The sequence below is a fragment of the Selenomonas sp. oral taxon 136 genome (genome assembly GCF_001554015.1).
GTDB lineage: Bacteria > Bacillota > Negativicutes > Selenomonadales > Selenomonadaceae > Centipeda > Centipeda felix.
Genome location: NZ_CP014239.1, coordinates 2,271,710 through 2,387,052 on the forward strand (window position 1 = coordinate 2,271,710; position 115,343 = coordinate 2,387,052).

Here is a 115,343-nt window from a genome sequence, read left to right on the forward strand (position 1 = left end):
CGAAGCGTGCGCTTGAGATTGCAGCGGCAGGAGGGCACAATGTCCTCATGGTTGGCGTGCCCGGTTCGGGCAAGACAATGCTGGCACGTCGGATGCCTTCGATCCTGCCGGAGCTGACGAAGGAAGAAGCCATCGAGATCACGAAGATTTACAGTATCGCGGGGCTGCTCGGCAAGGATACAGGGCTTGTGACGACGCGCCCCTTCCGCAGTCCACATCACACATCCTCGACGGTGGCGATGATCGGCGGCGGGAGCATCCCGCGTCCGGGTGAGGTGACGCTTGCCCATCACGGCGTGCTCTTTCTCGACGAGCTGCCGGAGTTCAGCAAGAAGACTCTTGAGGTGCTGCGTGAGCCGATCGAGGATCGCCAGATTACGGTGTCGCGTGCGAACGCGACGCTGACCTTTCCCTCTAGTATCATTTTGGTAGCGGCAATGAATCCATGCCCCTGCGGATTTTTTGGCGACAAAGATCATACCTGTGAATGTTCTGCGGGGGAGATCAAACGTTACACACGCAAGCTGTCGGGACCGTTATTAGACCGTATTGATCTTCATATTCGTGTATCGCGTGTGGATTATGCGGATTTGCATGCGACGCAGCGGGCCGAGCCATCGGCAGCGATACGTGCCCGCGTAGTGCAGGCACGTACGATCGAGCGGGAACGCCTAGGGCGTCACGGGCTCTTTTGTAATGCACAGATGAATCACAGCATGATCAAGAAGTACTGTACGATGGAGAAGGATGCAGAGTATCTGCTGGAAGCAGCATTTCACCGCATTCAGCTGTCGGCACGTTCGCATGACCGTATTATTAAGGCGGCAAGGACGATTGCCGATCTTGATGGAAAACCGATCATCGGAGCGTCTCATATTGCTGAGGCGATACAGCTGCGCAGTGATGTCGGACTGAACATCGAGTGACTTTTTAAATATGAGAAGATAATAGGAGTTTGCGTCCATGAAGTATGTAAAGATGGAAATATTTATTCCGCGAACACATCTTGCTGCACTCCAAAAGGCACTGCAGGTGGTGGATGCCGGGCATGTCGGGAACTATGACTCCTGCCTTGCCTATAGTCCTGTGATGGGGACTTGGCGAACTCTTGCAGGAGCAGATCCTTATGAGGGAGAAGTGGGCGAGATTACCGAGGCGGAGGAACTAAAGATCGAGGTACGCGTTGAAGAACGGCGAATTGATGAGACGATGCGTGCGATTCGAAAGATCCATCCATATGAGACGCCGGTTGTCTTTGTTTTGCCACTGCTTGACGGCACGGCATTTGACGAATAATATGGATACAACTTCTTTGCGGACTGTGTTATAATGAGTCCAATATGTGCCTTTTATTGGCACTGCAGAATGGGGAGGGCATTGTTTGGCTGAAAAGATTCGATCAGAGCTCCTCTCTTTTCTTGTACCCGATGCCGCTCCGCTGCGGGTTCTTGTCGTTGAGAGTCTGGAATATCTGCCGCAGCTGCAGCAAATGTTTCCTAAGGCAGAACTTTATGCAGTAGGTGCTGAATGCGACGCGCTGGACATTCCCACTGGCATTCATTGGCAGAAACTGGATTACATCACGACACCCCTGCCGTATGAGAAGAATTATTTCGACTATATTCTTTCCGATTTGACATTGGAAAATGCAGACAATCCGCAGGATATTGCTGCAGGATTTTCGATGTTTTTGAAAGATACGGGTGCCTTCCTAACGAGTTTCCGTAATATACGCCATTGGTCTGTCCTGCAAGATCTTATGGATGGGCACTATTATTCTATTGTTTCGCGTCTTTATGCACGTAAAGAATTTGAGAAGCTGCTATACGCCTCCTTTTATAAGAGCGTGCGTGTCCGAGCACAGCAAAGGAAAGCACCGCCAGGAATCATCGATCGGCTTGTGGCAGCGGGGTTCGATAATCACGGCGATGATCTGGAGGCAGAGTTCTATCTTGTTCGTGCAGATCGGTCAATGCCGGAACTTTCTCTGATCAAATTAATGTATACATCTGGACAACGTAAGAGCATTGTACGATTGCTTCATCGCATCGAGTATGACGTTATACGTGTGGAGTCAGTTCATCAGCTTTGGATGCTGATCGGACAGCTGGACATTTTTCCTGCCTATCTCGCTGCGCTGATTCGTGAAACAGTGGTGCACACGGAGACGTTCTATCGAGCACTCTGTTCCTATTCACATGAGCACTTGGCGTATATTCATGAGGTTCTTGAGGAGAGTGCCGCAGAGAGCGTTGACCCTGTTCGGCAGGAGTTGTATCTGAGTTTGCAGAGAGAATGCATAAATGACGAAAAAGCAGTCGACAGCGTTCGTGGATGAGAATAAGGTTGCCTTTATCACTTGCGTAAATGATGAAGATATGTACCGTGAGTGTCTTCTCTATCTCAAGACACTCTCTGTTCCCGCAGGGATAACTGTCGAGTATATCCCCGTGCGCGGTGCGCAATCCATGTGCGCAGGGTACAACGATGGGGCGCGTGCAACCGATGCGCGCTATATGGTGTATCTACATCAGGATGTCCTTGTGGTCAATAAGAATGTGATTGCCGACCTGCTCTCTATTTTTCGTGATGAGACCATCGGACTGGTCGGTGTAATCGGATGCCGAAGCCTGCCGCAGTCAGGTGTTTGGTGGGACGGACTTCGCACCTATGGGCGTGTTCTTCATCACTGTGAAACAGAGAGCGTCATTGACTCACGTTGTATGGAGCCCGATGGGCCATACATTGACGTTGAGGCGGCAGACGGACTCTTTATGGCGATACAGTATGGCATTCGTTGGCGGGAGGATCTCTTCACGGGCTGGCATTTCTATGATACATCGATGTGTATGGAGATGCGGCGTCACGAGTTCAGATGTGTTGTCCCAAATCAGGAGGAAGATTTTTGGTGCATTCACTGTCCGCAGGAAAAGCCGCTTGCACCAGAGTATAAGCACGATCAGAAAATCTTTTTACAGGAGTACGGGAAAGAACTGCAGCCAGAGATCTGAGTCAAAGGGGAAAGGGGGATGAAGATGCAGGAACAGGTGCCACTGGAGGAACATGCTGCCGAGGAGAAGCTGAACTGGCTGCGCCTTGCAACAAAATTTTCCTCCGATGGAGATCTAAAGGGGATGCGTGCATGCGCGCAGGAGGTCGAGCGTCTGAAAGCCGGCGATGTCGATGCTGCCGCTGTAAATGCTGAGGTGGCACTCTACAGCGGCCGTACAGACGAGGCAGAGACACTTGCTGATCAGGTTCTTCGTGTTCAGCCGCGTCATCCTCGTGCCCGTATGGTGAAAGCAGGGCTTGCCGCACTCGATTTTCGCCTAGATGATGAGATTGCTCTTTTGGCAGATCTTATTGAAGAATTGTCCTATAAGGAGAAACTGCTTGGTGCAGAGGATCTATCCTACACGATCTACCATCAGATCCTAAGACGTGCCCGCGGCTGGCTTGCCGATGCCCTCTATCTCGTCGGCGAAGCAAAAGGAGCGGCGCATGAATTACTCATGTCGAGCCGTCTTGCTGATGATGATTCCGTTGCAGCGGAGCTTTACAGCAAGTATCTCTTCATGCGAAACTATCGTCAACTCGGAGCGCAAGAGGGGCGACAGAAGGCAGAGCACTACGAAGAGTTGCTCCATGTGACACCATATACACATGCACATATTGCGCGCTCATCTCAGCGAAAGCTGCGCATCGGCTATATATCTCCAGACTTTCGGGAGCATGCTGTTTCCTATTTTATCCCGCCATTGCTCCGTCATTTTGACGGCGAACATTTCATGGTATTCTGCTATGCGCTCGGCAGGAGTGATGCAGTGACCGAGCGATTCCGCACGCGTCGTGTGACGTGGCGCGACTTGCGCGGGCGCCCGCCACGGACAGCAGCACGGCTCATTGCAGAGGATAAAATTGATATTCTGGTCGATCTGTCGGGACACTCACAGGACAATGCACTTCCGATTATGGCGTACCGTCCGGCACCGGTTCAGGTGTCTGGAATCGGTTACACCAATACGACAGGGCTTCATACGGTAGACTATTTTCTCTCCGACGAGGTATGCATTCCAAAGGGAGATACGCTTGCAGAGAAGGGCTTTACAGAGAAGATTCTCCGCCTGCCGCATTCCCATCTCTGCTATATGCCGGATGTAATTCGTGCGATGCCTGAGGCGGAATATGAGGCTCCGGTACAAAAAAATGGATATGTTACATTTGGCAGTTTTAATAATTTTGCCAAAGTGACGGATGAGATGCTGCTCTTATGGCGCGGCATCTTGGAGACCGTCAATAATTCACGGCTCATCATCAAGGGGAAGATTGCGAGCATTGATGCGGGGCTCCAGTTTGCAAAAAAACGACTTGCTTTGCTAAACTTCGATCTTGACCGGATCGAGTTTCGCCCGTTCAGTCCCGATTATTTGGAGCAGTACCGCGATATCGATATCGCACTGGACACAGCCCCCTATAATGGTGGCTTGACGACGTGTGAGGCGCTTTATATGGGCGTCCCTGTGATTTCCATGCGTGGACGTACGCATGGTGCCCGCTTTGGTGCGTCCATTCTGACCAATGCGGGCGTACGTGAGTTGATTGCAGAGAACGACATCAACTATGTTCGTCGTGCCGTTCAGCTCGCAGAGTCACCTAAGCTGATCGCGGGCTACCATGCAGGGCTGCGTGCGAATATGAAGCAAGCTCCACTCATGAATGCGCAGGAATATATGCATGGGTTGGAAACGGCCTATCGAGAGATATGGGATACATTCCTGCATGCCCGTATCCGTAATGGCGGTGAACAGACCTAAGGAGGGAGAGACATCAATGGCCTTTGCGCATCTGCACGTACATACAGAGTATAGTCTGCTGGATGGTGCGAGCCGCATCAAAGATCTTGTGCGACGAACCAAAGAGCTCGGCATGGATGCAGTCGCCATGACCGATCACGGTGTTATGTACGGTGCAGTCGCTTTCTATAAAGAGGCAAAGGCTCAGGGGATTCATCCGATCATTGGATGTGAGGTCTATCTCGCTCCACGTCAGCGGCAGGAACGTGCAGAGGTGAATGGGACACGATATTATCATTTGATTCTGCTTGCCGAAAATGAGTGTGGTTACCGTAATCTGGTTCAGCTAATATCCCTCGCCAACATCGAGGGATATTATTATAAGCCCCGTATTGACAAGGAGCTGCTCCATCGCTTTCATGACGGGCTGATCGCCCTGTCCGCCTGTGTGGCAGGCGAGATACCACAGGCCATCCTGCGTGGAGATATGGAACTTGCTGATCAGCTTGTACGCGAGTATCGGGATATCTTTGGCAAGGATAATTTTTTCTTGGAGGTTCAAAATCATGGCCTCCCGGAAGAAATGACCGTCAATCGTGCACTCCGGGATCTTGCAAAAAAATATGATATCGGGCTAACTGCAACCAATGATGTGCACTATGTCCATGCAGAAGACAGTGAATTTCATGATATTCTTCTTTGCGTGCAGACGGGGCGCACACTCAACGATCCCGATCGAATGCGTTTTTCGGGTCCTGACTATTATCTGAAATCCGAGGAAGAGATGTCCGATCTCTTCACCGACTATCCAGGTGCGATAGAGAATACGGCAAAAATCGCAGCGCGCTGTCAGGTGGACTTTACCTTCGGGGAACTGCAGCTGCCGTTCTATCCGCTCCCCGATGGATATACAACAGATGATGCCTATCTCCGTGCACTTTGCCTAGAGCGTCTGCCTGCACGGTATCCTACGGCGAGGGACGAGGTGCATCAACGTCTGGACTACGAACTCGGTGTCATTCATAAGATGGGATACGCCAGTTACTTTCTCATTGTGTGGGACTTCATCAACTATGCGCGCGGGCATGGCGTCGCGGTCGGGCCGGGACGTGGCTCTGCGGCAGGAAGTATCGTTGCCTACTTACTTGGCATTACAAATATTGATCCCTTACAGTATGCACTTCTTTTTGAGCGGTTTCTCAACCCAGAACGCGTGTCGATGCCAGATATTGATATCGACTTCGACGATATCAATCGTGGTCGCGTTATTTCGTATGTCAAAGAACGCTATGGAGAGGATCATGTCGCTCAAATTGCTACCTTTGGAACAATGGGAGCAAAAGGTGCAATTCGCGATGTTGCTCGTGTGCTGGAGATGCCGTTTGGCGAAGTGTCAACCATTACTAAACTCGTCCCCGCCGAGCTGAATATCACGCTAGACCGCGCGCTTGAGGAGTCTGCCGACTTTCGCAAGCGGTATGAGGAGGATGAAGAGGCGCATCGCGTCATTGATCTCGCACGTAAGATCGAGGGGTTGCCGCGCAACACCTCGATTCACGCTGCCGGCGTTGTGATTGCAAAGTCGCCGTTGACGAGTCAAGTGCCCGTGTGGGTCTCTGACGGTACGCTGGTCACAGAATATGACAAGGATGACGTGGAGGCACTAGGCCTTCTCAAAATGGATTTTCTGGGACTGCGCACACTCACCATCATCGACGATGCCGTGAAGAATATACGACAGTCGCACGGTATTGAGCTGGATGTGGACAAGATCCCTCTCGTTGATGAGAAGACATCACAAATGCTATGCGCTGGAGATACAGGTGCTGTCTTTCAGATGGAATCGACAGGCATGACAAATCTCGTCAAGGATCTTCAGCCCAAAGGGTTTGTCGACCTCATTCCGACGGTTGCCCTCTATCGTCCAGGGCCTCTGGGGAGTGGTATGGTGACCGATTTTATCGATGGCCTGCATGGAAAAAAAGAGGTCGTTTATCTGCATCCGCTTCTCGAGCCGATTCTCAAGGAGACATTTGGCGTTGTCCTCTACCAGGAGCAAGTCATGCAGATCGTCCAGGTTCTGGCGGGCTTTACCCTTGGACAGGCGGATCTCCTACGACGTGCCATGGGGAAAAAGAAACATGAGCTTTTGATGGCGCAGAAGGAGATTTTCCTCCAGGGATGCGAAAAAAATGGAATAGAAACGGCACTCGCCAATCATATCTTCGATCTCCTGACACATTTTGCTGATTATGGATTTAACAAATCCCACAGTGCCGCGTATGGTCTCTTGGCATGGCAGACGGCGTATCTCAAGGCACACTATCCTGTGGAGTTCATGGCAGGGGTATTAACGAGCATCATGGATAAAACGGATAAAATTCCCGTCTATATTCAGCTATGCCATCAGATGAACATCAAAATTCTGCCGCCGGACATCAATGCAAGCACAGCGGGATTCAGTATTGAAAGCGGTGCCATACGATTCGGACTCGCGGCAGTGCGCAACGTTGGAGAGACAGCGATCGAAAGCATGGAACAGGTACGCTCAGCAAATGGGAATTTTCGTTCGTTGATAGATTTTTGTGCACGCGTTGATGTACGCATTTTGAATAAGCGTGCGATAGAGAGCCTGATTAAATGCGGTGCCTTTGACAGCCTTGGCGCTGAACGAAATCAATTGCTCTCTTCTCTGGACTCTGCGATGCAGGATGCTGCGCGAACCCAGCGGGATCGTATCAGCGGACAGATGGGGCTATTTGGGCAGGATACGATGGAGTCCATTCATCAAGTTCAGAATGCTGTAGAAGTTCCTCCAAGTACGCCGCGCGAACGTCTGATGTGGGAGAAAGAGGCTACGGGATTTTACATCACTGGACATCCGCTCGATGACTACCGTGATACCCTTTCCTGTCTCCTTCCAATTTCAAATATTTTAACGGGACTGCGTAAAGATCGTCAACTTGTTCGTATCGGAGGCATATTGACCAATACGAAACGCTACACGACAAAAAAGGGCGATACAATGCTTTTTGCTGAGATAGAGGATTATAGCGGACACATCGAGCTCACAATATTTCCGCGCGTGTTCTACGCTCACGTGTCCGATCTTGAACCAGATTGTGTGCTTGTGGTGCAGGGGCATGTCGACATGTCGGGAGAAGAACCGAAAGTGCTGGCGGATGAGATCTGGCCGATGCACGAATACAGCACATCGTTCTATCTTGTTCCGCCGCCCGATGCGGACCGGCATGTCCTATGGACGAGGATGAAAGAATTGTTTACGAAGTATGCAGGCACGCATCCCGTCTATGTAAAGAGTGATGGAAGCTGGCGTCAGCTGGCGTCCTCGTATTGGATCGACGGGTCGCATGAAATCCGTGAGGAACTCATTACATTGATGGGGGCACAGGCCGTGAGAGTGCGGTAGAGACAGTATGGAAGAACGATTGCAAAAAATTCTCAGCCATGCCGGGATAGCTTCCCGACGGGCGGCAGAGGCGTTGATACGAGACGGCCGCGTTACGGTGGATGGTGTGCCCGTCACGATGCTTGGCAGCAAGTACGATCCATCGCTCCATAAAATCGCCGTCGATGGTACACCTGTTCAGGGGAGTGAGGAGAAGCTGTATATTCTTCTCCATAAACCACGAGGCTGTCTCTCGACGGCGCACGATGATCGGGGACGCAGAACAGTACTGGATCTCCTGCCGCATTTTTCTGTACGTCTCTATCCTGTCGGGCGACTCGATGCGGATACCGAGGGACTTCTGATTATTACAAACGATGGTGCTATGACACAGGGGCTCCTTCATCCGCGCTTTGAGATCGACAAGGTATACCATGCAGAGGTAACAGGAACCGTCACTGAGGACAAGCTCTCAAAGCTTCGACAGGGAATTCTTCTGGATGATGGGAAAACAGCTCCCGCGCAGCTGAGCATTATGCACCGGGAGGGAGGACGCACGCTCGTCGAGACGATTATTCATGAGGGACGGAACCGACAGGTGCGGCGTATGTTTGCCGCCGTCGGCTGCCGTGTGCAAAGACTCCGCCGCGTCCGCTTTGCTATGTTGACGCTGGATGGGCTGCCCTGCGGAGCATTTCGTCATCTGACTTTGGATGAGATACATGAACTGCAAAAAATAGCGGGAGGGATACATAGTGAGGAAGGTTCTCGTCATAGGCGCAGGACCAGCGGGGATGATGGCGGCGGCAGCGGCAGCGGAACACGGCGGGAACGTAACGCTGCTCGAAAAGATGCCGCGCGTCGGCCGCAAGATGATGATCACGGGAAAAGGCCGCTGCAACGTGACAAGCGCAGATGATGTCCCGGAGATTATCAAAAATGTGGTAGGGAATGGACGATTCCTCAACAGCTGCCTTCGTGCTTTTGATAATGCCGATGTTATCAACTTCTTTGATAAACTGGGGGTGCCGCTCAAAACAGAACGCGGCAATCGCGTTTTCCCACAGAGTGATCACGCCGTCGATGTCGTCGATGCGATGCTGCATCATCTGCGTGACTGCGGTGCAGAGGTTTGTACAAATACAGCAGTGCGCAAACTCATCCTTGAAGATGGTTCTGTGCACGGCGTCTATCTCCTGGACGGCTCATGTCTTGCGGCAGACGCCGTGATTCTTGCCACGGGTGGTGCATCCTATCCTGCGACGGGATCCACAGGAGATGGTTATGCGCTCGCACGTGCAGCAGGCCACACGGTTACACCAATCTTTCCCGCACTTGTCCCGCTTGTAACACGGGAGGCGTGGGTGAAGGATGTGCAGGGCCTATCCCTGCGCAATGTGTGTGCGTCACTCTGCCATAACGGCAAAAAGGAGCAGCATTTCTTTGGCGAAATGCTTTTCACTCATTTTGGTGTTACGGGACCGATTATCCTCCAGCTGAGCCGCCGTGCGTCTGAACTGCTTGCAGAGGGCGTACAGGAACTGCCGCTTCATCTGAACCTGAAACCTGCGCTGACTCATGAGAAATTACGTGACCGACTGGATCGGGATTTTGCAAAATATGAACAGAAGCACCTTCACAATGGGATGATGGATCTCCTGCCAAAGCGTCTGATTGACATTGTACTGAGCGCAGCGCAGCTTTCTCCCGACAGCATCGCTGGCCATATATCTTCGAAGCAGCGTGAATGTCTCGTTCGTACACTGCAGGCACTTCCGCTGACCGTCGTGGGGACGCGTCCTCTTTCCGAGGCGATCGTGACCGCAGGGGGCGTTGCAACACGTGAGATCGACCCGCGCACCATGGCATCAAAGCTGGTGCATGGACTTTACTTTGCCGGAGAATTGGTTGATGTGGATGCGTATACGGGTGGATATAATCTTCAGGCAGCATTTTCGATGGGACATGCTGCTGGAACTCACAGCGTATTGATGGAAGGTGGTTAAATAATGGCTGATATTAAGACAATCACTGCTCCAACACACGGATGGCAGGGAACAATTGATATTCCAGGAGATAAGTCGATCTCGCATCGCAGCGTGATATTTGCGGGACTTGGGAATACGCCGGTGCACATCAAAAATTTTCTCCATGCGGCAGATTGTCTCTCAACCGTCGGCGTGATGCGGGCACTCGGCGTCAATGTTGAGTTTCTGAACGAAAAGGAACTCATTGTTACGGGCAGGGGCCTGTATGGCCTCTCTGAGCCATTGACCGTGCTCGATGCTGGCAACTCGGGGACGACGCTGCGCCTGATGATGGGCCTCCTTTCCCCGCAGCCCTTTCTTTCGGTGTTCAGCGGCGATGCTTCGTTGACTCGCCGCCCGATGGGACGCGTACGCCGTCCGCTCTCAACGATGGGCGCACGAATTTATGGACGGAACGAGAACAATAACCTCCCGCTTACCATTGTTCCGGCAGAGAAGAAGATGCACGGCATCCACTATGACAGCCCTGTTGCGAGTGCACAGGTAAAGTCCGCCATTCTGCTTGCGGGACTTTATGCGGATGCACCGACCACTGTCACGGAGCCGTACATCTCACGCGACCATACCGAGCAGATGCTCACGGGGTTCGGTGTCCATCTTGAGCGCAGTGGAACGAGCGTTACCGTCTTTCCCGTGGAGGAGGACAGCTTCCATGCGCCGAGCGAGATCACGGTGCCAGGGGACATCAGTTCGGCGGCGTACTTCCTTGTCGCTGGGACGATCATTGCAGGCAGTCGTCTGCGCCTGAATAACGTCGGAATCAACCCCACACGTACGGGGATACTGGATGTGCTGAGAGATATGGGGGCGCATATCTCCGTGCACAATGAGCGTGAGAGCGGCGGAGAACGCGTTGCTGATCTCCTTGTTGAGGCAGCGCCACTGCACGGCGTTTCTTTTGGCGCAGAGATTATGCCGCGGCTGATCGATGAGATTCCTGTACTCGCCGTCGCTGCACTATTTGCCGAGGGCGATACAATCATTACAGGAGCGGGTGAACTCCGCGTCAAGGAGACCGACCGCCTCCATGCCATCGCGACGGAGCTGCAGAAGTTATCTCCCGGCAGCGTCGAGGAGCGCGAGGACGGCCTCGTGATTCACGGAAAATCCGAGATACGACGGGCGCAGGTCAAGAGCTATGACGATCATCGCATGGTGATGTCGCTCGCTGTGCTTGGTGCAGCAGGGGAGGGAGTTCTCATTGAGAATCCCGAAAGCGTGAATATTTCCTATCCGACATTTTTTTCCGAGATCGAGCGGCTGTGAATGAGGAGGATTTCGTATGAAGCGTGTCGTAGCAATTGATGGACCGGCAGGCGCCGGAAAAAGTACCATTGCCAAAATTGTGGCAGAAAAGCTTGGCTATACCTACATTGATACGGGCGCGATGTATCGCGGTGTGGCATGGAAAACGCTGCAGCAGTCGAAGGAAGCGTCTGATGCGGACATCCTGCAGGCTGTCCATGACATTGATGTACGGCTCGCCTGCACAGAGGGCGGGACACGCGTCACCGTTGATGGGACGGATGTGACGCATGAGATCCGCACACCCGAAGTCACGCATATCGTCTCGCGTGTCGCTGCCCTCGGTCCGGTACGGGAAAAAATGGTCGAGCTCCAGCGTGCGATGGCAGCAGATGGTGCCGTCGTGATGGATGGGCGTGATATTGGGACGAACGTGCTCCCCCATGCTGATGTGAAGGTATTTCTCACGGCATCTGTGGAGGAGCGGGCACGCCGCCGTTATGATGAGATGAAGGAAAAGGGCTATGCAGTGGATTTTGACGAGCTGAAACAGGAGATCGCCGCACGTGACAAGCAGGACAGTGAGCGTGCCATCTCGCCGCTGCGTCAAGCAGATGATGCCGTTTTGCTTGACTCGACCACACTCTCCATCGACGAAGTTGCCACACGGATTATGGAACTCGCAGAATAGGCAGGCACATATATGTTTTATGGATTTTTGCAGCATCTCTTTCGGCTGATTTTCTATGTTGTCTTTCGCACGCGTGTCTATGGCCGCGAGAATATCCCAGCAGAGGGAGCCGTGATTCTTGCCGCCAACCATGCAAGTAATATCGACCCACCGCTGATGGCAAGTCTCATCGATCGTCCCGTCAGCTACATGGCAAAGATCGAACTCTTTGAGAATCCCATCTTCGGTGCGGCGATTCGCCGCTGTCATGCCTTTCCCGTGAAACGTGGCGCATCTGACCGCGGCGCGATCAAGGCGGCAGTTAATGTCCTAAAGGAAGGACGCATTCTTGGACTCTTCCCCGAGGGGACACGCAGCAAAACTGGAGAACTCCAAAAGGCAGAAGCAGGCGTCGCGTTCATCGCCGCCATGACTGGGGCTCCGATCGTGCCCGTTGCCATCCTCAATTCTCATCGTATTTTTTCCAATGGCGGACTGATTCCACAGCTACGGATCATGTACGGCGCACCGATCATGTTTTACGGCGACCGCAAGAGCAAGGAGGATCTGGAGGCCTTCTCCGAGGAGATCATGGCACATATTGAACGGATGAAGGATGAACTCGTAAAAAAGTGAGGCGATCTCATGGAGCTATTCGATGTCTTACCGGAGCGCTTCTTCGGGCTTCTCGCGGGGAAATGTCGCCGTATCTATGCGGAAGCTGGACTTTGTCTCTATGAACAGTACCGCCTTGCCCAGTTTGGTATCGAGCAGGAGATTCTACGGGACAAGTTTCAGGAACTCATCGAGAGCTGGGCAGAGGCGGGCGTAGCCTATGAGGACGATGTTTTTTCGGAAAAGGACAATGCCATAGAGGAGTCGCGTGCCAAAGCTAACCACATGATTCGCCGTATGAAGGAATTCGGTTGGCTGGATTACGAACAGCGCGAAAACTTCAAAATCTTTATTTTGCTCCCACACTACAGCAGTCGTTTGTGGGGGCTTTTTGCGAATCTGTGCGAAGGACGAGCCGTTGAATACCAACGCTTTGCCTTCACGACATATCAGGTGCTTTCAGGTGATGGAGCAAAGGTACAGCCAAGCATGGCAGTACTCGAAGCGGAGCGCTTGGCAGAGGAGTTTGTTGAAGAGTTGCGCATTCTGCTGAACAACATTAAAAGCAAAATGGAGCAGGTATCTTCCCAAACGAGTCTACAGGATGTACTCTCTCATCATTTTGTCGAATATCGGGCGGATATTGTCGATCGAAGTTATCACCGCCTTAAGACCTCGGATCACGTTTCCCGCTACCGTATCCGTATCCTGCATGAGGTGCAGGACATACGGCAGAATACGGAGCGTTTTCGCTCGCTTTGCGATGATGCTGTGCGACGTCTGCTTGCCGACTCGATGGATGCGGCAGAATATCGTATGAAAGCCTCACTTCAGGCAATCGAGGAAATCTATCGAGGACTTGATGATATGTTCGCGCAGATCGACCGACGACACAATCAGTATGTTCGTGCATCCTATGAACGTGCACTCTATTTGCAGCAGGAGGGAAGCGCTCGCACAGAGAGTATGATCGCGGGGATTCTCATGGCAGTCGCTGAGGCACGCGATCAGAGATGGGATATTGATGAGCTTCCATGTATTTTTCGTCTGCAAACAACGAATATGCTTCTTCCGTCATCACGTTACGTGCCGCGCAAAAAACGCGTCCTGCGCCCAAATACGGACACACCCGTACGCAGTGTCTATGAAACACTGCGTGAGCGGGTACGCCGCGAAAGTGCAGAGCGTGTCGCACGCAGTATATCACGGCAGAAAATTGAAACGTGGATTTTGAATGTTCTTGGGCAACGGAGTTCCATGGAGATTGGCGAATTGCTCGCGTTGCTGAGGGAAACTGAATCTCCGGATCTCCTCCAACTGCTCTACGTTTATCTCTATGGATATGATGATTGGGCAAAGTACCGGCTAGGCAAAAATAAGGAGATCGAGGAGCAAGATACGGTACGATACAGCAATCGCACCGTCAGGCGCAAGGGGAAAATAAAATGAGACTTGAGCTGCTGAACGAGGAAGAACGTACTCGTATTCGGAGTGTCATACAGGCATTGTTGTCGTGCAATTTTTTGACACGCGAACACGATACTGCACTTTATATTGCAGCACGTCGCTATCGGGAAGAGATTGCGGAGTACTTTCAGGTCATCGGCTGGGAGTTTCGTGTAGACGAACGTTATGAGATCGTATGGCTGCTCTCCACGGGCATGGCGCACAGACGGGCTCTGACCATGGAGGAAAGTATATGGCTGCTTGTACTGCGACTCATCTACGAGGAAAAGCGGACGAGTCTAAACCTGAGCGCGTTTCCAATGACGACGCTCGCAGAGATCCGCGCCAAGTATTTGGCACTTCATCTGCCCGATCTCAAGAAAACGGCGATACAGCGCCTGACCCAGCTCACGAAGCAATATCGTCTCGCGGATGTGTTGGATCGGGATCTCTCCGAAGAGTCACGTATTCGCCTTTTCCATACACTCGCCCTTGCCGTAGACGGGGAAGAGCTTTCAGACCTATATAACAGACTTTACATCTATCGACAGAGGAAGGAGGAGGACAATGAAGACGCTGCGGAAAATGAAGGTGATTAACTGGCATTATTTTGATGAGGAAGAGATCGCCTTCGGCGCGGCAACAATGCTGTCAGGACACAGCGGTGCAGGTAAGTCCACATTGCTGGATGCGCTGCAGTATCTCTTTATCGGAAGTCAGACACAGACGCGCTTCAACGCTGCAGTGACGCAGGAGGCACGGAGGACTCTGCTGCACTACCTGCGAGGCAAAATTAAGGCAGAGGGCGTACAGTATCTGCGTGCGGACGAATTCACCTCCTATATTGCACTTGAGTTTTATGATGACGTCAAGAAAAACTCCTTCATTGTCGGATATGTGGTCGATGTCTTTCATGATGACAGGATGCAGGAGGAATTCTTTCTCATCGATCAGCATACGCTCTCGGATCTTGACTTTCGCAATACGGACGGCACACTCTATACGCAGGAGACATTTCATCGCAGGTATGCGCACGGCAACAGTGTGTTTGAGACGGGAAAGAAACAATGGCAAAAACGATTGATGAACCGGCTGGGGCAGCTGTCCTCGCGTTTTTTGCCGGCGTTCTCTCGTGCGATTGCCTTCCGCCCCATCGACCATGTGCGCGATTTTATCTATGAATATGTCCTTCTTCCCCGCGATTTGAAGCTAGATGTTCTGCGCGAGGTGTTCTATTCCTATCAGAAATTCGAGCGTGATCTGCAGGATCTGCGTGCTCGAAAGCATGAACTGGAGATGCTGAAAGATCACTACGATACCTACTGTAAATTGCGGGATACGGTGTATGAGCAGGAATTCGTATTACTGTCTTTTCGGCATAAGAACGCCGAGGAGAAACTGGATGTGGGACGCCAGCAGAGACAGACCTGTCGTGATCGATTGGACGATTTACAGACGAAACTGCATGCACAGGAACGCCTCTCAAAACGCAGAAACCAGGAACAGCAGGAGGCGTATGCTGCCTGGCAGGGAAATGACGAAAAGCGCAGACGGGATGAGCTGCTGGAGACACAAAAGGAACGGGTGGAAAAATACCGTTCGCTCACAGACGCACGACAGCTCATGCGTAAGAAACTCATGTGTGAGTTCGAGGAAGTATCCGCACTCGGCGCATATCCCGCAGGAGAGTTTTTTCGTCTGCCAGAGGGAATGCCACAGGCGTTGGAGGAACTCGCGCGGACTCTCAAGTATGCGGCAGAAGATACCATCCAGACAACACAAATCGAACAGATCCAGGAGCAGCTGAAGGCGGGCGGCGAAATACTTGCTGCTGTCAGCGATCTATGGCAGCGCGGCAATCTTCTCTTGGAGCAGGCACAGAGTGCAGCTGTCCAGCGGCGGGAGGAACTGTGCTCGGAGATTGAAGGTCTGAAACGGAGGCAACGCAGATATCGTCCGGAGATGATGCGTCTTAAGGCTTTGCTTGAAGAGCGACTTGCGGGTCGCTCTAAGGTCTATGTGCTCTGTGAGGAGATTGAGATTTTGGACGAAGAATGGCGTGATACGTTGGAGGGGTATCTGAATACCCGGAGATTTGACCTCCTTGTGGAACGAGAATTTTTTCGCGAAGCACTGCACATCTATGAAACAGAAAAAAGAGAACGCAACATAGAGGGCGTCGGTCTTGTGAATACGGAGGCGGAAAAAAAGTATCTCGGCCAACAGGAAAACAAATCCCTCGCCGCACTCCTGCTGACACAGAACCCCCTCGCACAGGCGTGTATCGACCACCTGCTCGGAAACGTGATGCAGGCGGACAATGAGCAGGATATGCTCAGGTATAGAAGCGCGGCGACAAAAAGCTGTATGTCCTACAAGGGCTTGGTTGCGCGTCAGATACCACGACGGTTCTACGAGATTCCATACATCGGTGCAGGTGCTATAGACCGCCAGCTTGAAATTCGTGAGCGAGAACTTGCGGAAGTAAGGCAGCGCCTAGTCGTACTTGCTGAAGGGGCAGGCCACATGAAGCAGATCTCCTCTGTTCTTCATGAACCGCTGCATCGATACGCAAACGCTGCGAAGAGCATGAACGTTCTTGCCGAACTTGACGCCTGCAAAGCAGACCTTGAGCGCATTTCTGGAGAATTGAATGCGATGGATCTCAGTGAGGCAGTGCGCCTGAAATCCGTCTATGAGGAATCCAAACGACGCGCCGAAGAGGCAGCGCATGATTGCGCAGAGACGATGCGGACACAGGCACACGCTGAATCCGAGCTAGATCAAGTAGAACGGTCTATACCAAACCTAGAGCGTACGGCAGCTGCTGCGGCAGAGGCCGTCGAATCATGGCGGGAGACTTATCCTGAGCTCTGTACTGGCGCAGAAGCGCGCCTTGCCTCGCTCATGCAGGAAACACGTGGAGGACGGAGCATGGAGGAACGTCTGCAGAGCTATGAGATAAGTCGACGGGGGAATGAGACCCGGCGTGACAACATGTGGCAAAAACTTCTTGTTGCGCGAGAGCATTATGGGCTCGCGCACGGAGATACAGGACATGTCTATGATCCGGATCACAGTTATTATACAGAGATCCTTGAGCGACTGTCTGGGACGGATATACCTTCCTTTGAGGAGAAGGCACGTGAGGCTCTTGCTCAGTCGGAGATGGAGTTTAAGGCTCATTTCATCTTCAGTATGCGTGAGGCGATCGAAAGCGCACGTTATGAATTTCGTGAGCTGAACTATGCCTTGAATCAGTTTCAGTTCCACAAGGATAAATACAGTTTTCTTGTTACGCCAAGTGCGAAGTACAAGCCGTTCTATGATGCAGTGATGATGGCGGATTGGGAAACGGCGGGCGGGCTCTTTGCCGATGCAGACACAGCGGCAAACGAACAGGCAATGGAGCTGTTTGACAAGTTAGTCAAAGGAACACCTGAGGAGCAGGAAGAGTTTTCAGATTATCGGCGGTATCTGGACTATGACATCCGTATCACAGATACGGTGGGTCAGAATTATCTTTACTCTAGAGTCCTCCGGCAAACGTCGGGCGGAGAGACGCAGACTCCTTTTTACATTGCAATTCTCGCCGCTTTTCAACAGATTTACAATGATAAAACAATACGTCTGACTGTCTTTGATGAAGCATTCAACAAAATGGATGAAGAGCGCATTAAATCATGCATTGAACTGATAAAACGGATGAAAATGCAGCTGATTGTTGCTGTTCCCGATGAGAAGTTGGCAGCAATCGCCCCGCTGATGGATCAGTCAATTATTGTCACCAATGTGGGGAATCATTGCTTTACTGACGAATTAGGGGATGTAACAACGTGGGAGAAAGGACTGAATCATGGAGCTGATGCCTCTGCAGATGCACTATGAGGATATTATTCTAACAACTTTATTGGAAAAGTACGAAAATAGTAAAGCAGCAGTTGGGGAACGGGGGCGTCGTCCACAGTTTCGTATTCTGAAATCAGCCCTTTCCGCTGACTATACCGATGAAATGGATGTTGATAAGCGGGAAGCGATACATGCGGCAGCGTGTGAACTTGAGCGTCAAAAACTGATTGCCATCATCTGGGAACGCCATGGGGCAGGACGGATAGAGCGCATCCTTCTTTTTTCTACAAATGTTTCTACTCTGTATCAACGGATGGGGAAACTCATGCCTTTGATCCGCGTGAAAGAGTATCAGACACAGCTTTCATTACTTGCCAGTGAACGTACACCGTGGGTGAAGAATTTTTATGCCGCGATGATGGAATCACTTGTAGATAACGTGATTCCCGCGATCTTACCAAAAGAACAGGTTCTTTACGCGAATTTGATACGAGCTATCCTTGCTCTTCCAGGCGAAGGCGAAAGTGCCATCCCCAAACGTGTGTTTAGCCAGCGTATTTTTCGCAACAGCAAGTATTTTGAACAAAACATAGAGCTGCCGCTGCTCCGTCTCTTACGTCGATTTGCCGATGAGCCATGTGAGTCGGATGCAGAGTATTTGGATGCAGCGGGGATTGCCGTGACACAAGGAAAGGCGTGGATCGCAGGAAATCTAACTTTTCTGCTTGGTGATCGACGATATTTCCTCGCAGATTTTCCGGGTGGATTGATGCTTACCTATGATACAATCACTGCCATGAAAATAGATGTGCTTCCCCCTGAAATTCTGACCATTGAGAATCTGACAAATGCAGAAACTCTGACACGAACGGTAGATACCAATCACCTCCTCATCTATACGGCAGGATTCCCAAACCGTACGGTACAAGCTCTTCTTTTGAAAATTGCCTCCCTCCATCGGACGTTCCATATACGCCACTGGGGAGACATCGATTACGGAGGTATCCGTATCTTTGAATTCCTGCGAGGACGGTACTTTCCGACACTCAGCCAATATCGCATGGACGTAGATACATTTCGTGCATATTTACCATTTGCGCAGAGCCTCACCCCTGCGCAGAAAAAACGTCTTTCGGGGTTGCTCAAGCAGGAAGAGTTTTCAATGTGGCATAGCCTCATTCGCGTGATGCTGGACGAAGGGAAATGGGTTGAACAGGAAGTCATGTTATGGCAGGATTCGTCTGGGATGGATTCTCTGAACGAAGAGTAATGTTCTGTGAAGGATTCCGTCAAGATCGGAAAAAATCATCAAGAGATATCACAGGACTTTATCGGTGCTTCATTAACTCAGTCCATAGAAATTATGCAGAAAATTTACAGACAGAAAGAATATGATGTGTTCACTGGAGGGGATATCGTTTGCAGGTAGCTGTGTTAGCGAGTGGAAGCAAGGGAAATTCCGTCTATATAGAGCTGGACGGGGTGCGTCTTCTGATCGATGCCGGCATCAGTGCGGCACGGATCACGAAAGCACTCAGAGCCAATGAAATCGATCCGCAAACCATTGACGCCATACTCCTTACCCATGAGCATATCGACCATGTGCGAGGTCTGAAGACTCTGTCGAAGCAATACCACCTGCCGATCCTTGCGACACGGGGGACTCTTGCCGGAATTGACGGAGGAGCCGCGTTTGCGGAGGATATGCATTGTATCTCTGGGGATTTTTGCGTCGGTGATGTCACCATACATCCATTTCCTATTTCCCATGACGCGGCAGATCCATGTGGATTCCGCGTAGAAGGCTCACATTGCTGTACACTTGCCACCGATCTTGGCGTTGTGACAGATACGGTGCAAGAGGCGATGGAGGGGGCTGATGTGCTCGTCTTTGAGGCCAACCACGATGCGGATTTGCTCCGTAAAGGAAAATACCCTTGGTCGCTCAAACGGCGAATTCTCTCCAACCGTGGACATCTTGCCAATGCCGAAGCGGGATGGGCGCTGACGCGCATGAAGAAGATACCGCACAAAGTCTTTTTGGCGCATCTTTCAGAGGAAAACAATGGCCCCGATCTTGCTTTCAATACAATCAAAGATATTCTCGCAACGCGTGGTATGACAATGGAGGTCGAATCCTGTCTTCCCGAGGGCGGAGCAGAAGTCAAACTGTAAAGAGGAGATGTTATGATGAATTTACGTTTCAAACTACATCGGCGCAAGGGCGTTGTTTTAACTGCCGCCGCAGTGTTGGCATCCCTTGCAATCTTGGGTGGTTGTTCCATGGGGACGGCTGCCGACACCCGAACGACAGGAACAAAACCTGCACAGACTGTGGATGTTTCCAATATTTCTGATGCGCGTAATACACCCGTAGTGCGTGCGGCAAAAGCTGTAGGTCCTGCCGTCGTTGGAATTACGAACAAGGCTGTGGCACGCGACTGGTTCAATAATCCGGTTCAGACAGAGGGCGTCGGCTCCGGTGTTATTTTCCGCAGCGACGGCTATATCGTCACGAACAATCACGTAATCAGTGGAGCGAAGGAAATCATCGTTTCTCTCGCAGATGGACGATCACTGAAGGGAAAATTGATCGGTCAGGATGAGTTTACTGACCTTGCTGTGGTGAAGGTGGATGAGGACAATCTTCCGACAGCCGTATTCGGCGATTCGGACGGCGTGGTTGTCGGAGAGCCTGCTATTGCGATTGGCAATCCCATGGGGCTTGAGTTTCAGGGCAGCGTTACGGCAGGTGTGATCAGTGCCTTGAATCGTACCCTTGACATCAGTGATAAACGCGTCAAGCTCTTTCAGACGGATGCGGCAATCAGTCCGGGCAACTCCGGCGGTGCACTGGTCAATGCCGATGGAGAGGTCATCGGAATCAACAGTGCGAAGGTCGCAGCGAGCGGCGTAGAGGGAATGGGCTTTTCCATTCCGATCAATACCGTACAGACAATCGTAAATGAGTTGATCGAGAAGGGGTATGTGGCACGCCCCTATCTCGGTGTATCCGTCTTCGATCCAGACACGGCAGCTCGATACGGCTACCAGTTGAACATCGATAAGGGCGTCTATATCTTCCGTCTGACACTCGACGGTCCCTGCGGTAAAGCAGGCTTCCAACGCGGAGACATCATCCTTGAGATTAACGGAGAGGAAGTCAACAGCGTTGCTGACCTGCGGAATAAAATTGCCTCCTATAAGGTCGGTGACAAGGTGACGGTAACCTATGAACGGAATGGTACAAAGAACAAGGCAGAGGTTGTTCTGGAAGAGATGCCGCAGGAGGATCGTTGAAAATTACGATTGTCTGTGCGGGGAAGCTAAAGGAGAAATATTTACGCGACGGTATTGCCGAGTATGAAAAACGTCTCCGCCCTTATGCCGATTTGCGTATGATCGAGATCATCGAAGAACGCATGAAGGATCGACCTTCTCCCGCGGAAAAGGATGAAGTTCTTCGCCGCGAGGGCGAACGGCTGTCTTCGCAAATCCCACAGGGGGCTTACCTGATCGTTTTGGATGTGGGCGGCGAGGAGATGTCTTCCGAGAAATTTTCCACACGGATTGATCGTCTGATGCTCATGGGAGAGAGCCATATTGCATTCCTGATCGGTGGCCCCTTCGGACTGTCTGATGAATTGCGCCAACGTGCAGATCTGCGACTGTCCTTCTCACAATTTACCCTGCCGCATCAACTGATACGGCTGTTCTTAATGGAACAGATCTATCGCTCGTTCAAGATCAGCCGTCATGAACCATATCATCTATAACTTGAGAAGAGTGTTCCTTTCTCCTCATTCGAACGGGAGTAGGGGAACACTCTTTGTATTTGTAAATGCATATTGTATTCATGCCCACAACCGCTATACAAAACTTCATCCTCTATGCTATACTCATTTTCGTTCACTGGATAATCTCCAGGAAGGATAAGAGGGAGGAATTATTATGTCGAATATGAAACAGTACGTGGATGATATTTTGGATCTGGTATCGAAGCGCGATCCAGATCAAAGCCATTTTAAAAACACCGTCAGTGAGGTGCTGACCTCGGTTGTCCCTCTCTTGGAAAAGCATCCTGAGTATAAGGAGCACAAAATTCTGGAGTGCATGATCGAGCCGGATCGCATCATCTCCTTCCGAGTCCCTTGGGTAGACGATAAGGGGGTGATTCAGGTCAACCGCGGCTTCCGTGTCCAGATGTCCAGCACCTTGGGACCCTACAAGGGAGGTCTCCGCTTCCATCCAAGTGTTACGCTTGATATCCTGAAATTCCTTGCATTCGAGCAGGTCTTCAAAAATGCTCTGACCGGCCTTCCCATCGGCGGCGGCAAAGGGGGGTCAGATTTTGACCCGCACGGTCGCTCAGATAACGAAGTGATGAAGTTCTGCCAGAGCTTCATGACGGAGCTCTATCGTCATATCGGCCCGAACGTGGATGTGCCGGCAGGAGATATTGGCGTCGGCGGGCGTGAGATCGGTTATCTCTTTGGACAGTACAAGCGCATTCGTGACTCCTACGATGCGGGGGTTCTGACAGGCAAACGTACGGACTACTGGGGAAGTCTTGCGCGTACTGAAGCGACGGGCTATGGTCTTCTCTACTTCGTGCAGGATATGCTTGCGGCAAAGGGAATCGACCTCGCGAACAAAACAATCGTTGTCTCCGGTGCTGGGAATGTCGCTACTTATGCCATTGAGAAAGCGCAGGAATTTGGTGCGAAGGTTGTGACATGCTCTGATTCGAACGGCTATATCTATGATCCGGACGGCATTGACCTTGCCGCACTCAAGGAGATCAAGGAAGTGCGTCGTGCAAGGATCAAGGAATATGCAGAAACGCACCCGAATGCAGAGTACCACGAAGGATGCAGCGGCGTCTGGTCGGTGAGGTGCGATATTGCACTTCCATGCGCGACACAGAGTGAAATCAATCTGGATTCTGCCAAGCTGCTGGTCGCCAATGGAGTGCAAGCAGTCGGCGAAGGTGCAAATATGCCGTCCACGCTCGATGCCATTGCTTATTTCCAGAGCAACAAGGTACTCTTTGCCCCGGCAAAAGCGGCCAATGCAGGTGGTGTGGCCGTATCCGCCCTTGAGATGTCGCAGAACTCTGAGCGTCGCCAGTGGACTTTTGAGAAGGTGGATAAACGCCTTCGCAAGATCATGAGCCATATCTATCGTGATGCGAAGAAAAATGCAGAGCTTTATGCTGCCCCCGACGATCTCGTTGCGGGCGCAAATATCACTGCATTCTCCAAGGTGGCAGACGTCATGCTTGCACATGGTTTGGTCTAAAAGAAATCGTTTGAACGAGGGCTGCTTCGGCAGCCTTTTTTCTATGCATATCGTTCATAAGCCTGACAAGTGAGCTATCATGGGCGAGATTTTAGTGGTACCACGCAGGCGTATGCGTATATGGTATGCTTCTGCTGGATGAATTTTATGATGGCGTGAAAAGAAATTCTTGCTGAAATATATGTTATAATGGCAGCAGAGAAGTCGAGGTGGATGTATGGAGAAATACGACGAGATCGTCTTGGCGTGGAAGAATCAAAAGCTCAGGAGTGCTGCCGAACTCGAGGCTGCACTCAATGGGTACGTGATTCAGTTCGCCTATCATTCCGGGAAGATCGAGAACCCGCAGATCACCTATAACGACACGCAGGAGATTTTCGATCATGACGGCGTGACGAACTATACAGGGGATGTACGCACCATCTTTGAATAGAGCTTGTCAAAACATGGGATCATCCACGATTTTTGCGTCACGCCCATGATGCGGCCGTTCGTTGAGGAAAGGAAAGTCCATGCGCAACGAGAATGCAGCGGATATTTACGCACAAGAGCAGATGCCGCAGGAAATTCGGGAGAAAATCACTGCCCTTGAATCCGTGGGACAGGCTGCGCTGATCCCCAAGGTGCAGCAGGAGCTGCAAGGCAGTATCGAATGTGCCTTTGATACGGGAAAGATCTCAGCCGGAACATGCGCATATCTTAAAGCACATTATCTCCACAAGGATTTTCTTCCCGCGCAGCTCACGCAGCGACAGATCATCCTCTTTCATGGCTCTCGTGATGCCGTCGGTTGGCCAAGCCTGTCGAAGTGCCGTGAGGCAAACGATTTCGGCAAGTGCTTTTACTGTACAGAGGATATGGAACTTGCGAAAGAGTGGTCTTGCCAGCGTGGGGAGAGCGGTGTCGTCTCAGGCTACACATTAAAAATAGATGGGCTGCACATTGTCAACTTAAATTCAGAGCAGTACCATACGCTTAACTGGATTGGGACACTATTGCAGCACCGCCAGCCGAACAACCTGGACGATGACAGTGACGATGCGCGGGAGTATCTCATCCAAAACTTTGCGGTAGACCTGTCACGGGCTGATGTTGTGGTTGGGTATCGTGCGGACGATTCATACTTTCAGTATGCAACGGATTTTTTGCAGAACCGTATCAGTCTGGACAAACTCAGTGAAGCAATGCATCTCGGTAAACTGGGGGAGCAGGTTGCGATAAAATCGGAGCGGGCATTTGAGCGGCTTACATTCAAACGTGCCTACCGGACAGCGCAGAAATACATCCGTTTATATATGGAGCGTGATGTACGTGCGCGTGACGACTACCGACGTTCTCTCAGGGGACAGATCCGCGTTCCCAACAAGCTGACCATCGAGCGTATCATTCAGGAGGGCATCAGGAATGACGACGAGATCCTACTCAGACCTCTATATCACGGATGCACAGGTGAATCTTGGCAACATGTTTGACTACGCCGTCAACACCTGCCATATCCCCATCGGGAAGGCGGCAGAGTACTTCGTGGACTCCGGTGTGGCCGATCAATTTGGCAAAGGGAACCCCCGCTATGTTGCCGGCCGCACCGGCTGCGAACTGCTCTGGGACTGCCTGTGGGAGTTGGACATAGAAAAACCTCCCTATCCGGCGGCTCTCTATGCGGAGAAAACACCCGCATATTGGGCAGGATGGGCACTTGCCTATTATCAGTGGCTGCGCTGCATCCCCTTTGAGACAATCCTCGCTGCCGTCCCGATGGAGCGGATTGAGCGCAGCTACTATCCGCTTCATGAAGCCGACATCCGTAAATTAGTCGAGATCATGGACGAATTGATGTGCGAAAAGGGTGCGCATCCGCAAACAAAGAACCATACGCATACACCACAAGCAGCGTACACACGCTGACCGCAGTATAGATACATAAAAAGAACTTGTCATGACGGCAAGTTCTTTTTATGTGTGCAAAAGAGCGAATTTTTTTCCCTTTCCTGTCGTTTATACTAAAAAGAACAGACGAGGAAGGAGAATGCTATGCACTATATCAGATTATTTGTCCTTTGTGCGCTCTCATTGAGCGTCCTCCTGCCGGGCAGGGGAGAAGCCGCCGATCTCTACAGCGTCATCTATACCGATGCCAGCTTCTATAACGGAGACATGGCGCAGTGCGACTGGATCACGAATGCCATCTTGTACGCTTCGGCCAGCTATAACGTCGATCCACTCCTCATCACGGCCGTTATGGAGACGGAATCCCACTTCTACATGGGCGCGGGCAGCCCCGCCGGTGCGATTGGACTCATGCAGCTCATGCCCGCTACGGCAGCCGGCATTGGTGTGAACCCCTACGATCCGCTCGGCAACATCCTCGGCGGAACGATCTACCTGCGCACACAGCTCGACAACTTCGGCGGGCTCGGCGAATACGGCGTAAGTACGGCTGTCGCCGCCTACAACGCCGGCAGTGCTGCCGTCTACCAGTACGGTGGAGTGCCGCCGTACCGGGAGACGATTGACTATGTGGCCAAAGTACATCGTGCCTACATGAACCTCTATCAGATGTATCAATACGGGTGAGGGAGGGAGCTATGAATCTAATCCAAACCGCAGGTATTTCCCTGCTTGTCCTCATCATCGGCGGCTGGATCTACACGCGCTGCCACGGCGATGGCGTGCGGACACTCACAAAACTGCTGCTTCTCGTCAATGCACTGCTTCTATTCGTCACGCTCAACCTCTATTATGCAGCAAAAAACGAAATTGCCGTCAAGGAAGTGATCGAAAAGTACAGTGTCGCGTCCACCGTCGACCTCCTCTCGCTGATGCACGAGCCGGGGCACAGCGTTGAGATGCAGGAGAATCGTCTTCTGATTGACAAGGGAAGTGACCATGAGCGCATTTTCATCCTGATGCGTGAGTCGTTTTTTCACATCATTGACCAGGGAAAAATGATGCAGATGACAAAAGAACTGCCAAATTAACTTCAAAATGAAAAAAGATAGGATTTTTCGGGAAAAATTTCGGTTACCATAGATTATGGAGGAGAATTGTCAAAAAAGGAGTGTTTACCATGACCATCAGAAAAACAGCTGTTGCCGTCGGTGTCGCATTCGGCATCTCTGCCTCGCTGCTCGCCATGATCCCGGCAGGGCATCACAGCGAGGCGGCGATTGCAGTCATCGACCAAAAGAACATCGAGGAAGCGATCAAAACGGCGATCCAGACGGCAAAGATCCTCTCGACCGAGGAGAAGGAGCTGGCACTCATGATCCTAAACTCGAAGAAGATCGGCAGTGCAGAGATCGAAAAGTATGCGCAGATGCAGGGCGCACAGCAGAAACAGATCTTTGACGAGAAGATGGGGCAGGAGGGCGTACTCGGCAAGATATGGGGGGACAAAAAGGGCGGAACGAATCCGAATCCTCTCGATACCGTCTGGCGTGAGCGTCTCGGCGATCTGCAGTCCATCCTCAACGGCAACACGACCGTCGCCACAGGCATCCTGAACGAACGCCGCCGGGAGGAGACACTCGCGGCCACCTTCAAGGATGCAGCACAGTCCGCCCAGAACACGCAGCAGGCAAACCTCGAGATCGCAAAGTCCACACAGGAAGCTCTGAATGCGTCGAATCAGGCGGAGGGAACCATGCAGGTCATGCAGTCGGGCAACGCCATCAACGCCAACAGCGTGCTGGCACTGCTCCAGATGACGAAGATGTACAGCAACGCCGTTGCCGCTGAGGCATCGCACTACCAGGCAGAGAACCTGCGCCGCGCGACCATTGAGTCGAATGAGCAACAGGCGGCACAGCGCAACATCGCCGCAGGTAAGGCGGCTCTTGCCAGCATCAAGGCACAGCAATGAATGGAGTGGTAGATATGCACCGATGCACTGAGACACTGCGGCACATCCTGCCGCTTTGCATATTTGTCCTCGTCGTTGTTCTCGTCCTGGCGGACGGCACAACAGCATCCGCCGCAGCGAGCTTTAGCTCGGACATTGGACTAAAGGGCGGCGACAATGCCTTTCAGAACAACCTCACTACCATGGCGAATGGCATGTTTACCGTCGCGCGAATCATATCGACCATTATGATCGCACTCGCGGGCATCATGATTGCCTTCAACGTCGAGACGGCCAACAAGACCACATGGAACATCATCCTCGGTATCGGGCTTGCGCTCAACTTCGGCACGGTGCTCATGAGTGCGTTCGGCGGGAGCTTCGGCGGTGCAGATCAGGCACCGTTCGAGTACCGGATGCACGTCACTGCGGACGAGGACAGCAAATGGTATGACTTCCTCCAGCCATTTACACGCACCTATATCGACTATACGAAGTCCGGCGCAGTCAGCATCATGCCTGTCGCTGCGAAACTCCTCATCGTCTTGACGGCAATCTCCGCCTCCGTGAAGATCTCCCTCGATCTCATCAGCGGCGATAAGATGAAGTTTCTCGTCCAGATACTCCTCGAGACAGGTCTCTATCTCTTCCTCATCCTGAACTGGTACGGCCACGGGATTGACATTATGGGCAGCCTGTGCAGTGGCTTTCAGGCGATCGGGTATCACGCGGGTGGCTACAGTGAGGGGATGGGCTCCGGCTCACTCATTGCAAATGCAGTCACGATGTTCACAATGGGGTACGGTGCAGCACAGGAGGCCTTCTCGATCTGGTCACCGATCTCCGGGCTGTTTACCATCCTCTGCCTTGTCATTATGTTCATCCTGCTCGTTCTGGCAGGGATTGAGATGCTCATGGCAAAGATTGAGTTCTTCACCATGGCGATGATCACCATCCCCCTGATTCCGTTCGCTGCGCTTCCGCAGACGAAGTTCCTCTTTGAACGGGCTCTGGGTGCCATGTTCAACCTGGCGATCAAGGTCGCTGTCATCTCCTTCCTCACGGCAATGAGCAGCAGGATCCTCACGGATTACTGTGATGAATTTGCAAAGATCGCACAGGATCCCTCTAAGGGCGGTATCATCGGCAATATGCCCGTCCTCATCCAGGCCGTTGTCGTGAGTCTCCTGCTGTATCTCCTCATCAAGAAGATCCCCGACTTGGTGCAGGGACTTCTCAGCGGCTCTCCCTCTCTCAACGGTGCGAGCATGACACAGACCGCGAAGAATGTGACCTCCGCCGGTGTCGCCACAGCTGCAGCGGTTGCCTCTGGTGGAACAAGTGTTGCGGCCAACATGGCAAAAGCCGGTGTAAGAGGATATACGAGAGGTATGGGAAGTGGTGACCTGACAGGTATTGCTGTCGGTGGACTCAGTGCTGTCGGCAAGGGTGCATCGATGATGATGCGTGCTGCAGGGAGAGGCATGTCCGATGCGGTTGGAAATAGTTCAGTGGCTGCAGCTATTAAGGCCGGTAGGGATGGGGCACAAAAATATTTTGGGGATCCAGGTGGAGGATCACCCTCTCCAGGAAAGGGTATGCGAGGCCCGCGTATGATCATGCGTAATCGATCTACGGCCAAAAAAAGCACACCGAAAAATTCCCATAATTCGGGCAAGCCCCATAAATAAAAAAGGCTTCTCAATCTTTTCGTTTTGGATTGAGAAGCTTTTTTTAACGCGTCAAGGAAGATTTTTTTGCGATGTCTGCAATGAGCTTACTCTGTTCGTTATACTCTCTCTTGAGCTCTTCGTACCGTTCTTTCAGCTCTTCATATCGTCCCTCTAATTCGTGATACTTCGCGACGTCTTCTTGCTCCAGGTAGATTGTACCGATCATTCCCGTAATTTTTGGTGCGTATTGTCTCAGAACGCGGTCCAGATTCGATGTTGCAAAAAAATCTATTAAGTTTTTGTGGTTAACCGCTCCATAATCTCCATTGATGATGAAATCCCGGAGCTCTTCTTCCCACTTCTGCTGCTGTTTCTCTTCTTCCATTGCATCGAGGATTCTCCCGCGTTCGTCATAATCCTCTTTGAATTTCTTAAGGCCGGAAAAAAATCCCATTGAAATCACTCTCCTTATCGTACTGATGTATCCTTTGGTGACTCATAGAGCGGCGCGTATGAAGACAGAATGTGCTCGATCAGGCGGTTGAGACTCATCCCCGTTGCGATCGCATGGATCGCAAGCCGGCGGTGTAGTGCCGGGGCAATGCGGACATTGAAGCTGCCCTTGTACGGAATCTCCGGCGCAACGTTTTCCCGTGCGCAGCGGTCAAGATACGTATCAATCTCCGCTCGAAACAGCCTGACCAGTTCGTCCGCGCGTTCTGCGCGGTACGTGATCTTCTCCTGGATCCCGAGCACGCGCCCATAGAGGAATCCCTCATGCTCGTCGATCTCCACCGAGCCAACATACTCTCTATGCCGTAATATATTCTTCATCGTCCACCTCCCTCCTTCTTCCATTATACCGCACCTTGCACAAAACGACAACTGTATATAGTCGCTTATATCGTTAAAGTGTAAAAAAGATAGGAAAATTTCACAGATGTTCTGGGGTACTATGAATATATATCTGTATGAGAGGATTCCGCACATGAAATCGAGATACATTTTGCTGCTGCTTGTCCTTTTCCTATTGGCATCATCCACATCTGTGAGTGCGGCCGCGCTCTTGATGATGGATGCACCGCTGCACGGCCACGAGATCCAGGTGACCAGTCCGTTCAGCTCGGGGCGTACGCATCCCATCACGGGGGTGGTGCGCCGACATAACGGCATCGATATCGGCGGCGAGGCACATGAGCCTGTCTATGCTGTTGCGGATGGAATAGTTACCTATGCGGATTATGAGTACTCATTTGATGGTCTTGTAGTTATTGAGCATACTTCACCCGATGGCAGCAGGTTTGAGACTGTGTATGGTGACCTCGACCCGAACGATGGGTATCTACCGGCTGCTGCCATCATGGGGAGCATTGACAGGCATGTGCAGCGTGGACAGTTGATCGGGTATCTGGGTCCATCAGGAAAGACCAGAGTATCAACGGGGCCGCATCTGCATTTTGAGGTACGGATCAATGACTCGCCGATCAGTCCGGCGCTCTATCATCCGTATGCGCCGTGGCTTCCGGACAATGCGACAGATGACGGCCTTGCAGCGAGCCGTCAGGGAAAGCGCATGGTCTGGGATGCGGCATTTGCCTTTATGGAGCCCGTCAAGAAAGCGATAGATACCATTGCCCTCGCATGCACCAAGGCAGTGGATCTCCTCAAGGACATCATAAAGTACGTGATCGGCATCCTCATGACGATTGATCTCGCGCTCACCTACATCCTGATGAGTGTCGATCGAGAGAAAGGACAGGAGCCGAGCTTCAGCATCTTTAAGTTGCTGGCACTCAAGATGCTGCTCTATCTTCTGCTCTTTTACACCATCACCTACTGGGGCGCGTTCCTCATCAACGGATCACGCGACCTCTTCCTCAGCCTGGGCGCAGCCACGGGCGGTGTAGATCTCACTCAGGCAAAAGCGATGCTCGTCGATCCGACAGCACTCGTGACCAAGGGAGCACAGATCATCGAGCCGATTTTTACCGTTCTCAACGAAACGGATGCGAGCGGCTTTGACTGGCTCAACAAAATCGTCACGGGACTGTTCGGGAGCATCTTCCTCCTCATCATCTTTGGCTCGTTCCTGCTCTTTGCCTTTGAGATCATCCTGGCGTACCTCGAGTTTTACTTTGTCGCCGTGTTCAGTCTGGCGAACTTTATGTTTGCGGGACACAAGTGGTCACGCCGGTATGCAGAGAACGGCATGAACGGCATCTTCAGTGCCTCGATCAAACTGTTTTTCTTCTGCTTCTTTGCCCTGATGCTGCAGTCCGTCATGTCGAACATGGTGGTGGATGATCTCATCCATGTGCAGACCGTCCCCGTGGAAGAGGCAATGAAGAGCAGCAACGGGAACTTCGGCGGGCGCGAGGGCATCGATGAGGTACTCGAGGCAATCCGCCGTGTCGAGACCGGCGGACAGGAGCATCCCTTCCAGACCCCATCACAGGATGGATGGGGCTACGGTGCGTATCAGATCAGCTACGAGTACTGGAACGTCTGGTGCGAACGAGCGGGATTCGAGCCGCCGCCGATGCCATGGGCAGATGACTCGGAGGCCTGGAGCGATCCAGGGTATCAGTCGAGACCCTACAGCGGCGCATGGGAAGATCAATTCCCACCGGCAACGACGCCGTGGCCGGAGAACGTGCAGACCGCCGTGGCGCGTCATCACCTTCTGGAGCTCTATGATGCAAACGGCAGCTGGGAAAAAGCGGCAGGGGCATGGAACGGCGACCGCAGCGGCGGATATTGGCGCAAGGTCGTGACGGCATCAAACTCCATCCAAAAGACCAAGCACGTCCTTCAGGTCGCTATTTTGCTGAAACTCGCCCTGGTCTGCTTCCTGTTTGTCATGATGGGGGACAAGCTCTCCCAGCTGGTCATCAAGCAGTTTGGCATAGGCAACGGGTTCAAGTTCCTGCCCGGCACATAATAGAGAGGAGATCGGATATGAAACGATGGAAACGGTCAAAGAAAGTGACCGCAGCACTCTGCGCATGCTTTATGGGGGCTGCCGGCATCGGCTATGCGTGGTCAATTCCTGGCGTAACAGAGCCCTATGATCCGCCGAACTATTACAGCCCCACAAGCATCTCCTGGGCGGACAGTGCACCCTCCCCATTTGCCCTGAAAGACCTCGCCGCGAACGGAGGCAATGTCTATGACTACACGCGGCATATCAAGAGCATCCTCTATGGGACGAAGTTCGTTTCCTGGCTCGAAAAACTGACGGCCAAACTCGGCATCGAGGAGGAAAACGCCAGAAAGCTCCCGGAGGAGAGCAGAGAACAGGGGATGAAGGACATCAAGATCCTTTATCACTCCATGGCAGAAAATCGCACGAACATTGACCTCCATCCGGAAGCCTTTGAGCGGGACTATGACGATGGTGTTGCGGGCAAGGCGATCGACTACCGCAAGACGAGCAAATTCATGTCGGACAGCTACACAGCGGCAACGCAGAACACCATCAATCGCTACCAGGACATGGATCAGATCATGACGGCACTCCAAACGGCGCTGCAAAACTCGAATCAGGCGGTTGGAGAGACACAGGCACGTCAGGCAGGAGCGCAGATCGAGGCGGTCAAGCAGATGGCCATCATGCAGCTCTCGAATGCCATGGGGGATCAGATCCAGATCCGCAACGTTCGCCAGATGCAGGATACGGCAGATAAACAGCGGCAGGAAGAGCAGCAGATGAACGGCTCCTATCACTTCTTTAATTCCGGTGATCCCGGAGATCGGGTCATGCTCGAATCCTACGAGGCGGATACCGGGCGAAAATTCTATCAGTCACAGCCAATGCCTGATTTTTGATGCAGAGGAGGTGCGTGTGATTCGCACGTCGTTTCCTATCTGGACAGTATCGTCCATCGACTTGCCCAGGAAGCCCACCTTCTTCCACCGGAGGCGAGCGTCACGGAAGAAATGAAGATGCTGCAGCATCAGAGCAAAGGAGGAGCAACATGCAAAGTGAATGGTTTGTATCAAGCAATCCGATTCCGATTGACCAAGGGAAAAGAATCATAATGTATCAGGCGCAGCGCAGGAAGGACACGTCCGCTGTCGATTACAGCGGCAACCGTGATGGTGCAGGAGGTTTTTACGAGGACAAAGACAAGGCGCAGGAAATCGTCGACAAGCTGAATGCGGCGGAGAAGGAACGCGGGGAGGCACTGACGGCACAGGAAGCACGGGCAATCGCCGACAAGCTGCACGCGGAGGAACATCATAAGAAAGCGCAGGAGGAGGCAAAACTAATGGCAGAGCAGCAGGAAAAGCAGCCGGAGAAGGAAACCCAGGCAAAAAACTCGCAGGAAAAGAAGACGACAAAAGAGCTGGTCAGCGAGGCAAGCAAAGCCTTTAGTGACCGTATGCAGGAGGCCCATGCCAGCGGGAATGCCGTCTGGCAGAAACCGTACGAAGAGCGGCAAAATATCCATGCGCCTGTCCTGATTTATCAGGGCAGGGATGGAGAACATAAGTCGTTCTATCCGCCTGTTGCGAATATGCTGCCCGCCGTTCAGCATCAGCTGGATATAGGCAGTCAGGATAATCGCTGGATTCCCGCAAAGGAGGCGGGAGCGAACCCCGACATCACCATCCGTAAGGATGCGAAGGCCGTTACCTTTGTGCTCTTTACCAAAGACAAGCAGCCGTATACGAAGAAATTCTTCAATATAGCCGACGTGTCAGGGAAAGGTGTTCCTGCGCTCACGCCGACACCGGAACTGCGGCGGGATGCCTATCTGCACGATATGATCGACTATCTTGCACGGCGCACCGAGCGCGGCACGTTCAAGGGGGACAACTACTTCCTGATGGTCATGGACGCGAAGGAAGCGGCCAACAAGAGCTATCAGGCGAAAAAGGAAGTCTACGACTTCCAGAACCTCGACTACGGTACCTACATGAAGGCACGCCTTGAAGCCAATCGACGGCTGGACGCGATCCTGGGCGCGGATGTCCAGGAAGTCGTTCCCGCGAAGGACTACGAAAAGACCTTCATCCAGCTGCTGGCAAAGGAGATTCGCGAGCCGTCCAAAGAGACGAACTATGTCATTCGTGCGGCACGTAAGGCGCTGAATGAGCTGAAATGGAAGCAGAGCCACGTAAAAGCGGCGATGAAGGCTCTTGTTCCACAGGCGGCGTTCGATTCGCTGGCACGCAGCGGGAAGATGCCGTCGCAGACACTCTTTATCATCGCAGTCAAGGGTGTGGAGCAGAACAAGGCGCAGGAGGCCGCCCGCTGAAGGAGGTGAACACAATGACGGATGAAGAAATCTATGAAATGTACTGCGGAGATGTTGACGACATGCCCGCAGACGATGCGCTGATGGAAGACTGAGCGCAGCTGCAGCAAGTGAATCATGAACGAAAGTCGGATGTTTTGCATCCGGCTTTTGTGTTTCTCATCAAGTTCTAACAGGAAAGTAAAAAAGATAGGAATTTTTTCCATTTCCTGTCACATATACTAAATATGAAATGGATGTGAAAGATTTACGTGAACATCCGCATGTATTTATGCGGTACATGGTATAGAAATCATATCTGTTTCTGAATGAATGGTAAGAGTATAGGAACGACGAGGAGGAACGGTCATGCAGTTTTTGGTGGCAAATGACAATGGAAACGCCGAACAGGATCTGGTGATTAACGGCCAGCGGATCAGTGCACCGAATGTTTTTGCGCGTGTCGGAAAACTGGTGAATTTGGACGAACTGAACCCGGAGTATGTGCTGAAGCACATCCACGACAATCTCATTGTCTCCGTGGAGGGAGCGATCTACTACGTCGGCGCGTATGCACTCTCGAGCGGGCAGCGGTGCCGATCGATCACCGTCGGCGTAGATAATGACAAGGTGTCCAGCGATATTGTCTATGTGAATACGCTCGCGCATATTGCAGGAGAGGCAGTCGCTGCGTGCTATCGGGAGAGCGGAGCTGTTCCTGATACGGGAGATGCGATCAAGGTGCATGTGGATATGGCGACAGCGATTCCCGTGTCCTACTACACGAAGGCAAAGGCGGCCGCATTCGCCGAGAAGTTCATGCACAAGCAGCATAAAGTTACCGTGTATGTCGGGGCAAAGGAGTATGTCGTCTTTATTCAGTTTGATTTTGTCAAGGCGATCCCCGAGGGCGTCACGGCAGCACACGCCTTTATGCACCGACCGACACTGATTCATCAGCCTGAGAACCTTTCCGCCGGAACGTTCAAGACGCTGCGTGTCCTTCATATCGCCATCGGTGAGGGCACGACGGAGTTTCCCATCACGACGGGAATCTCCTTTAAGCCCGACTTTATCATGGGGACGTATAACGGCAACGGCCACGCGATTGAGCGGGTGCTGGATCCGTTTAAGAAGGACTTCGGATTGCAGAGTGTGACCCGGCAGGATTTCTCCCGCTATCTGCGTGATGCTGCACACAAGTATCATGATGCGGCTATGTCCTATTTCATGCCGGCACTCGAAGATGAGGCGGAGGAAATCCTGACGATGGCCGAGCAGGTCATTTCAAGAGCCAACAACGAAGTGGATGTTGTTGCTGTCTATGGAGGCGGCTCTATCCTGATGCGTGAGGCACTGGAAAAGCGGCTTATGGCGTTCTGCACGCGGGCGAAGATTGAGCTTGCCTACATCGACGATCCAAGCGATGCCGTGTTCCTCGAGGCAGAGGGGCTGAACGCATTTATCAACAGCCCGCTCTTTCAGCTGCTGGGCGATAAGGCGCGTAGTGGAGAGAAAGGATAACGGAAATGGCAGAGAAGAATGTGATTACAAAGTCTGTCTGCTTCCCACGGACAGCGGAATTTGAGGAGTTTGTCGCAAAGCAGAAGAATTTCAGTCGGACAATGTGCATCCTGGTTCAGCAGTCCATCTTTCAGCACGGCGGTAAGATCGTTGATGTGCTGGAGGAGTATGAAAGCGTGAGCAGGGACATCGTGTTCCGCCGTCAGATCAGCGAGCTCTCAAAAACAATGGAGGAGAACGAAAGGGGAGTGTTCCTCGTCGCTGAAAATCCGACGATTTCTGCCGAGGAGGAGCCCCGGAGGGAAGAACCAACGGCATCACAGGGAGATGACAGCATCCCCGAGGGTTACCAGTAAGAGGTTGTTGTCGCGGCATCCGCTCTGCGGTATAATTGAGGTAGGAGGCGAGGCGCATGGAGCAGTACAAATATAATCCGAGTGACTACGTTGATTATCTCTGCGAGAGCATGACGAATTTTTACGCGGCACTTCCGGAACAAAACGCGCTGCGTTTATCCTGCATCTGGGAGCGGATTTTTTTCGACACGAAACAGGCAATGAAGGAGCGCTTTATATCTCCTGATGAACGTGATGCTATCCTTGATTATTTTGGGGCGTTGATACCGGAGGATGAAGCTTTATCATGAGGTGCAATCAGGCTTATGGATCCTATGGGAGGCGATAATGATGGAGTACAAATATAATCCGGAAGACTATGAAGAGGTGCTTTGTGAATATATGACGGCATTCTACCGGGCGTATGAGGAGAAGAACCGTGCTTTCATGATTTCTGAAATGAGCCATCTTTTTTCCGAGACGAAATATGCTATGAAGGAAGGAGATATTACATCTGCTGACCGTGAGGAAATGTTGATGTATTTTGGAGGGCTGATAGATGATTGACATTACAAATGCAACATGGCGCAGCAATCGCTTTGGCGGTTCAGAGCGAAAACGCACATTGATCTATGACGGGAGCACCTACATGGTGAAATTTCCTGATCCCGTTCGTTCGACAAAGAAAACATCACTTAGCTACATTAACAACCAGTTTTCCGAACACATCGGATGCAGCATCTTTCGCCATCTCGGTATCCCGGCACAGGAGACATTCCTCGCAACGTGCATAGACCCTATGAATAAGATGGAAAAGATTGTTGTTGCCTGTAAGCTCTTTTGTCAAAACGGCGAAGGGAATTTGGTTGAATTCAGCAAGTTCCTTCTCAACGACACAGACAGTACCTCCCGCAGGACAACAACTGTTGAAGATGTGATGGATGTTCTCGATCATTCACCGCTGCGCCTGGATCGAGAAAAGATCAAAGCCTACTTCTGGGATATGTTCGTTGTAGATGCGTTCATTGGCAACGGAGATCGTCATCTGGATAACTGGGGACTCATTGAGATGACAGATGGGACATTATCCCCTGCACCGATTTACGATTGTGGGTCATCCCTTTCGCCATTGAAGTCGGATGAAAAAAAACGAGAGCTGCTGGCAGATGGGAACGAGTTTAAGCAGGAAGAGTACAATCTGAACTCGGTTTATCGAATGAATAACAAGCGTGTTCTTTACCACGAAATCTTCAAGAACCCGCCGGAAGACCTGCATCGTGCGATCCAGCGCATCGTGCCGAGAATCAAGACGGCATCTGCACAGATTGACCGGCTGATTGACAGCACGGAAGGACTATCGGACATCTCCAAAGAGTATATGAAGAAGTCCCTGCTGCTCAGAAGGGAGCTGATCCTCCTTCCGGCTCTTAAAAAATGCAACAAGAGAGACGAGTCGCGGGGCTTTGCCCGGTAATATGGGGATGCAGCTGCGCACAGAAATGTGTGCAGCTTTTTCAAAAGGTATACTTTTTAGGAGAGTGGCAGCCAGCATGAAAAAGTGTCTCAAAAAATCATGTATATCATTTTGAAACATCTCAAAAGTAACATAGAGGTTTTGAAACAGATTGATCGAATGATGAAGGAAAGGAGGGCAGGATGAACATAGGATACATTCGTGTCTCCGACAAAAGTCAGAATCCTGATCGGCAGATTGAAAAAATGAAAGCGATCGGCATCGAGGAGCGATTTATCTTTGTGGATCGACAGAGTGGGAAAGACTTTTCACGGCCGGCCTACCAATCCATGAAGCGGGTTCTCCGCGCAGGGGATCTGCTCTACCTGGATGCGCTTGATCGCTTGGGGCGCGATTACGACGGAATCATCGATGAGTGGAAAGATATGACACGAAACATCGGTGCCGATATTGTCGTGCTGGAGCAGGAATCACTGTTTGACAGCCGCAAGTTTCGAGAGATGGGGGAACTAGGAAAACTGATGGAAGACCAGTTTCTCAGTCTGCTCAGTTACGTTGCTGCGCAGGAGCGTAAAAAAATACGCACGTGGCAGCGGGAAGGGATCGACCTTGCACGGCGGAAAGGCGTGCGTTTTGGCCGGCCACGGGTCGAAACGACAAAGGATTTCAGAGAGACCATAGAACGATGGAAGAACGGGGAAGTGACGGCAAGGGAAGCGATGGGCATTTGCCGTATGAGCCCGTCGACCTTCTATCGCCGCGTAGAAGAATGGAAGGAAGAGTTACGATGAAGCGATTGTCGCTGCTGCTCCTCTGTATGCTGGCCTATATGCCGGCGGCGTTTGCCTCGACATGGCAGGAGGACGTGGAGGCCGTTACAAGCCATCCAGAGAAAGTCTATGAAGTGTATTGTGGAATGCCTTATGAAGACTTTGAACAGACATGGGAGAATGTACCGAACTGGAGCTGTAAGGATAAAAAGCCGCGTCGGCAGATATTTGAGAAGATCATGGAAGGAACGCCGCCGCTGCGGGAGACGTTCACCGTGCTCGGTGACCGTACGAGCGTCATACACATGGATGTTTCCTTCTTGACTGATGACAAGAAGCTGATGGACTGGATCTTTAACTATACGCGAAATCGGTTGGCCATCAAATTTGACAATCCGGGAGAAGTTGAAGGTTGCCAGGTCATCGACATGAATTATCCGACCTTTATCACATGGCCGGGACATCCTGTAATGCTGACACGCGGTTCCGTTGAGCGGGGCGAAAAGACGTACCGGGTTACGATTATGCTTTAGCACACATAACAATGATAATAGGGACTGCACCAACTAGGCGCAGTCCCTATTATCATCCCAGACCTCTCACGTTTTCCTGTATTCGCTGCGGCGATGCCCATTTATCGCCTGTCCATTCCAGCGTTTGTGGTCTCTTGTTGATAAACGGTGTGAGAAAAGCAGTCAGCCTTTTATACATGGTAATGAAGTCGGGCTTATTTTCGACATTCAACAATTTCTCGTAGGCATGCTTCAAATCATCGCGTCGGTGGCAAAACTCGTCGAATGTACCGGGCGCATGACCATCCGTATAGACCATGCGGTATACATCCATCAGAGCGATTTCTTTACAATGTGAGAGGATGTAGACATCCACCAGATCCTTTGCTCGGCGGAATACTTTCGGGCTGGAAATAGCACGGATCTTATCAGACAGCATTTTAGTCAGCGTTGCTCCGCGAATATCGACCGGCTGTCCTTGATACATAATTTGATAGTCTTGGTAAAAAGGATGCACCCGATGTCCAAAATCTACTTTGAACATGCGATCCTGATTCGCATCCAGAATGCGAAACCCAGCCGATTTTCCTTCTGCTGGGTTGCGGAAGATTTCCACAGACAAGTCTGGATTTACATTTTTGACGGCGTTCTCCAATATGTTGTGCATGATCTCAATATCGGTGTCTTCGCCGTACCAGTCACCATCAATATCGTGTGTGATACGGTGTACATTTACTGGTGAAGAGTCTTGAAGAGCTACGTTTAGGTTCATCGCTCCTTTGAAGATGATGGGCGCATTGGCACGCATGAGTTCAGCCATAACATCCGTCATAAGCCGTTCATTTTCATTCATCGCTTATTCCTCATCGTAATACTCCATAGCCCATGCCTTGTACTTATCGAATCGAGGGAGCAGTTCCTTTTCAATATGCAGTGAATCGAAGGATTCTCCATTGGAAAAGTACACGTCGGCCAGGCTCTCTTGTATCACTTGGTTGTCGCCATCAGCACGTAAAAGATCATTGATGGTTTGATTCACAGTTGTGCATAGAAGGCCATTGCGCCGCTCATAGTCTACCGTATCGAAGGATGGGATTATATGCTCCCGCGTTCCCTTCAAGTTCAATGGCGATAGTACGTAGATGTCGGCCGCCTCATGAAAACTGCTTCCGTTGGATAGACCTAAGTAGTCCGCAGCGGTGTCGTATGCCAAGATGCAGGGAGCATCCTTCAGCAGATCGCGCAGATAGTCATTATATGTGTATATTGCCATTGTCCTCATCCCTCCTTCTATGTCTTAGTCATATCTTATCGAAAAATGATGCTTGCTGTCAACGAATGAGCATCTATAGATCACGATACATCCGCTTATTTGCCTCTTTCTCTTTCGCTGCATCAGACATGAGTGTCCATGTTTTGAGTGCGGAATTATCGTCCCGCATGGTGGCGACAAGGCTCGCATAATGTTCGTTCCCGGAGACAGCCTCGGCGATAATACCAGGCCTGTCTTTTACTTTTTCCGGCGCAGCGACCTTGTAGCGTCTCATGTCGTTCCGATCTGTTTTTACCGCTTTGGCGAGCGCATCCATTTGTACTTTGGCACGGTTCATTCTTTCCGCTGCACGATCCAGCCGTGCTTTTAGTGCATCGTATCGTTTCTGATACGGCGCATTTTTCCGTATGATGCCGATGGCGATTTCTTTGATTTTTTCCTTTCCCTGTGGGGCGTCAATCTGTGCGGGCAGACGTTTTTGCCATGCGGCCAGTTTTGCTTTCTGCTCGGCCAGTTCCTGTGCTTTTTTCGTCAGCGCATCACTTCGTTCGTCGAGTGCACGCTTGCGATCCTGATACTCCGCATAGGCATCCCGATCATCAGGAGATGGGATCGGCCGCCTTTGAAAAGCTACGATTTCCTGCTCCAGTTTTGTCCGATCATTTTGCAGATAACCTTCTTTCTTCTTCCAAGCACGAAGAGCTTCTCGCAGCTTTTTGAGTCCTCCCTTTGTGTAGATATTTGCCCCCATCTGCAAGGCGCGATCCATGGAAAATCGACGACATTTGGGGGATTGGTTTCGGAAGCATTTGTGCATGAAAATGCCGAGGGAAATCCTTCTGGTAACGTGAATCAAGCGACCACACCGGAGGAGACATTCCGTTCCGAATCTGCTGTGCAGTGACTTTGACAGAGATACGACGAGGATGGTAGTATATGGATAAGCGACAGCTTTCTATGGACGAGATACAACGCGCGTTAAAGGAGCATCAGCGATGGTTGGACACAAATCATCAGTCTGGTACTCAGGCAGATTTCTCCAACTGCGATTTTCGCAGCTTCGATTTTTATTATGAGAAACGCGGGGAGCTACATGAGTTTCGTTCCATGAATTTTCGTGGAGCTGATTATGTCAGATGATGGAGGTATTACGATGCAGTATTGGGTAGATGCAAAACGATTGAATGACTTCATCACACTCCGTGGAATGACGATTGATGATGTCGAAGCGGAATGCAGTACGAAAGGACGACATGACGTTTTCCAACGTTTGGTAACAGAGGGGGGACCGACGCGTGAGTTCTTTTTGATCGGTGAGATTCGTCGGGCAATCAACGTCCCCAGTCCAGAATTTGTGAAATGCAAGATGGAAGAAGGCGATGGGACAGATGATCTTGCTGCAATAAAGAAAAAACAACTGATGCCGCTCGATTATGATGAAAGTCATTACATTGATCAGAGCATGGGCATTGAGCGTTTGAAGGAACGCGGTATAATCTGATGGATCACTAATGTGCAGGGTAGTACAAAAGATAGGTTTTTTTCCTCGTTTCAAGATATAGGTATGTCTTGAAAGGAGGCTTTATCTATGCGACCTGTCTGCCAAGACTGGGGTAAAGTGATGCGGCTGCGCAAGGGGAAGTAAGGGAACTTCTGGGCATGCGCCGGTCATCCTTTGCCAATCACAAAGACGCTCTGCCTTTTTGAATACCCGCTGCATGAAAAAAGACGAGTTGTGCAAATCGCAGGGCTCGTCTTTTGACTGTAATCTCGTTGTTGGTTGATCCGTCACTACGATCTATTCTCTTCTATTTTTGCCCCTAATTTGCCCCCTAAGAGATTGAAAAAGACGTAGAATATGTGTAATATGGAGAACTGAGAGAAAAAGAGTAGGCGAAATACACAGTTTGAGATATAATGTTAAACTGCTGTAGTTTTGCTGATATGGTCGAAGGAGGATTTAAATACTGTGGAAATATCATTGGCGGAGATGCTAAAGGTCGTTATTCTGGGAATTGTTGAGGGACTCACCGAGTGGCTTCCTGTGTCCAGCACAGGGCACATGATCCTCGTTGATGAATTCATTCGACTGAATGTATCAACTGCTTTTATGGATATGTTTTTGGTGGTCATCCAGCTCGGCGCCATTCTTGCTGTTGTGGTACTGAATGCAAAGAAGCTGAATCCGTTCCTTGGAAGTAAGTCTAGAGCAGAGCGTCGTGAGACATTGGATCTATGGGGGAAGGTCATCGTTGCCTGTCTTCCTGCTACGGTGGTCGGGCTCGCGTTCAACAAATATATGGAAGAACATTTCATGAACGCGCCTGTTGTCGCTTCCATGCTGATTCTATACGGTATTCTTTTCATCGTCGTGGAGCGTTGGAATAAACGTCGGACGCCGCGTGTCGAGAGTCTCGCCGCACTGGACTATCGTACGGCATTCATCATAGGCGTCTTTCAGGTGCTTTCTCTCGTTCCGGGGACGAGCCGCTCGGGGGCAACAATACTTGGCGGTATTATCTTTGGGGCCAGCCGCTATGTTGCAACGGAATTCACCTTCTTTCTCGCCATTCCTGTCATGTTTGGCGCATCCTTTCTGAAACTTGTCAAATTTGGCTGGCACTACACGGGAGCAGAGCTGTTTATTCTCGCCGTTGGCATGGTCACTGCATTTGTCGTGTCGATTCTCTCGATTCAGTTCCTCTTACGATACATAAAGCGCAACGACTTTACCGCGTTCGGCTGGTATCGTATTGCTCTTGGCATCTTAGTACTTGCCTATCTCTTTATGGTTGGTGATCCGACGAAGGAGTAGTGAATGAAACTTATTGCGGGGCTTGGGAATCCCGGAGCAGAGTATGCCAATACCAAGCACAATGTCGGCTTCATGCTGATCGATGCTCTGGCAGAGCATCTAAACGCTTCTGCATGGAAAGAAGATTTCTCTTCATCTGTTGCAGAAGCACGTATCGGCGGAGAAAAAATTTTCCTTGTCAAACCATTGACTTATATGAATAACAGCGGGGAAGCGATCGGGCCCATGCTTTCCTACTACAAACTGAGCAGTGAAGATTTGATCGTTGTCCACGATGATATGGATATTCCTGTTGGGACGGTACGTATTCGAAAGAAAGGGAGCTCAGGCGGCCATAACGGGATTAAATCCATCCTTTCTCATGTTGGCAGCGAGGCATTTGCTCGTGTCCGTATTGGCATTGGGCGTCCGCCAGCCGGATGGACCGTCATCAACCACGTTCTTGCTCCATTTGCACCAGAGGATACGCCAAAGATTCGCGAGGCGATAGCATATCTTTTGCCCGCAGTGACGTGTATCGTAACGGATGGGACAGATTTTGCAATGAACCGCTATAATCCACATCGGAAGAAGCAAAAACATCAAGAGGGCGATCATGAAACGAACGAGAACGGCGACACTTCTGCATGAGAAGAAGGATAGGATTACGGCAGTCTATGCCGACCATCACGGCAACATCTGTGAGGCAGTGAATCTGCAGGGGTTAGGTCGGGTTGGCACATCAAATATTTTACTTCATCCCGATGAACTCATTCCGCTTCCTGACAGTGCTGATCTTATGTTTATGCCTTCGCATAAGGCAGTGGGTCTGCGTGTGGATGGATGTGAGGAAGAGATCAATGGCACTGCCGTAGCGGCCATTCTTCCACAGGGCTACACGCGAACCCATCTTCCTGCTTTCCATCGCAAAGATGATGCATCTCTACTCCCATTATATGGCTATACTGCCGTATTGTCCTATCGTGGACAGCTGTGGGTGGCTGCCGTATATACGGACGAAAATGACAAATGGGATCCATCCAACTATAATAGCACTGGACTCAAGAAGCTGGTGCGCCGCACAATGAAAGAGCTCCCCCATAACCGCATTGTAGAGCAGGTGGGGAACTGCTCGCTGAACTATCATTGTCTCACGGCACAGAACCTGTTCTACCGGCGCTGGGAATGCGGTGTGCCGACATCACCCGTCTGTAATGCCAACTGTCTCGGCTGCATATCCCTACAGAGCTCAGAATGCTGTCCGTCTCCGCAAGAGCGAATAACATTCGCACCGACAGCAGATGAAATCGCTGAGGTTGGCATCTATCATCTCTCGCTCGCCCCGGATGGAATCATCAGCTTTGGACAGGGCTGTGAAGGTGAACCGGCGCTTGCTGCAGATCGGATTTCTGCTGGAATTCGTAAAATACGCAGCGTAACCACGCGCGGTCAAATCAACATGAACTCCAATGCCGGATATCCGGAAGGCATGAGAAAAATTGTCGATGCAGGGCTTGATTCTTTGCGTGTATCCATGATTAGCGCACGGCCTGAAAGCTACAATGCATATTATCGCGCAAGCTATCAGCTGGACTCTGTTAAGGAGTCCATCCATTATGCATTGAAACACCAAGTATATGTCTCCATCAACTTGCTGCATTTTCCGGGATTTACCGATCGCCCCGAGGAACTCTATGCTTGGCAGCAATTTTTCCGTGAGCTTCCAGTCCAGATGATTCAGATGAGAAATCTCAATATCGATCCGACGCAATTTCTGCAAGTCATGCCGGGGGGGGGGAGGGGATGCCCGTTGGGACGAAAAATTTTATGCATCTTCTTCATGAAGAATTTCCGCAGCTCGTTATCGGGAGTTTCAGTCACTATGTCGCCAAAATGCCATGAATTAACAGCATCTTTTCTGCTCGCAGATGTGAACGATTGACTTATTGTGCTATATCGGATAGAATGTCCCCATGCATCATCTGATGCATGGGGGATTTCATTTATAAAAAAGAATTAATTATTCTTAGCGCTGGCTCTGGGGAGAAGTTTTCTCAGAGGACGAGGAGAAGGTTGTCGAGCCGTCAGCGGATGCCTTCCGGCATACTCTGCCGATAGGCTGTGGTCAAATCATGCGGGTGACCGCGTGTACAAAGCTGCAGTCAGAGTGAAATCCCTGAGCGATATTTTACTCGGTCAGGAGGTATTTTTATGTGTGGAATTGTTGGTTATGTCGGTGATCGTCAGGCAGCAGAGTTTCTGCTGGATGGTCTGTCCAAACTGGAGTATCGCGGTTATGACTCAGCCGGAATCGCTGTCTACGACAACGGAAGTGTTCGTGTTGAGAAGAGTGTTGGACGCCTGTCTGCGCTTCGTGACAAGATCAAGGGAAATGTCCCCGTTGGCAACATCGGTATCGGTCATACGCGTTGGGCGACGCACGGTCGTCCGTCGGATGTGAATGCACATCCTCATGTGGATTGTCACAACGATTTTGCCATTGTCCATAACGGCATTATCGAAAATTATCTTTCACTGAAGGAAGAGCTCATCGAAAAAGGTCATGTATTTAAGTCCGAAACAGATACAGAGGTCGTTGTTCACCTCTTAGAAGAAGTCTACAACGGTGATTTCATCGTTGCAGTACGCGAGGTGCTGCGTCGAATTGAAGGCTCTTATGCTCTGGCATTTATGAGCCGCAAACACCCGGATATGCTTGTCTGCACAAAGCAGGACAACCCACTGATCATTGGCCTCGGCGAAGGGGAGAACTATATCGCCTCGGATATCCCCGCGATTATCTCCCGTACACGCCGCACCTACATCATGGGGGACGGCGAACTTGCCATTGTACACAAGGACAGTGTCGAGATCACTGACCGCAAGGGCGAGCCCGTTGCCAAGAAGGTATTTAAAGTCACATGGAATGCTGAGGCAGCAGAAAAGGGCGGCTATGAGCATTTCATGCTCAAGGAAATTCATGAACAGCCGAAAGCCGTTCGTGACACGATGAGCCAGCGTATTACGAGTGACAAAAAAAGTATTTCTTTTGAAGAACTTTCTTGGACCCCCGAGTATCTCAATTCCTTCAACAAGATCTATATTGTCGCCTGTGGTACGGCATATCATGCAGGACTCGTTGGGAAGTACTATATTGAGAAAATGGCGCGCGTCATTGTCGAAGTGGATGTCGCATCAGAGTTCCGTTATCGTGATCCGATCGTCGATGACAAGACGCTGCTGATCGTTGTATCGCAGTCCGGCGAGACAAGTGACACTCTTGCAGCACTCAAGGAGTCCAAGCGTCGTGGAGCGAAGACACTTGCGATTACGAACGTCGTTGGGTCCTCCATTGCGCGCGAGGCAGATCAGGTCGTTTACACATGGGCAGGACCTGAGATTGCCGTTGCATCGACGAAAGCATACACAACACAGCTCGTCCTCTTCTTCATGCTTGCACTGTATATGACGGAGATCAAGGGGATGATTGCGCCAAAGCGCACGGCGGAACTAGTGGAACATCTGCAGGAGATTCCCTCGCAGATTTCAGAGATCTTGTCTGACGTTGATCCCATCAAGACATTTGCCAAGCAGTACGGGTTCAATGAGGATGTTTTCTACATTGGCCGCGGTCTTGACTATTCCGTATCCCTCGAGGGAGCACTCAAGCTCAAGGAGATTTCGTACATCCACGCAGAGGCCTATGCTGCGGGTGAGCTGAAGCATGGTACACTTGCTCTGATCGTAGAAGGTGTTCCGGTCATCGCACTGGCAACCCAGCGGAACGTTTACGAGAAAACCCTTTCCAACATCAAGGAGGTCAAGGCACGTGATGCCGTTGTTATCGGTATTGCTGCCGAAGGGGATACTGAATTGAAAAAGTACGTGGATCATGTGATGCACGTACCGGCATCCGATGAGTTCATTATGCCGATTCTCTCGGTTATCCCGCTTCAGCTGCTTGCGTACTATGCTGCAATTACGCGCGGCTGCGATGTGGATAAGCCGCGGAATCTCGCAAAGTCTGTTACCGTAGAATAATATCATACATGGAGTGTGCAGCAGGACTGTGAAAACGGTTCTGCTGTTTTTCTTTGAAAAAGCGTGACATGGCAGTAAAGTCATGTTATAACTATGTTCATTATGATAAACGAAACAGCACGAATTAACATCAACAAGATTCTGGAACGTGCCATCGACATTGGGCAGCGCATGCTCGTAACCGGTGCGGAGGTAAGCCGCGTAGAGCGAACCATCAACTTTATATGTCGCGCCTACGGAGTTCGCCATGTGGATGTCATGGTCATTACCTCCAGCATTGTTGTGACGATACGTGGGGAGGACATCGGCGTCATTACACAGATGCGTCGTGTTCCGGGCCAAAACTTTGATTTTCAGCGATTGATCGCATTAAATCAACTTTCACGAGAAATTTGTGCACGTCCCATCACTTCGGATGAAATAAAGGCGCGTATACGCGACATTGATACGATGGATGAGATTTCTCTCAAAGCGTCTGTATTTTATTGGGCCATTATCGCGGGCAGTTTTTCTGCTTTTTTCGGAGGGCGTTTAGAAGATGCCGTATGTGCCGGGATCGTTGGTGTTTTTCTTCGGCTCATTCAATATTTGCTTGGCAGAACAAAACTGAATCCATACTGTGCCCTCGTTTTGCTTAGTTTTATCGGTGGTGTTTTTGCCAACTCATTCATGTGGATGGGGATGGATATTCATCCGGCTGCGATAAATATGGGCAACATTATGCCGGTGATCCCAGGGCTTGCCCTCATGAACTCGATTCGCGATATGTTCAGTCAGGAAACGATTTCCGGGCTGCTCAAGAGTGCAGAGGCATTTATTCTGAGCCTGCTGATCGCTACCGGCTTTGCGTTTAGTTCATCAGGAACCATCATCGCTTTTCAAACAACGTGGTGGGTCTATCTCCTCACGTCTCTCATCGGTGGATTCTTTTTTCATCTGCTTTGGCATGGGCATATCAAAGATGCCTGTGTAGGAGCTGTAGTCTGTATGATTGCCTGGGGATTCACCATCCTGTTCATAGCACTCGATTGGAATGAGTATGCCGGTTACTTTGCTGGAGCTGTATTTGCGACACTTGCCGCAGAAATTCTGGCACGTTTTTATAAATGCCCCGCAACAATTTTTTTGATCATCGGTGTTATTGCCATGGTTCCCGGTGGTTCGCTCTACCGAACAATGTTCTATGCGGTTGCTGCTGACTGGGATAAATTTGGTACGCAGGGGATAAAGACCTTCCTCTATGCGGCATCCATCGCAGCGGGAATCGTCATCGCAACTGCAATATGGGAAACGATAAAGGCATGGCTGATGAGCCACGGAAAGAAATCAACTGCTGCAAATGCTGCTTGAAACAATTAATACATACAGCAAACGAGGATCAGGGAGAAATACAATGGACATGAATGCGCGTACGCGGCTTTGGCTAACCATATTCCTTGGTGTTATGACGGCAATTGCACCGCTCTCAACGGATATGTATCTCCCGGCACTGCCTGAGGTGCAGGAAGCCTTTTCTGTCCCAACGTCATTGGTACAGATGACGCTTACTATGACAACGCTGGGCATGGCACTTGGACAGATTCTTGCCGGTCCATGGAGTGATCTCTGGGGACGCCGCAGGCCTCTTCTGATCGGAATGCTTGTCTTTGTCGGTGCAACGCTCGGCTGCGTACTCGCGCAGAATATATATCTTTTCCTCTTCTTTCGCTTCTTTGCCGGTTTCTCTGGGGCGAGCGGAATTGTTATCTCACGTGCAATCGCACGTGATGTTTGCGAAGGCTCAGAGCTCACACGGTTCTTTTCTGTACTCATGATGGTCAACGGATTTGCCCCCATTATTGCGCCTGTGATCGGCGGACAGATTCTTCTTTTTGCAAATTGGCGCGCCACTTTCATTTTATTGACACTCATCGGCGTAGTGCTGGCTGGTGCAACTCTCGCTTATCAAGAGACGCTCCCCAAAGAACAGCGCAGCAAGAACGTGATGGATTCTCTGAAGAAATTCCCCATCCTTTTACATGATCGTTATTTTCTCGGACATTGTCTGTTGCAGTGCTTCGTATTTGGTGGTTTCTTTTCCTACCTCTCTGGCTCTTCATTCGTCTTTCAGAATATCTATGGTGTCTCTCCACAGGGATTTAGTATGATTTTTGCCGTAATTGGAGCGGGGCTTCTCCTTGCCGGAATTTTACCGGCCCGTTTTGCCGGACGTGTGCCGGATATCGTTATGTTGAAATATGCCGTACTTGTTCCACTGATCGGGAGCAGCTTGCTTCTGATTGGATTTTTTGTTTCCGCACCGCTTCCTGTTATCTTTATTCTACTCTTTATTACCATCATACCACTCTCGGTGATGGGTGCGGCGAGCTTTTCTCTCGCGCTTTCACGACAGGGGAAAAATGCGGGCAGTGCTTCTGCATTGATCGGGTGTTTCTCGATGCTGCTGGGAGCCTGCATGATGCCTGTGGTAGGCATCGCAGGTGATTATACTGCCATTCCGATGGGAGTCATTATGCTGACTTGCTACGGGCTTGGGATGTTTGTCTTTTATCGCATGATTGCATCAGTGCACATAGCGATGCGTTAGCTCCTTTTTCAGCTATCTTTCACCCCCCTTATCTATAATTCTATTCGATATAGCAGGGAGATGGTATTATGCGTGTGCTTTTGGCAGAAGATGATCTGCGCCTTGGCAAGCTCATCCAATATATGCTTGAACGAAACGACATCAGTGTTGAGTGGGTGACAGACGGCAGTGATATTTATGCGTATGCAACCTACACAGAGTACGATATTCTGATCTTGGACTGGATGATGCCGGGCGAGTCAGGAGTCGATGCCTGTGCACGCCTGCGCCGAAACGGCTATGATCGTGCCATTCTCATGCTGACAGCACGGGACTCTGTGGAGGATCGAGTGAAGGGACTCGATGCTGGTGCGGATGATTATCTCGTAAAGCCATTCGAGTTTTCTGAGCTTTTGGCGCGCCTGCGTGCACTTGGCAGACGATCAACGCAGCGTATACAGCATGAGGTTGATGAAATCGGCGGTTTTAAGCTGAATCGTACGGCAAATATTCTCGAAAAGAATGGAAAGATCATTCAACTCTCTCCACGAGAATTTCAGCTGTTTGATCTCCTAGCACAGAATATCGGAATCGTGGTTCCGCGCGATATCATTCTCGATCGAATCTGGGGCTTGGAGGCAGACGTCAGCTCGAATAATATCGACTCCTATATGAAAATGCTGCGAAAGAAGTTAGACGCAGCGGGAGAGGGGGCCTCCATCAAAACGATACGTGGTGTCGGATATAAGCTGGAGGCACCGAATTGAGCGAACAGAATCTGTTTGGACGCAGCCGCTTGCTGTTGATGCTGCGCTATGCACTGGTTATGGGAGGGCTAGTTATTGTCCTCCTTTTTGCTATGCACAAGACGATGCAGTGGGCGATTACTTCTGAGCAGGCGCGGGAACTTTTGGATACAGCGAACAGCGTCGCAGAGTCTCAGGTGTATCATGAACTGCATACGGGAACAGATGCAGATGAGGCACAGCTGTATCGCAGTACCAATGATCGTCTCTTTTATTATGTGTTTGATGATCGTGGACGTCTCATAAATTTTTCGCGTGCCTCATCCCGTATCGAATCCTTTGTCTTGGACATCGTCGGCACATGGAATCCGTCTGACCGTGAGGTACGCGTATTTACAAAGACGAGTGAGCGCGGCGTTCAGACGAAAGTGATGATGATCTCACAAACGGTATCCAGCCCCCCCATGCCAATGCAAACGGTATACGTAGGAAAAGACGTTACCGCCATGTATAATGGACTGGAAAAAGCAACATCAGCACTAGCGGCATTGGGCGTTATCGCCATCATCTTTGCCGCTGCAATCGGCTATATTCTTTCGGGTGGTGCCATGCAGCCAATCCGTGAGGCGTATGAGCGCCAACGTCAATTTGCAGCAGACGCTTCCCATGAACTGCGCACCCCTCTCGCTGTTGTCCTAGCTTCTGCTGATCTTCTTCACAGTGATCCAACAATAACATCACCATTTTTAAAACAAGTCATTGAAGATGTACGTGATGAAGTAAAAAAAATGACAAAACTCGTAAGTGATCTGCTTACAGTTGCGCGCACAGATGGACGGGCAACACAGTTCAAACCGGTACGCATGGATATCGCTGCAGCAGCCAGACAGACGGTACGCATGATGCGCCCGTTTGCCGAGAAGAAAGATATTGCGATCCAAGAGCTCCTGCCCAAACGTGCAGAAATATATGCGGATGAACAGAAAATACGTCAACTTATACTGATTCTCGTCGACAATGCAGTGAAATATACACCGGAGCATGGTCACATTGAAGTTTCCTTGAGCACAGAGGAACGCGGCACGGTATGCCTTTCTGTCACAGATTCGGGAATCGGTATTGCAAAAGAACATCAGGAACGCATCTTTGATCGATTTTATCGTGTTGATAAAGCGCGTTCGCGCCGTATGGGCGGTAATGGTCTCGGCCTCGCCATTGCACGTGAGATAGTTGAGGCGCACCACGGCTCAATTACCCTCAACAGCGAACTTGGCAAAGGTACAACATTCCATGTTCGCCTGAAAACAAAGTCTAAGGAAGCGCTGAATTTATCAGTGCTTCCGTGAAAACATACGGGATGATAAAGACGAATGGAAGCACAATCATTTTTTTCACTTGACCATGTGACGCATATCTATCAAGGCACAGATAACGAAGACCACGAGGCACTCCGCGATGTATCTCTGGAAATTCCAGCCGGTGCGTTTGTCGCTGTCCTTGGCGCTAATGGCTCAGGAAAATCTACACTAGCACGTCATCTAAATGCACTTCTTCTGCCATCATCGGGAATCTGTCTCGTCGATGGCATGGATACGCGGGACGAATCCCAATGGTGGAAGATTCGCCAAAAAGTCAGTATGGTATTTCAGAATCCTGACAATCAACTGATCGCCGCTGTTGTTGAGGATGATGTAGCATTTGGCCCAGAGAATCTCGGTGTTCCTCCAAGCGAGATACGGACACGTGTCGAGGATTCGCTTGCATTGGTCGGGATGAGTAATCATGCGACTGATGCACCGCATCTGCTTTCCGGAGGACAGAAGCAACGTATTGCTATCGCGGGTGCTATCGCTATGCAAACGCAGTGTATTGTCCTAGACGAGCCCACAGCTATGCTGGATCCGCGCGGACGCGCGGAAGTTCTTTCTGCCGTGAAAAAACTGCACAAAGAGCAGGGGACAACGATCATCTATATCACGCACTTCATGGAGGAGGCAATTGCTGCGGATCGCATCGTTCTGATGGATCAGGGAAAGGTTGTCATGGATGGAACGCCGCAAGACGTATTCTCTCACACAGAACGTATACAGCAGCTGGGACTCGATCTCCCCCTTGCTGCCGATCTTGCACAACACTTGCGTCGAGCTGGAAAGCATCTATCGGAAAATATCTTAACAGACGAGGAGTTGATCCATTGTCTATCGAAATAGATTCTGTTTCCTATACCTATATGGAGAACACACCTCTCTCCCATACGGCACTTCATGACGTTTCACTTGTCATTAACGAGGGAGAATTTACTGCAATAGCAGGGGAAACAGGCGCAGGAAAATCTACGCTTATGCAGCTGATCGGCGGGCTGATTCAGCCCACTTCCGGCACAGTCTCCGTGGATGGCGTACTGCTTGGGAAGAGAACGCAAAAAAACGATATGAAAGATCGTTCCGCTCCCTTTCGCGTAGGCATGGTTTTTCAGTACCCTGAGCATCAGCTTTTTGAAGAAACTGTCTACGAGGATATTGCCTTTGGCCCGCGCAACCAAGGCCTACCCGAAGCCGAGGTTGAGCAACGTGTGCAAGAGTCAATGGCGCTTGTTCATCTCCCACAGGTCTATCGGGATCGTTCTCCCTTTGCGCTCTCCGGAGGAGAGCGAAGGCGTACGGCAATTGCAGGTGTATTGGCTCTTGCACCACGCTATCTCGTTTTGGACGAACCGGCAGCCGGTCTCGATCCACGTGGTCGCGAAGAACTTTTGTCGATGCTCTCGATTCTTCACCGTGAGCGTAATATGTCCATTGTTCTCGTCTCACATAGCATGGAGGATATCCTTCGTTCTGTCGAACGTTTAATCCTGCTGGCGAATGGACGTGTTATCGGAGAAGGTGCTCCATGTGACATATTTCGCAATACAGAGCTGTTGGAACAAGCCTCGCTTACACCACCGCATCTCCTGCGGCTTGGAAAGCAAATTGAAGAGATCGGCTATCCCGTCGGTCGTTGTAATACAGTACGAGAGATGGCCGATGTGATCCTGAGAACGCAAAAATAAGCAACAAAAAGTCCATTAGTGTATGATTAAGATGTGCGAGATCTATCATACACTAACGGACTTCGTTGTATCTCAACTCAACTTCACATGCGGCGCCGTCGTCACACCGGAGGATTTTATCCCAGCAGCCGCATCCTTTTTTCGTTCCTCTTCGAGGTAGTAGGATGGGTCGACACCTAGTTCATGGATGAAGTGATAGAGTTCATTTCCTGTAGGAACAACCTGTATGGATTTTGCTCCATTCGGCGTCTCATAGAGATCGATGACACTTCTCTCATTCAATAATTTTCCGTTTGTATCGGCAAAAAGAATGATGATCGGCGTTGTTGTGCGTCCAAACTTACTCTCTTTCACAACGGCGAAGCCAAATGTTGTCTTTAACACAGCCCCCTCTGGATAGAGTGCGACGTTGTTAAAAAATGTATCCAGCAAATCTTGGTCAAACTGTCCCTTGCTGATATTATGCATGATATTGTAGGCGATATTGGGCATGTAGGCCTTTTTGTAAGGACGTTCACTGGTTAGTGCATCATAAACATCGGCGATTGCCGTGATCTTTGCATAACGATGCATCTCATTGCCTGTAATCCTATTGGGGTAACCTGATCCATCGATATGTTCGTGATGCTGCGCAGCAATGGTTGCCAGAATACTTTTCTTGGGAAGATCACTGACATTGAGGATGCGGCGAGAACCATCGAGTGGATGTTTTTTCATTATCTTGAACTCACGGTCAGAGAGTCCTCGATTTTTTGTCAGGATATCTGAGCTTACGTCTACTTTGCCAAGATCATGCAGGAGACCACCGAGTGTAATCAGAGAGATTTCATCCCTTGGCATATGACAGAGCATGCCCATCATGGCAGAGAGTACGGCCACATTGACGCTGTGCGCGAAAGTATAAGCATCATGGGCACGTATATCGGTCAGCTGGACGAGGTTATTCCGATTTTCAAAGAGATCAAAGACAATGGAGTCTGTCACCCTCTGCAATGCCGTCGTATCAAGTGTTCCGTTCTCTTCAATGGATTGAAACGTATTGTAGACCGTACTGATTGCATTGATTCGTGTTTTTTCTTCAATGACATCGGGAGGCGGCGGCAGTTTATATGCCGGATCCATGGAAGTAACCGTTACAGATTGAATGCCAATCTGGCGCAGTTTCCGAATATAGTCAATGGTTACCGGCTGTCCCTTGACAAGATAGCTTCCTCCTGCCGTATTGAACAAGCTCTGTCCAAGGACCATCCCGTCTTTTAATTTCGATACAGGAAGTCGAAGCATAATTCCCTCTCCCTTGCAGCATTAGGCAACATCCCCATCCGTATTGCACCATGCCGATATACAGTTACAAATCTACATGTAAGTATAAATCATAGTTTACATGAAACGCCTTATTTTGTAAAGAAGGATTAAAACGACACGGTTGTAGAAAGTATGTTTTATTGTAAGCATTACATTGCTCCCACTGATCATACGCAGAGAATTTGCGCGGAACGCCTGTTTTTGCTATACTGAATCCAATTGGTATAAGCGGAGAGGGAGATTTACGAATCGATGGCACAAGAACCAGAAATAACTCCATCAGACAAGAAAACAACAGATCGTATGTTCATTAAGTATGCAGGAATTATATTTACGTTTTCATTTGTTCTGGTGTGTGCGATTTATTATGCAGGAGGATATTTTTTTTCCAGTTCATTAAAGGAAGCCGATGACGGCACCAGTGTTTCTGACGATCTCGGGTATGTGCTGCTCATGGGAGTAGATCGCAGAGATGACGACATTGGACGGAGCGATACGCTGATGCTTGCCGCCGTCGATGAAAAAAAAGATCGGATATCACTGCTGTCCATCCCTCGCGACACACGCGTTGAAATTGGAAACTATGGATATGATAAAATCAACCATGCGTATGCGTTTGGCGGTCATGATCTGACAATTGCATCCATTCGCAAGCTGCTTGGTGTTCCTGTCTCGCACTATATTTTGATTGACACGTCAGCATTTGAGCGGATTGTCGATGCCGTCGGCGGTGTCGATATCGACGTAGAGAAACGAATGTATTATGAAGACCCCTGGGACGACAATGGCGGTCTTATCATTGACCTTCAGCCCGGCATGCAGCACATGGATGGTGCTCATGCTATTCAGTATGTGCGTTATCGTGATGGGGAAGGGGATATTGGACGTATTTCACGCCAACAACGCTTCATGCGGGCTTTTTTTTCGCGTCTTATATCCCCTGAGATTCTTCCTCGCATCTCTGCCATCATCGGAGAAGTAAAGAATGCAGTTCAGACCGATCTTTCTATGCGGCAGTTGATTGCGCTGGCAAAACGGTTTAAAAACATTGATGCAGATGGGCTTTCGATGGCTATGGCTGCAGGAACCCCTGCATATCTTGGCGATGTGAGCTATTGGATCCCAGACATTGTCGCGTCAAGATCACTGCTCATGGAAGGCGTTGGCAGAGAGCTGTCAGCCCCCATGCGTGAAGAGGCCGAACGGGATGCCGAGAAATACCGTGCCGATATGCCAGAACGACTGCGCAGAATGATGGAGAACAGCATAAAAGTCAATTTTCCTTCTTCTGACGAACTGCTGGCGGAGGGCGATCGCGTGATCGGCGCACATCGTATCGCCGAAAAAAAAGAATCAAAAGAAGCTGGCGTGGAAAAGCTCCAGGACTCAATGGATCGTATTTCCGTCCTCATTGTTAATTCCAGTGGAATTGATGGTGCAGGGGCAGAGGTAGCAGATACTCTGCAGGCAAAAGGGTTTCGAATTTCAAGTGTAGAGACTGGACGATCGTCAGATCGTCCAAAAACTGCAGTCATGACGGCGGATTCGCATGTCAATCTTTTTTATGGCATGCCATTTCCATGCATTATTATGCCGGTGGAGAGAGCCGGAGAACAGCAGGCAATCATATATATTGGACGTGACTATCAGTCAACGCGAAAACACCAGGATGGAGAAAGGTAATATGGGGAGTTTTAAGGCGGTCGGGCTGGAAAAATCGTATGGGATACATACACTTTTTTCTCATGTGAACCTTGAAATTATGCGCGGTAATAAAATAGGTCTTGTTGGCGCCAACGGAAGCGGTAAAACAACACTGATGCGTGTTCTCCTTGGGCGGGAAGAGGCGGATGATGGTACAGTGTCTGTCGATCCAACCGATACCATCGGCTACGTTGAACAGCAGGCAGTATTTTCTTCGAAAACACTATATGATGAATTATACAGTGTCTTCTCTGATATTATTTCACTTCGTGAAGAAAAAGAACAGATGGAACGTCGTATCTCCTCTGGACAGAGCAGTGAAGAAGATCTCAAAGCCTATGGAAATCTTGTGAATCGATTCGAATCCATGAATGGGTACGATTTTGAACGACATATTCGGCGCGTTGCATTTGGTCTTGGTTTTTCCGAACCGGATTTGTCTAAGGATATTCGTCATTTTTCCGGTGGTCAGACAACGCGTATATGTCTTGCCAAAGCACTTTTGCGTGAACCGGATTTTCTTTTTTTAGATGAGCCGACCAATCATCTGGATATCGGCATGATCGAATGGTTGGAGGACTTTATCCGCTCCTACAGAGGCGGTGTGCTTTTAATTTCTCATGATCGCTATTTTCTTGATCGTGTCGCCTCACATATTCTCGAGCTCGAACATCAGACTATTACGTCGTATACAGGAAATTATACACATTACATACGCATAAAAAATGAGCGCCGCGCAGCACTTCAGCATGCTTACGAAAAACAACAAGACCATATCCGTAAGACAGAAGAATACATTCGCAAGTATAAAGCAGGGATAAAAGCCAAACAGGCACGCGGCAGACAGAGTCAGCTCAATCGGCTGGAACGTATCGTACTTCCGCCTGAAGCAGCACAGTTTCAATTCTTTTCCTTTGCTCCCCCGGAGGAGTGCGCACAGCGTGTTGCGGAGTTTGAGGATGTCTCATTTTCCTATCAGGATGGGCATCGTATTCTTGATCATATCTCCCTTTTGATACGAAAAGGAGACGGTGTGGCACTGATCGGAGAAAATGGTGCAGGGAAGACGACACTCCTTCAAATTCTGGTGGGAGAACGTGAAGCAGAAGGACGTGTGAAGATCGGCAGCCGTGTCAAGATCGGATATTTTTCCCAGCAACACGAAGGCCTTAACCCCAATAATACGATTTTAGATGAAATCAGTTATACCTACGGATTAAGTGAGGAGACTGCACGTAGCTATCTCGGTGCGTTTCTCTTTCACGGAGATGATGTGCTTCGGCGTATTGGGGAATTGTCCGGCGGGGAACAGTCGCGCGTCGCATTTCTGAAACTGATGCTGACAGGCGCTAATTTTCTTGTTCTGGATGAGCCAACGAACCATCTGGATATACCGGCACGAGAGGCAGTAGAGGAGGCACTTATGGCCTTCCCGGGAACATTTATTGCCGTATCTCACGATCGTTATTTTCTGGATAAGACAGCAAACTGCACATTGGTATTGAACCAAGGAACGATCACGGAGTATCTCGGTGGGTACAGTTATTATCTGATGAAAAAAGAAGAGGAGTCTTCACATTCACAAGAGCAGGAATATGTCTCCCAAAAGAAGAAAATAGAACAACCTCCTGCACAAAAAAACAATTCCCATAGACAGTTGTCAGCAAGCACGCTGCCTATGGGCCGCCGTCAGGAAATGATCGAACGTGCTGAAGCAGAGATCGCAATGGCGGAGGCAGAGCTAAAAGGGTTGGAGTACGAGATGAATTTGCCGGAAACACAATGTGACCCCGAACGCAGCCGTATCATTGCTGCAGCGTATGCAGAAAAGGAACAGGAAATTTTACAGCGTTATGCTAAGTGGGAGCAGCTGACGGAGGTCGATGATGCAGCTTCAGCAAGATCTTGATTTCAATAACAAGGAAGAACAAATAATCGGTATTGTAGATCATATCATTTTTTCGGCTGCAAATGATGCATTTTCTGTTTTTCGCCTGCGCCTGCAAGGTCAGTCGAAATGTACAGCAACAGTGAACCTTCCCGCACCACTTCTCGGGCAGGAAGTGCAGTTAAGCGGAACATGGGTTGTTCATCCTCGCTTTGGGAGACAGTTTCGAGCTGTTCAAATGCACGTTAGTGCACCGACGACGACACACGGCATCGAACGGTTTTTGTCTTCCGGCGTGATCGAAGGAATCGGCCCGGCGATGGCACGTCGTATCGTTGAACGTTTTGGTACAGACACACTAAAAGTCATAGAGAGCACACCACGTCGTCTAGCGGAAGTTACCGGGATTGGACCTAAAACGGCAGAGAAAATTACAGCATCCTATCTTAGGCAAAGCGAACTGCGTGATATTATGCTTTGGCTGGAAGAGCATGGCGTGACGGGTGGCTATGCCGCCCGTATCTTCAAAAAATATGGCTCACTCTCGCTGAAGGTGATGGAGACAAATCCATACCAGCTGGCACAAGAAGTGGATGGTATTGGTTTTATCACGGCGGATACGATTGCTGCATCATGTGGATGGGAAAAAAACTCAGCGGAACGGATTGCAGCAGGCATCCTTTTTGAACTGGCACAAATTGCATCCAATGGGCATTGCTGCATTCCGGAAGCTTTGCTGATTGAGCATACCGCCAAGCGCCTCGGTGTTGACCATGTTGACATCATGGATGTACTCCGACGCGAGGTGAAAATGCATCGCGTCTATGCCGTGGATGAGATGGGAGAGCGTCTGATTTACTCACCGCAATTGTATCATGCAGAGGTGGAAACCGCAGATCTTCTCCGCATGCTGAAGCATAAAGCAGAACCAATTCACGTTCACAACCCTGCAGCACTTGTCAGCAAATGGGAGGAAGAACATGCGGTAACACTCGCACAGCAGCAGCGAGATGCCGTGATTGCATCCCTGCTTCATGGCGTTGTCATACTTACCGGCGGCCCTGGCACAGGAAAGACAACAGTCATTCGAAGCATGATTGATATAATGGGAGAGCAGGGGCTGGAGATTCTTCTCGCTGCGCCAACAGGTCGTGCTGCAAAACGTCTTTCAGAAGCGACTGGGGCTCCCGCAGCCACTGTACATCGTATGCTCGAAGCACAAGGACGTGAAGGCGGCGAGATGCATTTTGCACGTGATGCGGAATGTATGCTTGAGGCAGATGTTGTCATCATCGATGAGGTTTCCATGATGGATATTGTGCTGATGCAGCATCTGCTTTCTGCTGTCCTTCCAGGCTCACACATCGTCTTCGTGGGAGATGCAGATCAACTTCCGGCAGTCGGGCCAGGATCGGTATTAAAAGATATTCTTCGTTCGAATGTTTTTCCATGTGTGCGTCTGACACAGATTTTTCGTCAGAATAACAGAGGAACGATCGTGCTCAATGCACACGCAATTAACACAGGATCTATGCCAACATTTACAGGAAAAGATTTCTCCTTTGTTTCTGCAGTATCCGCCGAGGAAGCTGCGAAGCAAGTCCTATCAATTTGCCAATCGTTGATCGAAGCGGGGCACTCTGTAATGGACATGCAGGTGCTTTCGCCCATGCGTCGCGAAGCATGTGGCGTAGATGCACTCAACCGCACACTGCAGGAAGCACTCAACCCAGAAGCGGAAGACAACGCATCCATCGCCGGATTTCGCAGCGGCGATAAGGTCATGCAGATACGAAACGACTATACAAAAAATGTTTTCAACGGTGATGTTGGCCGTATTGTATGGATTGATACAGAAAAACTTATCGTACAATACGCAGATGATGTGGATATCACGTATACACGGGATGAGTTCGCATCGCTTACACTCGCCTATGTCATGAGTGTACACAAGAGTCAGGGCAGCGAATACAGTACGGTCATTTTACCGCTTGTACGTGTACATCATATTATGCTGCAGCGTAACCTCCTCTATACGGCTGTCACACGCGCAAAGAAACGTGTGATTCTTGTAGGAGATCGCACAGCGCTCTTTACCGCTGTAAGCAATGATCGCACAAGACGACGTTATACACTCCTCGCTGAGCGACTCGCTGAAAGGATTTGAGTACACTCAAATTTTGGCTTGCTGTCAATCTGAAATAATGATATTATTGGGGTGTGATTTTTCTGTATGTACCTCCAAGCAAATGTATTCCTGGGGAGGATCTGGATTTATGTTTAATTTCAAACAGAAGGATGATGAGTTCTTTGATCTATTCCTTGAAAGTGCAAAATTCTTTCATGCAGGAGCTTTGATTCTGGACGAGGTCATCCAGGATTACAAAACGACGGCGGTTAAGGTAGAAGAAATCAATAAAATTGAACACGAAGCAGATGCTATCAACGACCGTATTATTGACAAGCTGAACCTCACTTTCATTACACCGATTGATCGTGAAGACATATACGCATTGGCAAATAACCTCGATGACGGCGTTGATCTCCTTCAAGGAATACTACAACGATACGACATGTACCATATGGGGGAGCCAATGACGGGAGCAGTAAACCTGACCAAGTTATTGCTCTCTGCAACGGAGGAGATCGTTCGTGCGGTATCCTTTTTGGGGAACATCCGCAAAAATCAAGTGGGTATATTGGACGCATCGCACAAGATTGAACGCTTTGAAAGTGAAGGCGATCTCATCTACCGTCGTGAAGTTGCCTACCTGTTTGAACATGAGAAGGATCCAATTGAGCTCATTCGCTGGAAAGATGTTCTGGAGCAGCTGGAAGACACGCTGGATCATTGTGAACATATTGCTGATATGCTGCGAGGAGTGGTAATGAAGTATGCCTGATTTGCAGCTATTGATCTTTCTGGTCATCCTTTTGGCATTGATATTCGACTTTATCAATGGTTTTCATGATACAGCGAATGCGATTGCCACTTCTGTTTCCACGAGAGCGATTCATCCGCAGCACGCAATTATTATGGCCGCAGTCCTTAACTTTTTCGGTGCAATGTACAGCACCGGTGTGGCAAAGACCATCGGTTCAGATATCGTAAAATCAGCCTCTCATGTAGATGAACACGTCCTTATTGCTGCGCTTTTCGGCTCTATTGTATGGAATGTGATTACATGGAAGTTTTCGATGCCTTCCAGTAGTTCACATGCATTGGTCGGTGGAGTGATCGGTGCTGTTCTGATGACATCCTCAGGCGTCGATGGATTAAACTTCACGGGAATCGGAAAAATTGTCCTCTCGTTGATTTTATCCCCTTTAGTTGGTATGGTTTCCGGATGCATCATCATGTTGCTTCTGTTCCGCGTGTTTGGACATTCGCGTCCGACATCCATCAACGGGAAATTCAAGAAGATGCAGATCCTATCGGCTGCTACTATGGCATTTTCTCACGGCTCCAACGATGCACAGAAGTCTATGGGCATCATCACACTCGCCTTATTGGCTGGTGGATACATTGATGCGTTCGAGGTTCCCACCTATGTCAAAATCCTTGCCGCAACTGCAATGGCTTGTGGAACGGCCGTCGGCGGCTGGCGCATCATCAAGACCATCGGAGGTAAGATATTTAAGTTACAGCCGATTTCAGGCTTTTCGGCGGATTTGAACTCATCTATTATCATATTTGGTGCAACTTTGCTGCATCTTCCCGTGAGTACAACACACGTCGTCTCCGGCTCTATTATGGGGGTAGGAGCGGCAAAACGCATTAACGCAGTCCGATGGGGTGTCGCACAGCAAATGGTAGTAGCGTGGGTGCTGACAATCCCATGCACAGCTATCATGGGTGCAATCACCTACAAAATTGTTACATTCTTTATCTGATGATAACCTGCTCGCGATGGGCAGGTTTTTCTGTAAAGAGAGAAGAGGGTTCTGATGAAAAAAACATTGATGCAGCTTGCACAAGAGAAAGAGCAGAATTACTCCAGTCCGATTGTTGCAGCTAAAATCAACGGTGAAGTACGAGATATACAGTCAGAATATGATCATGATGATGAAATTTCATTTATCGAGTTGAATACTTCCCTTGGATGGAGAATCTATCAGCGCTCCATCCTCTTTCTCTTTATCGTGACCGTGTCCAATATGAACAAAGAAGCAGAGGTAGTCGCCAAGTTTACGGTCAATAAGGGATTATATTGTGAAGTAAAAATCCCAGGAAAATCAATCAACGCTCATTTGATCCATGATATCGAACAAGAAATGCGTGAAATGATTGCAAATAACACCCCCATCGTCAAGCACAGTATTCCGCGTCAGGAAGCAATTGAACTCTTTCAGTCGCATGGCAGGAGGGGAAAGGCTGCACTGATTGCCTCACTTCCACACTCCATGATCAGTATATATACGTGCCGTAACTATCCGGATTACCTATATGGTGCGATGCTTCCAGAGACAAAACTTCTCGGGCAGTTTGCATTAGATGTGGAACAATCCGGTGTCCTGATACGTACACCAGATGAAATGACAGACGGTAAAATCAGAACGCGTGTAGAGCAGCCGAAATTTGAGCACATTCTTTCTGAAGCGAAGGAATGGGCGAGGATCTTGGAGTGCCCATACATCTCGGATCTGAATCAGATCAATAATGAACATCGTATGGGAGAGCTCATACGCATATCTGAGGCACTTCAGGAGAAACGTATCGCTCAAATCGCGGATCACATCGCTTCACATCGGAACAATATACGGCTTATTCTGATTGCCGGACCATCATCTTCCGGGAAGACATCCTTTGCTCAGAGACTGCGGATACAGCTTCGAGTCAATGGGCTGCATCCCATTATGATCTCATTGGATGATTATTTTTTGAATCGTGAGGATACGCCTCGAAATGAAAAAGGACAGTATGACTATGAATCGATCGACGCCATCGATACGGCTCTCTTCAATCGAAATATGCTGGAACTCTTAAATGGACATAGGGTACAAATCCCTTACTACAATTTCATTACAGGAAAGAGGGAATGGCATGACGATAATTTCTTGTTGATGAAAGAAGATCAACCAATTATTATTGAAGGAATTCATGGCCTGAATGAACGGCTTACGGCCGATATAGCACGAAAAAACAAATACAAAATATATATTAGTGCATTGACACAGCTAAACATTGATGCACATAATCGTATCCCGACGACAGAGGTACGCTTCCTTCGCAGATTGGTTCGGGATCATCAATTTCGTGGTGCAAAGGCAATTAAGACAATTAAGCAGTGGCCGGACGTCAGGGCGGGGGAGGAAAAATATATTTTCCCATTTCAGGAAGAAGCCGATGTTTTGTTCAATTCCGCGCTGATCTATGAAATTGGGGTGTTAAAAAAATATGCAGTACCTCTTTTAGAGGCGATAGACAGAGGAGAAGAGGGGTATACAGACGCGCGATTGATTCTGCGTTTTCTTCAATATGTCAATGAAATTCATGACATCGATGATATCCCCAATAATTCCATCTTTCGAGAATTTATTGGGAAATCGGTATTCTTCAAGGAAAAATAAAAGAAGATGGAACGCGGCGAACCGTGTTCCATCTTCTTTTTTAGATATATTGGTTTACTCTTTTACGTATGCCGTAATCGGCTTGTAGTGTGCCTTGAAGAACTCCTCCGCAACCTGCGGGAAGAGGGCATAGGAAAGAACATCCTCATCGGTCGGATTGAGATATCCTTTTCCTTTCAGTTCTTCCTTAAACTCGGCAAATGTCTTTGCCTTTGCATCTTCGATCGAGCAGTCCTCGATGATATCCTCCGGAGCAATCCCAAGCGTATCGGTCAGGAACTTACGATCGACCTCAACGGGGGTTCTGCCGAATTTTCCACGAGCAAGATCCTTGAACTCGTTCGGCACCATCTTGTAACGCTGACCACTCATAACATTAAACGTTGCCATGGTTCCAACGATCTGCGAAGAGGGTGTAACGAGCGGCGGATAGCCGACATCTTTGCGTACGCGCGGCATCTCGTCGAGAAGATCCTGGTACTTGTCTTCCATGCCGGCCTCTTTGAGCTGGTTAGCAAGATTGGAAAGCATACCGCCAGGAATCTGGAAATCCAGCACGTTTGGATTGACGTCAAAGTATCCCTTAAGGTTGAACGTCTTAATGAGATCCTGCTTTACTTGGAGGAAGTACTTGGAGATCGGCGTCATTGCCTGACGGTCAAGTCCGGTATCACGCTCTTCTCCTTCCAGCATCGCAACCATCGTTTCCGTACATGGCTGAGATGTGTCGCTGGAGAAGGGAGCCAGTGCCGTATCGATGATATCAACACCCGCCTCGATGGCTTTCAGATACGTTGCGTGACCAAATCCGGAGGTGCAGTGCGTATGGAGCTCGATGGGGATCTTCACCGCTGCTTTGAGCTTCTTGACCAGATCCTCAGCAACATACGGCTTCAGCAGTCCTGACATATCCTTGATGCAGACGGAATGACATCCCATCTTCTCGAGCTCAACAGCCAGTTCAACAAAGCTTTCGTTGGTGTGAACCGGACTGATCGTATATACTAGGCAACCTTGGACATGCGGCTTCTCCGGGCATTTCAGAGCCGAATCAATAGCGACCCTCAGGTTGCGGATATCGTTCAATGCATCAAAGATACGGAAGACACCTACGCCGTGTGCAGATGCTTTCTGGACAAATTTCTCAACAACATCGTTGGAATAATGATTGTATCCAAGCAAGTTCTGACCACGAAGGAGCATCTGAATTGGCGTCTTAAGGTTCTTCTTCAGAATATCCAAACGCTCCCACGGATCTTCATTGAGGAAGCGAAGGCATGTGTCAAATGTGGCACCGCCCCATGCCTCAAGAGCATTGTAGCCGATGGCATCAAGCGCCGCAAGCTGCGGAAGCATGTCCGAAATACGCATGCGTGTTGCTACCAAGGACTGATGTCCGTCGCGGAGGACAGTCTCGGTAATTTTGACCGGATTCTTTGCCATAAAAGAACACTCTCCTTGATTAAAACTATAATCTATAGTTATATAACCCAATATCTAAATTATAGTTTCAAATTGCTTTATTGTCAATGACAAGTTATAAGATTCACATATCTTTTGCTCCAGTTTTTCTTTATTTCACCAGCTATCCATAATTACCATTATGGATAGCTGGTGAAAACAAAGGGATTACATGTCTGGCCGTATGCCTGTCTTGCCGACAAATTTATGATATTTTCCTCCGCTGTTTCTCCGCTTCAATTCTTCCAGCAGATCTTCCGGCGTCATGTTGTGATACGCCAACAAGACGAGACAGTGATACCACAAATCTCCCATCTCATAGAGGACATCTTCGCGAATGTTATTCTTGGAGGCAATGATCGTCTCTGCCGTTTCTTCACCGAGTTTCTTCAGGATCTTATCCTGTCCTTTATCAAATAGATAGTTGGTATAGGATCCTTCGACCGGATGCAGGCGTCGGCTCTGGATGACCTGATAAAGGGACGCCAAAACTCCAGTCAATGGATGCTCTTCTTTTTCTGTTAGAGGGATAATACTCTTACTGTCTGCGTCATAGAGTTTACGACCACTAAAACATGAGTAGGTGCCTGTATGACACGCTACGCCTGACTGCTTGACACGCAGCAATATGGTGTCACCGTCACAATCGTAAGAGATTTCTTTTATGCGTTGGACATTACCCGATGTTTCGCCTTTTTTCCATAACTTTTGGCGGCTGCGGCTGTAATACCATGCAAATCCAGTCTCTATTGTTTTTTCAAGCGATTCCCGATTCATATATGCCAGCATCAGGACTTGATTGTTTTCTTCCTGTACGATTGCCGGCACCAGCCCTCGGTCGTCAAATTGAATCATTGACATATCTACATTCATCATAATCGAACCCCCAGTCCATGTGACCTAAGATATGTTTTTACCTCTTCTATCGTGAACTCACCATAGTGGAACAGCGACGCAGCAAGAACGGCATCCGCTTTTCCTTTTGTGAGAACATCGTAAAAATGCTGCAGTGTTCCTGCTCCTCCGGAAGCAATCACAGGAACGTTGACACTTTCTGATACGGCACGTGTAAGTTCTATATCATAGCCGTTTTTTGTCCCATCTGCATCCATGCTTGTCAGCAGAATTTCACCGGCTCCAAGACGTACTGCATCCTTTGCCCACGCTACACAGTCAAGTCCCGTTGGCGTACGTCCGCCATTGATATACACTTCCCATGTATCTCTTCCGGTACGACGTGCATCGATTGCAGCGACAATACACTGACGGCCAAATCGTAAAGCTCCCTCTCGGATCAATTCCGGATTTTTTACGCCGGCGGTATTGACTGCGGTCTTATCGGCTCCCGCCTTGAGTATATGCTGCATATCATCTAGGGTGCTTATCCCGCCGCCAACTGTGAGCGGAATGAATACCTCGGATGCACAGCTTGAGACGACGTGATCCATCGTCTTCCGTTTTTCATGAGATGCTGTGATATCCAGAAATACAATTTCATCAGCACCTTCTTCGTCGTATCGTTTTGCTAATTCGACAGGATCTCCTGCGTCCCTTAGTCCAACAAAATTTGTTCCTTTGACTACGCGTCCAGCTTTGACATCCAGACATGGGATGACACGTTTTGCAAAGGTTGTTTGCATGATGAAATCAATCCTTTCGAAAGATACACGTACATGTCAACGCGATGCTGAGATTGCTTCGATGAGAGATAGTGTTCCTTCATAAATGGATTTTCCGACAATCACCCCGATGATGCCATCACATTCCCTTTTCTTGAGTTCCTCAATATCGCTGATGGATTTCACTCCGCCCGAGGCAATCACCTTGATCCCGGAGGCGCGAGCCAAATGTGCCGCTTCTGTGACGTTCACACCGGAAAGTGTCCCATCACGTGATATATCAGTATAGATGATCGTCTCCAGGCCAAATGCGCCGAGTTTTTTCGCAAGCTCTACTGCCGATATGCCGCCGGATTTTTCCCATCCATCCGTTGCGACAATTCCCTTCTTCGCATCAATGCCAACGACGATACGATTTCCGTATGTGCTGCATGCCTCCTGTACCAGTTCCTCTTTGTGCACGGCAACAGAGCCCAAGATAACACGCGAAACACCGATGGAAAGGAGACGATCAATCGATTCCATTGACCGTATGCCGCCTCCGACCTCAATGGGTATTGTCACCGCCTGAAGAATACGTTTTATCGCGTCCATATTCTGCGGCTCTCCAGCAAGAGCTCCATCCAAGTCAACCACGTGAAGAAATTCTGCATCTTCTCCTTCCCAGCGAAGAGCAGTTTCTTCGGGATGTTCACTGTAGATAGTTTCTTGTTTGAAATCTCCTTTAATAAGGCGGACACAGTTCCCGCCGCGTAAATCAATAGCAGGGAGAATCAGCATAAAAATCCTTCCTATCAACAGTTTGCAAAATTTCTTATCATCGCCAGCCCGATTTTCCCGGATTTTTCCGGATGAAACTGCGTTGCCATGATGTGCTTGGAAGCAATCGATGCGGTGATCTCCTCTCCATAGCAACATGTCGATGAAATCATCGAAGGATCGGAAGGAACCGCATGGTAGCTGTGTACAAAATAAACATAAGAGGCATCCGGGATGTTCTTGAGCAGTCCACTTCCCTTATAATTCTCTGCAATATGCACGGCATTCCAACCCATGTGCGGTATTTTCTTATTTTTTGCAGAGATTTTTTTCACATGTCCGCGCAGAAGTCCCAGCCCCTGCACATCCGGTGATTCCTCACTGCCCTCAAATAGGATCTGAAGCCCAACACATATTCCAAGGAGCGGTACCCCTTCGGCAATACGCTCTTTTAGCAAAGGAACCAGTCCCGACGCATTGAGTCTGGTCATGCAGTCTCCAAATGCACCCACGCCTGGCAGGACAATTTTATCTGCAGATGTAAGATCCACTGATCTTTCGCTTACACATACCTCTGCTCCGATTGCCGAAAATGCTTTTTCGACACTAAATAAATTACCTGCCCCATAATCTATTACGGTAATCATGTGCTCTCCTTACAGAAGCCCCTTGGTGGAAGGAATCTCGTCACCTGCTCGTGCGTCCTTCTCTATGGCAATACGCAGTGCATGTGCAAATGCTTTGAACACGGCTTCTATACGATGATGTGAATTTTTTCCGTATAAAATTTTCACATGAAGCGTGATTCCTGCATGGGTGGAAAAAGCACGCAAAAACTCCTCGGTGAGTTCTGTGTCATAGGTTCCGATCATCGGTGTCATTGGCTCAATTCCCGGGTCATAACACAAAAACGGACGTCCGCTGATGTCCAAGGAGACCATTGCCAACGTTTCATCCATTGGCAGGAAGAAGGTACCATATCTGGAAATACCACGCTTTTCCCCAATGGCTGTCCGAAATGCATCGCCTATGCTGATGCCAATATCCTCCACCGTATGATGTCCATCGACCTCGATATCCCCATGACACGTAACGCTCAAATCGACACGAGCATGTGCGGCAAACAGCGTGAGCATGTGATCAAAAAATCCAATCCCCGTATCAATATGAGACGTTCCGCTTCCGTCGAGCTCCATGGATACAAGGACATCGGTCTCCGCTGTTATCCGGTGAATCTCTGCGTGTCGTGTACTCATGTACGTGCCTCCACATAATCTTTTATTGCGCGAAAAACGGCGTCATTTTCATTGGGGCTTCCCATGGAAATGCGCAGCGTATCCTCCAGCCGAGGTGCATTGTGAAAACTACGCACGCCAATTCCCTGATGGATCAATTCATCATTTAGCGCGCATGCTCCTGCATAATGAATCAGGATAAAATTAGTATATGACGGATATACCGTTACACCGCGCAGATGTTTGTATTTTTCCTGCATACGGTCACGTTCTCCGCAGATCATTTGGATCTGCGGTTCAAATTCAGCGCGCATTTGAAAGACGGTGTCTGCCGTGGTCAAGGATAACGTATTGATATGATACGGCATATATGTTTTCGCAGCCATGTCAATGATATCACGATGTGCTAACATATAGCCGACACGGCACGAAGCCAAGGAATAGGCCTTGGAGAAGGTACGTGCAATCATCAAGTGGTCATATTTTTTTAGAAGCAAAACGGCACTCTGATCACAGAATTCTGTGTATGCTTCATCAAGGAGAAAAGCGCAGCGAATTCGCCCGGCAATATAATCTATGGTTTCAATCGACAGGACATTGCCGGTGGGGTTGTTTGGATTACAAAGAACGGCAAGAGATGCATTGTTTTGATTTACGGCCTGAATGAATGCATCTGCATCAAGAGAATAATCCTCTTGCAGCGGGACAACAACATCCTGCGCCCCGGATGCAGCTGCATAGATTTTATACATAGAAAAGGAAGGAGCAGGGTAAACGATCTTATGCGTGGCATCACCACCAAAGGCATGGAATATCTTTTCGATGATCTCGCTGGATCCATTTCCTAGGATAACGTTTTCTTTCCCCCATCCGTAGGCACATCCAATCTGTTCACATAACATATCATATTCCAGATTCGGATAGCGTTGGAATGCAACGCGTGATAATCGGGACAGCACACGTTCCTCGACCAATGGAGGAAGTCCAAGGTTTGATTCATTGGCATTTACTTTGATCTTCCAATCCTGTTCTGTCGTGTCATAGGATGGCATACGATCCAATCCGTTTCGGTAGTTCAACATATATTGTCTCTCCTTGTCCGAATGGCTCTTGCATGGGCTTCCAGCCCCTCCGTTTCTGCCAGGCGGATGATGTCATCACTCACTTCATCAAGCGCTTTTCTCGTATAAGATATGATGCTGGTTCGCTTCATAAAGGTTTCTACATTGAGGACGGAATAAAACCGTGCTGTTCCGCCTGTCGGAAGAACATGATTCGGTCCTGCGAAATAATCCCCCAATGGCTCCGGAGAATATGAGCCCACAAAGACGGCGCCTGCACATCGGATCTCTGGAAGTAAGTGAAAGGCATCCTTCACGAGAAGTTCAATATGTTCAGGTCCAGAATAGTTCGCAAGATGAACGGATTGCTGAATATTTTCCGTCACGATGATGCGTCCGTTACGTTCCAGTGAGGCAGAAGCCGTTTCCCTTCGCGGCAGACTCTGCAGCTGATCTTGTATTTCACAGCGAACGTTTGATGCCAAGTCCACACTATCGGTGATTAAGATGCTGGATGCCAGAGGGTCATGTTCGGCCTGGCTGAGCATATCTGCCGCAATATATTTTGGAGAAGCCTCCGCATCCGCTAGAATCAGAATTTCACTGGGACCCGCGAGCATATCGATATCTACATGCCCATATACTTCTTTCTTCGCCAAGGTGACAAAAAGATTCCCAGGCCCTGTGATTTTATCGACACGAGGGATACTTTCTGTTCCGTATGCCATAGCGGCAATGGCTTGTGCTCCGCCAACTCTGAATATTTTCTTGATGCCAAGCATGTGTGCGGCGGCCAATACATATGGATTGAGGACGCCTCCTTTGGTTGGAACTGACATGATAATGTCGTCAACGCCAGCGACAATGGCAGGTATGGCATTCATGAGCACAGATGACGGATACGCCGCCGTCCCTCCCGGAACATAAATACCAACACGCGAGAGTGGAATCACTTCCTGCCCCATGATCGAGCCATGGGCGCGATAGGTCATCCATGATTTCGGCTTTTGTTCTTCGTGAAAGGCGAAGATATTCTTTGCTGCCCGCTTCAGTGCAGCAAGAACGGCTGCATCCACCTGATCCGCTGCCGCCTGTAACTCTGATTCAGATACCATAATGTCCTTGCTGTTTAGGTCAAGACCATCCAGTAATTTAGTATAACGAAGAAGTGCTTGATCTCCCCCGCTACGTACATCTCGAACAATGTGATGAACCAATTCGCTTGCCGTCAGGTCTTCGCCGAAAATCTCTTGATTCTTCGCCCGCATGGACGCCCCCAGCTCAATTTCGTCAAAAGCTTTTTTCGTGAGCTGTAATTCAGCCTCCTTTATGCCGACATCAGCAACAGAAATGATCTTCATAGGATTTCCCCACTCTCTATAATCGGTCTCAGGTTATTGACAATCTCATTGATTCGATGAAATTTCAGTTTGAAGCTCACGCGGTTGACAATCAGGCGTGCACTCACATCCAAGATGTGTGCGATCTCTTCCAAATCGTTTTCTGCCAGCGTCGTTCCCGTTTCAACAATATCTACGATGCTCTCGGACAGTCCAACAATGGGACCGAGTTCAATGGAGCCGTTTAACTTGATGTACTCCATCTGCATCCCCTGCCTTGCAAAAAAACTTTCTGCAATATGAGGATATTTGGTTGCGACTCTTGTATAGGAGTAATCTAGCAGGCGTCGACGCTTTTCCTTTTGGGGAACAGCCATCATCAAATGACATTTTCCAAAGCCAAGATCCAAAATTTCATACACATCTTTTTGGGATTCCAGCAAAACATCCTTCCCTATGATTCCGATATCCGCAGCACCATATTCGACATAGGTAGGAACATCCGATGTTTTTGCAATGATGAATCGTACCTTTAGGTCTTTATTTTCAATGACAAGTTTACGAGATTTTTCACTCAGGTGATCTGCTGAAAGTCCAACACGATGAAGAAGGTTCTTAGAGATGGTAAACAATTTCCCTTTTGGCAAAGCTATCGTCAAATAATCATTCATGTAATTTTCCATAGAAAACAGCTCCAATCCTTTAGTCCGTTAAAGAACTAATATGAGCACATACTAGCACGTAAATGCACGATGGTCAATGCTTAAAAAAGGATTTTTCCGGGGAATCTAGAATAATCCCTATGCAAAGGATTCATTTTATGAGAAGGAGATGCAGATGACGCTTCAGATATTATCATTTATCCAATTAAGTGATTCGCAAAAGGATCTCATCCGTAAAAGCGGCGACTGCCATATTAACTGTCTGCGACCCAAAGAAGCTGCTGTTCATTTTGGACAAATCGACGTCCTCTTGGGATATGATGCGCAGATGGATATGGATGCATTTCTTCCACAAATGCCCAATTTAAAGTGGATCCATACGTACAGTGCTGGTGTAGAGCGTCTTCTTGCCAACGAGAACTTCCGACGTTCCGATATTTTATTGACCAACTCACGCGGGATTCACGGTATTCCCATGGCTGAACACATCCTCGGGACGATGCTCTTGTTCAGCCGCTGTCTCATCGAAGCGTGGGAGAATCAAAAAGCACACCAGTGGAAGAGGCTCACAGCCCCTGATGAGCTCTATGGGAAGACTGCTGCTGTCGTTGGCCTGGGAAGCATTGGTCGAGAGGTGGCAAAGCACCTAAAGAATGTTGGAATGCATGTCGTTGCCGTCAAGCGAAAGAAAACGACCGAGCCGTTTGTAGATGAACTATTCGACACGGAGCATCTGGGAGAGGCGTTGTCCAAGGCAGATTATGTGATCGTTGCACTTCCTCTGACTCCACAGACACATCAGCTCTTTGACAGCAGAGCATTCAATATGATGAAGGAGACCGTATTCTTTATCAACGTATCCAGAGGTGATGTGGTCAATGAAGACGACCTTGTTGATGCCTTGTCCTCGAAGCGGATTCGTGGGGCTTCCTTAGACGTATTTGCAGAGGAACCACTGCCGGAGGATTCACCGCTATGGGATGTGGAAAATCTTTACATCACTCCACACCACTCATCAATCTCCCCCATGTATCTGGATCGCTCTCTCAAAATTTTCCGCAACAATTTGCAAATCTTTCCGCAGCGGATTGGAATGCTCAATGTCGTAGATAAAATGCGTGGATATTAATGGCATGATTCTCCACGGCGCATCTCCCTACGTCCATTTTTTCCTCGTTACGACCAAATGAACTGATAGCATAAGCTCAGTTCTCTCCATCAGCTTCCTTCAGAATAGCCAGCACCAGTGAATCCTCCGGTGCTGGTTTTTTTTGATGCTGTGCGATGATTTCCGCCTCTTTTATCGCTCCTATTTTCCGCAATTTATTTGCCCCAAGGATGGGATGGTATCGACAGATATACAGCACTGTACCAATTCTTCCACGATGTCCGTTCGTTTCCCGGATAAAGTACTCAACAAGATGCGGAAGGAACCGATACACAAGGACGGACAGTACCTTCCCCCATACATCAGCCATCCCCTTTTCGCGCCCGATATCATGCAATAGAGCACATCGCGTCAACAAGATATACGCATCAGAATGGACGACGTCATATTGCAGATATTTTTTTTGCGCACTACGTGCGACACGCCATGCATGAAATTGATCCGCTTCGTGCATGGCATAAAACAGCTTCTGCTCTTCTTTGGATAAGTAGCAACGAACGAATGTGTTTCCCTCTGCATCCAAACGTCCGAATACAGCATATAGAAACTGCCGCATACGCTGTATCATGCGAAATACTCAAAAGCAACGTATCCCTTTTGTTTTCCTGAGGATGCCGCTTCATTCTTTGTCTGCGGAACGACAGCTAGCTCTACGACATTGCCATCATTTCGAAGGGCTTTTGCACGTGTGATCGCCGACTGGATCTGTCCTTCCCCATATCCGATATATACATCCTTCTGTGCCATTTGTGCATTGACGTCCTGTCGCTTTCGTGCCAGTATAACACGTTCCATCCCAAGGGCGAATCCGGTCGCAGGCATTGGAGCTCCATATTTCTCCAACAGATCATCATAGCGGCCTCCCCCGCACAAAGGAAAGCCAAGTCCCGGGGAATAGCCTTCAAAGACCATGCCCGTATAATAGTGAAAATCGCGAATTACGCCAAAATCAAAATGCACGTAGTCTGCCAAGTGATAGTCTTTCAGGATCGAGTATATTTCCACCAAATTATTCGTTGCATATTGACTTTCTTGGTTCAATGGGAGGTTGTAAATATGTTCAATGACATCCTCCTTTCCATTCAAAAGAGGAATACTCTTTAGGAGCTCTTTAGAGGCAGAAGAGATAGCGAGTGTGTCAATGAGCTGATTCGTTTGCACAATATCGTGAGATTCCATCGCATTCTTTAATGCTTCACAATGCGCATCATCGATCCCAAAGGCCGTCATCATTCCTTTGAGGAAGTTCACCTGCCCAATATGAATCTGAAACTCCTTGATTCCACATGCCAGAACAGCCTCGATGGCAAGCGCAATGATCTCTGCATCTGCTGCTGCAGTATTGCATCCCATCAGCTCTACACCTGCTTGATGGAACTCGCATTGACGCCCTTCCTGCGTCTGCTCAATGCGAAATACGTTGCCGATATACGATAATTTAAGCGGTGCAGGAAGATCTTTTAATCGACTGCTGACCAAACGTGCAATCGGCGTCGTCATTTCATTGCGCAAGGCAAGAAGTTTATTTTTATTGCCAGAAAGAATAAAGAGGTCATTCTCTTCCTGAATGCGCGAAACAAGAGTTTCCAAATGCTCGATTGTCGGCGTAGCTATCTCGTCATATCCCCATGAGGAAAAGATCTGCGATAGGATTTGATCGAGGTAACGCATTTCAATGACATCAGCAGGAAGAAGATCTCTTGTCCCATATGGGGTTTCTAGGATAGCGTTTTTAGCATTCATCTGTATCTCCTCCGTTCGCATTCACCGAAAGACATCCATTCTTCAGAACGAGTGCGTATCCATCTGCACCGTAATTTAGGCAACGCTTCACACGACTGATTGTTGCCGTGCTTGCACCTGTATGGGCAACAACCTCATCATAGGTATTCCCCCCGTATAACATACGGGCAACATCAAGTCTTTGTGCCATGGCACGAAGTTCGCCAATGGTGCAAAGATCTTCAAAAAATTGGTAGCATTCATCAACGGTCTGCAGAGAGAGAACCGCACGAAACAACTGATCAGTGGAAGGATCCTTTCGTCTTTGATCTATCATTTGTCGTTTCCTTTCATAGTATGTTCAGCAACAGTATAGCATAGATTCATGCTCACGAAAAGAATGAACAAAACATACATTCCCTACAAAGAAAAGTATAATTCGATTTGATCTGTCTGATGAAGATCAGACCAATCCGTGTTCGGCATAGAGACGGAAATTAAGACAGGGACATCTTCCTCTCCTGGATCATCTGCGGGGGTAATATCTTCTACCGTACCTTCCCTCTTTATTCCATCGATTGAATAGGTAACGATTTGCCCGAGATAGATTTGTTTTGCCGTATTGGGGGGAACTTCTGCTTCGATTCGTATATGATCCGTGCATTCTATTTCCATAATGTTGCTGTCCGCTTCAAGGACATCTCCATTCTGAACATACAATTGAGAAACGACGCCATCCCATTTTGCATAGATATCGATGGAAGAAGATGGTTCTTCTGCTTTTTTTAACAGTGCTTCTGCTTGGTTTAATTGATCTTCCGCTCCTTTTATGGCAGCAGAGTTGAACGCTATCGCTGAAGTCCCCCTATTTTCTTGCACAGAAGACTGCATTTCCTCGTACTCCCGAATCGCTTCCTCTTTTTTTGCTGCACTGACTGCCCCCATCTCATATAACGCAGACATACGTTCAACTTTACTGCGTGCAGCATTAACAGCTTCGTTGGAAATCGGTGAAAGCTCTGGCTGATCAGAAATTGCTGCACCAGCGCGAAGCTGGTCGACATTGTTTTGAGCGAGTGTCACACTCTGCTGTAAGCGTTGGATGTCCTCGTCAGAAAAAGTCTTTTGTACTGTTATGAGGAGGTCTCCTTGTTTTACATGATCTCCGGTGCTGACATGGAGTTCCTGTACACTCATGCGATCCGAAGACTGCAGGTATTTTTTCTCGCAGGAAATATACGCTTGAGAAACATGAAAACCGCTGCTCGTACCTTTTGCATAAATCAATATGACGGAAACCAAAAGAATCATGCAGATAAATACAATAAGATAACGAATGCTTTTGCCCTTAATTTTTTGTGTTATATCCTGTTCCATGTCTCTGCCTTCTAAAAAAAGGGCTGTCAGCACGTGACAGCCCGATCATCATGATTGTATTATTTCCCTGCCTGCTGACGTATGACAAGAACTGCATCGTCAAAGGCCTGTGGCAAGTTCTGCGGCATTTTTCCACCCGCCTGTGCCATGTCGGGACGTCCACCACCGCCGCCGCCAACGGCTTTAGCAGCCGCCTTAATAATATTGCCCGCATGGGCACCATAGTCTACAGCATCTTGGTCCGCCTTAACGACAAGATTCACCTTATCGTTGGCTACCATACCAAGAACGACAATGCCCGCACTGAGCTTTTCGCAGGTAAGATCTGCAATATTGCGAAGCTCATCCATGGAATCCACATTTACTTTTCCAACAATGACGTGGAATTTTCCAATTTCCTGGACATCTGACAGCAGTTTTTGTGCGTCTGCTTGATCGCGGGAGTCTGCGAAAGCACGTAACTGCTCCTGCATATTCTTCTTCTCGTCGATCAGTTTATCGACTTGCGTTGGCAGGTCTCCCGCCTTTACTTTCAACCGCTGAGAAAGTGTACGGATCAGCGCATCCGTTTCTGACACATACTGATATGCTGCACGGCCGGTAATTGCTTCGATACGACGTACACCTGCAGCAACACCAGATTCGCCAATGATCTTAAAAAGGCCGATCTGTCCTGTGTTGGATACGTGAGAACCGCCACACAGCTCGATGCTGAAATTCGGAACCTCAACCACACGGACAATATCACCGTACTTCTCTCCAAAGAGAGCCATTGCACCGCGTTCTTTCGCCACTGCAATTGGCATCGTCGAAATATCGAGATCGATTGAGCTAAGAATTTCTTCGTTGACCAAATCCTCGATATCCTGCACCTGCTGCTGTGTCAAAGGTTCAAAATTCGTAAAATCGAAGCGAAGTCGCTCAGGTGTCACCAAAGACCCTGCCTGATGCACATGATCTCCGACAATTCTCTGAAGTGCTGCCTGAAGAAGATGTGTTGCTGTATGATTACGTGCGGATGATAGCTTATGCACCTCATCCAGCTGAATTTGAACTGTCTCTCCGCGCTGAATCTGGCCTTCCTCAACATACGCCAGGTGATAAACTGTCCCATCAGGAAGTCTTTTCGTATTACGGATTACAATTCGTCCGACATCACTGAAGAGAATCCCCGCATCACCTACCTGTCCGCCGCCCTCCGCGTGGAACGGCGTGGTGCTCAGGATGATTCCGGCGCTTTCTCCATCATGCAGCATGTCGACCAGAGCCCCATCGCGCCAAATGGCGACAACGTTGGCCTCGCGTGCCTCTGCGTTTTCGGTCAGGGCTGACGTATCCAATCCGGAAAGATCCGGAACAGCCACAGCCTGGTTCTCAGCCCGCGCACTTCTCGCCCGGTTGCGCTGCTTTTCCATCTCCTGCGCAAATCCAGCATCATCCAACTTGAGTCCATTCTCATGAAGAATTTCCTCAGTAAGTTCACGGGGAAATCCGTAGGTATCATAGAGCTTGAATCCGACCTCTCCGGGAAGTGTCTGCTGGGCATTCGATTTCAGCGTGTCAATCTCTTCATTCAGGAGATCAATGCCCTGGACGAGTGTCGCAGCAAACCGTTCCTCTTCAATTCGTATGACACGCTTAATGTATTCCTCTTTCGATACGAGTTCGCTAAAGTCTTTTACATCACCAAAGATTTCGATGACAGCATCAACCGCTCCATCCAGGAATGGCTTTGTGATGCCCAACATCCGTCCATGACGGATCGCACGCCGTATCGTACGGCGCAGCACGTATCCTCTCCCCTCATTGGATGGCAGAATGCCGTCCATGATCATAATGACAACAGAACGCGCATGATCGGCGATGACCTTGAGAGATATATCTTTTTGTGGATCAGCACCATACTCCGTCTGAGATACCTTGGCAGCATACTCGATAATAGGATAGAGCAAATCTGTCTCGAAATTTGTCTTTTTATTTTGTATGACAGAAGCAAGACGCTCAAGCCCGCAGCCCGTATCGATGTTTTTATGGGCAAGGAGGTTATACTCACCATCCTCGGTGCGATCATATTGCGTAAAGACGAGATTCCAGATTTCGAGGAATCGATCACAATCGCACCCTACACTGCAGGTCGGACTGCCACAGCCACGTTCCACTCCGAGATCAATGTATATCTCAGAATCAGGACCGCATGGCCCCGGACCGATCTCCCAGAAATTATCTTCCAGCGGGACAATGTGATCCGGGGAAAGACCAGGCTGCTCCAGCCAAATCTGTCGTGCTTCATCATCGTTCGGATAGATGGTTACCCAAAGCTTCTCTTTGGGCAGTTCGATGACTTCGGTCAGAAACTCCCATGCCCAAGGAATCGCTTCTTTCTTGAAATAGTCTCCAAAGGAGAAGTTTCCAAGCATCTCAAAAAATGTCTGATGCCGCGCTGTACGTCCGACGTTTTCGATATCTCCTGTACGCACACAGCGCTGACAGGTAACGATGCGATGGCGCGGCGGCTTTACCTTACCGGTAAAAAAGGGCTTGAGGGGTGCCATGCCAGCACCGATCAAAAGCAGCGTCGGGTCATTCTCCGGGACAAGAGAATAGCTTGGCAAACGAAGATGTCCCTTCTTCTCTGCAAAAAAATTAAGATATGCTTCCCGCAGTTCTTTTCCCGTCATATATTTCAATTCAATCGCCCTCCCAGCATCAATTCGTTTGTAAGTATAGCACATTTCATCGGAAAAATATATTACATCAGACTTTTAACCAATTCCATGGCCTGTTCCTGTGACATGAGGATTTCTCTCGGTTTATTTCCTCCCCCGCTCGGGCCAATGATACGCAGTTCCTCCATCGTATCCACCAGTCGTGCCGCTCTGGAGTATCCAACACGAAATCTCCTCTGTATACTGGACGATGATGCCTGCCCCGTGGACATGACTAGCTCTACGGCATCTGGAAGAAGTTTGTCCTGCTTGACGAGGAATTCATCCTCTTCGGAAGAATCATCTTCTTTGGAGTCATTCTCAATAAAGTCAATAAGCTCTTCGTTTTCACTGACCTCTTGTCCTTGTGCGCGGATGTAGTCCAGAAGCATTTCAACTTCTTCGTCACTGATGAACGCACCCTGCACACGAATCGGTTTCGGGGCTCCCTGTGGAGAAAAGAGCATATCCCCCTTACCAAGCAAGGTTTCTGCGCCACCGCGGTCCAAAATCGTACGAGAGTCGACCTGTGAGGAGACCGCAAACGAGATGCGAGAAGGAAGATTCGCCTTGATGATGCCCGTAATGACATTGACGGACGGCCGCTGTGTCGCTAGAATCATGTGAATTCCAGCGGCACGCGCTTTCTGTAGGATTCTGCAAATGGAATCTTCCACATCGCGTGGGGATACCATCATAAGATCCGCCAACTCATCAATCACGATGACGATGAGCGGCATCTTTTCTTCGACATAACGACGATTGAACGACTTGATGTCACGCACACTGTGTGATGCAAAGACAGCGTATCGCTTCTCCATCTCCTGCACGGCCCAGTTCAGTACGGACGACGCCTTCTTAGGATCCGTCACAACGGGAACCATGAGGTGTGGGATTCCATTGTAATTAGAAAGCTCGACCATTTTCGGATCGATGAGGATGAACTTAACTTCATCCGGAGCAGCTTTGAACAGAATACTGGAAATCAGCGTATTGATGCATACCGATTTACCTGAACCAGTAGCCCCGGCGACCAATAGATGAGGCATTTTCCCAATATCTGCAAAGATCGCCTGCCCGCTGATATCCATGCCAAGACCAACGGTCAGCTTTGACTGCGCCTCTTGGAAGGCAGGATTCTCCAAAACATCACGCAGCTGTACGCTTTCCAAGATACGGTTGGGGATCTCAATACCAATGGCAGCTTTTCCCGGCACCGGTTCGATACGAACCGATGTTGTGGCTAGCTGTAAAGCAATATCTTCAGCCAAATTTGTGATTTTACTCACCTTCACACCGGGAGCAGGTTCCAAATCATAACGCGTTACGGCAGGACCATGACATGCACTAATTACCTTTGCATTCACATGAAAGCTCTCCAGCGTCTGTTGGAGTGTATGTGCGTTTTCTTCGATTTCTTGGTCAAGTGACTCATTCTCTTTCTTCACATGCTTAGAAAGTATATGTGTGACTTTAGGAAGTATATAAGCTGCTTGCCCTTCTGTCTTAGTGTCCGGAGAGCCAATCTGCGCAGAACACATTACTGTAGCTGGTTCAGTATCGTCCTGTCGTTCCTCCTCGTCTGACGCATCCTGTTCCACTGCGTCGGATATCGTATTGTCTGTTTCTTCGATTTCATTTGGTACGATTCTTAGCGCATCAATGGCCTGCTCGTGCGGCGGCGCAGATGAAATTTCCGCCGGTAAATGTTCTTCGCTTTTTTGTATGGAGAATTGAATGGGTGTGTTCTCGTTTTCTTGTTTCAGCGTTGTCAAATAGGCGTCGGAACTTATCTCCTTCTCTGCCACCATGCTTTCTATGGGAGGAGCGACAGGAACAGATTCCTCCTCGGCGATAGGAGTATGTATTTCCAGATCCGCTGATACGCTGTCCTGTATCTTTTCTTCGGTGTCATCTGGATGATATTTCGGATCCTCCATCTGACTGTGCTGCTCTACAAAGAGTGGGTCTTTTTCCTGATTGTACGGCATCGTGTCGGTCATCTGATGGACCATCTGTGTTGTCCGCTGCTCAAATTTTTCTGCGACTGTTTCAATTGTCTCACGTGTCGTATGAAGGGCAGCCCCCGCCGCCTGAGCACTTTTCTTTGCCTGTTCACGCGTTTTCATGTAGCCGGATGCCAACGACCATGTCGTCGATAGGAGTATCGAGCCGACGACGAATGTACCCAATAGAATGACCGCACCGTCTACGCCGAAGAGAGCGCGCAACACAAACAAAACCCCACCGCCAAGAAGTCCACCACCTTCCGAAAGGTTTTGCGGAAGGATTTCTTCACCCACAGGAATGACAAAATGATGCCATATTGCCAAAAGGGAGATGAATAAACTGATCACACCGAAGAACTTTTTGGTGTACTGTACGCCGCGATGATGCGTGATATATTGTGTACTGATCAGCAGAACGATAAGGATGGCAAAGAATGCCCCCCAGCCAAATAGATAACGAAATATATCAGCAAAAAAGAATCCAACGAACCCCACGTTAAGACCGAGCAGCCCTATGCCGGAGATCAGTGCGAAGGAAAGCAGGATAAGACCGATGAGTTCGTATTTCCGTCCTGATCCATTGGTCGTCGTATTTCCACGTTTTGTAGAAACAGATTTAGACGGTCGCCGACCAGAACTTTTCTTTTTCAAAAAGAATCCCCCCATATCATATTATGCCTCCGTTCTTGACAGAACGGAGGCATAATGCATACCCCATTGATCTGGGAAACAGTATACTATTTTGTCAGGCGATCTGCAACCCTTTGCGCCTCATAGAGAATACGCTCTTCATCGAGTGTTGTCAGAGCGCCCTTTTCCATCAGAAGTGAGCCATTGACCATCACTGTGTCAATCGATGAGGACTTTGCCGAATAGGCAAGAAGGGAAGCCGGATGATAACATGGCGTCCACTCTGCACCGTGCATCGAGAAGAGCACGATATCTGCCTTATCCCCCTTTTGAAGCTTTCCAACGCGAGGAAGGGAGAGTGCTTGAGCACCATATTCCGTCCCCATTTTTATGGCGGTCAATGCCGGGACAGCCAATGGATCTAATGTATTTACCTTATGAAGGAGCGCTGCCAGCTGGATCTCATCGAGCATATCCAGATTATTGTTGCTGGATGCGCCATCTGTGCCGAGTGCAACGCAGACACCCTCTGCCAGAAGCCGTGGAACAGGTGCCGTTCCACTCGCCAGCTTCATATTGCTGCCCGGGTTGTGTGCCACACGAATGTGATACTTTTTGATGATATCAATGTCCTCATCATCCAAATGCACACAATGTGCTGCCAGTGTTCCATTTTCAAAGAGACCGGTAGAAGCCACATGGGCAAACGGGCGTTTCCCGTATTTCTTCATGCAATCTTCAACTTCTCCGATGGTCTCTGACATGTGGATGTGAACCTCAGCACCGAGAGACTGTGCTTTTTCAGCGACTTTTTTTAGATAGTCCGGCGGACATGTATAAAGCGCATGAGGACCAAACATGACCGTGATGCGTCCATCTGCTGTGCCGTGAAAATTTTCGTAGAGACGCGCGTTTTCATCGAGTTTTTGCTCAGCATCGGGAACAAGGCCAATGAGGCCTCTGGATAGTACCCCACGCAGACCGGAAACCTCAACGACTTCGGCAACACGCTCCATATCTGGACCATACATATCGGCAAACGTCGTTGTGCCACTGCGAATCATCTCGACAGCAGCGAGCATCGCCCCCCAGTATATATCATCTGAGCAAAGCTTTGCCTCTATTGGCCAGATCATCTTCTGCAGCCAGTCCATCAGCTTCATATCATCTGCGTAACTGCGCAGCAGTGTCATCGAAGCATGTGTATGGGCATTGACAAATCCCGGAACAGCAAAGTGTTTCGTTCCATCGATCACTTTCTGAGCGCTGAAGTCATCAGGAACATCACCGACAGAAAAGATTTCATCATTGGCGACGGCAATATTGACAACATTTGTTGTTCCATCCGGGAGAAGTGCTGTTACATTTTGAATCAGCGTATTCAACGTATATCTCCTTATGCCAGGCCAAGATAGCTCTTCTGGTCTGCACTGAGTTCATCGATTGCGATACCAAGCGATTTCAATTTGATGTTTGCAATCTCCACGTTGATCTCCTCCGGCATGAGATGAACACCTTTTTCCATCTCCCGTCCATGACGAATCAAATGGAGGGCTGAGAAGAACTGAACGCCGAAGGAAAGATCCATGATTTCCGCCGGGTGTCCATCCCCTGCTGCAAGGTTGACCAGGCGTCCTTCTGCCAAGAGGTAGAGGCGTCGACCATCCTTCTGAACAAATTCGCGGATATTTTCGCGAACAACGGCATTCGATACAGAGGCTTCGGTCAGTTCCGGGATGTTGATTTCAACGTCAAAATGACCTGAATTTGCCATCATTGCGCCATCCTTCATCACATCAAAGTGATGCTTTCTAAGGATGTCTTTATTTCCTGTCAGTGTTAAGAAAATATCGCCAACCTTTGCCGCCTCATCCATCGGCATGACTCTGAATCCATCGAATACGGCTTCAATTGCTTTGATTGGATCGACTTCTGTAATGATAACGTCTGCACCCAGTCCGCGTGCACGCATTGCACCGCCCTTGCCGCACCATCCGTAGCCTGCAATGACCACAGTCTTTCCAGCAATGACCAAGTTTGTCGTACGCATGATACCATCCCAAGTGGACTGCCCCGTTCCATAACGGTTATCAAACAAGTATTTGCAATATGCATCATTGGCAGCAATCATCGGGAACTCAAGTTTTCCCTGTCGCGCCAATGCATGAAGACGATGAACGCCCGTCGTGGTTTCCTCTGATCCGCCAATCAGCGACGGAAGCAGTTCGCGCCGTGTGGTATGAAGCATATCAACCAAATCACCGCCGTCGTCGATGACAATATCCGGGTGTATATCGAGTGCCTTGTTCAGGAATTCGGCATACTCCTCATCGGTACAGCCATGCCATGCAAATACGTGGATGCCTTCCTCAACCAGCGCTGCAGCAACGTCATCCTGCGTGGATAGAGGGTTGCTCCCCGTCACGGCAACGTCTGCACCGGCATGCTTGAAGATCGTGGCCATGTATGCCGTCTTTGCCTCTAAGTGCAGCGTGATAACCATCTTAATCCCTGCAAACGGCTTCGTCACGGAATACTCTTTATCCGCAGCCGCCATGACAGGCATAAAACGCTTTACCCAGTCAATTTTTGCATGACCGGACGGTGCCAATTTAATATCACGAATCATGGATGTCATTACATTCATCTCCTCTAGTTTTCAATTCCCTTACGCGCGTCAACACCATGTCGGTAGTAGTGCCGCACCTCTTCCATATTGGTGATCAGATCTGCCCGATCCTGAAGCCATGAGGGAGCATTTCGCCCCGTGCAGACGACCTCTGTCTCCACAGAAACAATATCCAACAGTGCTTCCATTTGCTCTCGCTGAATCAGTCCAAACGAGAGTGCCACATTGATCTCATCCAGAATGACGAGATCAAATACCTGTTTGCGCAGGAGTTCGGTGACATGCGCCATGCCAGCAAACATCAGATTAAGATAGTCGTGTGGTGGTTTTCCGTGGGGAAAAACGACGAGATCATCTCCAAAAGCCAGCCTCGTCTTTTCGTCCACCATCCCTTCCTCAGCAATAAAGAATGGCTTTCCCGTCGTCTCCAGCGTCATATTCGCTAAGTCCTTTAGAATATGCTGCTCTGCGTATGCCAGGCTTTTCATAAACTGCATCATGTACACACGATGCCCAGCCCCCAAAGAACGAATTGCCAATCCAATCGCAGCGGTCGTCTTCCCCTTACCGTTTCCGGTGTAAACTTGAAGCATTAGAGCAGTGCCTTGTGACTGACGTTGATACGCCCTTTTTCATCGATTTCGACGACCTTGACTTCAAGTTGATCGCCGATATGAACAACGTCCTCAATGTTTTCAACGCGGTGCTTGGCAAGCTGAGAAATATGACAGAGGCCTTCCTTTCCAGGGAGGAGTTCGACAAATGCACCAAACTTCAAGAAACGCGTCACGCGCCCGGTGTAAACCTCTCCCACCTGTACTTCACGAACGATATCCTCAATCATCTTGCGTGCGAGATTCATGGCCTCTGTGTTGGGAGAGGTAATAAAGATATTCCCATCTTCATGGATGTCGATATCCACCCCGGTCTCATCGATGATTTTGCGTACGACCTTACCGCCGGTACCAATGACATCACGTATTTTCTCAATATCGATGGTAATTGTTTCTACGCGCGGTGCATAAGGCGAAAGTTCTTCTGCCGGCTTATCGATACACTCAAGCATTTTGGAGAGAATAAAGGCTCTTCCCTTCTTTGCCTGTTCAAGCGCTGAGGCAAGAATATCTCTCGTGATCCCGGCGATCTTAATATCCATTTGAATGGCTGTAATCCCCTTCGATGTGCCAGCCACCTTAAAGTCCATATCTCCAAGAGCATCTTCCATCCCCTGTATGTCCGTCAAGATGGAATAGTCATCACCATCGCGCACCAAGCCCATCGCCACACCGGAGACTGGACGCTTAATGGGGACACCGGCACACATAAGGGAGAGTGTGCTTCCACACACGCTGCCCATCGAACTGGAGCCATTGGATTCCAATATTTCTGAGACCAGCCGTATGGTATAGGGGAAATCCTCAATCGATGGAATCATCGGAAAAAGAGCGCGTTCCGCCAACGCTCCATGACCGATCTCACGGCGTCCGGGACTTCGCATGGGGCGTGCTTCTCCAACACTGTAGCCAGGGAAATTATAATGATGCAGGTAGTGTTTGGTTGTCTCAGGGCCAAGTCCGTCGATGATCTGCTCATCGCCAATAGCCCCCAATGTCGTTACCGTGAGCACTTGCGTCTGACCTCTGGTGAAAAGGCCTGAGCCATGGACACGCGGCAGAATGCCAACTTCACAGCTGACCGGACGAACTTCATCCAAGGCACGCCCATCCGGACGTATCTTCTCGTGCGTAATCATATGGCGCACGATTCCCTTCTCGATATGGTACAGGATCTGGGCAATTTCCTTCACAGCATCCGGGTATTCCTCAGCGAAATGGGCTATGGTCTCTTCCTTGATGGCAGAAATATCTGCATCACGGGAAAGTTTATCGCTGTTTCGCGTTGCAGTGTCGAGACGAGCTTCTGCATAGGAGCGCACTTTTTCTTCGAGTTCTTCGGATACTTTGAATACAGAAGGAATCTGTTTCTCTTTCCCACAGGCCTGTTGTATGTTCTGTTGGAACTCGACTAGTCGCTGAATCTCTGCATGTCCAAAAAGGATAGCATCCAAAACAATTTCTTCCGGCAGCTCATTTGCTCCGGCTTCCACCATTATGACAGCATCGTATGACCCCGCGACGGTTAAGTTCAAGTCAGAGTCAGCGCGCTGCTCCTCTGTCGGATTGATGACAAATTCACCATTGATATAACCAACGCGCACTCCGGCAATCGGACCCATAAAGGGGATGTCAGACACCGTCAGGGCACAAGAGGCGCCGAACATCGCTGCGATTTCAGGAGGATTGTCCTGTTCCACGGAAAGAACCGTGGCTACAATCTGTACGTCATTGCGAAATCCATCCGGAAACAGCGGACGGATGGGACGGTCAATCAAACGCGCACAAAGGACAGCATCGCTGCTGGGACGTCCTTCCCGCTTGATAAAGCCACCGGGAATCTTTCCTGCGGCATACATCTTTTCTTCGTAGTCTACGGTTAATGGGAAGAAATCCACGCCTTCCCTTGGTGCTTTTGATGCTGTGGCTGTTACTAATACAACAGTATCACCATATCGAACTAAAACAGCACCGTTTGCCTGCTTCGCCATTTTTCCATGTTCGACCGTCAGTTTACGTCCGCCCAGGTCGATCTCGAAACTCTGCATAGTACCCTCCTCGGATTCTCACATACGCGTACAGTTAATCCATTCGACAAAACATTGCAGAATCCTTGTTTTCACAATAAAAAAGGACGGGAATCCCCCGTCCTGTGTTTTTGCTCCGCTAAGAAGTTACTTGCGAAGATTAAGTTTCGTGATGATGGAGCGATACCGCTCAATATCCGTCTGATAGAGATATCCAAGAAGACGACGACGATGTCCGACCATCTTCAGTAGACCACGGCGTGAATGATGATCCTTCTTATGCTCTTTCAGATGCTCAGTGAGATACTGAATGCGGGCAGTTAAAACAGCGATCTGTACTTCAGGAGAGCCCGTATCCCCCTCGTGCACTGCATATTTCTTGATAATGTCTTGCTTCTGTTCCTGTGTGATCATAAAAAATCCTCCTCATAAAATAAATAACCAATGACCAAGAAAACGTCGGATTACTCGCTATCTGAGTCATGGATACAACTGCGTTGTTCATATTACCATAGAAATTTTTTCTTGTAAATGAAAAGTTTCCTGAAATACGCATTCCGCGCATTCTTTATCAGATTTAATTTGTGAAATAAGCGCCTCAACGGAATCAAATCGCGTCTCACTCCGTATCCTTTTATGAAACGATACAAGAATCTTCTTTCCGTAAAGATCTCCGTCAAAGTCCATAATGTGAACTTCCATGCGCCGATCACATAGCCCAAACGTTGGATTATTTCCTATATTGGCAACGGCTGAATAGATACGGTGATGATATACAACCGTTACCGCGTATACGCCGTTCGGCAGAATCTCATAGGATTCGCGGAGTGCAATATTGGCTGTGGGAAAGCCAAGCAGCCGTCCACGTGCCTGCCCGTGTATTACCGTCCCAATCATCGTAAAAGGGTATCCAAGAAGCTCATTTACGTGCGTTATATCCCCCTGTTCGATATAGGTCCGAATGCGCGTACTGCTGATTGGGTCCCCATCGTACAAAACGGATGAACACACAATGGTCTCTATGGTATACCGTTTTCCCATATCGTGCAGGAGCTGTGGTGTTCCTGCACCTTTTTTTCCAAACGTATAGTTTTCACCGACAACAATGTATCGCGGTGAAAAATGGCGGTACAGCAGGTGAATAAATTCCTCGGGCGACGTGTCAGCAAAATCATGTGTGAAAGGAATTTCAACCAAGACATCGACACCCAAATTTCGCAGAATCCGCAGACTTACCTGTTCGCTGCTGATGCGGCGTGGGGCTCCCAAGGAATCAACGATGGTCCGCGGATGATTCGTAAAGGAAAAAACAAATGCAGCGCCATGAATACTTCTTGCCCGTTCGACTGCGGTGCGGATGATCTTTTGGTGTCCAATATGCAATCCGTCAAACATGCCAAGTGCAACGACGATATTTTTGTATTTTGACGCAAAATCAACCAGCTGATGGTATGTTTCCATGGGGGAAACGTTCTCCTTATGGTTCTCCAATGATACGAAGCTCTGGGAACAGTCTTACGTTGTGCTTAGCATATACACGATTCTGTACAGAGTGTATGAGCTGCTGTACATCACGCGCTGTCGCACCGCCGATATTGATAATAAAACCGGCATGTTTCTGTGAGACCTGTGCGCCCCCGTATGTAAGTCCCTTAAGACCCGTCTGGTCGATCAGAGTGCCTGCAAAATATCCGGGTGGTCGCTTGAACGTACTGCCGGCACTAGGATAGGAAAGCGGCTGTTTGCTTTCACGGCGCTGATTGAGGTCAGACATTCTCTCCAAGATAGATGACGGATCATCCGTACGAAGGCACAGATGGGCTTCACAAATTGCCTCATTATTCGTATGAAAAACACTATGGCGATAGCCGAAGCCCAACTCATCCGCAGAATACAGGCGCACCCCTCCATCTGGTGAAATGGTTTTGACTGCCGTGACGACAGATTTTACTTCACCGTCATAGGCGCCTGCATTCATAAAGATGGCCCCGCCGATGCTTCCCGGTATCCCACAAGCAAACTCTAGGCCTGAGAGCCCCTTCTTTTGCGCAAATGATGCAATATCTTTCAGAAGAGCTCCTGCGCCGACAATAAGTGTTGTCCCCTCCTGCGTGATGGCTGACATCTGGCGGCTGAAACGAATCACCAGCCCTCGTATCCCACCGTCTCGGATCAGCAGATTTGATCCATTTCCAAGAATGGTGATGGGAATATCATAGTTTTTTGCTTTCTGTATGATCGCGCGCACTTCTTCTGTGTTATGCGGATAAAACAGAAGATCTGCAGGTCCGCCGATGCGAAACGTTGTATGGAAGCGCATGGGAGCATTTTCAAAGAGCCTTATCCGTTCAAACTCCTGATAACAGGAATGAATGAATGTTTCATTCATATCTGTGTGCTCCTTCCATGGCAACCGTTACCGTATATACGTAAGTCGGCAAATTGATGCTGCCGCAGGGCTTCAAACGCCACGACGGCAACGGCATTGGATAAATTTAACGAGCGTGCTTCTTCCCGCATCGGAATGCGGATGGTATTGGCTGCGTGCGCTGTCAATAAAGACGCCGGCAGGCCTGCACTTTCCTTTCCAAAAACGAGAAAATCATCCATTTTATAGGATATGTCACAGTAGCTGTGACGCGCTTTTGTACTGCAGAAGTAAAATGTATGCTCTTGATATTGTTGGTAGAGCGCCGCAAAGGAATCATGATAGTGAACGCGGACAAGATGCCAATAATCGAGCCCGGCGCGCTTTAAATGCTTATCGTCGGTTGAAAATCCGAGTGGCCGTACCAGATGCAGATCCATTCCTGTTCCTGCACACAGCCGTGCAATATTTCCAGTATTTCCAGGGATCTCGGGCTCGACGAGAACAATATGCATATTGTTCGCTTCTCCATTCTTTTTCCTGAACAACGCAACGACATTATATCGAATTGGCATCATAAAAACAACCCATAGGAGGAGAATCTCCCATGGGTCGAATCAAAATCACTGCAGAATTGCACCGGTGTTGGCCGATGTTGTTAACTTAGCATAACGCGCAAGGTATCCCGTTTTGATTTTTTGTTCTGGTTTTACCCAATTCTTACGCCGTTTTTCAAGTTCTTCATCACTGACTTCGAGTTCAAGTCTGCGATTCGGAATATCGATGGTAATCATATCCCCATCTTCGATCAGTGCGATAGGACCGCCTGACATGGCTTCCGGAGACACATGCCCAACACAGGCACCCTGACTTGCACCACTGAAACGTCCGTCGGTGATGAGCCCAACCTTAAGCCCCATGCCTGTAATCACGGCAGTTGGATTCAGCATTTCCTGCATCCCGGGGCCGCCTTTTGGCCCCTCGTAGCGTATGACAACGACGTCACCATCATGGATCTTCCCCTCCATGATGGCATTAACTCCCTCTTCTTCGGAGTTAAAGCATTTCGCTGATCCACGATAGGTAAGCATATCATCTGACACGGCAGATGCTTTCACGACAGCATAGTCCGGAGCAAGATTACCACTCAGTATGGCAAGGCCGCCCTCAGGACGATAGGGATGATCAACGCTGTGAATGACCGTGGGATCCATGACTTCTGCGTGTGCAATCCGCTCGCGTACAGTCCCTGTCACTGTCAATGCATCCAGATGAAGCAAATTCTTCTTGGACAGTTCCTTCATCACCGCAGAGATACCGCCCGCCTCGTTCAAATCCTGCATGTGATGTGTGCCGGCAGGGCTCAACTTCGTAATGTACGGAGTACGTCGGCTGATCTCATCAAAGAGAGGCGTAGGAAGCTCAATGCCTGCTTCGTGTGCGATTGCCGTAAGGTGAAGGACGGTGTTGGACGATCCGCCAATCCCCATATCAACGGTGATAGCATTCTCAAACGCCTCACGTGTCATTATATCGCGCGGGCAAATATTCTTGCGTACGAGATCGAGAATGATGGTTCCTGCCATCTTTGCGAGCAGACGACGTTCTCCGGTATACGGTGCAGGTATTGTCCCATTCCCGGGAAGCCCCATGCCGAGTACCTCGGTCAAAGAGTTCATGGTGTTTGCGGTAAAAAGCCCAGAGCAAGAGCCACAGCTGGGACAGGCATGTTCCTCGATCGCCGTCATTTCCTCTGCGTCCATCTTGCCGGCGGCAAACATGCCGGCGGCCTCGAATGCCTGACTGACACTGATGTTACGCCCGTGATGGCGACCTGCCAGCATCGGTCCGCCGCTGACCAAAATGGCTGGAATGTTCAAACGCGCTGCCGCCATCAACATTCCCGGAACAACTTTGTCGCAGTTTGGGATCAGAACAAGTCCATCAAAGCCGGATGCCATGGTAACGGCCTCTATCGAATCGGCGATCAGCTCACGGCTGGCAAGGGAGTATTTCATCCCTGTATGCCCCATTGCAATTCCATCACACACACCGATGGACGGAAATTCAATCGGTGTGCCGCCGGCTGCAGCCACGCCGAGTTTTACGGCTTCCGCAATCGTATTGAGATGAAAATGACCGGGAATAATCTCGTTGAATGAATTGCAGACACCAATCAGTGGCTTTGCAAGATCTTCCTTTCCATATCCATTGGCATGAAAAAGTGAACGATGCGCACAGCGCGTCGCTCCTTTTTTTACAACATCGCTTCTCATAAGGATTCTCCCCCACTTCCACTTCGCTCATGCAGGAAGAATTTTTCAGCACAAGTGAAGATAACAAATACATGACAGAGATTTTAGCGCATTCCTCCATTTTTTTCAACCGAATATTGCTGCAGTATGTATATCTTTCATAGCACGCTGTTGTCAAATATGCTATAATCGGATTAGAATTCGATCCCTTCTTGCGCCTTGATTCCCTGTTGATAAGGATGTTTGATCAGCTTCATCTCTGTGACAAGATCCGCCCGCTCAATGAGTTCCTGTGCGGCATTCCTGCCTGTGAAAATAAGGTGCATACAGGAAGGTCGTGCGGCGATCAGATCATCCAATTCATTTCGTTGGATAAATCCAAAGGAATATGCATAATTGAATTCGTCGAGGATGACCATATCCCACATTCCCCGTTGGATTTCATTCTTTGCCGTATGGAGAAGCTCCTGCGCGGCCTGACGATGCTTTTCCTCCCTATTGTCTCCGCGCTGAGAAAAGCCAAGGCCCCCTTGTCGAATCTCAATCCGCCCCTGCAGCGAATGAAGTGCCTTGATCGCCTCCAATTCACCGTAGGTTCGGCTTCCTTTAATGAATTGGAGGATCAATACGCGCATGCCATTTCCCCACGCACGCATCGCCATTCCAAGGGCTGCCGTTGTCTTTCCCTTACCGTCACCGGTGTGAACGATAATTAGACCTTTTTTTTTCATATTGACCCCTGCCTTTCTAAGGAGTTTTCTATCATATCATCTTTGGGTGAATCTATGAAGCAATATTTGTTTTTTACAAGTCTCATCTTTTTTATCGTTATCGGATGCATTTTTTTTCTTGAGAAAACCGATTTCCTGCATTTTCGTGAACTTGACATTTCTGCCAAGGTATACGAGGAAGACGGCATCGTCACATTGCGTTGGGAACGCCCTGCATATCCATGCTACTATCGTGTGGATACCTATATCAAGACAACGGGAATGGGCACAGACAAAGCTGAATTTGAGCTTGTTAAGACGGAATTTACAACAACACCTTCCTACCGGATCTCCTCGGCGCCGATTCCCTTTTATTATCGGATCACCGCATACGGTATGTTCGGTGCTCTGACATCTCCATCGACGGAGATTGCTTCCCCCTATTTCGCTGCACAGGCACCTATTCCAATCTACCATTATACAAAAGAACATCCAGCAAGTCTTATGCCCTTTCTCGTTTGGCACAGCATTCCTAACGCGGTTCTCTACGAAGTGGAGCTGCTCTCTGCTCCCCCGGAGCAAGAAGGCGGCATCGTACTTTCCACGAAATACCATTTGACCAGCACTCGCGATGTATTCACGAATGGTTGGCAGGCAGACCTGCGGAAGTTTTCCTCCCATAAAACAATCTATTGGAGAGTCCGTGCCTTGGGATTAAAGCAGGAACCCATCGGCGAGTTTTCTTCCGCTGAGCCGCTTGTCATCGATCAAAATGCAGCGATTCCCGATCGTCCCCTACCGAATATTTTCGATCAGGTCATGAATTTCCATCAGCCAATCTACCCAGTCTACCAATGGATTCCGATGAATGGCGTCCATACGTACGAGGTTGAACTTCTGACGGAAAAACCAAAGCACGACCACGGAACAAAACCTGATCCACACCGTGCCTGGGCACAAACCATCTCCGATGTTAATGCCATTTACGATGAATACGCACGCCCCTATGCCGGTACCTACTACTGGCGTGTACGCGGGCTGGATGCCAAAGGTCATACCGTTGGAACATGGTCGGATGTGGCATCATTTACAGTGAATCCAGCTCCATCGGGACATGTTTACGCTGCGGCACTCGGAGACAGCATCACTCATGGAGGCGGTGCGATATCGAGCTCCCCCGCATTCCTAGAGTACAGCTATACGACATATCTGTCCTTTGAATGTCTCAACCTTGGCCGCAGCGGGGATACATCGCACACGACACTGGAGCGCTTTGACCAAGACGTGCTCCCCCTACACCCGGCCAATCTTTTGATTCTCACAGGCTCCAACAGTCTGCGTGCGGATACGCCTACACAGGAAATTATAAAGGATCTGGATGCCATCCGAAAGAAATGTTCTCTGCATGGTATACGTCCTATTTTCTTAACGCTGCTGCCGCTGAATCCGGAACGTATCCAGCTGGCATTTCATACTGAAACGGATCCCACGTGGAAAATGAAGTTGAGTCTCATCAATGCGTGGATTCGATCACAGGAGTATTACATTGACATAGAGCCATATTTCTATGATGCAAAGTGGAGTGTCCTAAATCCACTTCTGTCAACCGACGGACTACATCCGGATGTCAACGGTAAGAGAATGATGGCCGATTTGATCAATCAGCACCATGACCTCCTGAGCGAGCTTCCGGAAAAGTAAGGGACAGTCATACGAAGAGCAACACCTTCGTATGACTGTCCTTTCTTTATGCTCGTGATTGAATCAACATGGCATCGCCGAATGAAAAGAATCGGTAGTTCTCCTCGACGGCTGTTCGGTACGCCTTCAGGGTAAATTCTCGTCCGGCAAATGCACTAACCAACATAATCAGTGTGGATTTTGGAAGATGAAAGTTTGTAATCACAGCATCAACGATTTTGAACTGGTACCCCGGATAGATGAAAATATTCGTCCATCCCTGCTTTGCTTCGATCATTCCATGGTCGACCGCCGCAGACTCCAGTGTTCGGATGGAGGTCGTCCCCACTGCAATTACTCGTCGGCCTTCCTGCTTTGCCATACGGATCAGGTCCGCTGTCTCGGTCGGTATGGAATAAAATTCGCTGTGCATTACATGATCTTCGATCTCATCGACTTGAACCGGACGAAATGTACCGAGACCCACATGTAGCGTGACGAAGCCAAGGTGCACCCCCTTTTTCCGCAGCCGATCCATAAGAGACTCCGTAAAATGCAGCCCTGCCGTCGGTGCTGCCGCAGAGCCTTTCTCTCGGCTGTAAATCGTTTGGTAACGCTCTGGGTCCTGCAGTGTCTCATGAATGTAAGGTGGAAGAGGCATCGTTCCCAAACGATCCAGAATCTCCTCAAAGATTCCCTCATAGGAGAATTTCACAATTCGTCCGCCAAAATTCGTATGTGCAAGCACCTCGCAGGACAGCTCATGACCAAACGTAATCACAGAGCCGACACGCATTTTTCTGCCGGGCTTCACAAGAACTTCCCATTGATCCCGTTCCAGTTGGCGCAGTAAAAACACCTCAGCCTTTCCCCCCGTAGGCTGTCTTACACCAATGAGGCGCGCTGGGATTACTCGGGTATCATTGAATATCAGAACATCTCCATCCGTCAGATATTCATCCAGCTGATAAAAGTGCCGATGTTCGATGGTCTGTTTTTTGGGGGACAGCACCATCAATCGTGAAGAGTCCCGCGGGTCTGCCGGAACTTGTGCAATTTGCTCCTCTGGAAGAAAGTAATCGAAATCAGAAATATTCATAGATCTCACCTTATATGACTACGGACTGCATAATACAATGTGTGGCTCGGTGTATCCGTAGTTCATTTAGTATATTTTCTCGATGGTTATATCCGTATAGTAGTGCGATAGGATCTCTCGGTCGGTCTTCCCCCGGTCGGCAAATGCCTTGGCCCCCCACTGCGAGAGACCGAGACCATGCCCTCCGCCATAGCCGTGAAAGACAATATCGGACGATTCACGCTGCACGTCAAATAGTGTGCTTGGCAGAGCAAACAGCCTGCGCAAGTCACTTCCTGAAACAACACAATTTCCTTTGTCACCAAGAACTTCAATAAACTGGACGCGGCCGCTCGGACTCCGATCTTTGCTCCCCTTGCCGATACTGAGAGGAGAAAGATGAATCGACTTCATAAGACCAATCTTTTTTCCGTTCTCCTCCATTTTTTTCATGAACAGTGCCGTTGAAACACGTTGCGTCCACGGCTTGGTTTTCGTCTGCAGTTCGGATACGGCACGCAGATAAGGTACATAGCTCCCCCACACCTGTTCGGCGGACTCGGTCATACCGCCGGAATCCGTATGAAATACAGCATCAATGATGACGCCGTGATAAAACATCACTTCTCCGCGCGTACGATCAACAGCTTCCGTCGTTTCCTTCGTCTCTGCCGAACTTCCTTCATAAACTTGACAATGCGCAGTATTACACAGATCGAATCCTTGCTCGCTATGGCGATTTCTGTTCTTCAGGGCAAACGTTCGTGCTGCAATACTCTGCGCACGTAAAGCGCCCATCGGCCACGTCGAAGGCATTTCTTTGGGCACAACTCCGTACAAATAATCCTCTGTCAAAACATGGTTGATAACAGTCATACCGTTTTGTTTCAGCAATGTAACATAACCACGATATGGAATATCGTTGATGTAAATGGATTCATCTTCGCCTGCCTGAATGTATAACTGCTTAGCCTCATACAATTTTCCATTGAGTTCAAATGTATTATGAAGGAATCGAACCCGCAGTTTTTCCTTTTGTGGAATCGTCAGAATGGGGCTCTTTTGCTGCTCGTCTGTGTATACATAAAGCGGTGCATTCCTTCCGGAAAATTCTGCTTCCGCGACACCCTGGCTGATTCCTACCGTAATTTCCGGCTGCCACGATGCGGACACAATGCCAGGAACAACGAACAGAAATGTACTGATGACAAGAATACTGCACCGCAAATACAATTTCATTGCTGCACTCCCTTTTCATACGGAAAGCATTTGGCGTTGTCGTTTCTTCTCCCGATTTTCCTTTCGACGAATTTTTTGCAGTTCCTTGCTGTATCGTTCTTCTTCACTAAAAATACATCCACAGTAGGATTGACGGTAGAGCTCCATATCCTTGCTCATATCAATACCTTCCTGCCATCCGATACGAAAGTCTTCGTAGTAGAACGTGATGCAGTACTGATCTGCAAAATATTCTGCAACAGAGCGCATGAGATCATGCTGTTGGTAGATGCTGTAGAACAGGGTTGATGTAAAGGCATCGAATCCGTTCTGTGCCGCATAGGCGGCAGTTTCCTGCAGGCGCCATGTATAGCACATACGGCATCGTCCACCGCGCGTATCCTCTGCAGGAAGAGCTTTTTTCAGGAATGAACGCATCTGATATTCCCGATCAATGACAATCGGCATCTGCACCATTTCCGCAAACTGTGCTGCCCCCTGCATCCGTGCTTTCCACTCCTGATATGGATGGATGTTCGGGTTAAAGAAATACCCGGTCGGCTCTATGCCGTCGCTGCGTAATTTTTTTACCGGATAGCAGGAACATGGACCGCAGCACATATGCAAAAGCATTTTCATGTTAGAGTAACTCTCCCTGTCTGTCATCACCGCGTGGATACGGTGCCCCGATGTGTTCATACCCACCCTGTGTCACAACACGTCCGCGCGCAGTACGAGCGATAAAGCCAAGCTGGATCAAATACGGCTCATAGACATCCTCTATGGTCTCTGTCATCTCACTCAGTGCCGCCGCAAGGGTCTTGAGTCCGACGGGGCCACCAGAGAATTTCTGAATCATGACTTCAAGCATATAACGGTCTTTGTTCTCTAGACCACATTCGTCGACTTCCAATGCATCCAGTGCATCGATGGTAACGGAACGCGAAATAATTTCCTCGCCTGCCACTTGTGCAATATCACGCACGCGCTTTAGAATACGGTTGGCAACGCGCGGCGTTCCACGCGAGCGACGTGCAATCTCAAGTGCACCGTCTCGTTCAATATGAACGGAAAGAATCTCAGCGGTGCGTTCGATGATGAGCAGGAGAGCGTCGGTCGTATAGTACTCTAACCGCGCCTGTATCCCAAATCGGTCGCGCAGCGGTGCCGATAGAGATCCCGTCTTCGTCGTTGCCCCAACCAGCGTAAACGGTGCGAGGTCTAAACGGATGGATCGCGCACTTGGCCCTTTTCCTATGATAATATCAATGGCGTGATCTTCCATGGCAGAATAGAGTATTTCCTCAACATGATGGGAAAGACGATGGATCTCATCGATGAAGAGAACATCGTGTTCTTGTAAATTGGTCAACAGGGAGGCGAGATCTCCCTGCCGTTCGATGGCAGGCGCCGATGTCTGGCGAAAATTAGCCCCCATCTCATTGGCAATAATGGCCGCGAGCGTCGTCTTTCCAAGTCCCGGAGGGCCACAAAGGAGGACATGGTCGAGCGCTTCTCCCCGCGACAGCGCCGCTTGTATAAATTTGGATAAATTGGACTTTACTCTATCCTGTCCGATGTATTCACTGAGCCGCCGCGGCCGCAGACTATACTGCCAGCCATCGGTGGACTGCTCTTCATAGGAAATGATTTCTTCATCTTCCCCCATCTCAGGCATTGTGTTCCCTCCTCTCCTGGATCAGAGTCGCTGTAGTTCTGTCAATGCATACCGGATCAGCTCCTCCGTATTTTGGCAGGAATGCCTCTGTCGGAATACACGCTGAATCTCACTATCTTGAAAACCAAGCGTGAGAAGCGCTTCTGTCGCTTCAGCGATCATACTATTTTCGGCCTTTGTTCCGACGTTGTTGTCACCTTCCGGCAGATCTGCAACCGAGACATCTGATAGCTTGTCTTTCAGCTCCAATAGAATACGCTCAGCCGTCTTCTTTCCAATACCGGGAAGTTTTGTGATACCTTTTACGTCCTTTTGCTGCACCATACGGTAGAAATCATTTACTGTTGCCGAAGAGAGGATTCCCTGAGCGACTTTTGGTCCGATGCCTGAAATGCCGATCAAATGGAGGAACAGATCATATTCTTCCTGCGAAAAGAAGCCATAGAGAAGAATGGCGTCCTCTCGTACATTTGTATGAATGTAAAGCATGACTTCCGCACTTGGACTGATATGTGCACGCGTCTGATTGGAAATGAATACGCGATAACCTACATCATGCACATCAAGAAGGCAATAGTCGGATGTGATATGCGTCGCTTTTCCTTTTAGAAATCCGATCATAAATCTACTCTGCTCCTGTCAAAACAAATCCTCGCGAAGTTCAGCCTTCATTTCATCTCGGTCAACATGAGCCTACAATCGATTGCGCAAGGCAATTGTGTCCATGCAGTGTGCAGCACTGATCGCGACAGCGAGAGCATCCGCCGTGTCATCAGGATGAGGAGCCTCGGGCAGATGGAGGAGTTTTGTCACCATGTAGATGACCTGCTCCTTTGTTGCCTTTCCGTATCCCGTAACGGATTGTTTCACCTGAAGCGGCGTTCTCTCAATCAACAGAAGGTTATTTTTTGCCGCGGCGAGAAGTACGACCCCACGCGCCTGTCCGACCGGTATGGCTGTCGTAACATTGCGATTGAAGAAGAGCTGTTCCACGCCCATTGCATCGGGGTGATATTTTTGGATGAGTTCATCGAGCACTGTATGGATTTTTAACAAGCGCTGTTCCACAGGCATTTTTGATGGTGTTGTAACAGCTCCATAGGCATGTGCATGTAAACGCGACCCATTTTGCTCTACAAATCCGTAGCCGCAAATAGCTGTTCCTGGATCAATACCAAGTACTAACATTGTATATTCCTATGCGATTCCTAAAAAAGTGCAGACACGATGTCTGCACTCAAGGAAGGATGTCGTCTACTCATCCATTTCATAGTTGCTGTAGACGTTTTGAACATCGTCATTGTCTTCCAGCGCATCAATCAGCGTCTGCATTTTCTCCGCATCTTTGTCAACGAGGTGAACCGTCGTGTCAGGAACCATCGTCACCTCTGCTGATGCCGTTTCAATCCCCTTTTCGCCCAATACAGTCTCAATGGCATCGTAGGCATCCGGCTCAGCGACGATCTCAAAGACATCGTCCTCGGAGCGCATGTCCTCAGCATCCGCCTCCAAAACGAGCTCCAGAAGTGCGTCCTCATCATCAAAGGTATCTCGTTCGACCACGAAAACAGCTTTCTTTTTGAACATCCATGAGACACAACCATCCTGTCCAAGGTTTCCGCCATACTTCGAAAAAAGATGACGCACATCCGCAGCAGTGCGGTTACGGTTGTCGGTCAGGATATCGAGCATTACCGCTGTACCACCCGGACCGTAGCCCTCGTAGATCACCTCTTCGTAATTGCTTCCCTCAGTTGCTCCGAGTCCTTTTTGAATGGCGCGATTAATATTGTCCTTCGGAATATTATTGGCCTTTGCCTTGGAAAGCGCCAATTTCAAACGCATATTTCCCGTTGGATCCGCGCCACCCATACGGACAGCAATCGTGATTTCGCGCCCAATCTTCGTCGTGATTTTTCCGCGGATTGCATCATTTGCACCTTTTTTACGCTTGATATTTGCCCATTTTGAATGCCCGGACATTATTTATCTCCTTCCCATCGTCAACGTAGTATTCAGCAAACCAACTGATAGTGCTTCTTTTTTCCTTTTTTCAGCAGTGCTTTCCCCTCTGAAAAATCATCTGCCTGTAAGACATAATGTTCATCAGAGACGCGCGTCTCATTGAGCGTGACACCGCCCTGCTGAATCAAGCGGCGCGCCTCTCCTTTGGAAGAAAAGACGCCCTCGCGCGTCAGTGCATCAATCAGCTTCTCTCCACATGTCACATGGAGCTGTGGAACCTGTTCAGAGACACCACCACCGAACAGAGCCCGCGCCATCTCCTGTGCCTTATGTGCTTCCTGCTCTCCATGAACGATCTTCGTCACCTCGTAGGCAAGCACTTCCTTCGAGTGATTCATCTCCTGCCCTTCAACGGACGTCAGACGATGCACTTCCTCCATGGGGAGGAATGTGAGCAGAGAGAGACAGGTCAAAACATCCGTATCATCGACGTTCCGCCAATACTGATAGAAATCATAGGGAGAAGTCTTCTTCGGGTCAAGCCAAAGTGCTCCGCCCGCCGTTTTGCCCATTTTCTTTCCATCGCTTTTGGTCAGCAGCTTATTGGTTAGGCCAAATACGGTAATATTCTTCTTGCGACGGCAGAGTTCGACACCGGCGATAATATTCGACCACTGGTCGTCGCCGCCCATTTCAAGGCGACAGCCGTAGCGTCGGTTGAGCTCTAGGAAATCATACGCCTGCATAATCATGTAGTTGAACTCAAGGAAGGTAAGCCCTTTCTCCCACCGCTGTTTATAGCTTTCTGCAGCAAGCATACGATTTACTGTAAAGTGTGCTCCAACATCGCGGAGCAGATCAATATAATTGAGCTTGCGCAGCCAGTCGCCGTTATCGACCATGATGGCATGTCCATCCGTAAAATCGATAAAGTGCGAGATCTGTGCCCGAAAACAATCGCAATTATGCGCAATGGTTTCATCGGTCATGACCTTGCGCATATCTGTTCGTCCTGAAGGATCACCTACTGTCCCCGTGCCGCCACCGACAAGACAAATGGGACGATGTCCTGCACGCTGCATGTGGGACATGGCCATAAGTGCAATCAAATGTCCTGCGTGGAGGCTGTCTGCCGTCGGATCGAATCCTGTGTAGAATGTCACCTGTTCATGATCGAGCAGGTCGCGCAGTGCAGCTTCGTCTGTGCACTGTGCAAGAAACCCGCGCTCCTTTAGAATATCAACAGCATTCAATGAATGATCCTCTCTTCTCTAGTTTTGTCCTTTTTCTATCCCCATGCCAGGTTCAGGCGCAGCTCCTGGAGACTCGACCGGTGCAGAACGTACGGGTTCCGCAGGAGCAGTATTTCCCCCGCCCTTGGAAGTGCTTCCAGAGGTCTTTCCCTGCTCCTTCTTTTTTTCATCCGCTGCCTTTTTCTCACCAGAGGACTTCTCATGATCGACTGCCGTCTCCTCTTTGGCAGACGTGTCAGAATGGGCCGAACTCCCAGCGAAGCTTCGTATGGGCATCTGAGCCAATGCTTTCTGCATAAATGCCTGCCAAATAACGGCGGGGGTCATACCACCGGACATGCCGTGCAAGTCACTGACACTGTCATTTCCGATCCACACGCCGGCAACCAGATCCGGTGTATAACCGACGAACCATGCATCATGATAGTCGCTCGTTGTGCCGGTCTTTCCTGCGGCCGGACGTCCGATGTTGGCGCGCGTACCCGTCCCGCGCCGAATGACATCTTCAAGCATCGCCGTCAGTGCCGCCGCATTGTCCGCTGACATAACACTCTTTTCTTTGCGCTCTGCTTCTTCGAGCACCTTCCCGGTACGCGATACGACACGCAGAATAGCAACGGGTTTGACGTGGATGCCACGGTTGGCAAATGTACCATAGGCGCTGGTCAGTTCCAGCGGTGTTACACCGCGCGTCATTCCGCCTAGGGCTGTTGCCAGATTACGGTCATTCGTCGCACCATCTAGGACAAACGTGGATATTCCCATTTCCTGTGCGTAAAAAATTGCTTTATCGATGCCAATATCCTGTGCGATACGAACGGTTGGGACATTGAGTGACCAGCGTACAACATCGCGCAGGCGAACCTTGCCGGAGAAGTTGCGGCTGTAGTTTTGCGGCTCCCAAGAACCGACTTTCAGCGGCTTGTCTTCGATGATGGATTCTGGTGTATACTTGTTCTCGAGTGCAGCGGCAAAAACGAAGGGCTTAAACGCTGAGCCAGGCTGTCTGACTGCCTGTGTCGCACGATTGAACTGATCCGTCCCACGCCCGCCAACCATCGCTTTAATGTAGCCCGTGTGCGGATCGATAGCGACCAATGCTCCCTGTGGCTGAACGATCCCGTTGGCATCCGTAAAGTAGGTCGGCAGATTCTTCATCGCCGTCTCTGCCGCAGCCTGCATATCCATGTCGATGGTTGTATATATCTTCAGACCGTCCTTGTAGATCGCATCGTCTCCATATTTCTCTGCCAGCTGTTGGAGAACGTAGTCCACAAAATAGGAGGCACTCTTGCCGCCATCATTTGTGTTTTTCGCAATATGCAGCGGCTCCTTCTTTGCCGCTGCGGCTTCACTGTCACTGATATAGCCGTACTTAACCATCTGATCGAGCACGACAGCCTTGCGCTCTGTCGCCGCATCCATATTGTTGATGGGAGAGTAATAATTCGGACTTTTGGGGATTCCAGCCAACATTGCACACTCATTAAGCGTCAAATCCTTGGCGTCCTTACCAAAATACGTCTGCGCTGCAGCCTGAACACCGTAGGCTCCCTGTCCAAAGTAAATCTGGTTCATGTAGAGCTCAAGGATTTCCTGCTTCGTATACTGTCGTTCCAGCTGCAGCGCGAGGAATACTTCCTGTACCTTACGCTTTAGTGTGCGATCCTGTGTCAGGTAGGCATTCTTCGCAAGCTGCTGCGTAATCGTAGAGCCGCCTTCCGTGACCGTTCGGCCGCGAATATTTGCCCAGATCGCGCGTACAATGCCACGTGGGTCAATACCGATATGATCGTAGAATCGATTGTCCTCCACCGCAATAAAAGCATTTTGGAGGTTTTTGGGGATTTCATTGATGCCAATCGGACGACGATTCTCCGCCGCATGGATATTCGCAATCTCATTTCCATGAATATCGTAGATCTGCGACGATGCCGGCGGAACAATGTCCTCTGCCAGATTTGATCTGGTATTCAGACTCGCCGTCAGGAAACCACAGCCGACGCCGATGACCATGACGAACAAAATCAGTCCTACGACGAGGATCATCTTTCCCAGGGAAAATCCTGACGACTTCTTCGTTGCTTTCTTTTCGCTCTTCTGCATGGATACCTTCCTAACCTAGGGAAGCACTATAAATTTAACGCCATCATCTTGACGCATCTTTATTGCCTGTACTTTTTTTGGGGGGGGGGGGAATCTAGTGCAGAGTCTCACTCTGCGTCCGGTTTTCCACCTCGTTCGGACGAAAAAATACGCCAATCTGACAGATTTCATTTTGCCAGTGATTCCCAAGATGTGTCCATTGGAAGCGCTTTATGCACTCAATTTCTCTATTGTAACACAAAGTTTGTATTTTGTAAGGAGATTTTCTCAAAAAGCGCGCGTCAAGAGGAGTTTTTCACTTCTATTTCAGTGTAACAACGGTTGCACCCGTACCACCCTCAGCAATATCAGCAAAGGAGAACGAGCGGATGGATTTATTTCGCTTAAAGTAATCACGCAGCCCAAGGCGCAGCGCTCCTGTCCCCTTTCCATGAATGACCAGCACAGTGGAAAGCCCTGCAAAGACAGCATCGTCGATGAATTTCTCAAGAACTGCCTCAGCCTCCAATACGGTCATGCCACGCACATCAATCTGTGGGCGAACCTCTGCCGATTTTTGCGCCAATGAACCGCCGATGCGTATCTTGTTGATCTTTTTTTTACGCTTTGGGTGTCCGACAAATGTGCACGCATCCATCTTGACCATGGTACGCAGACCGCCAACTTGAACACTGAGCTCCTTGCCCTGCACGGAAAGCACTGTACCCTCCTGGGCAAGCGTACGGATGTAAACCGTATCCCCGCTTTGGATCTCACCGGGGCGAACGGGTCTCCCCTCCGCAGGAATTTTCGGCGATATATTGTGCACATAGGCCTCATTCAGTCTTGACCGTGCTGCTTGAATCGCTTTTTGACGTTCCTTGATGCCATGGTCATCAAACTGTTCCTTGAGCGACTGAATGGTCTCCTCGGCACTTCGTCTTGCCTCACGTACAATGTTGTTGGCTTCTTCGCGTGCCTTATGGAGGAGTTCCTGCTTCGACTGCTCAAATGCAGCACGTTCTGCACGAAGGCGTGACTCAGCCCTGCCAACATCCGTTTCTTTTTTATAAAGGAGCTGATTTTTTTCCTCATAAATCGTCTTGGCACGTTCCAAATCGTGAACAACGGTTTCAAACTGGGCATGATCCTCGCTTACATATTCTTCCGCCCGTGCAACGATCTCCTCCGGCAGACCGAGTTGGCGGCTGATGGAAAAGGCGTTGCTTGCCCCAGGTATACCGATGAGCAAACGATAGGTCGGACGGAGCGTCTTGAGGTCAAATTCAACCGATGCATTTTCAACGCCTTGCTGTGTATATGCATACGTTTTGAGATCGGCATAATGCGTTGTCGCAACAGTAGCAATGCGATTCATAAGGAAGTGTTCGATGATACTCCGCGCAAGAGCAGCGCCCTCATCAGGATCAGTTCCCGCGCCGACCTCATCTAGGAGCACCAGGTCGCCAAATGTCGCTCGATCGATGATGCGTACAATATTGCGGGTATGCGCGGAAAACGTGGATAAACTCTGCTCGATGCTCTGTTCATCCCCAATGTCCGCATAAATATTTTGATAGACAGGTATCTCCGAGCCTGACTCGACCGGAAGGAAACACCCCGACTGGGACATCAGCGCAAGAATGCCGAGTGTCTTCATGCTGACGGTCTTACCGCCGGTATTCGGCCCCGTGATCAGCAGTGTGGAAAAAGTTTTCCCCAACTCTATATCAATCGGAACGACCTTGTCCAGAGGGAGCAGCGGATGCCGCGCCCTTCGCAGGTACACATAGCCGTCTCTGTTCAAAATCGGCGGATAGGCTCTCATCTCACGCGCCAAGGAAGCACGAGCAAAAATGAGATCGAGATCGGACAAAATCGTGCAGTTGGCAGACAAAATATCGGCAGAACGGGCAATTTCACCGGTCAATCGCTGCATAATACGCAGGATTTCCTGCTCGCGAGCAATCCCCATCTGACGCACGGTATTATTCAGCTCGACAATGGCGAGTGGTTCAATAAACAGTGTCGCGCCGCTTGCAGATTGATCGTGAATGACACCTGGAAATTGGCTGCGATATTCCTGCTTGACCGGGATGACATAGCGTTCATCGCGCACGGTTACAATAGCTTCCTGAAACATTTTTTGATAGGCTGCATCGTGAAGAATGGAAGAAATCCGATCCTTTACTCGCGACTGTGCCGTACGTAGCTCATTCGTGATGCGATGAAGGACGGGGCTGGCATCATCGCGAAAATTTCCGTATTCGTCAATCGCTGCCTTAAGATTCCGTTCCAACATGCCCAAGATTTCGATGCGCCGCGCCAAGTCTTTCAACAGCTCTGCATCAGCAGACAGATCACGAAAAAAATACTTCACGTCTCTCATGCCGCCAATGGTGCTCTTGACCAAGCGCAGCTCATCCAGCTCCAGCAGAATACCACGCCCTGCCTGTTTAAGAATCTCCTGCAGATGATGGATGCCATCAAATGGCGGCGGCTGAATCTGTGCAACCCGTACTGCCTCTTCGGTCTCCCTGTGAAGCCGTGCCACGTGGTCATAGTTGGAAGATGGCATGATACTGCTGCATCGTTCTTTCCCATAGGCTGTGGCGGCATACGATGCGAGTCTGGTTTTTATTTTTTCGTATTCTAAAACCTTAAATGACTCCGTGTCCATAAGTACCTCTTTTTATAAAGAATGCGTCAAAACAATGCGACAGAACTAATCGGTGCTTCTACAAGATTCCACGAAAGTAATGACCGCGCGTAATGTCATTTCCTTCCTGCATTTGCAGGCGCTTTTCTTCTTCCTCAGTTAATGGCAGAGATAATTTCATCGCATCCCTGTAGGCAGAAACCGTACGCCGCAGCTCATCCGGTGCCGTGCCGCGTCCTTCGATGCGCAGGGTCGTAATCCCCGCACGTAAAATCTTCGGAACATGTGGGAGGAGCGACAGCTTCTTGCTGTTCAATATATGCATACGACAGAATTGATCGGTTACAATGGGAAAATCGATCCCCTTGCGGTCATGCAAAAAATATCTTCCTTTTCGGCATGGCATCGTGCACTGTCCCTTATCTAAATCGCCGAGAAAACTTCCGAGCACACAGTATTCCGATACCATCAACGGCAAGCGGCCGCTGACCATCATGCTGAGCGGGATGGCAGAGTCATGGGCGAGCCGCGCTGCCTGTTTTTCGTTTAACTCTGGCGAAATCGTTGCTTCCTTAAAGCCATAAGACTGCAAAAACTCAATGGTTGCCCTATTGTAGCTGATCATTGATGCATCTGCATGAAGAGCAGCAGAACAATGCTCCTGCGCGAGATGGGCAGTTCCAATATTATGGACATGAAGAGCAGCAGGCAATTTGTTTTCAAAATGTGCCAGAAGATCTACTAACGCAGAACACTCACCTTCATGAACGATACGTGGCGTGTTATAGTCAATGCGTACGTGATGCGCCTGTGCATAGTCCCAGACAGTATCATAATCACGCGGCTGCAGATGGCGCCCCTCATAGGACTCACCGCCGTAGAGAAGCCCATCTGCACCGCCGGAAATTGCCGCTTCGGCAGCCGCTAGGGAATCCACAGAGACCATCAATTTTGCAGGAGGTGCAGGCGGCACATTCTCTCGCACAGGAACTGTGATTCGACATATCTTTTTTTTCGCCTGAAAACGGCTAGTGCGTACCTCTTCTAGTGCGGCAATAGCTGCTCTGCGAAGTTTATTCAGTTCGCTGACGGGAACCATTACTTCCGGATCGATCTCGCAGGTGAGTTCTTTCATGACAAACGCCGTTGTTCCCAGGCGTTCCATCTGTGCTTTTGCTATCTCGTCGGTGAGAGGACGCTTTGTCGCGCGCACTGGCAGGTACTCACTTTTTTCATCGACACAATTTCCTGCATCATCTTCAATATGGAGGGTCAGCGGAGCTTGTACTTTGGCATGAAGGTGCATGGCGACAGGAATCTTAGCAAGAGCATCCGCTGCATAGGAACGACGCGCTGCCTCCATCAGTTTTGCATCATAGACCTTGAAGGCTCGGTCATGCATACGTACACGTCCACGGATCCGGAAGAAGACAATATCCCCCGCGGATGCTGCCGGACACTCGCGCCCCTCTTCATCATAGAGATGTTCGATCTCCGCAGAAACGCGTCCTCCGACTTTGACCCAGAAATCCAGCTGATCGCCAACAGCAAGATCACGGGCAAGTTTCAGCGACACCATTTTCGTACGGGCATCATAATCGACGACACGGCCGACCAAGAGCCCCCGATTGTTCGGACGGCGGTCACTCATCATCTGCTTTCCTTGGTATCTTTCCATGTATGCTGTTGTGAAGTCCCGATTAAACACCTGCGCCAGATGATCGCGATCATCATCGTCGATCGGTGGATTTTTTTCAGCTAGATAGTGATCGATCGCCTTTCGGTACGTGCGGACAATGGTCGCAACATACTCAGGACGTTTCATCCGCCCCTCAATCTTCAGCGAATATATTCCTGCGTCGAGCAGCTGTGGAATCAGATCAACGGCATTCAGATCGCGCGGAGAGAGCAAGAAATTCCCGGCAGAATCGCCGAGCACATCTCGTCCTGCCTCATCGATCAGTGTATACGGAAGGCGGCAGGGCTGTGCACAGCGGCCACGATTTCCACTGCGCCCGCCGATCATGCTGCTCATCAGACATTGTCCTGAGTAACAGACACAGAGTGCGCCATGCACAAAGCATTCGATCTCAACACTGCTCTCACGGCATATCTTCTGTATCTCAGGAATGGACAATTCCCGTGCGAGAACGACGCGGGAAAACCCAAGCGCTGCAAGAGCCTTTACCCCTTCACTGTTGTGGATGGTCATCTGCGTACTCGCATGCAGCGGAAGAGACGGTGCGATTTGCTGTGCCAGACGTGCCGCGCCGAGATCCTGTACCAATACAGCATCTGCTCCAACCGAGGAAAGAAAGGATAGGTATTCCTTTAACTTAGGGAGTTCCTCATTATCGATGATCGTATTGACAGCAACGTGTACCTGAACGTTCTTCAGATGCGCATAGCGGATGACATCGCTCAGTTCCTGCTCGTCAAAATTGGCCGCATAGGCACGCGCACCAAACATTTTTCCCGCGAGATAGACGGCATTCGCTCCATTTTCAACAGCAGCATAAAAAGCCTCTTTCGTTCCCGCAGGCGCGAGCAGTTCTACCAATGATTCCACCCCTTTATTTCGCATAAGCTAAGTTATTCTTCTTCCGTAGAATCCGATGCCCCCTGCATCTCCTCAAATAGACGCAGCTGGTCATCATCCAGCGTCTTCTTTATATCGTCGATGTTCGGTAAGGCAGGAAGATCCTCTATCCGCGCTAGGCCAAAGGAGCGCAAAAACAAATCTGTCGTTCCATACAGTATGGGACGCCCGACGACGGGTTTACGTCCCATTTCACAGATAAGTTCCAGCTCCATCAACCGTCCAATGGAGCGTTCGGCGCGCACCCCGCGGATGTGTTCTACCTCCTGCTTGGTGATGGGCTGCCGATAGGCAATAATGGAAAGGGTTTCCATCGCAGACGAGGACAGTGTCGGCTGTATTTTTTCAGCGAGCTTCTGCACCCACGGAAAGGCACTGGGGTGCGTCACGAGCTGATAGCCGCCTGCCGATCTGCGCAAAAATATTCCGCGCCTCTGCGCAGCGATATCGCGTTCGAGGACGGTCAGCGCCTCCTGCACCTCCCACTCCGGAACCTCGATGATCTCTGCCAGTTTTGAGAGTGGAAGCGGTGCACCTGCGGCAAACAGAACGGCTTCAAGAATACTCGAGCGGCTAAGAGACTGCACTGCTACCCTCCTTTGTTGAAATCGTAATCACATGATACAGACATTCCTGCGTAACGAGTACCGTCTGCATCTTGACGAGCTCCAGCAGTGCCAAAAAGGCAGAGAGCAGCTCTTCCCGCGTTCCGCTGGGAAACGCGTCGCTCAGTTTCATGCGGCCATGATGTGTATGGAGAAGAGACAGAATATCCGCCATCTTATCCTGCACACGATACTCCTCCGCTGAAATGACAACCGTCGGGATGCGTGGCTTCTCCTGCGCGCGCAGGACATCCGAAAAAGCCCGCAACAGCGCATCAGGAGAAAGACCAAGCAGCGGCATGCGATGCGCAGGGAGCGGCATGGGAGAGCGTTCCACATAGGGACTTTGTGCATCGTTCATCGTTGCGAGAAGCGACGCGATTTCTTTAAATCGACGATACTCCAATAGACGTTCGACAAGTTCCCTGCGCGGATCTTCTTCCTGCTCCTCATCCGTTTCGGCTGGAGGAAGCAGCATACGGGCTTTAATCCGCAGCAATGTTGCCGCCATGACCAAGAACTCGCTGGCATATTCAATATCGAACTGGTAGAGCCTGTCAATATGATCTAGATACTGGCGCGTCAAATCGGCAATTGGAATATCGTAGAGATCGATCTTATTCTTTTCAATAAGATGCATGAGCAGATCCATGGGTCCTTCAAACGCATCTAATTTGACCAGATAGTCGTCCTTCATGACACAACCTAAAATAGGAGTGCCGACCCAAGCACTTTATAGAATCCGTAAACCAATCGAAAAAGCGGCATCAGTACAACGCTCAGAATCGGTGTGGCAATAAATACGATCATGATGAGAATACTGTATCGTTCTATCGACTGATAACGATAAGCAAGATCCGGCGGCAGCAGGTTGCGGAGAATATGCGAGCCATCGAGCGGCGGAATAGGAAGCATATTGAAAATGGCGAAGTTCACGTTGTAGACAAAGATCATCTGTATGATCGTATAGGTGATCTGCGAGACATCAAGGCGGTGTGCATTGATCAGCAGCATAACGTAAAAAGCCACAAAGCCGAGGAACAAATTCATCATCGGCCCCGCGAGTGATACGAGGATATCGTCACGTTTGGGTTGACGAAAATTGCTTGGATTGATCATGACCGGCTTTGCCCATCCGAATCGTACCAAGAAGAGCATCAGGAGACCAATGGGGTCGATATGGGCCGTTGGGTTCAACGTCAACCGCCCCATGAGACGCGGGGTAAAGTCCCCCAGAGAGACGGCGGCACGCGCATGCGCATACTCGTGAAAGGTCATTGCAATGACAAGCCCGGGAATGCCGAGCAGCATTTCCTGTAAATCAAATCCGAACATCAATATCTCCTATGACTCGATGGGACAATGCGGCGCTGCCATCATCAGCGAGATGATGGTTTTGGCATCGATGATTTCTCCTGTATTGACCAGATGCAGTGCTTCTTTTAGCGGCATTTGTACCACATTGACAAACTCATCTTCATCCGTATGCTGTCGTCCGGAGGAAAGCTGACGTGCGAGGTACAGATGAATGTACTCATTCGAAAAGCCAACGGTGGTTGCAATCGTCGTCAGTTTATCGTACTGCTCCGCCGTGTAGCCCGTCTCCTCCGACAGCTCCCGCCGCGCACAGTGCAGTGGATCTTCCCCTTCGGCATCAAGCTTTCCGGCAGGGACTTCCAAGGTAACCTTGCCGATCGGGTGGCGATACTGCCGCACGAGAATAACATTTCCATCGGGGAGGAGCGGAAGTACGGCCGCAGCCCCCGGATGGCGAATCCACTCGCGCACCCCCTCTTTTCCGTTCGGCAGACGCACTATGTCGCGGCGCACATGAAGCAGCGTGCCGTCAAATATATCCTCGCTGCGAACGGTATGTTCGATCAGATCTTCATCCATCGACGATCCCTTCTTTCGTTACAGATACCTGTCTCTATTATGCTTCTGCATCTTCGCGTTTGGCAAACAGTGCGTTGACGAAATCCTCCGCATGGAAGGGACGTAAGTCGTCAATGCCCTCGCCTACGCCAATCCACTTGATGGGAATGTCGAGCTGCGCTGTGATGCCGATCGTGACGCCGCCCTTCGCCGTTCCGTCCAGCTTGGTGAGGACGACACCGGTGACAGGGGCTACCTGTGAAAACAATTCTGCCTGGCTAATCGCGTTCTGCCCCGTCCCTGCATCGAGAACAAGCAGTGTCTCATGGGGAGCCCCCGGGACCTCGCGTCCGATCACACGGTAGATCTTCTCCAGTTCCTGCATGAGATTGGACTTTGTCTGAAGGCGCCCCGCCGTATCCACGATGACAAGCTCCGTTCTGCGTGCCTTTGCCGCCTGAAGCGCATCAAAGACAACGGCGGCGGGATCCGATCCTTCACCGTGTTTAATGACCTGAACATCCGCTCGCTTGCCCCAGACCTCAAGCTGCTCGATGGCGGCCGCGCGAAACGTATCTGCCGCCGCCAGCAAAACACTTTTGCCCTGATGACGATAGTAGGCACTCAGCTTCCCGATGGTCGTCGTCTTGCCGACACCATTTGTCCCAACCACCAAGATCACCGTTGGAGGTTGATCCGCCATGGGCGTATCACTCTCTCCACTATCCAAGATGCGAACAATTTCTTTTTCCAGAAAAGGAATCAAGTCATCCGGCGTCTGAATTTCCTTATTTCTGATCCCCTTTCGTACAGATGCAATCAGCATCTCCGTCGTCTTGACGCCTACATCGGCCATCAAAAGGGTTTCTTCCAGCTCATCGATGAGATCGTCATCAATATCAGCATAGCCAATAATCAAGCGTTCAATGCTATGGGTAAAATTCTCCCGCGTCTTCGTTAAGCCTTTTTTCAGGCGATCAAAGAATCCCACGACAACTCCTTTCTCTGAGGAAGCACTGATTAGGCGCTCTGCTCTGCCTCATAATCCTTCAGGCGGATTGACAGCACCTTGGAGACGCCGGCATCCTCCACGGTAACGCCGTACATCGTATCCGCTGCCCTCATGGTTCCCTTTCGATGCGTGACCACAATAAACTGCGTGTGTTTTGCAAACTCCTGCAGGAAGTCACCGAAGCGCAACACATTTGCCTCATCCAGCGGCGCATCGATCTCGTCGAGAATAGAAAATGGAGACGGTCGATAGCGAAGAAAGGAAAACAACAAGGCGATCACCGTGAGTGCACGCTCACCACCAGATAGAGCAGACAGATTCTGCCGTTTCTTATCCGGCAGAGTAACGAGAATCTCAACACCGCTGTTCAGAATATCTTCCTTGTCCGTCAGCCGCAATTCTGCGATTCCTCCGCCAAAGAGCCGCACAAATATCTCGTTGAAATACTCCTGAATCTGACGGAACGCTTCGCGGAATGTCCGGGTCATATCCTGGTCTATCTTTTGAATGATCTGCTCGATATCCTGTTTGGCCGACTTCAGATCCTCTACTTGACGTTCTTCTTCCTCGTATCGCGCTTTCTTTTCTTCGTACTCCTCTATGGCATTCGGATTGACTGTGCCAAGCGATTGGATGGCGGATTCGAGTTCGTGCAGATAGGCGCTGACTACCTGCGGCTCTGCATGCTTTGCCTGGACAGATGCTGATTCGGGCGTGAGGCCAAAGTCGCTCAGTAAACGCTCACGACAGTCCTCCATGCGCAGCTGAATCCGTTCCACGAGCTTATCGCACTCATGCCGTTTGGAGCGGATCTCTTCCAAATTTAAGAGACATTTCTTCAGTGCCTCATCCAAAACGCGCACGTCTGCTTCGTGGGCAAGACGTGCATCCCGGAGATCACTGCTGTTTTTCCTGCTCTCACGAAGGAGTTTCTCCTGTGCAGATATCTCCTCTGAGAGCGATGCGATCCGCGCTGTCCCCTCTGTCAGTTCCTCAGACAGCTGTTTCTCTTGGGCAGTAATAACACTTTGTGTCTTACGGGCATCCTGCTCTTCCAATACGCGGGACTTACGATGCATTTCCTCCGTATCAATGGAGGTTCGAAGTGAGGCAAGCTCCACTTCGAGTGCATGGATGGCGTCCGCTGTCTTTTTTAATGCAGCACCGTACTCCCTGCCAGCCTGATTCAGCTTCTCCTGTTCATGGATAAAGCGAGACTCATGTGCCTCACACTGCGCAATATGACGCTCCAACTGCACACGTTTCTTGGCGAGCTGTGCAGAGTATATGGCACGTTCCTGCTCAGCATGCTCCATCTTCTGAACGGCCTCTGCATGATCCAGTGCGCGCGCCTGCAGCAGTTCACGATTTCCATTGTTTTTTAATAGTTCACCCGACAGTTGCTCGATTCGCTTCGTACAACGCTGAACGTCACGATCTTTTATTTGCCACGCATTCTGATGCGCTTCTCGTGCAGCACGATATTCGCCGCATAGTTTGCTTTTCGCTGCAAGATTCGCCTCAGTTGTCTCGATCTCCGCATGGCGATTGAGCAGCATTGTCTGCTGTTTCCTTCGCCCTCCACCCGAAAGTGACCCGCCGGGATTCAGCAACTCTCCGGTAAGTGTGACGATGCGAAGACGATATCCTTCCTTCTTCGCTGTCACAAGAGCATCGTCAAGGGTTTCCATCACCAGTGTCTGTCCAAGGAGATGATCCACGACCCTCTGGAATCGTCCATCCGCCTGAACAAGTGTATTCGCCCAGCCGATAATGCCTTTATGCTGCTTGGTATCTATATCCCGTGGAGGGCGCACCGTAATCGTCGTCAGTGGGAGAAAGGTGACGCGTCCGCCATGATTCCGTTTCAGATAGCCGATCGCTTCCTTTGCCGTCTGTGCATCTTCGGTGACAATATTGCGCACACTCCCACCGAGCGCTGCCTCCATTGCCGCAAGGAAGCGTTGCGGAATACGTATGAGATCGGCGACGGTTCCCGCCACGTGGCTTCGCCACGGCTCCTGGGCACGGAGGACGATCTGTACGTCCTTGCCAAATCCCTCATAGCTCTCCTGCATACGCCGAAGAAACTCCAGACTCTGCTGTGCACGGAGCATCTCGCCCTCAGTCTGTCTGATCTGCCGTTCATCATTCTCCTGTGCGCGGCGAAGTTCTTTCATCTCTTGTTGGATGCGGCTGCATTTTTCTTTCACCCCGCACAATTCTTCTTCGATACGGCGGGCCGCATCCTCTGCTGCTGTAATTTCAGACTGTGTCTCTATCAAAAGTGACCTTCTTCGGGCAAGCTCCTCCTGTGCCGATGCCGCATGGTCGCTGTCTTGATGCGCCCCCGATACGGCAGCAAGTTTTTCACGCAGGCGTGCCAACACACGCTGCACGGCGTGCCGTGCATGCGCATTACGCTCCTGTTCCTTTTCCTCTGTATGCACGAGAGCCTGCACGCGTTCAAGTTCAGCACATGCCTCATGCAGCGTATGTTCTTTTCCGGTACATTCCTCTCTTTTCCGTACGAGGAGAGCATCAATCTGAGCAATTTCCTGTAGTGTCGTCTGAATCTTAACTTCGGCAGACTGGCGTTGTTGCTCAATATATGCTTTTCGTTTCTCTCCTTCATCCCGGCGCCCTTCCAGGAGAGCAGCTTCTCTGGTTAAATGATCCAGCTTAGATTGAAGCTCTGTACTCTTTTGCTCCTGTTCTCCCATACGGAGATCAATGGCAGCCATTTTCTCTTCGAGTGCAGTCTTCTGATCTTCTTTTTCTTTCCTCTCCTGCATCGCACGTATCTCTGCCTCTTCGTGCACATGCAGATCTCGATCAGCGGATTCTTGCTCTTTTTGCAGGCTTTCGTGCTGGTGGACAAGGGCAGTCAGCTGGTAGCTCCGTCGCTCTGAATCCAGTGCACGGAACTGTTTGGTCTTTTCCGCCTGTTGGGACAACGGCTGAAGCTCAGTGGCCTGCGCGTGCATAATGTCACTCAAGCGCACGAGGTCAGCATCATTGTCACGCAGCTTGCGGAGTGCCTCCTGTTTGCGCGTGCGGTATTTGGTGATCCCCGCAGTTTCCTCGAAAAAAACGCGCCGATCTTCCGGACGGCTGTCAAGGATATCGTTCAGGCGATTCTGTCCGATGATGCTCATACCATCGTGTCCGATCCCTGTGTCGGCAAACAACTGATATATATCCTTGATACGACAGCGGGAGTCATTCAGGTATATTTCACTGTCCCCATTGCGATACAGTCGGCGCTTGACCACAACCTCCTCGTAGTCAATGGGCAGCGTCTTATCCGTATTGTCAAATACAAGAATTACCTCTGCCACACTCAACGCACGCCGTGCAGAAGAGCCGGCAAAGATGATGTCCTCGGCACGCAGCCCACGCAGCATACGGATATTCTGTTCCCCCAGAACCCAGCGCACTGCGTCGGTAATATTGCTTTTTCCACTGCCATTCGGTCCCACAACCGCTGTGATTCCCTGATCAAACTGGACGACAATTCGCTCGGCGAATGACTTGAACCCATAAGCCTCCAAGCGCTTTAACTGCACGCGATGCACCCGCCTTTACCGATTAGTGTTC

At 49.7% G+C, this 115,343-nt stretch carries 102 protein-coding genes and 2 pseudogenes (1 of these 104 cut by a window edge); 56 read left to right on the top strand and 48 right to left on the bottom strand.

Annotation, left to right across the window (positions count from 1 at the left end):
* From AXE86_RS10910 to AXE86_RS11040, 26 genes and pseudogenes are all read left to right on the top strand, one after another.
* Positions 1 to 926, top strand: the 3' portion of a protein-coding gene (locus tag AXE86_RS10910; protein WP_061946776.1) for a YifB family Mg chelatase-like AAA ATPase. The gene continues 604 nt to the left of window position 1, outside the view; 926 of the gene's 1,530 nt are visible here — the last part of the coding sequence; its start codon lies off the left edge, out of view; the stop codon is at positions 924 to 926.
* 37 nt (positions 927 to 963) lie between these two features.
* Positions 964 to 1,296: a divalent cation tolerance protein CutA gene (gene cutA / locus AXE86_RS10915; protein ID WP_061946777.1), complete on the top strand. Its 333-nt coding sequence runs from the start codon at positions 964 to 966 to the stop codon at positions 1,294 to 1,296.
* An 85-nt stretch (positions 1,297 to 1,381) separates the two neighbouring features.
* Positions 1,382 to 2,338, top strand: coding sequence for a hypothetical protein (locus AXE86_RS10920; RefSeq protein WP_061946778.1), 957 nt, complete (start codon positions 1,382 to 1,384; stop codon positions 2,336 to 2,338).
* Entirely contained in the window at positions 2,304 to 3,011 is a 708-nt protein-coding gene (locus AXE86_RS10925) for a glycosyltransferase family protein (RefSeq protein WP_061946779.1), read from the top strand. The genes AXE86_RS10920 and AXE86_RS10925 overlap by 35 nt, the downstream gene beginning before the upstream one ends.
* A gap of 24 nt (positions 3,012 to 3,035) precedes the next feature.
* Positions 3,036 to 4,814, top strand: a complete 1,779-nt coding sequence (locus AXE86_RS10930; protein ID WP_061947020.1) for an O-linked N-acetylglucosamine transferase, SPINDLY family protein — start codon at positions 3,036 to 3,038, stop codon at positions 4,812 to 4,814.
* A 16-nt stretch (positions 4,815 to 4,830) separates the two neighbouring features.
* On the top strand, positions 4,831 to 8,223 hold the full coding sequence (locus AXE86_RS10935; protein WP_061946780.1) for a DNA polymerase III subunit alpha: 3,393 nt from the start codon (positions 4,831 to 4,833) through the stop codon (positions 8,221 to 8,223).
* 7 nt (positions 8,224 to 8,230) lie between these two features.
* A pseudogene (locus AXE86_RS12410) lies at positions 8,231 to 8,899 on the top strand (pseudouridine synthase); the annotation flags it as partial.
* Positions 8,900 to 8,996: 97 nt separating this feature from the next.
* Entirely contained in the window at positions 8,997 to 10,208 is a 1,212-nt protein-coding gene (locus tag AXE86_RS10950) for an NAD(P)/FAD-dependent oxidoreductase (RefSeq protein ID WP_442983649.1), read from the top strand.
* A 3-nt stretch (positions 10,209 to 10,211) separates the two neighbouring features.
* Positions 10,212 to 11,516, top strand: a complete 1,305-nt coding sequence (aroA, locus tag AXE86_RS10955) for a 3-phosphoshikimate 1-carboxyvinyltransferase (protein ID WP_061946784.1) — start codon at positions 10,212 to 10,214, stop codon at positions 11,514 to 11,516.
* Positions 11,517 to 11,532: 16 nt separating this feature from the next.
* Positions 11,533 to 12,186 (top strand): (d)CMP kinase, encoded by a 654-nt coding sequence (gene cmk / locus AXE86_RS10960; RefSeq protein ID WP_061946785.1) that lies wholly within the window; start codon positions 11,533 to 11,535, stop codon positions 12,184 to 12,186.
* Between the two features lie 12 nt (positions 12,187 to 12,198).
* Entirely contained in the window at positions 12,199 to 12,801 is a 603-nt protein-coding gene (locus AXE86_RS10965; protein WP_061946786.1) for a lysophospholipid acyltransferase family protein, read from the top strand.
* A gap of 9 nt (positions 12,802 to 12,810) precedes the next feature.
* On the top strand, positions 12,811 to 14,229 hold the full coding sequence (locus AXE86_RS10970; protein ID WP_061946787.1) for a Wadjet anti-phage system protein JetA family protein: 1,419 nt from the start codon (positions 12,811 to 12,813) through the stop codon (positions 14,227 to 14,229).
* Positions 14,226 to 14,825, top strand: a complete 600-nt coding sequence (locus AXE86_RS10975; RefSeq protein WP_061946788.1) for a DUF4194 domain-containing protein — start codon at positions 14,226 to 14,228, stop codon at positions 14,823 to 14,825. The genes AXE86_RS10970 and AXE86_RS10975 overlap by 4 nt, the downstream gene beginning before the upstream one ends.
* On the top strand, positions 14,794 to 18,114 hold the full coding sequence (locus AXE86_RS10980; protein WP_061946789.1) for an ATP-binding protein: 3,321 nt from the start codon (positions 14,794 to 14,796) through the stop codon (positions 18,112 to 18,114). The genes AXE86_RS10975 and AXE86_RS10980 overlap by 32 nt, the downstream gene beginning before the upstream one ends.
* Entirely contained in the window at positions 18,083 to 19,345 is a 1,263-nt protein-coding gene (locus AXE86_RS10985; RefSeq protein ID WP_061946790.1) for a Wadjet anti-phage system protein JetD domain-containing protein, read from the top strand. Before AXE86_RS10980 ends, AXE86_RS10985 begins: the two co-directional genes overlap by 32 nt.
* Positions 19,346 to 19,494: 149 nt before the next feature.
* Positions 19,495 to 20,250 carry an MBL fold metallo-hydrolase gene (locus AXE86_RS10990; RefSeq protein ID WP_061946791.1) on the top strand — a complete coding sequence of 252 codons (756 nt, stop codon included), beginning with the start codon at positions 19,495 to 19,497 and terminating at the stop codon, positions 20,248 to 20,250.
* A gap of 15 nt (positions 20,251 to 20,265) precedes the next feature.
* Complete coding sequence (locus AXE86_RS10995) at positions 20,266 to 21,375, top strand: S1C family serine protease (protein WP_061946792.1); 1,110 nt, start codon at positions 20,266 to 20,268, stop codon at positions 21,373 to 21,375.
* Positions 21,372 to 21,851 (top strand): 23S rRNA (pseudouridine(1915)-N(3))-methyltransferase RlmH, encoded by a 480-nt coding sequence (rlmH, locus tag AXE86_RS11000; protein WP_061946793.1) that lies wholly within the window; start codon positions 21,372 to 21,374, stop codon positions 21,849 to 21,851. The genes AXE86_RS10995 and rlmH overlap by 4 nt, the downstream gene beginning before the upstream one ends.
* A gap of 175 nt (positions 21,852 to 22,026) precedes the next feature.
* Positions 22,027 to 23,376: an NADP-specific glutamate dehydrogenase gene (gene gdhA, locus AXE86_RS11005; protein WP_061946794.1), complete on the top strand. Its 1,350-nt coding sequence runs from the start codon at positions 22,027 to 22,029 to the stop codon at positions 23,374 to 23,376.
* 217 nt (positions 23,377 to 23,593) lie between these two features.
* Positions 23,594 to 23,809, top strand: a complete 216-nt coding sequence (locus AXE86_RS11010; RefSeq protein WP_061946795.1) for a hypothetical protein — start codon at positions 23,594 to 23,596, stop codon at positions 23,807 to 23,809.
* A 121-nt stretch (positions 23,810 to 23,930) separates the two neighbouring features.
* Complete coding sequence (locus AXE86_RS11015; protein WP_232294882.1) at positions 23,931 to 24,848, top strand: DUF3990 domain-containing protein; 918 nt, start codon at positions 23,931 to 23,933, stop codon at positions 24,846 to 24,848.
* Positions 24,781 to 25,281 carry a hypothetical protein gene (locus tag AXE86_RS11020; protein ID WP_061946797.1) on the top strand — a complete coding sequence of 167 codons (501 nt, stop codon included), beginning with the start codon at positions 24,781 to 24,783 and terminating at the stop codon, positions 25,279 to 25,281. Before AXE86_RS11015 ends, AXE86_RS11020 begins: the two co-directional genes overlap by 68 nt.
* Before the next feature lie 126 nt (positions 25,282 to 25,407).
* Positions 25,408 to 25,950, top strand: coding sequence for a lytic transglycosylase domain-containing protein (locus AXE86_RS11025; protein WP_061946798.1), 543 nt, complete (start codon positions 25,408 to 25,410; stop codon positions 25,948 to 25,950).
* Between the two features lie 11 nt (positions 25,951 to 25,961).
* On the top strand, positions 25,962 to 26,354 hold the full coding sequence (locus AXE86_RS11030; RefSeq protein WP_061946799.1) for a hypothetical protein: 393 nt from the start codon (positions 25,962 to 25,964) through the stop codon (positions 26,352 to 26,354).
* Between the two features lie 89 nt (positions 26,355 to 26,443).
* On the top strand, positions 26,444 to 27,238 hold the full coding sequence (locus tag AXE86_RS11035; protein WP_061946800.1) for a hypothetical protein: 795 nt from the start codon (positions 26,444 to 26,446) through the stop codon (positions 27,236 to 27,238).
* Positions 27,235 to 28,908, top strand: coding sequence for a type IV secretion system protein (locus AXE86_RS11040; protein WP_083501196.1), 1,674 nt, complete (start codon positions 27,235 to 27,237; stop codon positions 28,906 to 28,908). Before AXE86_RS11035 ends, AXE86_RS11040 begins: the two co-directional genes overlap by 4 nt.
* Before the next feature lie 43 nt (positions 28,909 to 28,951).
* Here the strand turns inward: AXE86_RS11040 and AXE86_RS11045 are convergent, their stop codons facing one another.
* Both AXE86_RS11045 and AXE86_RS11050 read right to left on the bottom strand, forming a co-directional pair.
* Positions 28,952 to 29,344: a hypothetical protein gene (locus tag AXE86_RS11045; RefSeq protein ID WP_061946801.1), complete on the bottom strand. Its 393-nt coding sequence runs from the start codon at positions 29,342 to 29,344 to the stop codon at positions 28,952 to 28,954.
* Positions 29,345 to 29,358: 14 nt separating this feature from the next.
* Positions 29,359 to 29,724: a type II toxin-antitoxin system HicB family antitoxin gene (locus AXE86_RS11050; protein WP_061946802.1), complete on the bottom strand. Its 366-nt coding sequence runs from the start codon at positions 29,722 to 29,724 to the stop codon at positions 29,359 to 29,361.
* A 154-nt stretch (positions 29,725 to 29,878) separates the two neighbouring features.
* Between AXE86_RS11050 and AXE86_RS11055 the strand changes: the two genes are divergently transcribed.
* The 10 genes from AXE86_RS11055 (at position 29,879) to AXE86_RS11100 (ending at position 38,769) form a co-directional block, all read left to right on the top strand.
* Entirely contained in the window at positions 29,879 to 31,831 is a 1,953-nt protein-coding gene (locus AXE86_RS11055; protein ID WP_061947022.1) for a peptidoglycan DD-metalloendopeptidase family protein, read from the top strand.
* Between the two features lie 17 nt (positions 31,832 to 31,848).
* A complete protein-coding gene (locus AXE86_RS11060; protein WP_232294883.1) occupies positions 31,849 to 32,718 on the top strand; it encodes a hypothetical protein in 870 nt (289 codons plus the stop codon).
* A gap of 149 nt (positions 32,719 to 32,867) precedes the next feature.
* Positions 32,868 to 34,154: a hypothetical protein gene (locus tag AXE86_RS12955; protein WP_198145269.1), complete on the top strand. Its 1,287-nt coding sequence runs from the start codon at positions 32,868 to 32,870 to the stop codon at positions 34,152 to 34,154.
* A 348-nt stretch (positions 34,155 to 34,502) separates the two neighbouring features.
* Complete coding sequence (locus AXE86_RS11070) at positions 34,503 to 35,657, top strand: ParM/StbA family protein (RefSeq protein WP_061946803.1); 1,155 nt, start codon at positions 34,503 to 34,505, stop codon at positions 35,655 to 35,657.
* 5 nt (positions 35,658 to 35,662) lie between these two features.
* The gene (locus AXE86_RS11075) at positions 35,663 to 36,013 is read left to right on the top strand and encodes a hypothetical protein (RefSeq protein WP_061946804.1); all 351 of its coding nucleotides are present in this window, start codon (positions 35,663 to 35,665) and stop codon (positions 36,011 to 36,013) included.
* 56 nt (positions 36,014 to 36,069) lie between these two features.
* On the top strand, positions 36,070 to 36,303 hold the full coding sequence (locus AXE86_RS11080; protein WP_061946805.1) for a hypothetical protein: 234 nt from the start codon (positions 36,070 to 36,072) through the stop codon (positions 36,301 to 36,303).
* Positions 36,304 to 36,343: 40 nt separating this feature from the next.
* Positions 36,344 to 36,559 carry a hypothetical protein gene (locus AXE86_RS11085; RefSeq protein WP_061946806.1) on the top strand — a complete coding sequence of 72 codons (216 nt, stop codon included), beginning with the start codon at positions 36,344 to 36,346 and terminating at the stop codon, positions 36,557 to 36,559.
* Positions 36,552 to 37,466 (top strand): HipA domain-containing protein, encoded by a 915-nt coding sequence (locus AXE86_RS11090; RefSeq protein WP_061946807.1) that lies wholly within the window; start codon positions 36,552 to 36,554, stop codon positions 37,464 to 37,466. The genes AXE86_RS11085 and AXE86_RS11090 overlap by 8 nt, the downstream gene beginning before the upstream one ends.
* Positions 37,467 to 37,648: 182 nt before the next feature.
* The gene (locus tag AXE86_RS11095; protein WP_061946808.1) at positions 37,649 to 38,257 is read left to right on the top strand and encodes a recombinase family protein; all 609 of its coding nucleotides are present in this window, start codon (positions 37,649 to 37,651) and stop codon (positions 38,255 to 38,257) included.
* Positions 38,254 to 38,769 carry a hypothetical protein gene (locus tag AXE86_RS11100; RefSeq protein ID WP_061946809.1) on the top strand — a complete coding sequence of 172 codons (516 nt, stop codon included), beginning with the start codon at positions 38,254 to 38,256 and terminating at the stop codon, positions 38,767 to 38,769. The genes AXE86_RS11095 and AXE86_RS11100 overlap by 4 nt, the downstream gene beginning before the upstream one ends.
* 52 nt (positions 38,770 to 38,821) lie before the next feature.
* Here the strand turns inward: AXE86_RS11100 and AXE86_RS11105 are convergent, their stop codons facing one another.
* The 3 genes from AXE86_RS11105 to AXE86_RS11115 all read right to left on the bottom strand — a co-directional run bounded on the left by AXE86_RS11105 (position 38,822) and on the right by AXE86_RS11115 (position 40,790).
* Entirely contained in the window at positions 38,822 to 39,601 is a 780-nt protein-coding gene (locus tag AXE86_RS11105) for a nucleotidyl transferase AbiEii/AbiGii toxin family protein (RefSeq protein ID WP_061946810.1), read from the bottom strand.
* Positions 39,602 to 39,604: 3 nt separating this feature from the next.
* Entirely contained in the window at positions 39,605 to 40,021 is a 417-nt protein-coding gene (locus tag AXE86_RS11110; RefSeq protein WP_061946811.1) for a hypothetical protein, read from the bottom strand.
* Positions 40,022 to 40,094: 73 nt separating this feature from the next.
* Positions 40,095 to 40,790, bottom strand: coding sequence for a hypothetical protein (locus AXE86_RS11115; RefSeq protein ID WP_157064449.1), 696 nt, complete (start codon positions 40,788 to 40,790; stop codon positions 40,095 to 40,097).
* A 167-nt stretch (positions 40,791 to 40,957) separates the two neighbouring features.
* Here AXE86_RS11115 and AXE86_RS11120 point away from each other — a divergent pair, with 167 nt between their 5' ends.
* From AXE86_RS11120 to AXE86_RS11175, 12 genes and pseudogenes are all read left to right on the top strand, one after another.
* Positions 40,958 to 41,161 (top strand): hypothetical protein, encoded by a 204-nt coding sequence (locus AXE86_RS11120; protein WP_061946813.1) that lies wholly within the window; start codon positions 40,958 to 40,960, stop codon positions 41,159 to 41,161.
* A gap of 13 nt (positions 41,162 to 41,174) precedes the next feature.
* Complete coding sequence (locus AXE86_RS11125) at positions 41,175 to 41,522, top strand: hypothetical protein (RefSeq protein WP_061946814.1); 348 nt, start codon at positions 41,175 to 41,177, stop codon at positions 41,520 to 41,522.
* Between the two features lie 468 nt (positions 41,523 to 41,990).
* Positions 41,991 to 42,836 carry an undecaprenyl-diphosphate phosphatase gene (locus AXE86_RS11130; RefSeq protein ID WP_071884730.1) on the top strand — a complete coding sequence of 282 codons (846 nt, stop codon included), beginning with the start codon at positions 41,991 to 41,993 and terminating at the stop codon, positions 42,834 to 42,836.
* A gap of 3 nt (positions 42,837 to 42,839) precedes the next feature.
* Positions 42,840 to 43,466 (top strand): aminoacyl-tRNA hydrolase, encoded by a 627-nt coding sequence (gene pth / locus AXE86_RS11135; RefSeq protein ID WP_061946815.1) that lies wholly within the window; start codon positions 42,840 to 42,842, stop codon positions 43,464 to 43,466.
* Positions 43,432 to 44,717, top strand: a pseudogene (locus AXE86_RS11140) (radical SAM protein). Before pth ends, AXE86_RS11140 begins: the two are co-directional and overlap by 35 nt.
* 309 nt (positions 44,718 to 45,026) lie before the next feature.
* Positions 45,027 to 46,856 (top strand): glutamine--fructose-6-phosphate transaminase (isomerizing), encoded by a 1,830-nt coding sequence (gene glmS, locus AXE86_RS11145; RefSeq protein WP_061946816.1) that lies wholly within the window; start codon positions 45,027 to 45,029, stop codon positions 46,854 to 46,856.
* 93 nt (positions 46,857 to 46,949) lie between these two features.
* Entirely contained in the window at positions 46,950 to 48,206 is a 1,257-nt protein-coding gene (locus AXE86_RS11150) for a threonine/serine ThrE exporter family protein (RefSeq protein WP_061946817.1), read from the top strand.
* Positions 48,207 to 48,249: 43 nt separating this feature from the next.
* The gene (locus AXE86_RS11155; protein ID WP_009442140.1) at positions 48,250 to 49,443 is read left to right on the top strand and encodes a multidrug effflux MFS transporter; all 1,194 of its coding nucleotides are present in this window, start codon (positions 48,250 to 48,252) and stop codon (positions 49,441 to 49,443) included.
* A gap of 68 nt (positions 49,444 to 49,511) precedes the next feature.
* A complete protein-coding gene (locus AXE86_RS11160; RefSeq protein WP_061946818.1) occupies positions 49,512 to 50,189 on the top strand; it encodes a response regulator transcription factor in 678 nt (225 codons plus the stop codon).
* Positions 50,186 to 51,514 carry a sensor histidine kinase gene (locus AXE86_RS11165; RefSeq protein ID WP_050343875.1) on the top strand — a complete coding sequence of 443 codons (1,329 nt, stop codon included), beginning with the start codon at positions 50,186 to 50,188 and terminating at the stop codon, positions 51,512 to 51,514. Before AXE86_RS11160 ends, AXE86_RS11165 begins: the two co-directional genes overlap by 4 nt.
* A 24-nt stretch (positions 51,515 to 51,538) precedes the next feature.
* Positions 51,539 to 52,378 (top strand): energy-coupling factor transporter ATPase, encoded by an 840-nt coding sequence (locus AXE86_RS11170; RefSeq protein ID WP_061946819.1) that lies wholly within the window; start codon positions 51,539 to 51,541, stop codon positions 52,376 to 52,378.
* Entirely contained in the window at positions 52,363 to 53,217 is an 855-nt protein-coding gene (locus AXE86_RS11175) for an energy-coupling factor transporter ATPase (RefSeq protein WP_050343880.1), read from the top strand. Before AXE86_RS11170 ends, AXE86_RS11175 begins: the two co-directional genes overlap by 16 nt.
* A 72-nt stretch (positions 53,218 to 53,289) precedes the next feature.
* On the opposite strand, the gene AXE86_RS11180 is transcribed toward AXE86_RS11175, so the two are convergent.
* Positions 53,290 to 54,501, bottom strand: coding sequence for an HD-GYP domain-containing protein (locus tag AXE86_RS11180; protein ID WP_061946820.1), 1,212 nt, complete (start codon positions 54,499 to 54,501; stop codon positions 53,290 to 53,292).
* Between the two features lie 273 nt (positions 54,502 to 54,774).
* On the opposite strand from AXE86_RS11180, the gene AXE86_RS11185 reads away from it, so the two are divergent.
* From AXE86_RS11185 to AXE86_RS11210, 6 genes are all read left to right on the top strand, one after another.
* Positions 54,775 to 56,205, top strand: a complete 1,431-nt coding sequence (locus AXE86_RS11185; RefSeq protein WP_061946821.1) for an LCP family protein — start codon at positions 54,775 to 54,777, stop codon at positions 56,203 to 56,205.
* A gap of 1 nt (position 56,206) precedes the next feature.
* Positions 56,207 to 58,135, top strand: a complete 1,929-nt coding sequence (locus tag AXE86_RS11190) for an ABC transporter ATP-binding protein (RefSeq protein ID WP_061946822.1) — start codon at positions 56,207 to 56,209, stop codon at positions 58,133 to 58,135.
* Positions 58,113 to 60,281, top strand: coding sequence for an SF1B family DNA helicase RecD2 (recD2, locus tag AXE86_RS11195; protein ID WP_061946823.1), 2,169 nt, complete (start codon positions 58,113 to 58,115; stop codon positions 60,279 to 60,281). Before AXE86_RS11190 ends, recD2 begins: the two co-directional genes overlap by 23 nt.
* Before the next feature lie 109 nt (positions 60,282 to 60,390).
* Positions 60,391 to 61,017, top strand: coding sequence for a DUF47 domain-containing protein (locus AXE86_RS11200; protein WP_061946824.1), 627 nt, complete (start codon positions 60,391 to 60,393; stop codon positions 61,015 to 61,017).
* Entirely contained in the window at positions 61,010 to 62,008 is a 999-nt protein-coding gene (locus AXE86_RS11205; protein ID WP_050343892.1) for an inorganic phosphate transporter, read from the top strand. Before AXE86_RS11200 ends, AXE86_RS11205 begins: the two co-directional genes overlap by 8 nt.
* A gap of 54 nt (positions 62,009 to 62,062) precedes the next feature.
* A complete protein-coding gene (locus AXE86_RS11210; RefSeq protein WP_061946825.1) occupies positions 62,063 to 63,685 on the top strand; it encodes a nucleoside kinase in 1,623 nt (540 codons plus the stop codon).
* 54 nt (positions 63,686 to 63,739) lie between these two features.
* On the opposite strand, the gene AXE86_RS11215 is transcribed toward AXE86_RS11210, so the two are convergent.
* The 9 genes from AXE86_RS11215 to hisG all read right to left on the bottom strand — a co-directional run bounded on the left by AXE86_RS11215 (position 63,740) and on the right by hisG (position 71,843).
* On the bottom strand, positions 63,740 to 65,128 hold the full coding sequence (locus AXE86_RS11215) for a pyruvate carboxylase subunit B (RefSeq protein WP_061946826.1): 1,389 nt from the start codon (positions 65,126 to 65,128) through the stop codon (positions 63,740 to 63,742).
* A 186-nt stretch (positions 65,129 to 65,314) separates the two neighbouring features.
* Positions 65,315 to 66,019, bottom strand: a complete 705-nt coding sequence (hisIE, locus tag AXE86_RS11220) for a bifunctional phosphoribosyl-AMP cyclohydrolase/phosphoribosyl-ATP diphosphatase HisIE (protein WP_061947029.1) — start codon at positions 66,017 to 66,019, stop codon at positions 65,315 to 65,317.
* Complete coding sequence (hisF, locus tag AXE86_RS11225; RefSeq protein ID WP_061946827.1) at positions 66,019 to 66,786, bottom strand: imidazole glycerol phosphate synthase subunit HisF; 768 nt, start codon at positions 66,784 to 66,786, stop codon at positions 66,019 to 66,021. The genes hisIE and hisF overlap by 1 nt, the downstream gene beginning before the upstream one ends.
* A gap of 36 nt (positions 66,787 to 66,822) precedes the next feature.
* A complete protein-coding gene (gene hisA / locus AXE86_RS11230; protein ID WP_061946828.1) occupies positions 66,823 to 67,545 on the bottom strand; it encodes a 1-(5-phosphoribosyl)-5-[(5-phosphoribosylamino)methylideneamino]imidazole-4-carboxamide isomerase in 723 nt (240 codons plus the stop codon).
* A 14-nt stretch (positions 67,546 to 67,559) separates the two neighbouring features.
* Positions 67,560 to 68,171, bottom strand: coding sequence for an imidazole glycerol phosphate synthase subunit HisH (gene hisH / locus AXE86_RS11235; protein ID WP_006689468.1), 612 nt, complete (start codon positions 68,169 to 68,171; stop codon positions 67,560 to 67,562).
* Between the two features lie 9 nt (positions 68,172 to 68,180).
* Positions 68,181 to 68,780, bottom strand: coding sequence for an imidazoleglycerol-phosphate dehydratase HisB (hisB, locus tag AXE86_RS11240; RefSeq protein WP_061946829.1), 600 nt, complete (start codon positions 68,778 to 68,780; stop codon positions 68,181 to 68,183).
* Positions 68,777 to 69,841 carry a histidinol-phosphate transaminase gene (gene hisC, locus AXE86_RS11245; protein WP_061946830.1) on the bottom strand — a complete coding sequence of 355 codons (1,065 nt, stop codon included), beginning with the start codon at positions 69,839 to 69,841 and terminating at the stop codon, positions 68,777 to 68,779. Before hisC ends, hisB begins: the two co-directional genes overlap by 4 nt.
* A complete protein-coding gene (hisD, locus tag AXE86_RS11250; protein WP_061946831.1) occupies positions 69,835 to 71,181 on the bottom strand; it encodes a histidinol dehydrogenase in 1,347 nt (448 codons plus the stop codon). The genes hisC and hisD overlap by 7 nt, the downstream gene beginning before the upstream one ends.
* Positions 71,178 to 71,843, bottom strand: a complete 666-nt coding sequence (gene hisG / locus AXE86_RS11255) for an ATP phosphoribosyltransferase (RefSeq protein ID WP_006689464.1) — start codon at positions 71,841 to 71,843, stop codon at positions 71,178 to 71,180. The genes hisD and hisG overlap by 4 nt, the downstream gene beginning before the upstream one ends.
* 154 nt (positions 71,844 to 71,997) lie before the next feature.
* Here hisG and AXE86_RS11260 point away from each other — a divergent pair, with 154 nt between their 5' ends.
* On the top strand, positions 71,998 to 72,951 hold the full coding sequence (locus AXE86_RS11260; protein WP_061946832.1) for a D-2-hydroxyacid dehydrogenase: 954 nt from the start codon (positions 71,998 to 72,000) through the stop codon (positions 72,949 to 72,951).
* Positions 72,952 to 73,027: 76 nt separating this feature from the next.
* Here the strand turns inward: AXE86_RS11260 and AXE86_RS11265 are convergent, their stop codons facing one another.
* From AXE86_RS11265 to cobO, 16 genes are all read right to left on the bottom strand, one after another.
* Positions 73,028 to 73,558, bottom strand: coding sequence for a hypothetical protein (locus tag AXE86_RS11265; RefSeq protein WP_061946833.1), 531 nt, complete (start codon positions 73,556 to 73,558; stop codon positions 73,028 to 73,030).
* On the bottom strand, positions 73,555 to 74,754 hold the full coding sequence (gene hisZ / locus AXE86_RS11270; RefSeq protein ID WP_061946834.1) for an ATP phosphoribosyltransferase regulatory subunit: 1,200 nt from the start codon (positions 74,752 to 74,754) through the stop codon (positions 73,555 to 73,557). The genes AXE86_RS11265 and hisZ overlap by 4 nt, the downstream gene beginning before the upstream one ends.
* A complete protein-coding gene (locus tag AXE86_RS11275; protein ID WP_061946835.1) occupies positions 74,723 to 75,049 on the bottom strand; it encodes a YerC/YecD family TrpR-related protein in 327 nt (108 codons plus the stop codon). The genes hisZ and AXE86_RS11275 overlap by 32 nt, the downstream gene beginning before the upstream one ends.
* Before the next feature lie 83 nt (positions 75,050 to 75,132).
* On the bottom strand, positions 75,133 to 76,089 hold the full coding sequence (locus tag AXE86_RS11280; protein WP_232294884.1) for an HlyD family secretion protein: 957 nt from the start codon (positions 76,087 to 76,089) through the stop codon (positions 75,133 to 75,135).
* 59 nt (positions 76,090 to 76,148) lie between these two features.
* Entirely contained in the window at positions 76,149 to 78,767 is a 2,619-nt protein-coding gene (gene alaS, locus AXE86_RS11285; RefSeq protein WP_232294954.1) for an alanine--tRNA ligase, read from the bottom strand.
* A 71-nt stretch (positions 78,768 to 78,838) separates the two neighbouring features.
* Complete coding sequence (locus AXE86_RS11290; protein WP_061946837.1) at positions 78,839 to 81,469, bottom strand: FtsK/SpoIIIE family DNA translocase; 2,631 nt, start codon at positions 81,467 to 81,469, stop codon at positions 78,839 to 78,841.
* A 71-nt stretch (positions 81,470 to 81,540) separates the two neighbouring features.
* The gene (locus AXE86_RS11295; RefSeq protein WP_061946838.1) at positions 81,541 to 82,818 is read right to left on the bottom strand and encodes an amidohydrolase; all 1,278 of its coding nucleotides are present in this window, start codon (positions 82,816 to 82,818) and stop codon (positions 81,541 to 81,543) included.
* A gap of 11 nt (positions 82,819 to 82,829) precedes the next feature.
* Complete coding sequence (locus AXE86_RS11300; RefSeq protein WP_039980784.1) at positions 82,830 to 84,071, bottom strand: adenosylhomocysteinase; 1,242 nt, start codon at positions 84,069 to 84,071, stop codon at positions 82,830 to 82,832.
* 14 nt (positions 84,072 to 84,085) lie between these two features.
* Positions 84,086 to 84,655, bottom strand: a complete 570-nt coding sequence (locus AXE86_RS11305; protein ID WP_061946839.1) for a cob(I)yrinic acid a,c-diamide adenosyltransferase — start codon at positions 84,653 to 84,655, stop codon at positions 84,086 to 84,088.
* A complete protein-coding gene (locus AXE86_RS11310) occupies positions 84,655 to 86,724 on the bottom strand; it encodes a polyribonucleotide nucleotidyltransferase (RefSeq protein ID WP_061946840.1) in 2,070 nt (689 codons plus the stop codon). The genes AXE86_RS11305 and AXE86_RS11310 overlap by 1 nt, the downstream gene beginning before the upstream one ends.
* A 126-nt stretch (positions 86,725 to 86,850) precedes the next feature.
* A complete protein-coding gene (gene rpsO / locus AXE86_RS11315) occupies positions 86,851 to 87,117 on the bottom strand; it encodes a 30S ribosomal protein S15 (protein WP_009442171.1) in 267 nt (88 codons plus the stop codon).
* An 87-nt stretch (positions 87,118 to 87,204) separates the two neighbouring features.
* The gene (locus AXE86_RS11320) at positions 87,205 to 88,164 is read right to left on the bottom strand and encodes a bifunctional riboflavin kinase/FAD synthetase (RefSeq protein ID WP_061946841.1); all 960 of its coding nucleotides are present in this window, start codon (positions 88,162 to 88,164) and stop codon (positions 87,205 to 87,207) included.
* 16 nt (positions 88,165 to 88,180) lie between these two features.
* The gene (gene murB, locus AXE86_RS11325; protein WP_061946842.1) at positions 88,181 to 89,092 is read right to left on the bottom strand and encodes a UDP-N-acetylmuramate dehydrogenase; all 912 of its coding nucleotides are present in this window, start codon (positions 89,090 to 89,092) and stop codon (positions 88,181 to 88,183) included.
* The gene (trmL, locus tag AXE86_RS11330) at positions 89,089 to 89,586 is read right to left on the bottom strand and encodes a tRNA (uridine(34)/cytosine(34)/5-carboxymethylaminomethyluridine(34)-2'-O)-methyltransferase TrmL (protein ID WP_061947031.1); all 498 of its coding nucleotides are present in this window, start codon (positions 89,584 to 89,586) and stop codon (positions 89,089 to 89,091) included. Before trmL ends, murB begins: the two co-directional genes overlap by 4 nt.
* A gap of 108 nt (positions 89,587 to 89,694) precedes the next feature.
* A complete protein-coding gene (ilvD, locus tag AXE86_RS11335) occupies positions 89,695 to 91,347 on the bottom strand; it encodes a dihydroxy-acid dehydratase (protein WP_061946843.1) in 1,653 nt (550 codons plus the stop codon).
* Positions 91,348 to 91,520: 173 nt separating this feature from the next.
* On the bottom strand, positions 91,521 to 92,057 hold the full coding sequence (gene cobO / locus AXE86_RS11340) for a cob(I)yrinic acid a,c-diamide adenosyltransferase (protein ID WP_009442176.1): 537 nt from the start codon (positions 92,055 to 92,057) through the stop codon (positions 91,521 to 91,523).
* Positions 92,058 to 92,111: 54 nt separating this feature from the next.
* On the opposite strand from cobO, the gene AXE86_RS11345 reads away from it, so the two are divergent.
* The gene (locus tag AXE86_RS11345) at positions 92,112 to 93,737 is read left to right on the top strand and encodes a GDSL-type esterase/lipase family protein (protein ID WP_061946844.1); all 1,626 of its coding nucleotides are present in this window, start codon (positions 92,112 to 92,114) and stop codon (positions 93,735 to 93,737) included.
* A 46-nt stretch (positions 93,738 to 93,783) separates the two neighbouring features.
* Here AXE86_RS11345 and queA read toward each other — a convergent pair whose 3' ends face one another.
* From queA to smc, 17 genes are all read right to left on the bottom strand, one after another.
* Positions 93,784 to 94,815 (bottom strand): tRNA preQ1(34) S-adenosylmethionine ribosyltransferase-isomerase QueA, encoded by a 1,032-nt coding sequence (queA, locus tag AXE86_RS11350; protein ID WP_061946845.1) that lies wholly within the window; start codon positions 94,813 to 94,815, stop codon positions 93,784 to 93,786.
* A gap of 66 nt (positions 94,816 to 94,881) precedes the next feature.
* On the bottom strand, positions 94,882 to 96,033 hold the full coding sequence (locus tag AXE86_RS11355; RefSeq protein WP_061946846.1) for a SpoIID/LytB domain-containing protein: 1,152 nt from the start codon (positions 96,031 to 96,033) through the stop codon (positions 94,882 to 94,884).
* A 15-nt stretch (positions 96,034 to 96,048) separates the two neighbouring features.
* Entirely contained in the window at positions 96,049 to 96,651 is a 603-nt protein-coding gene (locus AXE86_RS11360) for an epoxyqueuosine reductase QueH (protein WP_061946847.1), read from the bottom strand.
* A 1-nt stretch (position 96,652) separates the two neighbouring features.
* A complete protein-coding gene (gene ruvB / locus AXE86_RS11365) occupies positions 96,653 to 97,690 on the bottom strand; it encodes a Holliday junction branch migration DNA helicase RuvB (RefSeq protein WP_009442182.1) in 1,038 nt (345 codons plus the stop codon).
* A 21-nt stretch (positions 97,691 to 97,711) separates the two neighbouring features.
* Positions 97,712 to 98,311 carry a Holliday junction branch migration protein RuvA gene (gene ruvA / locus AXE86_RS11370; RefSeq protein ID WP_061946848.1) on the bottom strand — a complete coding sequence of 200 codons (600 nt, stop codon included), beginning with the start codon at positions 98,309 to 98,311 and terminating at the stop codon, positions 97,712 to 97,714.
* A gap of 72 nt (positions 98,312 to 98,383) precedes the next feature.
* Positions 98,384 to 98,878, bottom strand: a complete 495-nt coding sequence (ruvC, locus tag AXE86_RS11375; protein ID WP_061946849.1) for a crossover junction endodeoxyribonuclease RuvC — start codon at positions 98,876 to 98,878, stop codon at positions 98,384 to 98,386.
* 66 nt (positions 98,879 to 98,944) lie between these two features.
* Positions 98,945 to 99,673, bottom strand: a complete 729-nt coding sequence (locus tag AXE86_RS11380; protein WP_061946850.1) for a YebC/PmpR family DNA-binding transcriptional regulator — start codon at positions 99,671 to 99,673, stop codon at positions 98,945 to 98,947.
* 32 nt (positions 99,674 to 99,705) lie between these two features.
* Positions 99,706 to 100,908 carry a tyrosine--tRNA ligase gene (tyrS, locus tag AXE86_RS11385; RefSeq protein WP_061946851.1) on the bottom strand — a complete coding sequence of 401 codons (1,203 nt, stop codon included), beginning with the start codon at positions 100,906 to 100,908 and terminating at the stop codon, positions 99,706 to 99,708.
* 18 nt (positions 100,909 to 100,926) lie between these two features.
* The gene (locus AXE86_RS11390) at positions 100,927 to 103,014 is read right to left on the bottom strand and encodes a transglycosylase domain-containing protein (RefSeq protein ID WP_061946852.1); all 2,088 of its coding nucleotides are present in this window, start codon (positions 103,012 to 103,014) and stop codon (positions 100,927 to 100,929) included.
* A gap of 301 nt (positions 103,015 to 103,315) precedes the next feature.
* On the bottom strand, positions 103,316 to 105,673 hold the full coding sequence (locus AXE86_RS11395; RefSeq protein WP_061946853.1) for an endonuclease MutS2: 2,358 nt from the start codon (positions 105,671 to 105,673) through the stop codon (positions 103,316 to 103,318).
* A 58-nt stretch (positions 105,674 to 105,731) separates the two neighbouring features.
* Positions 105,732 to 108,236 carry a DUF3656 domain-containing U32 family peptidase gene (locus AXE86_RS11400; RefSeq protein WP_198145270.1) on the bottom strand — a complete coding sequence of 835 codons (2,505 nt, stop codon included), beginning with the start codon at positions 108,234 to 108,236 and terminating at the stop codon, positions 105,732 to 105,734.
* An 8-nt stretch (positions 108,237 to 108,244) separates the two neighbouring features.
* Complete coding sequence (gene scpB / locus AXE86_RS11405; protein WP_061946855.1) at positions 108,245 to 108,838, bottom strand: SMC-Scp complex subunit ScpB; 594 nt, start codon at positions 108,836 to 108,838, stop codon at positions 108,245 to 108,247.
* Positions 108,825 to 109,553 carry a segregation and condensation protein A gene (locus AXE86_RS11410; protein WP_009442191.1) on the bottom strand — a complete coding sequence of 243 codons (729 nt, stop codon included), beginning with the start codon at positions 109,551 to 109,553 and terminating at the stop codon, positions 108,825 to 108,827. The genes scpB and AXE86_RS11410 overlap by 14 nt, the downstream gene beginning before the upstream one ends.
* An 8-nt stretch (positions 109,554 to 109,561) precedes the next feature.
* Positions 109,562 to 110,191 (bottom strand): site-2 protease family protein, encoded by a 630-nt coding sequence (locus AXE86_RS11415; RefSeq protein WP_009442192.1) that lies wholly within the window; start codon positions 110,189 to 110,191, stop codon positions 109,562 to 109,564.
* Between the two features lie 9 nt (positions 110,192 to 110,200).
* On the bottom strand, positions 110,201 to 110,752 hold the full coding sequence (locus AXE86_RS11420; protein ID WP_009442193.1) for an NUDIX domain-containing protein: 552 nt from the start codon (positions 110,750 to 110,752) through the stop codon (positions 110,201 to 110,203).
* 37 nt (positions 110,753 to 110,789) lie between these two features.
* On the bottom strand, positions 110,790 to 111,722 hold the full coding sequence (ftsY, locus tag AXE86_RS11425; protein WP_061946856.1) for a signal recognition particle-docking protein FtsY: 933 nt from the start codon (positions 111,720 to 111,722) through the stop codon (positions 110,790 to 110,792).
* Between the two features lie 29 nt (positions 111,723 to 111,751).
* On the bottom strand, positions 111,752 to 115,312 hold the full coding sequence (smc, locus tag AXE86_RS11430; RefSeq protein ID WP_061946857.1) for a chromosome segregation protein SMC: 3,561 nt from the start codon (positions 115,310 to 115,312) through the stop codon (positions 111,752 to 111,754).
* Positions 115,313 to 115,343: the final 31 nt, after the last annotated feature.

What these genes read in the sequence shown, in the direction of transcription:
- AXE86_RS11080 (WP_061946805.1), top strand. Translation starts at nt 36,070, where the DNA reads ATGGAGCAGTACAAATATAATCCGAGTGACTACGTTGATTATCTCTGC.
- AXE86_RS11155 (WP_009442140.1), top strand. Translation starts at nt 48,250, where the DNA reads ATGGACATGAATGCGCGTACGCGGCTTTGGCTAACCATATTCCTTGGT.
- AXE86_RS11345 (WP_061946844.1), top strand. Translation starts at nt 92,112, where the DNA reads ATGAAGCAATATTTGTTTTTTACAAGTCTCATCTTTTTTATCGTTATC.
- AXE86_RS10930 (WP_061947020.1), top strand. Translation starts at nt 3,036, where the DNA reads ATGCAGGAACAGGTGCCACTGGAGGAACATGCTGCCGAGGAGAAGCTG.
- AXE86_RS11400 (WP_198145270.1), bottom strand. Translation starts at nt 108,236, where the DNA reads ATGCGAAATAAAGGGGTGGAATCATTGGTAGAACTGCTCGCGCCTGCG.
- AXE86_RS11070 (WP_061946803.1), top strand. Translation starts at nt 34,503, where the DNA reads ATGCAGTTTTTGGTGGCAAATGACAATGGAAACGCCGAACAGGATCTG.
- AXE86_RS12955 (WP_198145269.1), top strand. Translation starts at nt 32,868, where the DNA reads ATGCAAAGTGAATGGTTTGTATCAAGCAATCCGATTCCGATTGACCAA.
- AXE86_RS11260 (WP_061946832.1), top strand. Translation starts at nt 71,998, where the DNA reads ATGACGCTTCAGATATTATCATTTATCCAATTAAGTGATTCGCAAAAG.
- cutA (WP_061946777.1), top strand. Translation starts at nt 964, where the DNA reads ATGAAGTATGTAAAGATGGAAATATTTATTCCGCGAACACATCTTGCT.
- AXE86_RS11015 (WP_232294882.1), top strand. Translation starts at nt 23,931, where the DNA reads ATGCCGCAGGAAATTCGGGAGAAAATCACTGCCCTTGAATCCGTGGGA.
- alaS (WP_232294954.1), bottom strand. Translation starts at nt 78,767, where the DNA reads ATGACGGGAAAAGAACTGCGGGAAGCATATCTTAATTTTTTTGCAGAG.
- AXE86_RS11105 (WP_061946810.1), bottom strand. Translation starts at nt 39,601, where the DNA reads ATGAATGAAAATGAACGGCTTATGACGGATGTTATGGCTGAACTCATG.
- rpsO (WP_009442171.1), bottom strand. Translation starts at nt 87,117, where the DNA reads ATGATCACACAGGAACAGAAGCAAGACATTATCAAGAAATATGCAGTG.
- AXE86_RS11180 (WP_061946820.1), bottom strand. Translation starts at nt 54,501, where the DNA reads ATGCTTCGACTTCCTGTATCGAAATTAAAAGACGGGATGGTCCTTGGA.
- AXE86_RS11025 (WP_061946798.1), top strand. Translation starts at nt 25,408, where the DNA reads ATGCACTATATCAGATTATTTGTCCTTTGTGCGCTCTCATTGAGCGTC.
- AXE86_RS11190 (WP_061946822.1), top strand. Translation starts at nt 56,207, where the DNA reads ATGGGGAGTTTTAAGGCGGTCGGGCTGGAAAAATCGTATGGGATACAT.
- AXE86_RS11420 (WP_009442193.1), bottom strand. Translation starts at nt 110,752, where the DNA reads ATGGATGAAGATCTGATCGAACATACCGTTCGCAGCGAGGATATATTT.
- recD2 (WP_061946823.1), top strand. Translation starts at nt 58,113, where the DNA reads ATGCAGCTTCAGCAAGATCTTGATTTCAATAACAAGGAAGAACAAATA.
- hisC (WP_061946830.1), bottom strand. Translation starts at nt 69,841, where the DNA reads ATGTTGAACTACCGAAACGGATTGGATCGTATGCCATCCTATGACACG.
- ruvA (WP_061946848.1), bottom strand. Translation starts at nt 98,311, where the DNA reads ATGATCGGATTTCTAAAAGGAAAAGCGACGCATATCACATCCGACTAT.
- AXE86_RS11100 (WP_061946809.1), top strand. Translation starts at nt 38,254, where the DNA reads ATGAAGCGATTGTCGCTGCTGCTCCTCTGTATGCTGGCCTATATGCCG.
- AXE86_RS11360 (WP_061946847.1), bottom strand. Translation starts at nt 96,651, where the DNA reads ATGAAAATGCTTTTGCATATGTGCTGCGGTCCATGTTCCTGCTATCCG.
- ruvC (WP_061946849.1), bottom strand. Translation starts at nt 98,878, where the DNA reads ATGTTAGTACTTGGTATTGATCCAGGAACAGCTATTTGCGGCTACGGA.
- AXE86_RS11290 (WP_061946837.1), bottom strand. Translation starts at nt 81,469, where the DNA reads ATGGGGGGATTCTTTTTGAAAAAGAAAAGTTCTGGTCGGCGACCGTCT.
- gdhA (WP_061946794.1), top strand. Translation starts at nt 22,027, where the DNA reads ATGTCGAATATGAAACAGTACGTGGATGATATTTTGGATCTGGTATCG.
- AXE86_RS11010 (WP_061946795.1), top strand. Translation starts at nt 23,594, where the DNA reads ATGGAGAAATACGACGAGATCGTCTTGGCGTGGAAGAATCAAAAGCTC.
- ruvB (WP_009442182.1), bottom strand. Translation starts at nt 97,690, where the DNA reads ATGCCTGAGATGGGGGAAGATGAAGAAATCATTTCCTATGAAGAGCAG.
- AXE86_RS11380 (WP_061946850.1), bottom strand. Translation starts at nt 99,673, where the DNA reads ATGTCCGGGCATTCAAAATGGGCAAATATCAAGCGTAAAAAAGGTGCA.
- hisD (WP_061946831.1), bottom strand. Translation starts at nt 71,181, where the DNA reads ATGAAGATCATTTCTGTTGCTGATGTCGGCATAAAGGAGGCTGAATTA.
- AXE86_RS10925 (WP_061946779.1), top strand. Translation starts at nt 2,304, where the DNA reads ATGACGAAAAAGCAGTCGACAGCGTTCGTGGATGAGAATAAGGTTGCC.
- AXE86_RS11265 (WP_061946833.1), bottom strand. Translation starts at nt 73,558, where the DNA reads ATGATACAGCGTATGCGGCAGTTTCTATATGCTGTATTCGGACGTTTG.
- AXE86_RS11200 (WP_061946824.1), top strand. Translation starts at nt 60,391, where the DNA reads ATGTTTAATTTCAAACAGAAGGATGATGAGTTCTTTGATCTATTCCTT.
- AXE86_RS11170 (WP_061946819.1), top strand. Translation starts at nt 51,539, where the DNA reads ATGGAAGCACAATCATTTTTTTCACTTGACCATGTGACGCATATCTAT.
- trmL (WP_061947031.1), bottom strand. Translation starts at nt 89,586, where the DNA reads ATGCATATTGTTCTCGTCGAGCCCGAGATCCCTGGAAATACTGGAAAT.
- AXE86_RS11300 (WP_039980784.1), bottom strand. Translation starts at nt 84,071, where the DNA reads ATGACATCCATGATTCGTGATATTAAATTGGCACCGTCCGGTCATGCA.
- AXE86_RS11280 (WP_232294884.1), bottom strand. Translation starts at nt 76,089, where the DNA reads ATGGAACAGGATATAACACAAAAAATTAAGGGCAAAAGCATTCGTTAT.
- AXE86_RS11045 (WP_061946801.1), bottom strand. Translation starts at nt 29,344, where the DNA reads ATGGGATTTTTTTCCGGCCTTAAGAAATTCAAAGAGGATTATGACGAA.
- AXE86_RS10985 (WP_061946790.1), top strand. Translation starts at nt 18,083, where the DNA reads ATGGAGCTGATGCCTCTGCAGATGCACTATGAGGATATTATTCTAACA.
- AXE86_RS11075 (WP_061946804.1), top strand. Translation starts at nt 35,663, where the DNA reads ATGGCAGAGAAGAATGTGATTACAAAGTCTGTCTGCTTCCCACGGACA.
- AXE86_RS11085 (WP_061946806.1), top strand. Translation starts at nt 36,344, where the DNA reads ATGGAGTACAAATATAATCCGGAAGACTATGAAGAGGTGCTTTGTGAA.
- AXE86_RS11035 (WP_061946800.1), top strand. Translation starts at nt 26,444, where the DNA reads ATGACCATCAGAAAAACAGCTGTTGCCGTCGGTGTCGCATTCGGCATC.
- pth (WP_061946815.1), top strand. Translation starts at nt 42,840, where the DNA reads ATGAAACTTATTGCGGGGCTTGGGAATCCCGGAGCAGAGTATGCCAAT.
- hisZ (WP_061946834.1), bottom strand. Translation starts at nt 74,754, where the DNA reads ATGCGAACGGAGGAGATACAGATGAATGCTAAAAACGCTATCCTAGAA.
- AXE86_RS11305 (WP_061946839.1), bottom strand. Translation starts at nt 84,655, where the DNA reads ATGCTTCAAGTTTACACCGGAAACGGTAAGGGGAAGACGACCGCTGCG.
- cobO (WP_009442176.1), bottom strand. Translation starts at nt 92,057, where the DNA reads ATGAAAAAAAAAGGTCTAATTATCGTTCACACCGGTGACGGTAAGGGA.
- AXE86_RS10980 (WP_061946789.1), top strand. Translation starts at nt 14,794, where the DNA reads ATGAAGACGCTGCGGAAAATGAAGGTGATTAACTGGCATTATTTTGAT.
- ilvD (WP_061946843.1), bottom strand. Translation starts at nt 91,347, where the DNA reads ATGAGAAGCGATGTTGTAAAAAAAGGAGCGACGCGCTGTGCGCATCGT.
- AXE86_RS11410 (WP_009442191.1), bottom strand. Translation starts at nt 109,553, where the DNA reads ATGAAGGACGACTATCTGGTCAAATTAGATGCGTTTGAAGGACCCATG.
- AXE86_RS10970 (WP_061946787.1), top strand. Translation starts at nt 12,811, where the DNA reads ATGGAGCTATTCGATGTCTTACCGGAGCGCTTCTTCGGGCTTCTCGCG.
- AXE86_RS11050 (WP_061946802.1), bottom strand. Translation starts at nt 29,724, where the DNA reads ATGAAGAATATATTACGGCATAGAGAGTATGTTGGCTCGGTGGAGATC.
- AXE86_RS11320 (WP_061946841.1), bottom strand. Translation starts at nt 88,164, where the DNA reads ATGGAAACATACCATCAGCTGGTTGATTTTGCGTCAAAATACAAAAAT.
- hisB (WP_061946829.1), bottom strand. Translation starts at nt 68,780, where the DNA reads ATGAGTACACGACACGCAGAGATTCACCGGATAACAGCGGAGACCGAT.
- AXE86_RS11090 (WP_061946807.1), top strand. Translation starts at nt 36,552, where the DNA reads ATGATTGACATTACAAATGCAACATGGCGCAGCAATCGCTTTGGCGGT.
- AXE86_RS10995 (WP_061946792.1), top strand. Translation starts at nt 20,266, where the DNA reads ATGAATTTACGTTTCAAACTACATCGGCGCAAGGGCGTTGTTTTAACT.
- hisF (WP_061946827.1), bottom strand. Translation starts at nt 66,786, where the DNA reads ATGCAAACAACCTTTGCAAAACGTGTCATCCCATGTCTGGATGTCAAA.
- glmS (WP_061946816.1), top strand. Translation starts at nt 45,027, where the DNA reads ATGTGTGGAATTGTTGGTTATGTCGGTGATCGTCAGGCAGCAGAGTTT.
- AXE86_RS11185 (WP_061946821.1), top strand. Translation starts at nt 54,775, where the DNA reads ATGGCACAAGAACCAGAAATAACTCCATCAGACAAGAAAACAACAGAT.
- AXE86_RS11125 (WP_061946814.1), top strand. Translation starts at nt 41,175, where the DNA reads ATGCAGTATTGGGTAGATGCAAAACGATTGAATGACTTCATCACACTC.
- AXE86_RS11110 (WP_061946811.1), bottom strand. Translation starts at nt 40,021, where the DNA reads ATGGCAATATACACATATAATGACTATCTGCGCGATCTGCTGAAGGAT.
- hisA (WP_061946828.1), bottom strand. Translation starts at nt 67,545, where the DNA reads ATGCTGATTCTCCCTGCTATTGATTTACGCGGCGGGAACTGTGTCCGC.
- AXE86_RS11095 (WP_061946808.1), top strand. Translation starts at nt 37,649, where the DNA reads ATGAACATAGGATACATTCGTGTCTCCGACAAAAGTCAGAATCCTGAT.
- AXE86_RS10950 (WP_442983649.1), top strand. Translation starts at nt 8,997, where the DNA reads ATGATGGCGGCGGCAGCGGCAGCGGAACACGGCGGGAACGTAACGCTG.
- hisH (WP_006689468.1), bottom strand. Translation starts at nt 68,171, where the DNA reads ATGATTACCGTAATAGATTATGGGGCAGGTAATTTATTTAGTGTCGAA.
- AXE86_RS11355 (WP_061946846.1), bottom strand. Translation starts at nt 96,033, where the DNA reads ATGAAATTGTATTTGCGGTGCAGTATTCTTGTCATCAGTACATTTCTG.
- AXE86_RS11060 (WP_232294883.1), top strand. Translation starts at nt 31,849, where the DNA reads ATGAAACGATGGAAACGGTCAAAGAAAGTGACCGCAGCACTCTGCGCA.
- AXE86_RS11150 (WP_061946817.1), top strand. Translation starts at nt 46,950, where the DNA reads ATGTTCATTATGATAAACGAAACAGCACGAATTAACATCAACAAGATT.
- AXE86_RS11210 (WP_061946825.1), top strand. Translation starts at nt 62,063, where the DNA reads ATGAAAAAAACATTGATGCAGCTTGCACAAGAGAAAGAGCAGAATTAC.
- AXE86_RS11310 (WP_061946840.1), bottom strand. Translation starts at nt 86,724, where the DNA reads ATGCAGAGTTTCGAGATCGACCTGGGCGGACGTAAACTGACGGTCGAA.
- AXE86_RS11415 (WP_009442192.1), bottom strand. Translation starts at nt 110,191, where the DNA reads ATGTTCGGATTTGATTTACAGGAAATGCTGCTCGGCATTCCCGGGCTT.
- AXE86_RS11390 (WP_061946852.1), bottom strand. Translation starts at nt 103,014, where the DNA reads ATGCAGAAGAGCGAAAAGAAAGCAACGAAGAAGTCGTCAGGATTTTCC.
- AXE86_RS11205 (WP_050343892.1), top strand. Translation starts at nt 61,010, where the DNA reads ATGCCTGATTTGCAGCTATTGATCTTTCTGGTCATCCTTTTGGCATTG.
- AXE86_RS10965 (WP_061946786.1), top strand. Translation starts at nt 12,199, where the DNA reads ATGTTTTATGGATTTTTGCAGCATCTCTTTCGGCTGATTTTCTATGTT.
- cmk (WP_061946785.1), top strand. Translation starts at nt 11,533, where the DNA reads ATGAAGCGTGTCGTAGCAATTGATGGACCGGCAGGCGCCGGAAAAAGT.
- AXE86_RS11020 (WP_061946797.1), top strand. Translation starts at nt 24,781, where the DNA reads ATGACGACGAGATCCTACTCAGACCTCTATATCACGGATGCACAGGTG.
- AXE86_RS11160 (WP_061946818.1), top strand. Translation starts at nt 49,512, where the DNA reads ATGCGTGTGCTTTTGGCAGAAGATGATCTGCGCCTTGGCAAGCTCATC.
- AXE86_RS11115 (WP_157064449.1), bottom strand. Translation starts at nt 40,790, where the DNA reads ATGGATCGCGCCTTGCAGATGGGGGCAAATATCTACACAAAGGGAGGA.
- AXE86_RS11215 (WP_061946826.1), bottom strand. Translation starts at nt 65,128, where the DNA reads ATGGCAAAGAATCCGGTCAAAATTACCGAGACTGTCCTCCGCGACGGA.
- AXE86_RS11395 (WP_061946853.1), bottom strand. Translation starts at nt 105,673, where the DNA reads ATGGACACGGAGTCATTTAAGGTTTTAGAATACGAAAAAATAAAAACC.
- AXE86_RS11030 (WP_061946799.1), top strand. Translation starts at nt 25,962, where the DNA reads ATGAATCTAATCCAAACCGCAGGTATTTCCCTGCTTGTCCTCATCATC.
- AXE86_RS11120 (WP_061946813.1), top strand. Translation starts at nt 40,958, where the DNA reads ATGGATAAGCGACAGCTTTCTATGGACGAGATACAACGCGCGTTAAAG.
- AXE86_RS11055 (WP_061947022.1), top strand. Translation starts at nt 29,879, where the DNA reads ATGAAATCGAGATACATTTTGCTGCTGCTTGTCCTTTTCCTATTGGCA.
- AXE86_RS10975 (WP_061946788.1), top strand. Translation starts at nt 14,226, where the DNA reads ATGAGACTTGAGCTGCTGAACGAGGAAGAACGTACTCGTATTCGGAGT.
- queA (WP_061946845.1), bottom strand. Translation starts at nt 94,815, where the DNA reads ATGAATATTTCTGATTTCGATTACTTTCTTCCAGAGGAGCAAATTGCA.
- AXE86_RS11040 (WP_083501196.1), top strand. Translation starts at nt 27,235, where the DNA reads ATGAATGGAGTGGTAGATATGCACCGATGCACTGAGACACTGCGGCAC.
- hisG (WP_006689464.1), bottom strand. Translation starts at nt 71,843, where the DNA reads ATGGAAAATTACATGAATGATTATTTGACGATAGCTTTGCCAAAAGGG.
- hisIE (WP_061947029.1), bottom strand. Translation starts at nt 66,019, where the DNA reads ATGAATGTAGATATGTCAATGATTCAATTTGACGACCGAGGGCTGGTG.
- AXE86_RS11275 (WP_061946835.1), bottom strand. Translation starts at nt 75,049, where the DNA reads ATGATAGATCAAAGACGAAAGGATCCTTCCACTGATCAGTTGTTTCGT.
- aroA (WP_061946784.1), top strand. Translation starts at nt 10,212, where the DNA reads ATGGCTGATATTAAGACAATCACTGCTCCAACACACGGATGGCAGGGA.
- murB (WP_061946842.1), bottom strand. Translation starts at nt 89,092, where the DNA reads ATGAATGAAACATTCATTCATTCCTGTTATCAGGAGTTTGAACGGATA.
- AXE86_RS10935 (WP_061946780.1), top strand. Translation starts at nt 4,831, where the DNA reads ATGGCCTTTGCGCATCTGCACGTACATACAGAGTATAGTCTGCTGGAT.